Annotated in this window: 88 protein-coding genes and 1 riboswitch; of the genes, 50 read left to right on the top strand and 38 right to left on the bottom strand. The window is 68.9% G+C overall.

What is annotated here, in order from left to right; all coding sequences use genetic code 11:
* The 7 genes from VKZ50_09875 to VKZ50_09845 form a co-directional block, all read left to right on the top strand.
* The coding region (locus tag VKZ50_09875; protein ID HLJ60028.1) for an IS481 family transposase at positions 1-263 on the top strand (263 nt) is incomplete at its 5' end.
* 341 nt (positions 264-604) lie between these two features.
* Positions 605-2,557 (top strand): alpha-1,4-glucan--maltose-1-phosphate maltosyltransferase, encoded by a 1,953-nt coding sequence (locus tag VKZ50_09870; protein HLJ60027.1) that lies wholly within the window; start codon positions 605-607, stop codon positions 2,555-2,557.
* Positions 2,554-5,955 carry a maltose alpha-D-glucosyltransferase gene (gene treS / locus VKZ50_09865; protein ID HLJ60026.1) on the top strand — a complete coding sequence of 1,134 codons (3,402 nt, stop codon included), beginning with the start codon at positions 2,554-2,556 and terminating at the stop codon, positions 5,953-5,955. Before VKZ50_09870 ends, treS begins: the two co-directional genes overlap by 4 nt.
* Positions 5,952-7,814: a malto-oligosyltrehalose trehalohydrolase gene (gene treZ / locus VKZ50_09860; GenBank protein HLJ60025.1), complete on the top strand. Its 1,863-nt coding sequence runs from the start codon at positions 5,952-5,954 to the stop codon at positions 7,812-7,814. The genes treS and treZ overlap by 4 nt, the downstream gene beginning before the upstream one ends.
* Positions 7,815-7,955: 141 nt before the next feature.
* Positions 7,956-8,528, top strand: coding sequence for a peroxiredoxin (locus VKZ50_09855; protein HLJ60024.1), 573 nt, complete (start codon positions 7,956-7,958; stop codon positions 8,526-8,528).
* A 49-nt stretch (positions 8,529-8,577) separates the two neighbouring features.
* Positions 8,578-9,264 carry a pyridoxamine 5'-phosphate oxidase family protein gene (locus VKZ50_09850; GenBank protein ID HLJ60023.1) on the top strand — a complete coding sequence of 229 codons (687 nt, stop codon included), beginning with the start codon at positions 8,578-8,580 and terminating at the stop codon, positions 9,262-9,264.
* Between the two features lie 430 nt (positions 9,265-9,694).
* Positions 9,695-11,269: a DHA2 family efflux MFS transporter permease subunit gene (locus tag VKZ50_09845; protein ID HLJ60022.1), complete on the top strand. Its 1,575-nt coding sequence runs from the start codon at positions 9,695-9,697 to the stop codon at positions 11,267-11,269.
* A 7-nt stretch (positions 11,270-11,276) separates the two neighbouring features.
* Here the strand turns inward: VKZ50_09845 and aspS are convergent, their stop codons facing one another.
* The gene (gene aspS, locus VKZ50_09840) at positions 11,277-12,578 is read right to left on the bottom strand and encodes an aspartate--tRNA(Asn) ligase (protein HLJ60021.1); all 1,302 of its coding nucleotides are present in this window, start codon (positions 12,576-12,578) and stop codon (positions 11,277-11,279) included.
* A 452-nt stretch (positions 12,579-13,030) separates the two neighbouring features.
* Here aspS and VKZ50_09835 point away from each other — a divergent pair, with 452 nt between their 5' ends.
* The gene (locus VKZ50_09835; GenBank protein ID HLJ60020.1) at positions 13,031-13,930 is read left to right on the top strand and encodes a carbon-nitrogen hydrolase family protein; all 900 of its coding nucleotides are present in this window, start codon (positions 13,031-13,033) and stop codon (positions 13,928-13,930) included.
* A gap of 84 nt (positions 13,931-14,014) precedes the next feature.
* Here VKZ50_09835 and VKZ50_09830 read toward each other — a convergent pair whose 3' ends face one another.
* From VKZ50_09830 to VKZ50_09785, 10 genes are all read right to left on the bottom strand, one after another.
* Positions 14,015-15,196: a VIT1/CCC1 transporter family protein gene (locus VKZ50_09830; GenBank protein ID HLJ60019.1), complete on the bottom strand. Its 1,182-nt coding sequence runs from the start codon at positions 15,194-15,196 to the stop codon at positions 14,015-14,017.
* Between the two features lie 125 nt (positions 15,197-15,321).
* On the bottom strand, positions 15,322-17,469 hold the full coding sequence (locus tag VKZ50_09825) for an alpha-amylase/4-alpha-glucanotransferase domain-containing protein (protein ID HLJ60018.1): 2,148 nt from the start codon (positions 17,467-17,469) through the stop codon (positions 15,322-15,324).
* A 92-nt stretch (positions 17,470-17,561) separates the two neighbouring features.
* Positions 17,562-20,207 carry a malto-oligosyltrehalose synthase gene (gene treY, locus VKZ50_09820; GenBank protein ID HLJ60017.1) on the bottom strand — a complete coding sequence of 882 codons (2,646 nt, stop codon included), beginning with the start codon at positions 20,205-20,207 and terminating at the stop codon, positions 17,562-17,564.
* Positions 20,208-20,304: 97 nt separating this feature from the next.
* A complete protein-coding gene (locus VKZ50_09815; GenBank protein ID HLJ60016.1) occupies positions 20,305-20,865 on the bottom strand; it encodes a molybdopterin-dependent oxidoreductase in 561 nt (186 codons plus the stop codon).
* Between the two features lie 16 nt (positions 20,866-20,881).
* Positions 20,882-21,088, bottom strand: coding sequence for a TOBE domain-containing protein (locus VKZ50_09810; protein ID HLJ60015.1), 207 nt, complete (start codon positions 21,086-21,088; stop codon positions 20,882-20,884).
* Positions 21,089-21,326: 238 nt separating this feature from the next.
* Complete coding sequence (locus VKZ50_09805; GenBank protein HLJ60014.1) at positions 21,327-22,841, bottom strand: MDR family MFS transporter; 1,515 nt, start codon at positions 22,839-22,841, stop codon at positions 21,327-21,329.
* Positions 22,838-24,166 carry an FAD-binding oxidoreductase gene (locus VKZ50_09800; GenBank protein ID HLJ60013.1) on the bottom strand — a complete coding sequence of 443 codons (1,329 nt, stop codon included), beginning with the start codon at positions 24,164-24,166 and terminating at the stop codon, positions 22,838-22,840. Before VKZ50_09800 ends, VKZ50_09805 begins: the two co-directional genes overlap by 4 nt.
* A complete protein-coding gene (locus tag VKZ50_09795; GenBank protein ID HLJ60012.1) occupies positions 24,163-25,518 on the bottom strand; it encodes a heterodisulfide reductase-related iron-sulfur binding cluster in 1,356 nt (451 codons plus the stop codon). Before VKZ50_09795 ends, VKZ50_09800 begins: the two co-directional genes overlap by 4 nt.
* Before the next feature lie 247 nt (positions 25,519-25,765).
* Entirely contained in the window at positions 25,766-27,310 is a 1,545-nt protein-coding gene (locus VKZ50_09790) for a glycosyltransferase family 39 protein (GenBank protein ID HLJ60011.1), read from the bottom strand.
* Positions 27,311-27,480: 170 nt separating this feature from the next.
* Positions 27,481-28,953, bottom strand: a complete 1,473-nt coding sequence (locus VKZ50_09785; GenBank protein HLJ60010.1) for an FAD-linked oxidase C-terminal domain-containing protein — start codon at positions 28,951-28,953, stop codon at positions 27,481-27,483.
* 258 nt (positions 28,954-29,211) lie between these two features.
* Between VKZ50_09785 and VKZ50_09780 the strand changes: the two genes are divergently transcribed.
* The 4 genes from VKZ50_09780 to VKZ50_09765 all read left to right on the top strand — a co-directional run bounded on the left by VKZ50_09780 (position 29,212) and on the right by VKZ50_09765 (position 33,573).
* The gene (locus tag VKZ50_09780) at positions 29,212-30,459 is read left to right on the top strand and encodes an FAD-dependent oxidoreductase (protein HLJ60009.1); all 1,248 of its coding nucleotides are present in this window, start codon (positions 29,212-29,214) and stop codon (positions 30,457-30,459) included.
* A gap of 1 nt (position 30,460) precedes the next feature.
* On the top strand, positions 30,461-31,351 hold the full coding sequence (locus VKZ50_09775; protein HLJ60008.1) for an RNA polymerase sigma-70 factor: 891 nt from the start codon (positions 30,461-30,463) through the stop codon (positions 31,349-31,351).
* Positions 31,352-31,473: 122 nt separating this feature from the next.
* Positions 31,474-32,034, top strand: coding sequence for a DUF488 domain-containing protein (locus tag VKZ50_09770; protein HLJ60007.1), 561 nt, complete (start codon positions 31,474-31,476; stop codon positions 32,032-32,034).
* A 15-nt stretch (positions 32,035-32,049) separates the two neighbouring features.
* On the top strand, positions 32,050-33,573 hold the full coding sequence (locus VKZ50_09765) for a carboxypeptidase M32 (protein ID HLJ60006.1): 1,524 nt from the start codon (positions 32,050-32,052) through the stop codon (positions 33,571-33,573).
* A 189-nt stretch (positions 33,574-33,762) separates the two neighbouring features.
* Here the strand turns inward: VKZ50_09765 and VKZ50_09760 are convergent, their stop codons facing one another.
* The 12 genes from VKZ50_09760 to VKZ50_09705 all read right to left on the bottom strand — a co-directional run bounded on the left by VKZ50_09760 (position 33,763) and on the right by VKZ50_09705 (position 47,248).
* Complete coding sequence (locus tag VKZ50_09760; GenBank protein ID HLJ60005.1) at positions 33,763-35,058, bottom strand: amidohydrolase family protein; 1,296 nt, start codon at positions 35,056-35,058, stop codon at positions 33,763-33,765.
* A complete protein-coding gene (locus VKZ50_09755; GenBank protein HLJ60004.1) occupies positions 35,058-35,819 on the bottom strand; it encodes a creatininase family protein in 762 nt (253 codons plus the stop codon). The genes VKZ50_09760 and VKZ50_09755 overlap by 1 nt, the downstream gene beginning before the upstream one ends.
* 177 nt (positions 35,820-35,996) lie before the next feature.
* Complete coding sequence (locus tag VKZ50_09750) at positions 35,997-37,382, bottom strand: amidohydrolase family protein (GenBank protein ID HLJ60003.1); 1,386 nt, start codon at positions 37,380-37,382, stop codon at positions 35,997-35,999.
* Positions 37,383-37,444: 62 nt separating this feature from the next.
* A complete protein-coding gene (locus tag VKZ50_09745; GenBank protein HLJ60002.1) occupies positions 37,445-38,332 on the bottom strand; it encodes an ABC transporter permease in 888 nt (295 codons plus the stop codon).
* A complete protein-coding gene (locus VKZ50_09740) occupies positions 38,325-39,248 on the bottom strand; it encodes an ABC transporter permease (GenBank protein ID HLJ60001.1) in 924 nt (307 codons plus the stop codon). Before VKZ50_09740 ends, VKZ50_09745 begins: the two co-directional genes overlap by 8 nt.
* Positions 39,249-39,302: 54 nt before the next feature.
* Positions 39,303-40,904 carry an ABC transporter substrate-binding protein gene (locus VKZ50_09735; GenBank protein HLJ60000.1) on the bottom strand — a complete coding sequence of 534 codons (1,602 nt, stop codon included), beginning with the start codon at positions 40,902-40,904 and terminating at the stop codon, positions 39,303-39,305.
* 248 nt (positions 40,905-41,152) lie between these two features.
* Positions 41,153-42,637, bottom strand: a complete 1,485-nt coding sequence (gene glgA / locus VKZ50_09730; protein HLJ59999.1) for a glycogen synthase GlgA — start codon at positions 42,635-42,637, stop codon at positions 41,153-41,155.
* Entirely contained in the window at positions 42,634-43,068 is a 435-nt protein-coding gene (locus tag VKZ50_09725) for a cupredoxin domain-containing protein (protein HLJ59998.1), read from the bottom strand. Before VKZ50_09725 ends, glgA begins: the two co-directional genes overlap by 4 nt.
* Before the next feature lie 62 nt (positions 43,069-43,130).
* The gene (locus tag VKZ50_09720; protein ID HLJ59997.1) at positions 43,131-44,471 is read right to left on the bottom strand and encodes an MFS transporter; all 1,341 of its coding nucleotides are present in this window, start codon (positions 44,469-44,471) and stop codon (positions 43,131-43,133) included.
* Between the two features lie 192 nt (positions 44,472-44,663).
* Positions 44,664-46,037 carry a glycerate kinase gene (locus VKZ50_09715; GenBank protein HLJ59996.1) on the bottom strand — a complete coding sequence of 458 codons (1,374 nt, stop codon included), beginning with the start codon at positions 46,035-46,037 and terminating at the stop codon, positions 44,664-44,666.
* A gap of 4 nt (positions 46,038-46,041) precedes the next feature.
* The gene (locus tag VKZ50_09710; GenBank protein HLJ59995.1) at positions 46,042-46,413 is read right to left on the bottom strand and encodes a cyclophilin-like fold protein; all 372 of its coding nucleotides are present in this window, start codon (positions 46,411-46,413) and stop codon (positions 46,042-46,044) included.
* A 58-nt stretch (positions 46,414-46,471) separates the two neighbouring features.
* On the bottom strand, positions 46,472-47,248 hold the full coding sequence (locus tag VKZ50_09705) for an MBL fold metallo-hydrolase (GenBank protein HLJ59994.1): 777 nt from the start codon (positions 47,246-47,248) through the stop codon (positions 46,472-46,474).
* Positions 47,249-47,366: 118 nt separating this feature from the next.
* Between VKZ50_09705 and VKZ50_09700 the strand changes: the two genes are divergently transcribed.
* The 6 genes from VKZ50_09700 to VKZ50_09675 all read left to right on the top strand — a co-directional run bounded on the left by VKZ50_09700 (position 47,367) and on the right by VKZ50_09675 (position 54,593).
* Positions 47,367-48,149 carry a hypothetical protein gene (locus VKZ50_09700; protein ID HLJ59993.1) on the top strand — a complete coding sequence of 261 codons (783 nt, stop codon included), beginning with the start codon at positions 47,367-47,369 and terminating at the stop codon, positions 48,147-48,149.
* Between the two features lie 163 nt (positions 48,150-48,312).
* A complete protein-coding gene (locus VKZ50_09695; protein HLJ59992.1) occupies positions 48,313-49,779 on the top strand; it encodes an alkaline phosphatase family protein in 1,467 nt (488 codons plus the stop codon).
* Between the two features lie 311 nt (positions 49,780-50,090).
* Positions 50,091-50,468, top strand: a complete 378-nt coding sequence (locus VKZ50_09690; protein HLJ59991.1) for a glycosyltransferase family 2 protein — start codon at positions 50,091-50,093, stop codon at positions 50,466-50,468.
* 734 nt (positions 50,469-51,202) lie between these two features.
* Entirely contained in the window at positions 51,203-51,916 is a 714-nt protein-coding gene (locus VKZ50_09685; protein ID HLJ59990.1) for an aspartate/glutamate racemase family protein, read from the top strand.
* 2 nt (positions 51,917-51,918) lie between these two features.
* Positions 51,919-53,091, top strand: coding sequence for an FAD-dependent oxidoreductase (locus tag VKZ50_09680; GenBank protein HLJ59989.1), 1,173 nt, complete (start codon positions 51,919-51,921; stop codon positions 53,089-53,091).
* Positions 53,092-53,234: 143 nt separating this feature from the next.
* Positions 53,235-54,593, top strand: a complete 1,359-nt coding sequence (locus VKZ50_09675) for a S41 family peptidase (protein ID HLJ59988.1) — start codon at positions 53,235-53,237, stop codon at positions 54,591-54,593.
* A 174-nt stretch (positions 54,594-54,767) separates the two neighbouring features.
* Here the strand turns inward: VKZ50_09675 and VKZ50_09670 are convergent, their stop codons facing one another.
* A complete protein-coding gene (locus tag VKZ50_09670) occupies positions 54,768-55,409 on the bottom strand; it encodes an ImmA/IrrE family metallo-endopeptidase (protein ID HLJ59987.1) in 642 nt (213 codons plus the stop codon).
* Between the two features lie 214 nt (positions 55,410-55,623).
* On the opposite strand from VKZ50_09670, the gene VKZ50_09665 reads away from it, so the two are divergent.
* Positions 55,624-56,397: an enoyl-CoA hydratase gene (locus VKZ50_09665; protein ID HLJ59986.1), complete on the top strand. Its 774-nt coding sequence runs from the start codon at positions 55,624-55,626 to the stop codon at positions 56,395-56,397.
* A 15-nt stretch (positions 56,398-56,412) separates the two neighbouring features.
* Here VKZ50_09665 and VKZ50_09660 read toward each other — a convergent pair whose 3' ends face one another.
* The 8 genes from VKZ50_09660 to VKZ50_09625 form a co-directional block, all read right to left on the bottom strand.
* A complete protein-coding gene (locus VKZ50_09660; protein ID HLJ59985.1) occupies positions 56,413-57,975 on the bottom strand; it encodes an acyl--CoA ligase family protein in 1,563 nt (520 codons plus the stop codon).
* Between the two features lie 101 nt (positions 57,976-58,076).
* The gene (locus VKZ50_09655; protein HLJ59984.1) at positions 58,077-58,970 is read right to left on the bottom strand and encodes an ABC transporter permease; all 894 of its coding nucleotides are present in this window, start codon (positions 58,968-58,970) and stop codon (positions 58,077-58,079) included.
* On the bottom strand, positions 58,967-59,914 hold the full coding sequence (locus VKZ50_09650) for an ABC transporter permease (GenBank protein ID HLJ59983.1): 948 nt from the start codon (positions 59,912-59,914) through the stop codon (positions 58,967-58,969). The genes VKZ50_09655 and VKZ50_09650 overlap by 4 nt, the downstream gene beginning before the upstream one ends.
* A 16-nt stretch (positions 59,915-59,930) precedes the next feature.
* Positions 59,931-61,481 carry an ABC transporter substrate-binding protein gene (locus VKZ50_09645; GenBank protein HLJ59982.1) on the bottom strand — a complete coding sequence of 517 codons (1,551 nt, stop codon included), beginning with the start codon at positions 61,479-61,481 and terminating at the stop codon, positions 59,931-59,933.
* Positions 61,478-62,092, bottom strand: coding sequence for an RraA family protein (locus tag VKZ50_09640; protein HLJ59981.1), 615 nt, complete (start codon positions 62,090-62,092; stop codon positions 61,478-61,480). Before VKZ50_09640 ends, VKZ50_09645 begins: the two co-directional genes overlap by 4 nt.
* Before the next feature lie 227 nt (positions 62,093-62,319).
* Entirely contained in the window at positions 62,320-63,387 is a 1,068-nt protein-coding gene (gene pstS, locus VKZ50_09635) for a phosphate ABC transporter substrate-binding protein PstS (GenBank protein HLJ59980.1), read from the bottom strand.
* A 440-nt stretch (positions 63,388-63,827) separates the two neighbouring features.
* The gene (locus VKZ50_09630) at positions 63,828-64,295 is read right to left on the bottom strand and encodes a VOC family protein (protein HLJ59979.1); all 468 of its coding nucleotides are present in this window, start codon (positions 64,293-64,295) and stop codon (positions 63,828-63,830) included.
* A 492-nt stretch (positions 64,296-64,787) separates the two neighbouring features.
* Positions 64,788-65,288 (bottom strand): hypothetical protein, encoded by a 501-nt coding sequence (locus VKZ50_09625; protein HLJ59978.1) that lies wholly within the window; start codon positions 65,286-65,288, stop codon positions 64,788-64,790.
* Positions 65,289-65,927: 639 nt separating this feature from the next.
* Here VKZ50_09625 and VKZ50_09620 point away from each other — a divergent pair.
* The 7 genes from VKZ50_09620 (at position 65,928) to phoU (VKZ50_09590) (ending at position 72,072) form a co-directional block, all read left to right on the top strand.
* Positions 65,928-66,608: a response regulator transcription factor gene (locus tag VKZ50_09620; protein HLJ59977.1), complete on the top strand. Its 681-nt coding sequence runs from the start codon at positions 65,928-65,930 to the stop codon at positions 66,606-66,608.
* 2 nt (positions 66,609-66,610) lie between these two features.
* On the top strand, positions 66,611-68,014 hold the full coding sequence (locus VKZ50_09615; protein ID HLJ59976.1) for an ATP-binding protein: 1,404 nt from the start codon (positions 66,611-66,613) through the stop codon (positions 68,012-68,014).
* 191 nt (positions 68,015-68,205) lie between these two features.
* A complete protein-coding gene (locus VKZ50_09610) occupies positions 68,206-68,373 on the top strand; it encodes a hypothetical protein (GenBank protein ID HLJ59975.1) in 168 nt (55 codons plus the stop codon).
* A gap of 264 nt (positions 68,374-68,637) precedes the next feature.
* A complete protein-coding gene (gene pstC, locus VKZ50_09605) occupies positions 68,638-69,624 on the top strand; it encodes a phosphate ABC transporter permease subunit PstC (protein ID HLJ59974.1) in 987 nt (328 codons plus the stop codon).
* Positions 69,621-70,481 (top strand): phosphate ABC transporter permease PstA, encoded by an 861-nt coding sequence (pstA, locus tag VKZ50_09600; GenBank protein HLJ59973.1) that lies wholly within the window; start codon positions 69,621-69,623, stop codon positions 70,479-70,481. The genes pstC and pstA overlap by 4 nt, the downstream gene beginning before the upstream one ends.
* Positions 70,482-70,486: 5 nt before the next feature.
* Positions 70,487-71,314, top strand: coding sequence for a phosphate ABC transporter ATP-binding protein PstB (gene pstB / locus VKZ50_09595; protein ID HLJ59972.1), 828 nt, complete (start codon positions 70,487-70,489; stop codon positions 71,312-71,314).
* Between the two features lie 98 nt (positions 71,315-71,412).
* Positions 71,413-72,072 carry a phosphate signaling complex protein PhoU gene (gene phoU, locus VKZ50_09590; protein ID HLJ59971.1) on the top strand — a complete coding sequence of 220 codons (660 nt, stop codon included), beginning with the start codon at positions 71,413-71,415 and terminating at the stop codon, positions 72,070-72,072.
* Between the two features lie 184 nt (positions 72,073-72,256).
* Here phoU (VKZ50_09590) and VKZ50_09585 read toward each other — a convergent pair whose 3' ends face one another.
* On the bottom strand, positions 72,257-73,156 hold the full coding sequence (locus VKZ50_09585; protein HLJ59970.1) for an undecaprenyl-diphosphate phosphatase: 900 nt from the start codon (positions 73,154-73,156) through the stop codon (positions 72,257-72,259).
* Between the two features lie 447 nt (positions 73,157-73,603).
* On the opposite strand from VKZ50_09585, the gene VKZ50_09580 reads away from it, so the two are divergent.
* The 9 genes from VKZ50_09580 to VKZ50_09540 all read left to right on the top strand — a co-directional run bounded on the left by VKZ50_09580 (position 73,604) and on the right by VKZ50_09540 (position 84,919).
* Entirely contained in the window at positions 73,604-74,881 is a 1,278-nt protein-coding gene (locus VKZ50_09580) for an efflux RND transporter periplasmic adaptor subunit (GenBank protein HLJ59969.1), read from the top strand.
* Between the two features lie 9 nt (positions 74,882-74,890).
* Positions 74,891-78,052, top strand: a complete 3,162-nt coding sequence (locus tag VKZ50_09575; GenBank protein HLJ59968.1) for an efflux RND transporter permease subunit — start codon at positions 74,891-74,893, stop codon at positions 78,050-78,052.
* A gap of 326 nt (positions 78,053-78,378) precedes the next feature.
* Complete coding sequence (locus VKZ50_09570; protein HLJ59967.1) at positions 78,379-79,203, top strand: PHP-associated domain-containing protein; 825 nt, start codon at positions 78,379-78,381, stop codon at positions 79,201-79,203.
* A 61-nt stretch (positions 79,204-79,264) separates the two neighbouring features.
* Positions 79,265-79,507: a hypothetical protein gene (locus tag VKZ50_09565; GenBank protein ID HLJ59966.1), complete on the top strand. Its 243-nt coding sequence runs from the start codon at positions 79,265-79,267 to the stop codon at positions 79,505-79,507.
* 29 nt (positions 79,508-79,536) lie between these two features.
* Positions 79,537-79,869, top strand: a complete 333-nt coding sequence (locus tag VKZ50_09560) for an amphi-Trp domain-containing protein (GenBank protein ID HLJ59965.1) — start codon at positions 79,537-79,539, stop codon at positions 79,867-79,869.
* A 103-nt stretch (positions 79,870-79,972) separates the two neighbouring features.
* Complete coding sequence (phoU, locus tag VKZ50_09555; protein ID HLJ59964.1) at positions 79,973-81,559, top strand: phosphate signaling complex protein PhoU; 1,587 nt, start codon at positions 79,973-79,975, stop codon at positions 81,557-81,559.
* Positions 81,556-82,485, top strand: coding sequence for an ATP-grasp family protein (locus VKZ50_09550; protein ID HLJ59963.1), 930 nt, complete (start codon positions 81,556-81,558; stop codon positions 82,483-82,485). Before phoU (VKZ50_09555) ends, VKZ50_09550 begins: the two co-directional genes overlap by 4 nt.
* On the top strand, positions 82,445-83,515 hold the full coding sequence (locus tag VKZ50_09545) for an HprK-related kinase B (protein ID HLJ59962.1): 1,071 nt from the start codon (positions 82,445-82,447) through the stop codon (positions 83,513-83,515). The genes VKZ50_09550 and VKZ50_09545 overlap by 41 nt, the downstream gene beginning before the upstream one ends.
* Before the next feature lie 9 nt (positions 83,516-83,524).
* The gene (locus VKZ50_09540; protein ID HLJ59961.1) at positions 83,525-84,919 is read left to right on the top strand and encodes a phosphomannomutase/phosphoglucomutase; all 1,395 of its coding nucleotides are present in this window, start codon (positions 83,525-83,527) and stop codon (positions 84,917-84,919) included.
* Positions 84,920-84,925: 6 nt separating this feature from the next.
* Here VKZ50_09540 and VKZ50_09535 read toward each other — a convergent pair whose 3' ends face one another.
* On the bottom strand, positions 84,926-85,531 hold the full coding sequence (locus VKZ50_09535; GenBank protein ID HLJ59960.1) for a TIGR00730 family Rossman fold protein: 606 nt from the start codon (positions 85,529-85,531) through the stop codon (positions 84,926-84,928).
* 161 nt (positions 85,532-85,692) lie between these two features.
* Here VKZ50_09535 and VKZ50_09530 point away from each other — a divergent pair, with 161 nt between their 5' ends.
* The 5 genes from VKZ50_09530 to VKZ50_09510 all read left to right on the top strand — a co-directional run bounded on the left by VKZ50_09530 (position 85,693) and on the right by VKZ50_09510 (position 92,507).
* A complete protein-coding gene (locus tag VKZ50_09530; GenBank protein ID HLJ59959.1) occupies positions 85,693-87,465 on the top strand; it encodes a CocE/NonD family hydrolase in 1,773 nt (590 codons plus the stop codon).
* A 218-nt stretch (positions 87,466-87,683) separates the two neighbouring features.
* On the top strand, positions 87,684-88,631 hold the full coding sequence (gene speB, locus VKZ50_09525) for an agmatinase (protein ID HLJ59958.1): 948 nt from the start codon (positions 87,684-87,686) through the stop codon (positions 88,629-88,631).
* 239 nt (positions 88,632-88,870) lie between these two features.
* Complete coding sequence (locus VKZ50_09520) at positions 88,871-89,854, top strand: D-glycerate dehydrogenase (protein ID HLJ59957.1); 984 nt, start codon at positions 88,871-88,873, stop codon at positions 89,852-89,854.
* 99 nt (positions 89,855-89,953) lie between these two features.
* The gene (locus tag VKZ50_09515; GenBank protein ID HLJ59956.1) at positions 89,954-91,207 is read left to right on the top strand and encodes a Xaa-Pro peptidase family protein; all 1,254 of its coding nucleotides are present in this window, start codon (positions 89,954-89,956) and stop codon (positions 91,205-91,207) included.
* 40 nt (positions 91,208-91,247) lie between these two features.
* The gene (locus VKZ50_09510; protein HLJ59955.1) at positions 91,248-92,507 is read left to right on the top strand and encodes a Xaa-Pro peptidase family protein; all 1,260 of its coding nucleotides are present in this window, start codon (positions 91,248-91,250) and stop codon (positions 92,505-92,507) included.
* 93 nt (positions 92,508-92,600) lie between these two features.
* Here VKZ50_09510 and VKZ50_09505 read toward each other — a convergent pair whose 3' ends face one another.
* A complete protein-coding gene (locus VKZ50_09505; protein HLJ59954.1) occupies positions 92,601-93,554 on the bottom strand; it encodes an NAD(P)-dependent oxidoreductase in 954 nt (317 codons plus the stop codon).
* Positions 93,555-93,871: 317 nt separating this feature from the next.
* Here VKZ50_09505 and VKZ50_09500 point away from each other — a divergent pair, with 317 nt between their 5' ends.
* The 4 genes from VKZ50_09500 (at position 93,872) to VKZ50_09485 (ending at position 97,415) form a co-directional block, all read left to right on the top strand.
* Positions 93,872-94,654, top strand: a complete 783-nt coding sequence (locus tag VKZ50_09500; GenBank protein HLJ59953.1) for a glucose 1-dehydrogenase — start codon at positions 93,872-93,874, stop codon at positions 94,652-94,654.
* Positions 94,655-94,707: 53 nt separating this feature from the next.
* Complete coding sequence (locus tag VKZ50_09495) at positions 94,708-95,541, top strand: MBL fold metallo-hydrolase (protein HLJ59952.1); 834 nt, start codon at positions 94,708-94,710, stop codon at positions 95,539-95,541.
* 109 nt (positions 95,542-95,650) lie between these two features.
* Positions 95,651-96,655, top strand: a complete 1,005-nt coding sequence (locus VKZ50_09490) for a carbohydrate kinase (protein HLJ59951.1) — start codon at positions 95,651-95,653, stop codon at positions 96,653-96,655.
* Positions 96,642-97,415 (top strand): class I SAM-dependent methyltransferase, encoded by a 774-nt coding sequence (locus VKZ50_09485; protein ID HLJ59950.1) that lies wholly within the window; start codon positions 96,642-96,644, stop codon positions 97,413-97,415. The genes VKZ50_09490 and VKZ50_09485 overlap by 14 nt, the downstream gene beginning before the upstream one ends.
* On the opposite strand, the gene VKZ50_09480 is transcribed toward VKZ50_09485, so the two are convergent.
* Positions 97,396-98,169 (bottom strand): SDR family NAD(P)-dependent oxidoreductase, encoded by a 774-nt coding sequence (locus VKZ50_09480; protein ID HLJ59949.1) that lies wholly within the window; start codon positions 98,167-98,169, stop codon positions 97,396-97,398. The two genes, VKZ50_09485 and VKZ50_09480, sit on opposite strands and share 20 nt — an antisense overlap.
* A gap of 555 nt (positions 98,170-98,724) precedes the next feature.
* A riboswitch (cyclic di-GMP riboswitch) is annotated at positions 98,725-98,799 on the top strand.
* A 350-nt stretch (positions 98,800-99,149) separates the two neighbouring features.
* Here VKZ50_09480 and VKZ50_09475 point away from each other — a divergent pair.
* The 3 genes from VKZ50_09475 (at position 99,150) to VKZ50_09465 (ending at position 104,982) form a co-directional block, all read left to right on the top strand.
* A complete protein-coding gene (locus tag VKZ50_09475) occupies positions 99,150-100,724 on the top strand; it encodes a hypothetical protein (GenBank protein HLJ59948.1) in 1,575 nt (524 codons plus the stop codon).
* Positions 100,725-100,866: 142 nt separating this feature from the next.
* Complete coding sequence (locus VKZ50_09470) at positions 100,867-103,098, top strand: hypothetical protein (protein HLJ59947.1); 2,232 nt, start codon at positions 100,867-100,869, stop codon at positions 103,096-103,098.
* A gap of 243 nt (positions 103,099-103,341) precedes the next feature.
* Positions 103,342-104,982 (top strand): AMP-binding protein, encoded by a 1,641-nt coding sequence (locus VKZ50_09465; GenBank protein HLJ59946.1) that lies wholly within the window; start codon positions 103,342-103,344, stop codon positions 104,980-104,982.
* A 604-nt stretch (positions 104,983-105,586) separates the two neighbouring features.
* Here VKZ50_09465 and VKZ50_09460 read toward each other — a convergent pair.
* Complete coding sequence (locus VKZ50_09460; GenBank protein ID HLJ59945.1) at positions 105,587-106,420, bottom strand: hypothetical protein; 834 nt, start codon at positions 106,418-106,420, stop codon at positions 105,587-105,589.
* Positions 106,421-107,199: 779 nt separating this feature from the next.
* Between VKZ50_09460 and VKZ50_09455 the strand changes: the two genes are divergently transcribed.
* Positions 107,200-107,457 (top strand): hypothetical protein, encoded by a 258-nt coding sequence (locus VKZ50_09455; protein HLJ59944.1) that lies wholly within the window; start codon positions 107,200-107,202, stop codon positions 107,455-107,457.
* A gap of 200 nt (positions 107,458-107,657) precedes the next feature.
* On the opposite strand, the gene VKZ50_09450 is transcribed toward VKZ50_09455, so the two are convergent.
* Entirely contained in the window at positions 107,658-108,308 is a 651-nt protein-coding gene (locus VKZ50_09450; protein ID HLJ59943.1) for a hypothetical protein, read from the bottom strand.
* A 423-nt stretch (positions 108,309-108,731) separates the two neighbouring features.
* Between VKZ50_09450 and VKZ50_09445 the strand changes: the two genes are divergently transcribed.
* Both VKZ50_09445 and VKZ50_09440 read left to right on the top strand, forming a co-directional pair.
* Positions 108,732-108,935, top strand: a complete 204-nt coding sequence (locus VKZ50_09445; GenBank protein HLJ59942.1) for a hypothetical protein — start codon at positions 108,732-108,734, stop codon at positions 108,933-108,935.
* A gap of 23 nt (positions 108,936-108,958) precedes the next feature.
* Positions 108,959-109,663: a hypothetical protein gene (locus VKZ50_09440; GenBank protein HLJ59941.1), complete on the top strand. Its 705-nt coding sequence runs from the start codon at positions 108,959-108,961 to the stop codon at positions 109,661-109,663.
* The last annotated feature ends 711 nt before the right edge of the window (positions 109,664-110,374 follow it).

Below are 110,374 nucleotides of genomic sequence, written 5' to 3'. Positions count from 1 at the left end.
ATGCCGTGCTGCGGCGCCATGGGCTCTCGCGGTTGCACGACGGTGATCGTGCCACCGGCGTTCCCATTCGCTACACGCGGGAGCATCCGGGGGAGCTCCTGCATCTCGATATGAAGCTGTTGGGGCGCATTCCGCCGGGGGACGGCCATCGGGTCCACGGCCGGGGGGCGGCCCCGTCGCGCCATCGGGGTTTGGGGTATGAAGCGCTGCATGTCGCGATCGACGGCCGCAGTCCCATGGCTGTGTGCAAACAACGTCCATGAGCACTACACCTAGCCGGCGAGGCGTGGCTATTCGAGCGTGATGGTGGTGGTGGCGACGACGTGCTCCGCGGCCGGTTTTCCGGTACCCTGTCGTGGGTCCCTCCCGCTCCTGCAGGGCGGCGCACGGGGGTCCCCGGGGCCACACCTCGGCCGACCTTGTGTTGGGTATGAAGTAGAATAGAGTCGTTCCAGTTCCTGCGACGAAGTGACGCTACCGGCAGGCGGGGGACGGGTGTGCCGTCTGGGATCGCCGCGGCACATTGCGGCCACCGAGCTCGGCTCCGCGTTTCACAACGCCCCCGGACCAAGTCCGGGCAGTGAACACAGGGTGGGTGGCGGTAGTGGACAACGCGCCTCGCGTCGTCATCGAGCACGTGGTGCCCGAGGTCGATTGCGGCCGATTTGCGATCAAGCGCGCGGTGGGCGAGCAGGTCGTCGTCGAGGCGGACATCTTCGCGGACGGTCACGACGTGCTCGCCGCGGCCCTGTTGTACCGGCGGGATGAGGCGCGCCAGTGGACCGAGGCGCCGATGACGCTCCTCGGCAACGACCGGTGGCGCGCCGAGTTCACGGTGTCCGAGCCCGGGCGGTACCGGTACACCCTTCAGGGGTGGGTGGATCGGTTCGCGTCGTGGGCACGCGATCTGTCGCGGCGCGTGGAGGCCGGGCAGGACGTCGCCGTGGAGCTCGAGATCGGCGCCGCGCTGGTTCGCGCGGCGGTCCGGCGCGCGGCGAACCCGGACGCCGCCGCCCTCGTAGAACACGCGAACGTGCTAGGACGCGGCGGCGAGGCGGGAGTTCGTCTCGCGCTGTCGGACGAGCTTGCCGGGTTGATGGCGCGGTACCCTGATCGCGAGCGCTCCGCAACGTACGACAAGCCTCTCCTCGTCCAGGTGGACCGGGAGCGGGCGCGGTTCGGCGCGTGGTACGAGATGTTTCCGCGGTCGTGCGCGTCGGCCCCCGGGCGGCACGCGACATTCGCCGACGTGGAGGCCCGACTGCCCTACGTGGCCTCGATGGGGTTCGACGTGCTGTACCTCCCGCCGATCCACCCCATCGCGCGCACGCTCCGGAAGGGGAAGAACAACGCGGAGACGGCGGCGCCGGGCGATCCCGGAAGCCCCTGGGCGATCGGTGCGTCGGAGGGCGGACACAAGGCCGTGCACCCAGACCTTGGGACGCTCGCCGATTTCGATCGGCTCGTCGCGAGCGCCCGGCGGCACGGGCTCGAGGTCGCGCTCGATCTGGCGTTTCAATGCTCCCCCGATCACCCGTACGTCACCGAACACCCCGAGTGGTTCCGCCGGCGACCGGACGGCACCGTTCAGTACGCGGAGAATCCCCCCAAGAAGTATCAGGACATCTATCCGTTCGACTTCGAGACCGCCGGCTGGCGCGCGCTGTGGGAGGAGCTGCGGAGCATCGTCCGCTGCTGGGTCGACCGCGACGTCCGGATCTTCCGCGTGGACAACCCGCACACCAAGCCGTTTGCCTTCTGGGAGTGGCTGATCGCGGAGACGCAACGCGAGCACCCGGACGTGATCTTCCTGGCCGAGGCGTTCACCCGCCCCAGGGTGATGTACCGGCTCGCGAAGCTGGGGTTCACCCAGTCGTACACGTACTTCACGTGGCGCAACACCCGCGCCGAACTGGAGTCCTATCTGACCGAGCTGACGGCCACGCCGGTGCGCGAGTACTTCCGGCCGAACTTCTTCACCAACACGCCCGACATTCTGCACGCCTATCTGCAGGACGGCGGACGCCCGGCGTTCATCGTGCGGTTCGTCCTCGCGGCGACGCTCGCAGCGAGCTACGGCATCTACGGGCCTCCCTTCGAACTGTGCGAGCGCCGCCCCGCGGCGCCGGGCAGCGAGGAGTATCTTGACTCGGAGAAGTACCAACTCGTGCATTGGGACATCGACCGGCCGGACAGCCTGAAGGACCTGATCGCCCGGGTCAACGGCATCCGGCGCGAGCACCCGGCGCTGTGGGGCGATTGGAGTCTCCGGTTCCACGGGATGGACAACCCGAGCCTGATCTGCTACAGCAAAACGGCGCCGGCCCAGGCCGACGTCGTTCTCGTCATCGTCAACCTGGACCCGCACCACGTGCAGCGCGGATGGACGGCGCTCGACCTCCCGGCGCTCGGGCTGCGCCCGGAGGAGCCGTACGTGGTGCGCGACCTGCTGAGCGGCGCCCAATTCACGTGGCAGGGGGGGCGGAACTACGTCGAGCTGGCCCCCGACGCGCTGCCGGCCCATATCTTCCACGTCACGCCGGGAGGGACGCCGTGACGCCCAGACCCCGCGGGCGGCGCGGCGGCGCGCCGAAGGCCTCGGAACCGCTGTGGTACAAGGACGCCATCATCTACGAGGCGCACGTCCGGGCATTCTACGACAGCGACGGCGACGGCATCGGCGATTTCGCCGGGCTCGTGGAGAAGCTGGACTACGTGCAGGACCTCGGCGTCACCACGCTGTGGATCCTGCCGTTCTACCCGTCGCCCCTTCGCGACGACGGGTACGACATCGCAGACTACACCGCGATCCATCCGGCGTACGGCACGCTGCGCGCGTTTCGCACGTTTCTCGCGGAGGCGCACCACCGGGGCCTCCGCGTCATCACCGAGCTCGTGCTCAATCACACGTCGGACCGGCATCCGTGGTTCCAGCGCGCCCGCACGGCGCCGCCCGGCAGCCGCTGGCGGAACTTCTACGTGTGGAACGACACGGCGGAACGATACCGGGATGCCCGCGTCATCTTCAAGGACTTCGAAACGTCCAACTGGACGCTCGACCCCGTCGCGGGCGCCCACTACTGGCACCGATTCTACTCCCACCAGCCGGACCTGAACTACGACTCGCCGGACGTCCGCCGGGAGATGCTTCGCGTAGTCTCGTTCTGGCTGGACCAGGGCGTGGACGGCCTGCGGCTGGACGCGGTGCCGTACCTGTACGAGCGCGACGGCACGACCTGCGAGAACCTCCCCGAGACGCACGGTTTCCTCCAGGAGCTGCGCCGCTACATCGACGCAAGGTACAGCGACCGCATGCTGCTGGCGGAGGCCAACCAGTGGCCGGAGGACGCGATCGCCTACTTCGGCGACGGCAACGAGTGTCACATGGCCTACCATTTCCCGCTGATGCCGCGGCTGTTCATGGCGATCCGGATGGAGGACCGGTTCCCGATCATCGATATCCTCGCGCAGACGCCGTCGATCCCGGAGACGTGCCAGTGGGCGCTGTTCCTCCGGAACCACGACGAGCTCACCCTCGAGATGGTGACCGACGAGGATCGGGACTACATGTACCGCGTGTACGCGCAGGACCCCCACGCGCGGATCAACCTGGGGATCCGCCGCCGGCTTGCGCCGCTGCTCGGCAATCACCGGCGCCGGGTGGAGTTGATGAACGGTCTGCTGTTCTCGATCCCGGGCACGCCGCTCGTCTACTACGGGGACGAGATCGGCATGGGCGACAACATCTATCTCGGCGACCGCAACGCCGTGCGCACGCCGATGCAGTGGAGCGCGGACCGGAACGCAGGGTTCTCGCGGGCCAATCCGCAGCAGCTCTACCTGCCGGTGGTGATCGACTCGGAGTACCACTACGAGACCGTCAATGTGGCGGCGCAGCAGGGCAACCCCCACTCGCTCCTGTGGTGGATGAAGCGGCTGATCGCGCTGCGCAAGCGGTACAAGTGCTTCGGGCAGGGAACGCTGGAAATGCTCGCGCCCGACAACCGCAAGATCCTGGCGTTCCTGCGCCGGTACGGGGACGAGCGCGTGCTGGTCGTGGCGAATCTGTCGCGCTTCGTGCAGCCGGTCGAGCTCAACCTCGCAGAGTTCCGGGGCATGATGCCGATCGAGATGTTCGGCCGGATCGAGTTTCCGCCGATCGGCGACCTGCCGTACTTCCTGACGCTCGGCCCTCACGCGTTCTACTGGTTCTCGCTGGAGCCGCAGCGGGCCGTGGGCGCCGCCGGCGCCACGGCAACCGGCCCGGAGGCGGCCGAGACGCCGCTTGCGGAGGTGGCCGTGGTCGGCGCTCAGGGATGGCCCGGCGTGTTCGAGGGCGCGGCCCGGTCGGCGCTCGAGGACGCGCTCGCCGGCTACCTGCGCGGGCGGCGGTGGTTCGGCGGGAAGGCGCGCCGGGTGCGGTCGGTCCTCGTCCGCGAGGCGATCCGGATCCCCTACGGCGACGCCGACGCCGCCTACCTGACCTTGGTCCAGGTGCAGTACGCGGAGGGCGACCCGGATGTGTACGCGCTGCCGCTCACGTTCGCGTCCGGCGATCGGGCACAGCAGCTGCGGCGGGACGCGTCCAATGCGATCGTCGCGCACCTGCGTCTCGCCGGCGCCGGCGCGGACGGCGTGCTCTACGACGCGTTTCTCGAGACGGCGTTCTGCGCGGGGCTGCTCGGCGCGATCGTGCGTCGATACCGCGCGCGGGGAGCCGCCGGGGAACTCGCGGGGGTGGTCACGCCGGCGCTGCGGCGCGTCGTCGGCCCGCCGCCTGTGCCGGACCCCGCCCCGGTCAAGGCCGAGCAGAGCAATACCTCGGTGATCTTCGGGGACCGCTGCATCCTCAAGCTGTTCCGGCGGCTCGAGCCCGGGGCGCACCCCGATCTCGAGATCGGACGGTTTCTGACCGAGCGCGCCGCGTTTCCGCACACCCCCACCGTGGCCGGCGCGATCGAGTACCGCCCCCCCCACGGCGAACCGGTGACGCTCGCGATCTTGCAACAGTTCGTGCCGAACGAAGGCGACGCATGGACGTACACGCTGGACGCGCTCGACCGGTACTGCGAGCGCGCGCTCGCCGAGCAGGCCGAGGGCGCCGGGGACGACGATCCGGCGGTCGAGGAGCCGGTCCTCGCGCTGGCCGCGCGCCCGCTTCCCGAGGCGGTCTACGAGTGGGTCGGGGAGTATGCGCAGCGGGCGGAGCTGTTAGGGCAGCGGACCGCCGAGATGCACCGCGCGCTGGCGTCCGACCTGACGGACCCGGCGTTCGCGCCGGAGCCGATGACGCCTGCCCATCAGCGGTCTCTGTATCAGGCCGCCCGCGCGCTGACCCGGCAGACGCTGCCGGTGCTGCGCAAACTGTTGCGCTCGCTCCCCGACGACGCGCGCGCGCCGGCGGAGCGGGTCTTGGATGCGGAGGACGAGCTGATCCGTCGCTTCCAGGCGGTGCTGGATGGAAAGATCACCGGCATGCGCATCCGCGTCCACGGTGACTACCACCTCGGGCAGGTGCTGTACACCGGCAAGGATTTCGTGATCATTGACTTCGAGGGTGAACCGGCCCGCACGCTCACGCAGCGACGGATCAAGCGCCCCGCGATGCGCGACGTCGCCGGGATGCTGCGGTCCTTTCACTACGCGGCGCACACCGCGCTGCGCGCGCAGACGGAACGCGGGACGATCTCGCAGCACCCCGCGGCGGCGCCGTTCCTGGACGCGCGCCTCAAGCGATGGCGCTGCTGGGTGTGCGCGGCGTTCCTGCGCGGGTACCTGACGGCGGCCGGGGACGCGCCGTTCCTGCCCCGCACGCGCGAGGAGATGCAGGTGTTGCTGGACGCACACCTGCTCGAGAAGGCCGTGTACGAGTTGGGCTACGAGCTGAACAACAGGCCCGACTGGGTCCGGATCCCCGTCGAGGGTATCCTCGAGATGCTCGCCGGCGAGGCATGAGCATCCCCGGCCGTACCCCCGGGCCGCCGCTCGGCGCGGTCGATCTCGGCGACGATCGGACGCGGTTCCTGGTGTGGGCGCCCGCCGCGCGGGCCGTGGAGGTGCACATCGTCGCTCCGCGCGAGTGCCGGACCGCGATGACGCCCCGGGGCGGCGGATACTACGAGGCCACCATCGAGGGCGCCGGACCGGGCTCCCTGTACTGGTACCGGCTCGACGAGGGCGTGGAGCGGCCCGACCCCGCGTCGCGCCTCCAGCCGGACGGCGTCCACGGACCGTCCCAGGTGGTCGCGACGGCGTTCCCGTGGAGCGACGCCGGCTGGCGTGGCCGGCCACTCACACAGTACGTCGCTTATGAGCTCCACCTGGGCGCGTTCACGCCGGACGGCACGTTCGACGCCGCGATTCCTCGCCTGGACGCGCTGGCCCGGCTCGGTGTGACCGCCGTGGAGGTGATGCCGGTCGCCCAGTTTCCCGGCACCCGGAACTGGGGGTACGACGGCGCGTATCTGTTCGCGGTGCACCCCGCGTACGGCGGCCCGGAGGGGTTCAAGCGGTTTGTCGACGCCTGTCACGCGCGCGGCCTTGTCGTGGTGCTCGACGTCGTGTACAACCACTTTGGCCCTGAGGGCAGCTACGTCGGTGAGTTCGGACCGTACTTCACCGACCGCCACCGCACCCCGTGGGGATCCGCGGTCAACATGGACGGACCGGACAGCGACGACGTCCGCCGGTTCTTCCTCGAGAACGCGCTGCGATGGATCGCCGAGTTCCACGTCGACGCGCTGCGCGTCGACGCGGTGCACGCGATCGTGGACCAGTCCGCACGTCCGTTTCTCCAAGAACTCGCGGAGGCGGTGCACGCGGAAGGAGCGCGGCGCGCCCGGCTCGTGCATGTGATCGCCGAAAGCAACCTGAACGACCCCCGGTTGGTGCGGCCCAGGACGCGGGGCGGATACGGGTTGGACGCCCAGTGGAGCGACGATCTGCACCATGCGCTGCACGGCCTGTTGACCGGAGAGCGCACCGGGTATTACGCGGACTACGAGGGGGTCGGCGATCTTGCACGCGCCCTGGCGGACGGGTTCGTCTACGCTGGCCGGTACTCGGGGTACCGCCGGCGCCGGTACGGCGCCCCGGGCGGCGATCTGGCGGGCGAGCGGTTCGTGGTGTGCGCGCAGAACCACGATCAGGTCGGCAACCGCGCCGGGGGCGAGCGGTTGGCGCGGCTGGTCTCGTTCGACGCGCTGAGGGTCGCGGCGGGCGTCGTGCTCCTCTCGCCGTACCTGCCGCTCCTGTTCATGGGTGAGGAGTACGGAGAGCCGGCGCCGTTTCTCTATTTCACGAGCCACACCGATCCCGGGTTGGCCCAAGCCGTCCGCGCCGGTCGGCGTGCAGAGTTCGAGGCGTGGGGCGGTGCCGAGGAGGTTCCCGATCCGCAGGACGAGGCCACGTTCCTGCGGTCGAAGCTGGCGTGGGAACTGCGTGACCGCGCCTCGCATCGGACCCTGCTCGAGTTCTACACGGAGGTGCTCCGGCTCAGGCGGACGCTGCCGGCGCTCGCCGTGTTGAGCCGCGACACGACGCGGGTGCACGTCTCGGAAGCCGAACGCGTCTTGATCCTGCACCGGTGGAGCGGTAAGAGCCATGCCGTCGCGGCGTTCAACTTCGGCCGGTCGCCGGTGGACGCGACGGTGCCGGTGCCGCCGGGACCCTGGACCATTCGGCTCGACTCCGCCGACGCACGCTGGGGCGGTCCCGGTCGGACCGCGGCGTCGGCCGTCGAGTCGGACGGCGCCGCGGCGCTGCCGATCGGGCCCACGGCGTTCGTGCTGCTCGTTCGCGACGGCGCGGTCTGACGCGTCGGCCGTTGTGCGACACGGGACGTCCGTCGCAGTGGTACGGGCGAGTTCGACAGGAGTGGCCGTTCTCCGAGACCAATAGCACCGTCTATGATGGAGGCACGGGCCGGCCGGTATGAGGCCCGGCAGGGGAGACAGATGCCCAGAACGGACAACATCTATGAGCTTCCGGCGGATCTTCCGGTTCCCGTCGACGACGGCGCGTGTGCGCATCTTCGCGGGATGGTCCTGCCGTCCGTGCCGCTGCCGTCCACGTCGTCACGCGTCGTCGACCTCTCGGCGTGTCCGGGGATAACGGTCGTCTACATCTATCCGCGGACCGGCCGGCCGGATCAGGAGATCCCGAAGGGCTGGGACGAGATCCCGGGCGCGAGGGGATGCACGCCTCAGTCGTGTGTGTTCCGAGACCGCTACCGCGAGATCGCGGAGTTGGGTGCGCAGCTGTTCGGGCTCAGTACGCAGACCACCGAGTATCAACGCGAGGCCGTCGAGCGTCTGCGCCTGCCGATGGAGCTCCTCAGCGACGCGGAGTTGCGATTCGCCCGGGCGCTCCGGCTCCCGACCTTCGAAGTGGAGTCGATGGTGTTGATCAAGCGGCTGACGCTGGTCGCGCGCGACCGACGCATCGTCAAGGTGTTCTATCCGGTGTTTCCCCCGGACCGGAACGCGGAGGACGTCGTGGCCTGGCTCAGGCAACCGTCCGCGCCGTGACGCGGGCGCGTGCCGTACGATGCCGATCGAGAAGGGGGAGTCGCGAGGCATGGACACGCCCGACATGAACACCCCGACCACCGGTCGGACCAAGGTCCGGCGTCATCCCGAGCGCGGCCGCTACGACCGCGCCGCGATCGACGCGATCCTTGACGAGGCGTTGATGTGCCACGTCGGTTTTGTCGTCGAGGGTCAACCCTACGTGATTCCAACGATTCACGCGCGCCTGGGCGACCGCGTCTACCTGCACGGCTCGGCAGCATCGCGCATGCTGGGGACGCTCGGCGGCGGCGTGCCCGCCTGTCTCACCGTGACGCTGTTGGACGGGCTGGTCCTCGCGCGGTCCGGCTTCAATCACTCGATGAACTACCGATCCGTCGTGGTGCTCGGGACGGCCACGGAGGTCACGGACGAGGCGGAGAAGCTCGCCGGGCTGGAGGCGATCGTGGAGCACGTTGTGCCGGGGCGCTGGGCCGACGCGCGGCTTCCCACCGAGACCGAGATGCGGTCGACCCGCGTGCTCCGGATGCCGCTCGACGAGGCGTCGGCCAAGATCCGCACCGGGCCGCCGAAAGACGACGCCGACGATCTTGGACTTGACGTCTGGGCCGGCGTGATTCCGCTCCGGCTCGTGCCCGGGGTGCCGATCCCCGACCCGGCGCTGGCCGCCGGTGTCGCCGAGCCGGCCTACGTGCGATCCTACCGCGTGGAGATGAGGCGCCGACAGGGATCCTGACCGAGGACATGAAGCGGATCGTACGCGAGGAGCGGCTGGAGTTCGTCGCGACGGTCTGCCCGACGGTGCAGGGGGTCCGGTGATGGGAATTCGCCCCTCTACGATGCACTGTTTGGACGTAGTGTTAACATTTGGAGGGCTACCTCCCGTGACAGCACGAGGGTCACAGTCCGGCTCAGGCTCATGCAACGAGCGGCGCAGTTGGGCAATGTCACGCGCGCCCGCCCGGAGGCCGGGATCTTCCGGACCCTGTTCTACCGCTGGCGGCAGCGCCTGTTGACTCGCCGCCACGAGTCAACCACTCCCCGATCGGTGACACCCTGATCTCTGACTTCGTACAATCGAAAGCGCGCTGGGGGAGATGCGGCCCGGCGCAGCGTTGACCCCGTGTGTTTCTGGGAAGGAAGATGGGTAGACAGGACCGTTCGCGATGACGACCGCGGCCGATCGCATCATGCGCGGCCCGACCGCCGCGCCTAATAAGTGGCTGGTGGCCACCGCGGTCACCGTGGGCACCCTCATGGGCACCGTCGATGCCTCGGTGGTCAACGTCGCCCTTCCCAGCATCCAGGCGACGTTCGGAGTCTCGATCACCGAGGTCACCTGGCTGACCACGTCCTACCTGATCGCGCTCGTGCTGCTCCTGCCGCTGACCGGGTGGCTCGTGTCCGTGTTCGGCCGCAAACCGCTGTACCAAGCCTGCCTGCTCGTCTTCATCGGCGCGTCCGTGTTCGCCGGCCTCGCGCCGTCCCTGCCGTTCCTCATCGCCGCACGGGTGCTGCAGGGGCTCGGCGCCGGCATTTTGAACCCGGTGGAGCAGGCGATCCTCAGCGAAACCTTTCCTCCGGAGCAGCGCGGCCTGGCGACGGGCTTGTACGGGCTGGTCGTGGTGCTCGGGCCGACGATCGGACCGCTCGTCGGCGGCTGGATCACGGACAACATGACCTGGCGCTGGATCTTCTTCATCAACGTGCCGGTCGGGCTGCTCGGCTCGCTCCTCGTGGCGTCGTTCGTGCCCGAGCCCTCGCACCTCAAGCAGCGCGGCCGCGTGCGGGTGGACGTGGTCGGCATCGGCCTGCTTGCGGTTGGGCTCTCCAGCCTGCTCATCGTGCTCGAGCAGGGGAACCGGTGGGACTGGTTCTCGTCGCCGCTGGTGTGGGGGTTCGGCCTGGCCGCCGTGTCGGGGCTGCTCCTCTTCGTGCTGTGGGAGCTTCTGGGCACGGACACGCCGGCGGTGGATCTCCGCATCCTCACCAACCGCGCGTTCACGGCGGCATGGGCGAGCGTGGGCGTGCTCGGGCTCGCGCTGATCGGGGCGCTGCTGCTGCAGTCGCTGTTTCTGCAAGAGGTGCTGGGCTACACGGCCACGCAGACGGGGACGATGTTCGTGCCGCGCGGTCTGGTGACGATGATCATGAGCCCGATCGCGGGGCTGCTGCTCAACCGCGTCGGGCCGCGCCTGCTCGCGGCGGCAGGGGGGCTGAGCGTGGCGGCGGCGCTGTTCATGATGTCCCGGTGGACGCTCGACGCCGGATTGGTGCAGATTTTGCCACCGATGATGCTCAACGGCCTCGGTCTCGCGATGCTGTTCATCCCGCTGTTCAACGCCGGGATCGCCTCCGTGGACCGGAGGAAGATCACGGGTGCGGCGGGTCTCCTCTCCCTGCAGCTTCAGCTCGGCGCCGCGTTCGGCTCCGCGATCTTGGCGACGATGATCGAGCGCGGCATCACGCGGTACCACGCGATCCTCGTGGAGCACGCCACCGCCGCGAGCCCGGCGTTTTCCACGACCCTCCAGCAACTGACGCGGCTGCTGTCGGGACCTGGAGGCCGCGACCCCGTGACCGCTCAACAGCAGGCGTACGCCATGCTCGATCAGACGATCACGGCCCAGGCGTCGGTGCTCTCGTTCAATCACGCCTTTCAGATCATCGCCGCGATCGCGCTGATCGTCCTGCTCTGCGTGCCGTTTCTCCGCCGCCCGATCGCGAATCTGCCGCACTGACCGGATCTTAAGGGCTGACCCGCTGCTGGTCGCGCGGGAACAGCGTCACCTCGCGGATGTTGGACGCACCGACCAGGCTGGCCACCCACCGCTCGAGCCCTATGGCGAAGCCGCCGTGCGGCGGCATCCCGTACCTGAACGCCTCGAGGTATCCCGCCAGCGGCTCGGGCGACAGGCCGCGCCCGCTCAAGGCGGACACGTAGTCCTCGTAGCGGTGGAGGCGTTGCCCGCCCGTCACGAGTTCGGTCCCCCGGAACAGGAGATCGAATCCGTTGGCGTACTCGGGGCGGGCAGGGTCCGGATGGGTGTAGAAGGGACGCTTGGCCATCGGGTACCCCGTGACGAAGAGGTAGTCGGAGTGGTGCACCGTCTGCGCCCAGCGTCCGAGCCATCGCTCGTGTTGAGGCGTGAGGTCTGACTCGTGCAGCGCACCGGCCCCTGTCTCCCGCGCGATGAGCGCGAGGGCTTCGGTGAAGTGCAGCGTGGGGATCGCCGCGGGAACGTCCGGCAGGCGGACACCGAGCCGGGTCAACGCATCGGCGGCATCCCCCCGGATGGCGTCCACCATTCCCGCAAGCACCTGGGTGAGCACGCTCATCACCGTGGTGTGGTCGTCGATGAATCCCGTCTCCGCGTCCATCGACACGTACTCGTTGAGATGGCGCGGGGTGTCGTGGGGCTCCGCGCGGAAGACCGGTCCGATCTCGAAGACGCGCTCGAATACGCCGACCATGATCTGTTTGTACAGCTGCGGGCTCTGCGCCAGGTACGCGCGCCGGCCGAAATAGTCGATGGAGAACACGCTGGCGCCACTCTCCGTCGCCGTGCCGACGATCTTCGGCGTCTGGATCTCGACGAAGCCCGCGGATCGCAGGACCGCCCGGAACCCCGCCATCGACGCCGCGGCGATTTCGAACGGCGCGCGCAGGCGCGGATGCCGGAGGGCGACGGGGGCATGATCGAGGATCAAGGGCAGGCCCGCGTTGACGGTCGGGCGGCTCAGGTCGAGGGGAGGCCCGCCGGCCGCCGCCGCGACGACATCGACGGATGGCTCATGGACCTCAACACCTCCGGGCGCCTGCGGGCTCTCCCGCACTACCCCGTCGATCGTGAGCACCGACTCGCGCTGGACGCCGTCGAGTCTGGCGGTGAGCTCCGGATCCTGGACGACCGCCTGGGCCAGGCCTTTGCCGTCCCTCAGGATGAGGAAGGCGATCTGGCCGAGCGGTCGCCAGTGATGAAGCCAGCCGGCCAGGCGTACACGGCGACCGATGTGTTCGTGAAGCTGGGTGGTCCAGATGCGCGTCACGGCGGCACCCCGACAATAAAAAGTCCCCCGCCTGTCCGGACGGGGGGCCGTCGTGGTGCCACCGCACTTCGCCGCTCCGCGAGGTGGGCGAAGCGACCTTCGACTCCGGTAACGGCGGAGCGCCGTCGAGGCCTACTGGGCCGGATGACCGTTCTTCCCCGGAGCTGATGGAGGGTCTTCACGCGTTCCGGAGACCGCTCTCACACCGTCAGCGGCTCTCTCGACTCCGGTGTCTCGCGCGACTCGTCTCCGTCATCGCTTGGACTGCACGTTACCAGGACCGGGTTCGCCCGTCAAGAGGAAGGGCCCGCTGGGCCGCCGCACGCCATGCTCGGCGTTGCCGCCGCGCGTTGACGACGGGTCATCTCACGACATCTCGGCCGGATACTAAAAAGACACGCGCGTTGGGCGCGCGCGCCCAGGCGTGACGTCGTCGTCCCGGGAGGGTGCAGATGCTGCAGGTGGCCCTGCTCCAGATCTCCGCTCACGCAGCGGACCAGGAGGCCAATCGGCGGACAGGGGACGCGTGGTGCCGCAAGGCCAAGGCTTTGGGGGCGGATATTGCGCTGTTCCCCGAGATGTGGAACATCGGCTACACGGCGTACGCGGGATGCCCGAACTTGCTCGCGGCCGTTGGCCGCGAGAAGCCCGTCGAGCGCGCGGCGCGCGTTCGCTGGCAGGCGCAGGCGGTCGGGAGGAGCGATCCTTTCGTCACGCACTTCCAGCGGCTCGCGGCGGAGCTCGACATGGCCATCGCCGTCACGTACCTGGAGCGCTGGCCCGGCGGCGCGCCGCGGAACACCGTGTCGCTTATCGACCGGCGGGGTGAGATCGCGTTCACGTACGCGAAGGTGCACACGTGCGACTTCGACATGGAGGCGGCGTGTACGCCCGGCGAGGACTTCTACGTTGCGCCCCTGCGAACCGCACACGACACGGTCGACGTCGGGGCGATGATCTGTTTCGATAGAGAGTTTCCCGAGAGCGCCCGCATCCTGATGCTCAAGGGTGCCGAGCTCGTGCTCGTCCCCAACGCCTGCGAAATGGAGGCGAACCGTCTGTCGCAGCTGGGCGCCCGCGCGTTCGAAAACATGATGGGCGTGGCGCTCGCGAACTACCCTGCGCCGCAGCAGAACGGCCGCTCCGTTGCGTTCGACGGGATCGCCTTCACCGATGAGGGACGATCGCGAGACATGTGCGTCGCCGCCGCGGGGGAGGAGGAAGGGATCTACTTGGCGCGCTTTGACCTCGACGTCCTGCGGACATACCGCGCCCGGGAAGTGTGGGGCAACGCGTTCCGGCGGCCCCACCGTTACGCGCCGCTCGCGTCGATGGACGTCCGGGTTCCATAGCGGCGCGCCGACACCCGGGGCGAGCCGTACGATCGGGCCGCGCGGTAGCGCGGGTAATGCCCCGAGGGCGCCGCAACGCGTGCGCTAGGTGGACACCCGGAACAGGACGCCGAGCAGGTAGGTGGCACCACCGACGATGATGCCGGCGACGGTCATCTCCAGCCCCGACGCCCACCAACTGCGCAGCGTGAAGAGCGACTTGGCCGCCCCGACGAGAAAATGGGCGACCAGGGACACGACGGCGGCCCAGATTACCCCCGCGGTGCCGCCGAGCCAGAAGAACGGCAGCACCGGAATGAACGCGCCGACCCCGGTGCTGATGCCCGCGGCGATCCCCGCCTGGAACGGATTGCCCCCGGTGTTCACGCCGCCCAGTTCCTCGCTCACGAGCGCCTGTAACATCGCCTCGGCGTTCCCGCTGAGTCGCGTCGCCAATTCGTCCGCCTGGACCTTGTCGAGCCCCTTGAGCTGATAGAAGAGCGATAGTTCTTCCTGTTCCTCCTCAGGGTGTTCGGTCACTTCTTTCCGCTCGCCCTCGATGCTGGCGGCCGCGACTTCCGCCGTCGACCGCTCGGCGAGAAACGCACCGACGGCCATCGAGAGCGCCGAGGCAATCGCACCGGCGAGGCCTGCGGTGAGGACGAAGCTCGAGCCTCCCGTGGCGCCGGACACGCCGGCGACGATCCCGAAGACGGCGCCGAGCCCGTCGTTCGCGCCGTAGACCGCTCCCGAGATCCAACTGGACCCCGCCTGGTGCCAGCGCTCCCGGCCCAGAATACGCCTGAGGCGGCCCTCCGGCGTCTCCGCGCCGACCTGCGCCGGCGCTCCCGATCGCATCTCCTCATCGGCCAGCGCGTGGGAGCGCTCCTCTTTCCGCAGTTGCGTCAACAGCTCGTCCGTCGCACCATCGCCCGTGGGCCGGCCGTACACACCGTCCACCTCTTCGTTCTCCAGGGACTCCCGCCACGCGAGCACCTTCTCCACCGGCGCGAACTTGATCTGCAGACGGGTCCAGAAGGGGAGGTACACGCTTGCGGCGTCGGGTATCGCAGCGCCCAATTCTCGGAGACGGGTCTCGAGGCGGGCGCGGTGACCGCCCTCGGCCTCCGCCATGCGCCGGAGGACCTCGGCGCGCTTCGGATCCCGTTCGCGTGCCGCAAGGGCTTCGTACGCTTGCCGTGCCTGGATCTCGCCTCGCCACGCCGTCAGGAGGCGGGCGACCGCGTCCTCGCGGTCGGGGGCGTTACGTGTTTCCGGGGGGTTCATCGGTACTCCCTTCCACGCGGCCGAGATCGGCGTCGGAGTGGACGTCGCCCGCGCCGCATCACCACGCGCTGATTCGGCGCGCGGCAGTGTCGTTCCTCGACTGCCGGGGCGCACGGCCAATCGGCTCACGCGTGGTCGGCGCCCGCGACCTCCGCCCGCGTCGTCTGCGTCCACGTCCGTCCGGGGAGGAGCGAGAGCGCCCAGCGCAGGTGCAGCGCGACGCCCTGGAAGTTCTTCTCGAAGCCACCCTCCGAGTTGCTGATCGTGAAGAGCGGCAGCGTCCACACCGCGGCGGGCGCGGACGGGCGAAGGGTGATCGAAAGGCCGGAGTGGCCTTCCGAGATCCGCACCAGGTCGCGCGCGGAGAGAGCCGCCGGTAGGTAGAGCGACCGAGGAGTGCCGGCATCGTCGAGTGCGACCTCTTCCGGCGCGCCAAAGATGCCGAGGTCCCACTCTTCGGCCACGACGGCGTCGAGCGGCGCGTCCCCCGTCCACCGCACGCCGATCGTGTGCAGGAGCGCACGTTGTCCCGCCGCGATCTCAAGCGTGCGTTCCACGGCGGCCTCGCCCCCAGGGAGCGACGCAGCGCGCGTCAGCACGAGGCGGACCGCGTCCGGGCCCCGTTCCAGGCGCCAGGCGTACTCGCCCCACGCGAAGCCGCCGAGCTCGTCTTGTTCGTCCCGCCCCACCTGGTCGGTCGTCGCCGCAGGGGACCAGAGGTGCATGCGCAACGTCGGCCGCTGCACCCGGTCGTATATCAGCCATTGGGAGAGGCCGGGCGCGGTGGGGCGGAGTTCCGAGGCGTCACGTGGCGCGTGGGCGCCTTCGGACCGCGAGTCGGTCGGCGCCTGTTCGGCGGCCCGGCGGAGATCCTCATGGTATGCTTCCGGCCGGCGCGTCATGACGTTGCCGAGGTGACGCCGCGCCGGCCGGTCGTCCCACTCGATGACGCTTCCGCCCCGTCCGGGACTGACCGTGCACACCACTAGATCGGTGGCCAGGCGAACGTCGTGACGGCCGTCTCCGTCCAGATCCTCGGCTTCGCCCTCGGTGTAGCGCCCCGGGCGCGCCGCGCGGTCGGCGATGGCCTCGGCCGCGATGAGATGACCGAACGCCGCGCCGCGGATGTGCGGCAGGTAGACGCCGCCGAAGACGCCGTGCCAATATGGGCAGTTACACTCCCCGGCCCACAGTTCGTCGAGCGCGCGGGCGCGTGTGTCTCCCGCGGGCATCGTGTGGATCTTCCGGCCGGCGCGGAGGCCGAGGTGGTGCATGGTGTTGACCTCCCCGTATTTCACGAGGAAGTGTCGCCAGAAGCCTCCGCGGACGAACCCTGTCAGTTCCGCGCGCCCGGCCCCGTCGAGCTCGTTTCTCAGGAGCGCAAAGCGGCCGGCGGAGACCGGGCCGAGCGCCCACCCCGCCATCTCGTCGTACGTGCCGGTGGGAAGATAGATCCGGCCCGCCGCCGGTCGCGTACGCAGGTACTCGGCCGGCGCGACCAGATCGAGCCACGGCGTCGCTTCCAGCGCGTCGAGGAATCGCTCGACCCATCCGCGCTCCCAACACAGCGCATGCGTCGTCGGCCACAACCCGAACTTCTCGCCGTCGTCGCCCATCAACGCCAGATCGAGGGGAGCGTCGCGCCCCTCCGGCCTGACGTCGGTTTCAGCGAGCGTACGGAGATAGGCGATGACGTCCGCGGGGTCCGCCCAGGGGATCAGGTAGCGCAGCCGTCGGAGGCTCGCGAACAGGGCCAGCGGGACGCCTTCCTCCTCGGTGATGTAGTAGCCGAGGAGCTGCGCGTCCTCGAGCCCCACCGCGTGGAAGTGCGTGTCGTCCACGATCGTGTAGCGGGGGCCCGCCTCGCCGATCGGCCGAGCGAGGTGCGGCTCCCAAATTCGTTCGGCGAGCCAAAGGCCTTCGGATGCGCCCCCAAACTCCTCGGCGACCGCGCGCGTGAGTTTCTCGATCTGTCCGCGTTTGTCGGCGTCGGGGATGATCGCGAGGACCGGTTCGTAGTACCCGCCGGTCAGCACTTCGACCTGCCCGCGCGCGACGAGCCCACGTACGCGGCCCAGCACCTCGGGGCGGTGCGCGCGGAGCCAGTCCAGCAGCGGGCCGGTGTAGTGTAGCGCGAGTCGGACCCGAGGGTGGCGCTCGAGGGCGGCGACCATCGGCTCGTACGCCAAATCGGTCGCGCTGGCAAAGACGTGGTCGAAGTTGCCGACCGGTTGGTGATTGTGGATGACGAGCGCGAGGGCGAGGCGGTGCATGTCACTCCTGTGATTGTCGGTGAGCTCCGCGATCCCTTCTCGGGGCGCCGGGCGCCCCGTCTCGCCGCCGCATTCGCACGTGCCGCGACGCGTTAGGCACGCCCTTCGGCGTAGAGCACCCGCCACATCACCGGCGGCACCGCCGGCATGGCCTCGGCGCCGAGATCGTGCGCTTCGCCGGTCAGGACGTCGACCCAACGCCGTGCCGCCAGGGTGTCCGGAAGCGGCACGTGGGTGTTCGCCCACCCGCCGAGGCGCTCGAGCGTGGCGGGAAACCGCGGGACGAGCGCGAGCAGCGCGTCGTCGCCCGACTCCCGCGCAAACGCGATCAGGTGGTTGGCTCGATCGCCGGCGGCCTCGAGCGCCCGATAGCTTCCGGCGAACAGATCGGCGTGCCCGCGCCGAAACCGCAACAGACGGGCCGTGGCGTAGAGCTTCGCTCGTTCATCCGCCGCTTCGACCCAGCCGCGGAGCTGGGATGGATCCGGTCGGGCCAGGCGCGGCTCGAGCGACTCCAGCAGCCGCGCGCGCAGCGCGAAGTCCACCGGCCGCCGGTTGTCGGGGTCGACGAGGGACCCGTCGAGGAGATCCGCGCCCTGGTAGAAGTCCGGCACGCCCGGCGTCGTCAGCTTCAGCACGAGCTGGCTCAGGGCGTTCGCGAAGCCGATCCGCGTCAGCGCCGTCGCCAGCGGCTCGATCGCGCGGGCGACGCGGGGATCCTCCGTCATGCCCCGGACGAACTGCTCCAGGTCCGCCTCGTAGGCGGCGTCCGGGCTCACCCAGCTGGTCCGCCGTTTGGCTTCGCGCGAGGCCTTGAGCATGTACGCACAGAGCCGGTCCGTGAGCGTGGCGCGGTCGGCGCCCGTCCACACGGCGACGAGCGTCTGGTAGAACAGGAACTCGTCGGCGCGGGACGGGCCGCGCGCGCGCCGGTAGCGGCGAGCCACGCGCGACAGCGCCCCGACGGTGCGCCGCCACGTCTCCGGTGTCTCGGCCAGCGCGATCATCCGCATGCGCGTGTCTTCGCCGCGCTTGTGATCGTGCGTGGCCGTGGCCAGTAGCGTCCGCGGATAGCGCAGCGCGCGGTAGCGCGCCCGCGCGTGGAACGCTTGCAGGGGCAGTCCGAAGCGGTCGGGGTCTCCTCCGACTTCGTTGAGCGCCACGAACGGCAGGTAGCGGTAGAACGCCGTGTCCTCCACGCCCTTCGCGGCGACCGGAGCGGTATACTGCTGGAACCGTCCGAGCCACTCGGTCCACAGCGGTCCGCGCTCCGGGAGCGATGGGTCGGTCAGCACGTTTGCGACAAACGCGTACACCGTGGGTTCCGTCCCCGGGTTCCGCAGCCTCGCAGTCTGCGCCGCCTCCCGGATCACCGCCGTCCCCTCGTCGCGGTCGTGCGGCAGGTAGGTGCGGTATCGCGGAAACACGGCCACGATCTGCGCCAACGCGTCGCGCAGCGCCTCCAGCGTGAAGTCCCGCGTGTGATAGTCTGCCTCGGAGATCCGGTCGAGGACGTACGCGAGGCGGTACAACTCCCCCGCCAGCGAGGTCTCCATGACCAGCCGCTTGGCCTCGCGCACCACCGATCCGTAGGGCTGCGTCACCCCGGTGAACTGGCGGTACGCCCGCTCGAGTCCGATGCGTCCGCCGGGATACGTCAGGAGCTGCAAGACGTCGTTCAGGAAGTCGTAGCCGACCGTGCCGTCGACCGACCATTCCTCCGGGAGCGTCTCGCCGTGGCCGAGGATCTTCTCGACCCAGACGCCTCGCGGGCCAAGCGCGCGCAACGCTTCGAGGTAGCCGTGGGGATCGACGAGGCCGTCGATGTGATCGATGCGCACGCCGTCGATCCCCCTGTGGGTCAGAAGTTGCGCCAGCAGCCGGTGGGCTTCGGCGAACACGTCCGGTTGCTCCATCCGCAGGCCGATCAGTTCGTTCACGTCGAAGAACCGGCGGTAGTTGATCTCGTGCGGCGCCGTCTGCCAGTACGAGAGCCGCCAGTGCTGCCGCTCCAAGATGGCGTGCAGCTCGGCGCCTCGCACCTCCCGTAGCGCGGCCACGTCGGGCGGCGTCAGAAGCGCGTCGAGCCGGGTCCGCAGCGCGTCGAAGGTGGCGCGGTCTCCGGTCGCGAGCCGCCGGAACTCGTCCGCGACCGCCTCGAGCGCGTCGACCGACCCCCGGCGCGCACCCCGAGACAGGGCCGCGGCCAACACGTCGGCGTACGTCGCGGGCGCCAGCGCGAATCGGTTGCCGAAGTAGTCCGCCCGGAGCGCGCCGTGGTCCCACACCAGCCCGATCTCGCCGCGGTCCAGCGCGTCGCCGTACGGACTCCCGAGAAACGGCAGCAGGATCTTGCCGCGCAGTTCCGGCTTGAGCGGCTCCCAGTCGATGTCGAAGTGGAACGCGTAGGGCGAGTCGGGCCCATGTGCGAGGACGTCCTGCCAGCGGGCGTTCTCGGGCCCGGTGTACGCGTGGTTCGGCACGAAGTCCACGATGATCCCGAGCCCGGCCCCCCGGGCGGCGTCGACCAGCGCCCAGAACGCGTCCGCGCCGCCGAGTTCTTCTCGGATGCGGTTGTGGTCGACGACGTCGTAGCCGTGTGTGCTGCCGGGTCGTGCCTCGGTGATCGGCGAGAGATAGAGGTGGCTGACGCCGAGCTTGCGGAGATACGCCAGCGCGGCGCGGGCGTCGTCGAACCCGAGCTGCGGCCCGAGTTGCAGGCGGTAGGTGGCGATCATGCGCGGCGGACGTCCCGTCGGGGCGGGTACGAGTTCATAGTACCCTTATTCCCGACGGCGGTGCCGGTGTCTTGCTCGCGCTAACGCGTCTCGATAGCTACGTCCCCGCGTTGCGAACCTCGATACGGACGATGTTGTCGACGTACCGGCCGCCTCGCTTGTCGCCGGGGACGACTAAGCGCGCCATGCCTTCGTCGGAGGGCAACGCCGCGCCGTCGCGCCGATAGGCGACGAGGATCGCCTGATTGCCGTAGTCCTGCAGCATTTCCGCCACCGCGATGACTGCCTGGTACCCGTCGCTGCCGGTGACGACGACGTACTTGCGGAGGAGGTCGTTCTTCCGGCGCGGGTCCGTCACCACGCCGGCCGCGCTGACGAGCACCCACAACGGCACCCCGGCGAATTCGGCCTGCGTCGACGCGGTCCCGGCGAGAAACTCCACGCGGAGCGTCGAGACAGGATAGCGCTGCAGGTCCGCCAGCGTCACCCGCGCCGGATGACGGACGACGCCGGTGAGATCGAACGCCCGCGCGTAGCCCCCCGGCTGCGCGCGCACGTGGAGGACCCCGCCCGGCGCGCCTACCGCGAGGGTCAGCAGGACACAGACGACGGCGAGGGCGGTCCCGGCGACGATCGGCGCGCGTGCCACGGCGGTCACGGCGTATCCACCGCGCTTAGGGCCGGGCGACCATGACTTCGGTCGCCTTGACCACGGCGATCACGTCGTCTCCCACTTGGAGCTTCAGACGCTGGATGGATTCTCGGGTGACCGCGGCGACAAGCTCCTGATTGCCGATGCTCATCTGGACCTCGGCCATGATGTTGCCGAGCGAGATCGCCGTGATCTTGGCGCGAAGCTGGTTACGCGCGCTGAGTTGCATGATGCCCCTCCCTAGAATCTGGGATGCGATCGAGCCAAGCACCCGTCTCCCTCGCGACCGCCGGACGGATGTAAAGCGTGTACGTCAGATGACATGAGTAGTTTCCATTGATCGCTCGCGGTTCCTTCCGGGGTGTGCGTCGGCCGGATGGGGGAGGGTGGCGGGAACGGTCTTCGCGTTGAGAGCTCACGTCGCCACGCGCGGGGTGGCGCGGCGAGTTGGCCTCAGGGCGGGAGCGTCAGTCGGCCGGCGCGCCGCCCGCGGCCGCGGCGGCGTGCGCGTGCACGCTTCCGCCCGGCATGAACATCACCACCGCGGCGAAGCCGAGGGCGATCATGACCAGCCCGAGCACGAACGTGCCGTGCACGGCCTGCGCCAGCGCCACGCGCAGCGCTTCGTGTGCGGTCGGCGTCAGCCGCTGCTGGAGCGTCGGGTCCAACACGAGTTCGGGATCCACGATCCGCGGTAGCCCGAGGCCGGTCTGCGCCGCCAGGCCGCGGAGGCGCGCGTCCAGGATCCCGATGAGCACCGCGCCCTGGGCGCTTACGCCGATCGCACTGCCCATGTTCCGTCCGAAGACGTTGATCGAGGTCACGAGTCCCCGGAGGGGTTTGTCTACGGCGGTCTGCATCGCGATGATGAACATCGTCGCGCTCAGCCCCATCCCGGCCCCGAGGACGACCATGTCCACGAACACGGTCATGGTGGACGCCTGCGCGTTGAGGAGCGTGAGGAGCCCGAACCCCGCCGTGAGCAGCGCCATCCCGCCGACGGTGACCGGCCGGAATCCCAAGTGGAGCGCGAGCCGCCCGCCCACGATGCTGCCGACGGTCCAGACCACCATGAACGGCGTCAGCGCGGCGCCGGCGATCGTAGCGCTCGTGCCCATCACGCCCTGGACGTACAGTGGAATGTACGCGACCGCGCCGAACATGCTGACCCCGATGAGAAAGCCGCCGACCGAACACACGGTCACGATCCGGTTGTCGAAGAGGCTGAAGGGCAGAAACGGCTGCGTGCTCCGCATCTCGACGCGGAGGAAGAGGAGCAACAGGGCGGCGCTCAGCGCCGCGAGCGCGAGCGCCTGGCCCGACGCCCACGGGAAGTCCCGTCCACCCCAGAACAACAGCAACAGCAGGGCGACCGCGCTGCCGGACAGCAGGCCGACGCCGGCGTAGTCCACCGATCCGGTCCGCGACACCGGCGCCTCGTGGAACGCGAGCACGATGATCGTCGTGGCCACCAGTCCCGCGGGCACGTTCAGGAAGAAGATCCAGCGCCATGATGCGTGGTCGGTCAGGAACCCGCCGAGCAATGGACCGACGATCGCGGCGAACCCCCACACGCCGCTGAACACGCCCTGGATCTTGAGGCGCTGCTCGATCGGGAAGAGATCGGCGATGATCGTGAGCGCGATTGGCAGCAGCGCGCCGCCGCCGACGCCCTGGAGCAAACGGAACAGCACGAGCTCGCCCATCGAGCGCGACAGCCCGCACAGCACCGAGGTCCCAATGAACGTGAGGATTCCGATCAGGTAGATCCGCTTGCGGCCGTACAGATCGGCGAGCCGTCCGAAGATCGGGGTCGTGACCACGAACGAGATCTGGTACGCGGAGAACACCCACGAGTAGAGGGCGAAGCCGCCGAGCGACCCCGCGATCGTCGGCATCGCCGTCCCCACGGCGGTCTGATCGATCGCCGCGAGAAACATTCCGAGCATCGCGGCCACGACGACGACCGCGCGGCGCGTCAACTCAGACCCCAACCCAGGCGGCCCGGCACCATGATGCCGCGCGGATCGTACGCCGCTCGGAGGCGACGCATCAGGGCGATCCCGCCGGGCTCGGCTCCCCAGACCGGTAGCCGCGGCTTGAGCGCCGGCGGCGCCGTCTCCACGACCGCGTATCCGCCGGCCGCGCCGGCCGCGCGTCCGAGCGCCTCGACGAGCGCGGTGCCGGCATCGGCGGCCGCCGCCGCGTAGAGAAGCCCGACGCCGGCATGCGCGACGATTTCCGCAGCGCGGCCGTCGTCCCCGAGCGGTTCGAGCGCCCGGGCGAGGTCGCTCCATCGCGCAATCGGCCCGCCGGCCCGGCACACGACGCCCCCGGGGTGCGTATCCGGCGACGGGAACTCCGCGACCGCGTCCCACAGGCCGCGGTGGGCGTCGCCTTCGAGGATCTCCACCCGGCCCGCCGCCCCGCCGAGCGATCGCATCTCGCTCACGTGGCGCGCGCGGCTCTCCTCCATCCCCTCGACGAGCAGCAGCACGCCCCACGCGCCGGCGGACGGCGCAGGTGCCCCGGTGGCGCCGGCGAGCCGGCGGAACGCCGGGGGGTTCACCGCTTCCAGCGCCGACGGCAGCAGATAGGACCGCATCACGGCGGTCGTCAGCGCGTGCGCCGCCTCCAGGTCGGGGACGGCCACGAGCACCGTGAGCCCGTCTCCCGGCATCGGCGAGATCTTGAACGTGGCCTCGGTCACGATCCCCGCCGCTCCGAGGCTGCCGATGAACAGCTTGCCGAGATCGTATCCGGCGACGTTCTTGACGACCTTGCCGCCCGCTTTGATGACCTCGCCGGTCGGGAGCGCCACGCGGATGCCGATCAGCATGTCCCGGATCGAGCCCCACAGCAGTCGCCGGGGGCCGTTCCGATTCGCGGCGATCAGGCCGCCGAGGGTGGCCCGCCCGGCCCCCGGCGGGTCGATCGGCAGCCACTGGTTGTGTTTGGCGAGTTCGGCCTGGAGGTCTCGAAACCGGGTGCCGGCGCGAACGGCGACGACGTAGTCGGCGGGCGTGTAGTCGGTGATGCCGGTGAGCCTGGCGGTGTCGACCACCAGGTCCGCGCGGGACGGGACTTGGCCGAGATGCTGGTGGGCGCCCGCGCCCCACGGGAGCACGGCGGCGCCGGTGTCCCCCGCAGCCGCGAGCAGGGCACCGGTCTCTTCCGGCGTCCCGGGTCTCGCCACGGCAGTCGGGACCACGCCGTCGACGGCGTACGCGGCGACGGCCTGGGGTGCGACGAGAAGATGTTCGGCGCCGACGATCTCCCGCGCGCGATCGGCCAGAGACGCGCTCATGCCCGGGGCGCGTCGGCCGCGGGGGTCTGCTCGGCGGCCGCGTACGCGCGGTCGAGGAGGTCGATCAGGTGGTGCACCTCGGTCGCCAGCCCGTGCGTGCGCGCGCCGGCCGCGAGCTGGAGCATGCAGCCCGGGTTCGGGGCGACGAGCATGTCAGCTCCGGTGCGGGCGACCGCGTCCATCTTCTCGTCGAGGATCCGGCGTGAATAGGCTGGCTGGACGACGTTGTAGATGCCCGCGCTGCCACAGCAGCGATCCGACCCCTCGAGTTCCACCAGCTCAAGGCCGGGGATCCGCCGCAGCAGGTCGCGGGGCTGGCGTCGGACGCCCTGGCCGTGCAGGAGATGGCACGGGTCCTGGTAGGTCACCCGCGCACGCACCTCGCCCATCCGTCCCACGAGCCCGAGGTCGACCAGGAACTCGCTCGCATCGCGGCATAGCCGGCTGTACGTCTCGGCGCGCTCCGCGTAGGCGGGATCGTCGTCCCGGAAGAGGACGTGGTACTCTTTGCTCGCGGCGCCACATCCCGCGGCGTTGATGATCACCGCGTCCACCCCCGCGGCGAGGAATGTCTCGATGTTTCGCCGGGCCATCTGCTTCACCGTCTCGCGCTCGCCGTTGTGGATGTTGAGCGCGCCGCAGCATCCCTGGCCGCGGGGCACGACGACGTCGCATCCGTTGCGCTGCAGGACGCGGATCGTGGCCTCGTTCACGTCGGCGAACAGCAGGCTCATGACGCAGCCGCTGAGCAGCCCGACGCGCGCCCGGCGCTCGCCGATCGCCGGGTAGACCTCGGACGAAGGGGCGAAGAACCGCGAGGGGACCGGCGGGAGCAGCGACTCCATCTCGGCCAGCCGCTGGGGCATCAGGTGCAGTGCCCGCGCGAGCCTGCCAAGGCCGCTGCGCTGGTAGAGTCGGAGCAGGACGGCGCCGGTGCGGAGGCGGCCGGGGTAGGGCATCAGGTGGCGCAGGGCCGCGAGCGTGATCCGGCGGGCGAACGGGGTGCCCGTGGGCCCGATCTCCGCGCGCGCGGCCTCGATGATCGTTCCGAACTTGACGCCCGCCGGGCACGCGGTCTCGCACGCGCGGCATCCGAGGCAGACGTACATGTGTTCCTCGAAACGGGCATCGATCGGAATGCGTCCCTGGGCGGCGGCCTCGATCAGGTGGATCCGCCCGCGGGGCGACTCCGGTTCGACGCCGAGCATCCGGTACGTCGGACAGGCCTGGAGACAGAACCCGCACTGGATGCACTTGTCGAGCTCCGGGATCTGCAGGCGCGGGATCGGCTTGGCCGCGGCGACATCTCGCGCGTCGGTCGATCCAATCGCGGTCTGGACCTGCGTGGCCATCGATGTGGCTCCTTTTCCCAGCCTGGCGCGTCGTTCCGTGCAACCCTGTCTCGTCCATTCTCGCATAAAGTCGCTAGGCCTCGCTACGTATGGCGGATAGGGTACAGCCTTCTCTCGTCGCGTCTCACCGTCCAGCGACCGTTTTTTGCGAACGACCTTGATGGAGCGTTCCGAGGAGATTCTCAGCGGTCTGGGACGACGAGGCCTCGGATTCTTGAAGCACCCTCGGAGGCTGTCCTGCCAACGCTCACTCGTAGTGCTTGAATGTTGGCCACAGATCCACGAGCGGTCCGCGCAAGCCCAGGCATAACATGATCGGCGCGTTCCGTTCGTAGGGCGTCGCGTACGTCGATCCGAACGTTGCGACGATCGTCGCCTCACGGCAAAGCGACCTCAAGCGCGTAATGTTGCCGTTGAGAAAGAGAATGACGCTTCCATCGTATCCGTGCGTCCCCCAGAGGAAATACTCATTGTGTCCGCTGAGGGCTGGTGGGAGCCCGTCGCTGCCTCCGTAAAAATCAAGTGCCGCTGCCTCGCCGTAGTTCGAGGTGATGATCGCGGCGCGGCCGCGTTGCTCGGGGCTGAGGGTGTGATAGACGCTCGCGATCTGCTTCTCATACGTGCGCCACCCGAGCTGGTCGGAGAACGTTTGCGGGAGCATCTCTTGCATGTCGAGTTGCTCTCGCCCCTGCGCGATCATCGTCTTGACGGCAAGCTTATTCTCTTGCCCCTGCGGGGTCATGTGCAGCAGCGTCATGTAGCGCACGGTCGCCGGTGGATCAAGGATCGGCATCGCAAGCGGCGCCGCGAGGACGCTCAGCGCGGCGCCAAGTCCGACGTAGGCTGCGCGCAGCGCGCGATGGCGAACGACGCGCTCAATCACGACGCTCCCGAGCGCAAACATCGGTGGATACGCCGCCGCAAGGTAGTAGTCTTTCCCGTGCAGCGCGATCATCTCGGCGAAGACAAGCAGAAACGCAAGTCCAAACACCCGAAACGTGGCGAGCCGGCGATCGACAAACCCCGAAGCGGCCCCCGCGATCCAGATCGGTGCGAAGAGCGGGTTCATCACTTCGATCTGATCCAGGACGAAGGGCACGGGCGCGACCGCCACATTCTTGCCGGGCGCAGCTACGAGGAGTGCTGCGAACGGCCACCCATGCATGTGCTGCCAGACCAGGCTCGGTGCCGCGATCGCGAGCGCAATTGCAGTTGCGATCCCCGTCTGCGGCAATCGCAGTACGCGACGCTCCGGGAGGAGCAAGAGCGCGACGATCAGCGCGACGAGGTAGAGCGGGATCGAATACTTGACTTCGAGCGAGATTCCGACGACGAGGCCGAGCCAGAGGAGCGCCGCGCGGTCGCCCTTGACGATCGCGCGAGCAGCGAGGTAGGCGACGAGCGTCCACGCGAGTGGCTCGAAGACGGTCGTATTGAACGTCGCGTACAGTCCGAGGAACATCGGCGCGAAGCCGGTAGGGATCCCGGCCGCGACCTGAGCGAAGCGACCGCCACCTGCCAGCCGAGCAAACGCGCACGCGACGAGGACGGTCGCTCCCGCCGCGAGCGCCGGGACGAGGCGGAGGAGGACAAGGTTCTCGCCGGCGGCCTGCGTCAGGGCGGAGATCAACGGGACGACCGGCGGCTGGTCGACGTACCCGAACGCCGGATGGCGCCCGCAGATGATGAAATACAGCTCGTCGCGGAAGAAGTCGTACCGGTTCGCGAATGCCGCGTGCGCGAGAAACGCCAGCGCGGCAAGGGCGAAGTCAATATGGAGGAGCTTCCTCACAGGCCGTTTGGCATTTAGGTTGGCGGCTCTGCTGTCCAGCCAGCCCTTCCATTTGATCTTCTATCTGTTCCTGAGCCCCTTCCGTTGAGGAAGTCCCTCCGGCTCTTCAGGAACGGGGTGGGACCGACGGCCCTCCGGCCGAACCGAGCGCGTCGCGAGTTCGGAACGCCCTAAATCCACAGCCCAGACGCGGCGAGGCGCGGCGGCCGCCGTGTGAGCAGTTCCCCGCACGAGACCGGCGTCGGCAGCACCTTGAACGGATTCATCCGGTCGTCCGGGTCGAACGTCGTTTTCAGCCGGCGTTGGGCCGCGAGATCCGCGTCCGAGAAGATCCACGGCATGTAGTTGTTCTTCTCGAACCCGATTCCGTGCTCCCCGCTGATGGTCCCGCCGACGGCGACGCACGCCGCCAGCATCTCCTCGCTGGCCTGCAGCACCCGCTCGATCTCACCCGGCGTTGCGGCGTCGTACGGCACGAGGGGGTGGAGATTGCCGTCGCCGGCGTGGAAGACGTTGGCGACCCGGATCCCGTACCGGCCCGCGATCTCCACGATCTGATGCATGATCGTCGGGAGCTGGCTGCGCGGTACCACAGCGTCGTGCAGGAAGTAGTTCGGCGCGAGCCGGCCCATCGCCCCGAACGCCCCCTTGCGCGCGGCCCAGTAGAGGTACCGCTCTTCCTCGGTGGCGGCGATGCGCACCTCCCGCGCGCCGTTCCGCGCGCACAACTCCTCCACGACCCGGGCCGAACGCTCCAGGCACTCTCGGACGCCCTCGACCTCGACCAGCAGCACCGCGCCCGCATCGAGCGGCAGCCCCGCGTGCACCGCCGGCTCCACGGCCTCGACGGTGAGCCGGTCGAGCATCTCGAGCGACGTCGGTCCGATCCCGGAGGCGATGATGTCGGCGACGGCCTCGCTGGCCGCCTCGATCGTCGCGAAGATCCCCAGCATCGTGCGCACCGCTTCGCGGCTCCGCATCAGGCGGACCGTGACCTTGGTCACGATCCCGATCGTCCCCTCGGACCCGACGATCAGGCCTGCGAGATCGAGCCCCGGCGCGTCGGGACCGCGGTCCGCGATTTCGGCGATCGTGCCGTCGGGCAGGACGATCTCGAGCCCCAGCACATGGTTCGTCGTGACCCCGAACGCAAGCGTATGCACGCCGCCGCTGTTGTTCGCTACGTTGCCGCCGATGCTGCACGCCGACTGGCTGCTCGGGTCCGGCGCGTAGAAGTACCCGTCGCGCTGGACCTCGCGCGTGACGTCCAGGTTGATCACGCCCGGTTCGACGACCGCACACCGGTTGTCGAGGTCCACCGACAGGATCCGCTTCATCTTGCTCATCGACACGACGATGCCGCCGATCGGAGTGATCGCGCCCCCCGACAGGCCGGTCCCGCTGCCCCGCGCGACCACGGGGACGTTGAACCGGCCCGCGATCCGCACGACCGCGGCGACCTCCGCGGCTGTCGTCGGGAGCACCACAAGATCGGGGATCGACGTCAGCGCCGACCCGTCGTACTCGTAGGCAATCAGATCGACCGGCTGGTTGAAGACACGGGCGGGCTCGAGCGCGTCGCGCAGGGCGCCCGCGAGCGCGTCCCGGTCCTCGATGCGGCGGCGGACATCGGCAAGTTCCACAGCGCCTTTCAGTATAGCACCTGATGGCGAACGCGAAGCGCGTGGCGGTGGCCGCGGTGGCGTACGCTCCTCTGTGGACCGTTCGAAGCCAGGGAAACACGCCTTGAGGCTCAAGTGCAGTGACCCGCCCGCCGTGCTTGCGCTAGTACCGCGCCCCCCGCACACGCGTTCCCGCACGCGAAGCTCCGGCGGCGGCCCTGTCACATTCTCCCCGTCTCGGTGGTCCCATCTTGTGAAGCCAATCCAATGAGGTGCGCCATGAACGAACATGCGAACGTCGTCGTGCTCGGAGCGGGATACGCGGGGTTAGTCGCCGCGATGCGGCTGGCCAGGCAGACCGATACCCGTATCGTCATCACGCTTGTCAACGCGTCGGACGTCTTCCACGAGCGCGTGCGCAATCACCAACTCGCCGCCGGGCAAGCTCTGCGGCGGTTGCCGGTGGCGTCGTTCCTGCGAGGGACGCGGATCCGGTTTCTCCAGGGCAGGGTGACGGCGGTGGAACCGGCGCGCCGCCGGGTCGCCGTGCAAACGGCCGACCACGTCGCGTCGGTCGAGTATGATTACCTGGTGTATGCGCTTGGGAGTTATATCGGGACCGAGGGCGTACCGGGCGCGCGGGAGCACGCCTCCACTCTCGACGACGCCTCCGCGCGCGCCCTGGCCGACCGCGTGCCCGGTGTTGCGGCGAACCGGGGGAGGCTGCTGGTCGTCGGCGGCGGCAACACCGGGGTCGAAGTGGCGACGGAACTTGCGGAAGCGTACCGGGGGTTGCAGATCACGCTCGTGACGCGCCGCTCCTTCGCGCGGCAGTTGTCTCCGGCGGCCCGCGCCCACGTTCGGAGCGCGTTCGACAGGCTCGGCGTGCAGTTCGTGCCGAACACCGCGGTCACGGAGGTGCATGCGCGCGGCGCGCTCACGGAGCACCACGAGACGATTCCGTTCGACCTGTGCGTGTGGGTCGGCGGGTTCGCCGTTTCCGACCTCGCGCGGCGCGCGGGGCTGCGCGTCAACGAGCGCGGCCAGATCCTTGTCGATCGGGCGATGCGGTCGCTCTCGCATCCCGAGATCTACGCCGTCGGCGACGCCGCGCATCCGGCGGACGATCCGGGGGCGCCCGTCCGCATGTCGCTGTACACGGCGACGGCGATGGGGGCGCACGGTGCGGATTGTCTGGCCGCGGAGCTCGCGGGCAAGCCGGGCGCCGCGTTCGGACTGTCCTATGGAGCGTTGGGGCTCAGCCTGGGACGGCACGACGGGGTGGTGCAGTTTCTGGACGCGCACCGCGACACGCCCTCGCGCCTGATCGTGACCGGCGCTCTCGCCAATCAGGTGCGTGAGTTCTTCGTTCGCCTCTCCGTGTGGGTGATCAAGGGGCAACGGCTCGGACCGTGGACGTTCTACTGGCCGGGCAAGAAGAAGATGCGGGGCGTGGCCGTACCGGCCCCGCGCCCGTCCGTCCCCGCCGCGGTCGCGACGGCGTCAACCGCGCGAACCGACCACTGAGATGAGCGAACGGCGCATGGACCACCTCACGATCTTCCAGCAGCAGCGTGCGCGGCTGTTCTCGTTAGCGTACCGGATGCTGGGCAGCGTGACGGACGCCGAGGACGTCTTGCAGGACGCCTATCTCCGATTTCAGCCCGCACCCCTCGATGAGATCCAGTCACCGCCGGGGTATCTCGCCACCATCGTGACGCGGTTGTGCCTGAACCGCCTGACGTCGGCGCGTGCGCGGCGGGAGACGTACGTCGGGCCGTGGCTGCCGGAGCCGGTCCGCGACGACGGACACCCCGAACTCGGGGATCCGGAGGCCCGCGTCGTCGAGTACGACTCTCTCTCGCTCGCGTTTCTGGTGCTTCTGGAGCGGCTCACGCCGGCCGAGCGCGCGGTCCTGCTCCTGCGCGAGGTGTTCGACTACGAGTACGATGAAATCGCCGGCATGCTGGACAAGTCGGAAGCCGCGTGCCGCAAACTGTTCAGCCGGGCGAAGAGCAATATCGCGCTGGACCGACCGCGCTTTCAGGCCAGCCGCGAGGAGCACCGGCGGCTCCTCGACGAATTCACCCGCGCCGCCGGGAGCGGCGACCTAGACGGGTTGCGAAATCTGCTCGCGGACGATGTGACGCTCCGGGCCGATGCGGGCGGCAAGGTGCGCGGCGCGGCCGTGCAACCTCTGCGCGGCGCCGAGCGGGTGGCGCGGTTCGTCATCGGCGTAACCGCGCGGTTCATGCCCGAAGGCGCGCGGCTGATGGTGGACGACATCAACCACCGGCCGACGCTGGTGATCCGCAACGCGGACGGGACGCCGGCCGTCGTGGTCAGCATCGAGGTGGACCAGGCGAAGATCTCCGCTGTCTGGGCGGTCGCCAACCCGGACAAGCTGCGCGCGGTCTGAGCGCTCCCGTCCGCCGAGGCCGGGTGCCTCGGCGGACGGGAGGACATCGCGCGTGCCGCCGGAGAATCCCCCTGCGTTCGCCGGTGCCTTGGGCGCCGGTTGGTGGATTGCGGGATCAGCCGATGCGCCTGTATACGATTGGGCATTCGACCCGCACGCTGGCGGAGCTCGTCGAGGCGCTGCGCGGCTTCGGCGTGCAGACGCTCGTTGATGTCCGCACGGTCCCTCGGTCGCGCCACGTGCCGCAGTTCAACCGCGAGACGCTGAGGCGCACCTTGCCGAGGCGCGGCATCCGGTACCGGCACGCGCCGGCGCTCGGCGGGTTGCGCCGCCCGCGCGCCGATTCCATCAACACCGCGTGGCGGAACGCGAGCTTTCGGGGCTTCGCCGACTACATGGGGACGCCCGAGTTCGCGGAGGCGATCCGTGCGCTCCGACGCCTGGCGCGGGCGGAGGGACCCGTGGCGCTCATGTGCGCCGAGGCCGTGCCGTGGCGCTGTCACCGCGCCCTGATCGCGGACGCGCTCGCGGCCAGGCGGGACGGCGTGATGCACATCATGGCCCCCGGTTCCGCGCGTCCGCATGCGCTGACGCCATGGGCGGTGGTGGACGGCACGACGGTGACATACCCGGGACCTCCGCCGGAACGGCCGGCAAGGCCCCGCGCCGCGCGAGGACGTTGAGGGAGGGCGTTGTCCATGTGCGCTTCGACAGCCCGCGGGTCGTTGGACGAGCTCAAGGTCCATCTGGGGACGATCGCCGACGTCGAAACAGCCGCCGCGGTCCTGGACTGGGATCAGCACACCTACATGCCCCCGGGCGGTGCGGAGACGCGCGCGTCGCAGCTCGGGACCCTCTCCCAAATCGCGCACGAGCAGTTCACCTCCACGCGCACGCAGACGCTCCTCGACGCGGCCGAACCTCTGTTGGACTCGCTCGATCCGGACTCCGACGACGCGGCGCTGCTCCGCGTCACGCGGCGGGACCTCACGAAGGCGAGCAAGCTGCCCTCCGAGTTCGTCGCCGAGCTGCAACGCGCAGCCTCCCTCGGCACACACGTCTGGCAGGAGGCGCGGGAGCGCAACGACTTCGCGGCGTTCCGGCCCCACCTCGAGCTGATGTTCGAACTGATGCGGCGCGAGGCCGACTACCTCGGGTACCGGGAGCACCCGTACGACGCGTTGATGGACAACTACGAACCGGAGATGACCTCGCGCGAGGTGAAGGCGCTATTCGACCGGCTGCTCGAGGTCACGGTGCCGCTCGTGCGAGCGATTGCCGCGCGACCCGGCCCCGCCACGGCCCCGCTGGCCCGCGAGTATGAGGAGGCGCCGCAACGCGCGTTCGGTCTCTCGATGGCGGAGGCGTTCGGGTACGATACGACGCGAGGCCGGCTCGACACGTCCGCGCACCCTTTTTCCACCGGGTTCGGCCGTGACGACGTGCGGATCACCACGCGGTTTCAACGGCCCGGCCTCGGGGCGATCTTCGCGATCTTTCACGAGGCCGGCCACGCGATGTACAACCAGGGCGTCCCGGCGTCGCTTCAACGCACGCCGCTGGCCGATGGGGCGAGCTATGGGATCCACGAGTCGCAGTCGCGGCTGTGGGAGAATCTCGTCGGCCGCAGCCGGGCGTTCTGGGAGCACGCGTTCCCGTCGCTGCACCGGGCGTTTCCCGCGCAGCTTGCGGGCGTGGACGTCGACGCGTTCTACGGCTCGATCAACCGCGTGGAGCCGAGCCTCATCCGGATCCACGCGGACGAGATCACGTACCACCTCCACATCATCTTGCGGTTCGAGTTGGAGCAGGCGGCGCTCACCGGGGCGCTGCGAGTGGCGGAACTTCCCGACGCCTGGAACGCCAAGATGGCCTCGTACCTGGGGATGACTCCGCCGACGGACACCGACGGGATGTTGCAGGACACGCACTGGGCCGCCGGGTTAATTGGGTACTTCCCCTCGTACACGCTCGGCAGCGTCGCGGCGGTCCAGTTGTTCGAGGCCGCGCGGCGCGCGCACCCCGATCTCACGGACCAGCTCCGCCGCGGGGAGTTCCAGGGGCTTCTCGGGTGGCTGCGGGAGCACGTCCACGCTTACGGGAGGAAGTTCTTCCCGCGGGACCTGCTCGTGCGCGCAACGGGCAGCCTGCTGACCCCCGAACCGTATCTGGCGTATTTGAAGGCGAAGTTCGGCGAGATCTACGGGCTCTCCACGGCGTAGGCTCGACGCCTCCCGTCGTCGAAGCGCCGCCGGCATCGAGCCCCCGGCCTAGGTCGTCCCGTTTAACAACGCGATCACTGCCTCTCGGCCGGCGGGGCGCCACCAGACGGGCGTCGCGTCGGTGCGTTTGTTTTCTTCACTGCTACCAGCCATACCCCGCGCGTCCGAACCATATTCCCGCGCGCCCTCCTACACGCGCGCCGGCAGGCCGGGCGCCGGCGAGGCCGTGGGTGCCGGTTCTCGCACGATCCGCCCCTCCTGCATCACCAGCGTCGGGTGACGCAGGGCCGTGATGTCGGACGCCGGATCGCCGGGCACCGCGATCAGATCCGCCGCGAACCCCTCCCGCACGACGCCGGTGACGTCGGCGAGGCCCATCGCGCCGGCCGCGACCGACGCCGCCGCGGCGATCGCCTCGGGCGTGCCGGCGCCGATCTCACGCAGCAGCGCCACTTCGGTGGCGATGGCGGTGAACGGCGTGAAGCGCCACCCCGCGTCCGTGCCGGCGACAAGGCGCACGCCCGCGCGGCGCATCCGGCGGAAGTGCTCGAGGTTGTTCTCGAACGTCCGCCGCCGCCGGTCGAGGTCCGCTTGCTCCGCGGCGGTGCGACGCTCGTGCGCCTGCAGCGCCGCGACGACGTAGTGGCCCACGGCGAGCGTCGTCGTCACGGGCGTGCCGGCGCGCGCGACTTCGTCCGCGACCTGCGGATCGAACTCCTGGAGTCCAGCGGCGTCGGCAAGGAAGTTGCAGTGTTCGATCTGATCGGCGCCCACGGCCAGGACCGAGCGCGTCGCGGCCGCGCACAGCGAGTGAATGCCCACGCGACGCCCGAACCGGTGCGCCTCGTGGACGGCCACGCGCAGTTCGTCCTCCGAGAACGACGGAAGCCATGACATCGTGCCGACGGTCCCGCCGCCCGTGGCCATGATCTTGATGTAGTCCACGCCGTCCTTGAGCAGCGCGCGCACCATGCGCTGGAGATCGTCGGGACCGTCCGCTTCGCCGCCGAAGTACCAGCAGTGTCCCCCGGTGATGGTGATGGGGCGGCCGCAGAGGTGCAGTCGCGGCAGCGACGCATAGCCCAGGTGCTGGGCGCGCCGCAGGTGCAGGGTCGTGTCGCGCCGGCCCCCGCAGTCACGCAGCGTCGTGATCCCTGAGGCGAGCGCGGTCTGCGCGTTGGCGAAGGCGATCGCAACGAGCACGCCGTCGGGCTCGCGCATGCTCGACTCGAACGGCGTCCCGTCGCCCGGGAGCACCAGGTGCACGTGCGCGTCGATCAACCCCGGCAGCAGCGTGTGGTCGGGGAGGTCGATGACCGGCGTGCCGGCGGGCACATCCCCCGGCACGCGGCCCTGATGCACCCCGTGGATCGCGCCGTCGCGCACGACCACCACGGGGTCCGAGGTCGCCGGAGCACCGGTGCCGTCGATGAGGCGGGGCGCGCGGACGATCCGCCACGTCGAGACGGGCGCAGATGCAGCCATCAGCCCGCGAGCTCGCCGGCTTCGATCATCTTCGCGATCCGCTCGATCCGGTCGGCGAAGATCTTCTCGCCGAGCGCGGCGGTGGAGTTCCGCGCGTCGCCGAGGATTCCCGTCGGGCTGGTCTCGTTCATGGGCGGCGGGACCTTCGAGCGCCACCGGATCGACGCGTCCCCGGTGAACCCCTCGCACGCCTTGTCCATCTGCACGAGATCCGGGCGGTGCGCGAGCATCATGGACGTCTCGCCCTGGCCGGCGTGGACACCCAGCCGGGCCATCTCGAGGCCCTCGCGCGCGGCGAACTGCTTGGTGTTCTCCAGCCACTCGTCGAAGTCCGTGATCGCCGAGATCCTGATCCCCGCGTGCTCTTTCCGAAGCTTCGGGAGGGCCTCCCGCAGCGCGCGGTAGTTGCCGCCGTGGCTGCACAGCAGAATGATCTCCGTGAACCCGTGGTGGGCGAGCGAGCGGCAGATCTCGAGGATCGTCGCCTCGAGGACGGACTCCGCGATGCTGACGGTGCCCGCCATCGGGAGGTGGCCGGTCGAGTACCCGAGGCTCACCACGGGGGCCACCAAGGCGTCCCCGAGGCGGCGCGCGAGACGCGTGCCGGTCGCGTAGCCGAGGTACGTGTCCACGCCAATCGGCATGTGGGGCCCGTGCTGTTCCATGGCCCCGAGCATCACGATCACGCGGCGCTTGCCGCCGGCGATCGCATCGCGCACCTCTGGCCACGTCATCTCCTCGATCAAGACCGTGTTGCGCATCCTCTCACCTCCACGAGTTGGCCCACGAGCGTCTCGCCGTCGCCGACGACATGAGGCGCACGGCGCACGCGGTGGGGTCGCAATCCGGGGTATCTTCGCCCCGGGGGCCAGGGGTTCATGCCGCGTCCCCCGCGCTCGACGATGGCTCGGACCGAGTCGTCGGCCGCGTCGGCCCCGCTAGAGCCCGCGCACGCGGCCGCCCGACACGAGTCGCCCCGTACCCGGGACGGCGGTGATGCGGCCGCGGTCGAAGACGACCTCGCCGCGCCGGAGCGTCATCACGGGCCAGCCCGTGACCTCGCGCCCCGCGAACACGGAGTAATCGCACCGGGAGTGCTGCGGAGCCCCGATCGTGCGTGTCAGCTCGGGATCGAAGAGGACGAGATCGGCGTCGCTGCCGACCGCGAGGCAGCCCTTCTGCGGATACAGCCCGAACAGTTTCGCGGCGTTCGTGGATGTGAGTGCGACGAACCGCTCGAGCGAGATTCTCCCCGCGCGGACGCCCTCCGAGTACAGGAGCGGGAGTTGCGTCTCCAGGTTCTCCACCCCAGGCCGGAGGTCCGCGACCGACAGCGCGGGATCGAGCTTCGCCGCCAGGCTCCACGGCGCGTGGTCGCTGCACACGGTGTGCACCGACCCCTGCGCGAGCCCGGCCCACAGTGCCGCGACGTCCCCCGCTTCGCGCAGCGGCGGCTGCCCGACGTACTTCGCGCCGTCGGGCTCGTCGAACCGCTCCCGGGTCAGATGTAGGTAGAGCGGCCGCGTTTCCACGTAGAACGGGAGCCCCGCCGCCTGTCCGCGGCGGCACGCGTCGAGCGAGCCGGCGGACGAGAGGTGCACCACGTACACCGGCGCGCCCGTAGCGGCGGCGAAGGCGACCGCGCGCTCCGTGGCCACGACCTCGGACACGACGGGCCGGCTGTCGGCGTAGTGGCGGAGACTACCTCGCCCGTGCGCGACAAGCGCGCGGGTCGCGCGATCGATGATCGCGTAGTCTTCGCAGTGGATCATCGTCATGAGCCCGGCCTCGCCCGCCCGGGCCGTCGCCTCGAGGAACGCCGGGGCGTACCGGTCAAACGTGGGGGTGCTCATGAAGAACTTGATGGTCGTGTGTCCGCGCTCGCGCAGCATCGGGATCTGGTCGAGGTCGGCCTGCGTCGGTTCGCGGAAGACGGGATGCAGAATGACGTCGGCGATCGCCTGTTCACGCACGAGGCGCGCCTCGCGAGCCAGCCCGTCGAGAGGGCGTTCGCCGTCGCCCAGGAACGCCATGTTGCCGAGGGTCGTGATGCCGCCGGCCAGTGCGGCCGCGGACCCCGTCGTCATGTCGTCCACCCAGGCCGGCCCCGATTGGGACGCGCGCCCCGGAGGGTTGGTGAGATGAACGTGCACGTCGACGCCGCCGGGGAGCACGAGATAGGGCGTCGCGTCGATCTCCCGCGTCCCGGCCATCTCCCCGCCGATCTGGGCGATGCGGCCGTGCCGGACGCCGATGTCGGTACGCGAGGGACCGGCGGCGGTGACGCAGAGCCCTGCTCGAACCACGAGATCGTGCGACGCCATCGGCGGACCCTCTTCCTCGGCGGTGTTCTTCAGACGTCGCGGCGGCCGGACGCGCCCGGCCCCTACACCCGGAGGCGCGGATCCAGCACGTCCCGGAGTCCGTCGCCGAGCAGGTTGACGCCGAGCACCGTGATCATGATGCCGACGCCCGGAAACGTGGAGATCCACCACGCATCCCGGAGGTAATCTCGTCCCTCGGTGAGCATGCGGCCCCACTCCGGCGTCGGCGGCTGGCTGCCGAGGCCGACGAACGAGAGGCCGGCGGCCGCCAGGATCGACGTGCCCATGCCGAGGGTGGCCGCGACGATGATCGGCGCCACGACGTTGGGCAGCAGGTGCCGGACAAGGATCACCCGGATCGGGACGCCGAACGCGCGCGCGGCCTCGACGTAGAGCTGCTGTCTCGCGACGAGCACGGTGCTGCGCACCAGCCTCGCGTACAGGGGGATGCCCGAGATCCCGACCGCGATCATGAGATTCTGCAGGCTCGCGCCGAGCACGCTGACGATGCCGAGCGCGAGCAAGATGCCTGGGAACGCCAACAGGACGTCGACGATCCGCATCATGAACGCGTCCACGGCCCCGCCGTAGAAGCCGGCGACGAGCCCGACCGTCGTGCCCACGATCGCGGAGATCCCCACGGCGATCCCCCCGACGGTGAGCGAAATGCTGGCGCCGTGGACGACCCGGCTGAACACGTCTCGCCCGTACTGGTCGGTCCCGAACAAGTGCGCCCGGTTCGGCCCCTGCAGCGCCGCGGTGATGTCGATCTTGATCGGGCTCTCCGGCGCCACGGTATCGCGCAGCAACGCGACCGCGACGAGGACCAGCACGATGCCGAGCCCGACGAGCAGGCCCTTGTGCCGCCGGACGCGGGGGGCGAGCATCTGCCACCGCGTCCGTGCGCGTGCGCGGCGGGCGACGCGGCCCGCCGCCAGCGTTTCAGCCATACCGGATTCTCGGGTCGACGACCGCGTACGCGACGTCCACCAGCAGGTTGACGAAGACGTAGCCGACGGCGACGACCAGCACGCCGCCCTGCACGAGCGGGAAGTCCTTGTTCTGAATCGCGTCCACGAGCAGCCGGCCGAGGCCCGGGCGGCCGAACACCGTCTCGATGAACACCGTCCCCGCGAGTAGGGTGCCGAACTGGAGTCCGAAGATGGTGATCACCGGGATCAGCGCGTTGAGCAGGGCGTGGCGCAGCACGACCGTGGGGCCGCCGAGGCCCTTGGCGCGCGCGGTGTTCACGTACTCCATCCGCAGCACCTCGAGCATGTTGGAGCGGGTCAGCCGCGCGACGATCGCGGCCGCCCCGAGACCGAGCGCGACCGTGGGCATGATGAGATGGGCGAGATCTCCCCCGCCGGCCGCGGGCAGCACCTCCAGGTGCAGCGAGAAGATGAAGATCAGGATGAGCGCGAGCCAGAACGACGGCATCGAGATGCCGAGCGTTGCGAGCATCATCGTGCCGACGTCTACCCACGTGTTCTGGCGGAGCGCCGCGACGATCCCGAGCGTGACGCCCAGCACGGACGAGAGCGCGAGCGCCGCCACCGCGAGCTGCACCGTCTGCGGCAGGACCTCGGAGATCTCCTGCGAGACGGGGCGGTTGTCGCGGATCGACGTGCCGAGATCACCGTGCAGGCCGTTCCACACGAAGCGCCCGTACTGCACCGCGAACGGGTCGTTGAGGTGCAGTTGGGCCCGCATCCGCGCGATCTGTTCTGGGCTCGTCTGAAACTCGCTCAGCATCATCTTGACCGGGTCGCCGGGGATGAGATAGAGCATCGAGAACACGAGGATCGTGACGCCGAACAGCACCGGGATCGTCGCGAGCAGTCGGGCCGAGATGTAGCGGGTCACGGGGAGGGAGGGGAACGTGACCGGGGCCGGCGTGCGCCGGCCCCGGTCGGTCGCCTACTTTCCGATGCGCACGTCGGTCAACACAGGATACCCGGAGAAGTTGTACTTCGAGCCCGTGACGTTGCTGCGCAGGACCCACACCGAGAACTCGTCGACCAGCGGGACGGACACCGCCTGGTCCACGAGGATCTTCTCGATCTGCGTGTAGATCGCCACGCGCTTCGCGGGGTCGTACGTCTCCTTGCCTTGCTGAAGCAGCTTGTCCACGTCCGGGTTGGAGTAGCATGCCCAGTTGAAGTTGCCGCCGATGTTCTCGGTGGCGAACAGCGCCCAGAGCCCGTCCGGATCGCTGCTGCGGAGGAACAGGATCGGGCCGTTGGTCGCGCAGTGGTAGTTGTCCTCGTACCACGGCGGCCGGGCCTGGCTCTTGATCCTGGCGTCCACCCCGAGGGCCAGGAGCTGGCCCTGCAGCAGTTCGACCTCGGGCAGGTTGCCGTTGCCGTAGTTGATCGAGTTGATCGTGATCGTCAGCGGTTTGCCGTCCTTCACCCGGATGTTGTTGGGCCCCATCTTCCAGCCGTCCTCGTCCAGGATCTGGGCCGCCTTCTTCGGGTCGTACGGGTACGCGTTGCACAGCGCCGGCGTCTTGAGCGACTGCTGGGTCAGCGGGGCGCACGCGGTCGTGCCCAGGCCCTTGAACACCGCTTCCACGATCGCCGGGCGGTTCACGCCGTAGTTGAGCGCCTGCCGCACCTTGAGGTCGTTCGTCGGCGCCAACTTCACGTTCAGCACCCAGATGCGCGGCGCTCCGGGGTAGGGGTTGCGCTCCACGCGGAGCGTCTTCTCCGTCAAGATGTGCGTGAGGGTGGCCGACGGCAGCGAGAGCCCGCTGATCATCTGCGTCTCGCCGGACTCGACGGTGGTCACGCGCGTACCGGCCTCCGGGATGAACTTCCAGATGATCTTGTCCAGGTAGGCCGGGCCTTGATGGTCGCTCCACGGCGGGCGCCGGTTGTAGTCCGCGTTTCGCGTGAGCGTGATGTGATCCTTTGGCACGTACTCGGAGACGATGAACTGGCCGCTTCCGACCGGCTTGAGGTTGACGTCGTTGCCCTGCGCCTGCGTGGCCTTGGGCGACACCAGTGCCAGGTTACCGCCCGCTAAGTACGATAAGAACGGCGCGTATGCCGCCTTAAAGTCGACGCGAACGGTGTGATCGTCGATGACGGTGCTGCCCACGTACCCCGATAGCGCGACGAGGGCGCCGCCGGCTTTGTAGTTGGGGTTCACCACGCGATCGAAGTTCCACTTGACCGCGTCGGCGTTGACCGGCGTCCCGTCCGTGAACTTCGCGTCGGTGCGGAGCGTGAACGTGAACGACTTCCCGTCCGGCGAGATCTTGTACGCGGTGGCCAACCACGGCAGGATCTTCCCGTCCAGCCCTTGGTACAGTAGGCTCTCCGTCACGTCGGGAATGATCTGGAACGTCACCGCGGACGGCGAGGCCTCCGGGTCGAGCGTCGGCGGCTCCTGATCGAGCCCGACCGTGAGCGTGCCACCGCCGGACGGCGCCGCGGTCACCATGCCCGTCCAGGCGAGCGCAAGCGCCAATACCACGATCCCCGCGCCCGCCCAGGCGCGTCGTGCGACTCGCATCGAGCATCCCTCCCCCTTGTTGGAACGGTCCTCGTGAAGCCGCCACACATCCGGCAAGGACGGCCGGGACCCCCGCGGCCCCAGCCGACTGGCACCCACCGGTCGAGCAGGACTCTTGGTTTCGCTCATGCGGTCGGCGGCTCCTGCGGAGGCCGGCGCCACGCTTGTACCCGCCGTGCAACACCGTGCAATACATGGAATACGGCACAGATGCCGTTTCAGGTTCCCCGTCCGGTGCGCGTTCCAACCTAATGCACGGTCGCGCTGCGGCGCAGTGCGGCCATGCGATACGCCTCGAGGTAGCGGCCGGCGGTCCGCGCCCACGAGAAGTCCTGGCGCATTCCCCGGCCCTGCAGCCTGCGCCAGACTTCCACGTCCCGGAACGCGAACACGGCCCGCTTGACGGCCTCCAGAAACGCGTCCGGGGTGTACGCCTCGAACACGAACCCGTTCGCGACGCCGGATGCGACCGCGTCAGGTGTTGCGTCGACGATCGTGTCCGCGAGCCCGCCGGTCCGTCGCGCGACCGGCACGGTGCCGTAGCGCAGACTGTAGAGCTGGTTCAGCCCGGACGGTTCGTACCTGGACGGCATCAGGTAGACGTCAGACGCGGCTTCGATCAGGTGCGCCAGCGCCTCATCGATCCCGAGCGTCACGGCCGCCCGGCTCGGATAGCGCGCGTGGAGATCCTCCAACAGCGCGTGATATCTGCGTTCGCCGCTGCCGAGCAGCACGAGTTGAGTCCCCAGCCCGAGGATCGCGTCCGCTGCGGCGCCGACGAGGCCCAGCCCCTTCTGATCGACCAACCGGGCGACCATGCCGAGAAGCGGCACCATGGGGTCGACCTCAAGCCCCCGCGCGCGTTGCAGATGGGCCTTGCAGACCGCCTTGCCCGACAGATCATCCGGCGTGTAACGGGCGGGCAGCAGCTGGTCCACCACCGGATCCCACACCGTGTAGTCCACGCCGTTGAGGATGCCGAGCAGGTCGCCGCGCCGCTCACGCAGCACGCCATCGAGACCGCACCCGAACGCCTCGGTCTGAATCTCTCTTGCGTACTGTTCGCTCACTGTGCTGAGCAGGTCGGCGAACAGGAGGCCGCCCTTGAGCAGGTTGAGGTTGCCGAAGAATTCCACGCCCTGCGGCGTAAACAGGTCCGGGCCGAGGCCGGTCAGGGGGAGGACGTCGGCGGCAAACACGCCCTGGTACGCAAGATTGTGGACGGTGAGCAGCGTCGCGGTGGCGACGAGCACGGCATCCCTCGGCTCGACGCGCAGCCAGACCGGCAGCAGCGCGGTCTGCCAGTCGTGGCAGTGCAGGACATCGGGACTCCAGGCGAGGCGGCGAAGGAGCGCCAGCGCGCCTCGGCCGTACACGGTGAACCGCCGCAGGTTGTCCGGATAGTCGGTGCCGCCCTCCCCGTAGAGCCCCGGTCGGTCGAACGACGGGTCGTGCGCGACGAGATACACCGGGACCCGGCTGCCCGGAAGGCACCCTTCAAACAGCCGGACCTCGTCGCGCGAGGGACCGAGCGGGATCTCGGCCGCGCCGATCGAGCGAAACCCGAGCGCGGCACGATCGATCGCGCGGTACGCGGGAAGCACGACGCGCACGTCACACCCCGCGTCCGCGAGGGCCCGGACGAGGCCGCCGGCGGCGTCGGCCAGGCCGCCGGTTTTGACGAGTGGGGCGGCCTCCGGCGTGCACACGCACACCCGGAGCGGCCCGCTCATTGCCGAATGTCGAGGGTTCCGGCGGACAGCACGTCTCCGGACGGCGAGACGGCCTGCAAACGGTAGCGGCCGGTCTCCGTCAACGTCACGTCGAGCGAGGCGGACGCGCCGGGCGCAAGATCCTCGGTGTGCGCGAGCGTGTCCGGCCCTTGGACGACGAACCGGCGCGGCGCGGTCCCGTCATTTTGGACCTCGAACCGCACGGTGCCGGGCTCGAGCAGCACCACGGACGGGTCGAGTGCACCGTCGACGAGGCTCATGCGAATCAGGCGCGGCTGAGGCGGCGAGCCGGGTGGGCGCCACGCCCCGTGCATCCGGCCGCTGATGGCGAGACCTGCCAGGACGGACGCGAGCAACACCGCGATGCCGCCGACGACGATCGTGCGAGCGCGCCGCCGCCGCATCCCACGCAGACCGGCGCGGTTATCCACCAGGATCCGGACGTCCACGGGCGACGGTGTTCGCCGCGGCGGCGAGGCGGTCCTCCCGCGTCTCAGGTCGCCGGGCGGACTCGGGGCGCCGCGGCCACGTCGTGCTCCATCGAGATGTCCTCTCTGGAGCGGTCCGGCAGCAGCGCGGTCGCGATGATCGTGAGGATCGCCGTGACGATGATGTAGTTGCTGATCGCCGCGGCCGTTCCATAGGTGTGCAGCAGGTACACGGCGATCAACGGGGCGGGACCGCCAGCGATCAGCGACGCCAACTGATAGCCGAGCGACGATCCACTGTAGCGCAGTCGCGTCGGGAAGCTCTCCGCGATCAGGGCGGCCTGCGGGCCGTACTGCATGTCGTGCGGGATCAGGGAAAGGATGATCGCCACGAACACGAGGACCGGCACGCGGGTGTCGAGCAGCCCGAAGTAGGGGTAGGCCCACACCAGCATGGCGACCGCCCCCAACAGGTACATCCGTTTGCGCCCGATGACGTCCGACAGATATCCGAAGAACGGCACGCTGACGAGGGAGAGCAGCGCCGCCATGGTGACCGCGGTCACCAACATGCCCCGGTCGAGCTTCAGGGTGCCGGTGCCGTACGTGAAGACGAACGTCGTGAACAGGTAGAACGGCGACTGTTCGGCCAGGCGCAGCAGCGCGCTCAAGACGATCTCTCTGGGGTTCCGGCGTATCACCTCCCTCACGGGGCGTGATTCGACACGCCGTTCCTCCAGGAGCCGCGCAAAGAGGGGCGTCTCCAAGATCCGCAGCCGGATGAAGAGGCCGATCGCGACGAGCACGATGCTCAGGAGAAACGGAATGCGCCAGAGCCAGGTCAAAAACGCGGGGCTCGAGCTGAACAGCGCGACGATCCCGTTCGCGAGCAACAGGCCGGCTGGGACTCCGAATTGGGGCCAACTCGCGATGAACCCGCGCTTCCCCTTGTGGCCCCACTCCATCGACAGCAACACCGACCCGCCCCACTCCCCGCCGACCCCGAGCCCCTGGCACATCCGGAGGATCGTGAGCAACACGGCGCCCCACACGCCGATGCTGGCGTACCCGGGGACGAGGCCGATGCAGAACGTGGCGATCCCCATGAGCAGGAGCGTGACGATCAACGTGGTCTTTCGGCCGATCCGATCTCCGTAGTGGCCGAAGATCGCCCCGCCGATGGGCCGCCCGATGAACCCGACGAAATAGGTGCCGAACGCTGCCAGGGTTCCGACGTACGGATCCGACTGCGGGAAGAATACCTTCGGGAAGACGAGCGCGGCGGCGGTGCCGTAGAGGAAGAAGTCGTACCATTCGATCGTCGTCCCGATGGTGCTGGCGACGATCGCCCGCACCAGCTGGGTACGTCCGAGATGAGTGTCGGCGGAGCTTGCGCTGCGGGCCATCCGAACCCCCCCTGCGACCGAGAATTAGGTTGCAGCGAGCGAGCGAACGAACGACGAGCCTGGTGCGCTACTCCGCGGGATGGATTCTTCGGACGTCAGACCGCTCCTGCTGACGGGGGTCCAGGGCGGGCGCGCGCGGCCGCAGCTCGACATCGCCGGGGGACCCGACAGTGTGCGTCGATTCTGGGGACGTCAACTGGAGAGGATCAGCATGAGGTCGGTAACGTTGGTGTTTGTCGGGCCGGTCCGGATCAAATCCCCCAGCGCGTCGAAGAACGTATACGCGTCGTTGTTCGCCAGGTGCGCCGCCGCGTCGAGACCGAGCGCCCGGGCTCTCGAGAGCGTCGTGCCATCCGCGACGGCGCCGGCTGCGTCCGTCGGGCCGTCTGTGCCATCGGTGGCAAAGCTGACCAGGAGCGTGCCCGGGATGCCGTCGAGGGTTCGCGCTGCGGCCAGCGCCAGTTCCTGGTTGCGGCCGCCGCGGCCGGTTCCCCTGACCGTGACGGTCGTTTCGCCGCCGGCGACGAGGCACGCCGGCCGGCGAACGGGGTCGTCGGTCGCGGCGATCTGGCGCGCGATCCCGGCGAGCGCCACGCCGACCTCGCGGGCTTCCCCCTCGATGTAGGTGGAGAGGAGCCGTGCGTGGAAGCCGAGCCGCCTTGCCTTCGCGACCGCCGCCCGCGCCGCGGTTGCGTTGTCCGCGACGACCGCCACGTGCGTCCGGCGAAACGCGGGATCGCCCGGTTTCGGGGTCTCCGGGAGTTCGCCCGCGGCGCCCCGGCGGAGGACGTCCCGAACCGCACGCGGAACGCGGTCGGTCAGGCCGTAGGCATCGAGGACGCCCAGCGCGTCCGCATACGTCGTGGAGTCGGGGACGGTGGGACCGGACGCGATCGCGTCGAGCGGCGTGCCAACGATGTCCGAGACTACAAGCGCAACAACGCGCGCCGGCGACGCGGCGACGGCCAGGCGGCCTCCGGCAACCCGAGAGAGATGCTTGCGCACCGTGTTGATCTCGCCGATCGCCGCGCCCGATCGCAGGAGCAGGTCCGTGGTCCGGATCATGTCGTCGAGCGTCACGCCGTCGTGCGGCGCCGGGAGGAGTGCGGATCCACCCCCCGAGATCAGGCAGATCACGAGGTCGCGGGGACCGAGGCCGGTCACGGTGTCCAGGAGTTCCCGCGCGGCGGCTTCGCCGGCGGCGTCGGGGACGGGGTGACCGGCTTCCCGGAGCGCGATCTTCCGGAGTGGTGCGGTGTACCCCCGCTTCACGATCACAGCGCCGGTCGTGATCCGGTCGCCGAGCACGTCCTCCACGGCCTGCGCCATCGGCGCGCCGGCTTTGCCCGCGCCCACGACCACCACACGCGCGTCGCGGGCGAGTGTGTAGGGGCGTCCCGCGACCACCAGCCGTCGGCCGACGAGCCGGAGCGCCCTCCGCGTCGCGACCTGCGGGTCCACGGCCCCGAGCGCCGACGCGAGGATGGCGATGGCCGCGCGGCGCAGCCGCGCGGTACCCGCGACCCGGACGATCGCGTCGTCGAACCGCACGGGAAGGCCGGTCACGCGCCTACTCCACGCGCTCGATCCTCACCGTCGTTCCCGCGCGTACCGTCTTGAAGACCCGGGGGTCGCCGTCCACGCGGCCGAACACGTTCACCGGGCTCGCGGGCCGGATCTCGTCGCCATGGCTCGCGGGCGTCGGCCCGAAGAAGATACAGAACGCGCTGCCCGGAGGCCAGTACCCGAGATCGCCCATCTCCACGACCTCGCGGGGTGCCTCGGGCTTGCAAGTGACCGGGATCGAGAAGTAGATCTCGTCGCCCCAGGTGTTGCCGCGGACCTCTATCGGCAGCGCGTTCCAGATCGCGTCCGCGGTTTTCCCGTCGCCGAGCGTGGCCGTCGCGGTGACGTTTCCGGCCGTGACTTTGATCGCACGCATCGCTGCGCCCCTCCCTGCTGCCGGTGCCGGCTGTCTCGCGCGGCCCGTGGACGCTTCGCTACCGGATCTCGATCGGGTCGGTGTAGCCGTTGGGAGACACCGCCCGCACGGCGCCCGCCTGGCATCCCGCGGCGGCGAGCGCGGCCCGCACGGTGTCGCGGGCGAGCGCCGCGAGGTTGTTGGCCTCGCTGAGATGCACCAGGCAGATCTCACGCCGGCGCCCCGCCGTCCGGGCAAGGGCTCGCGCGGCGTCATCGTTGCTGAGGTGGCCGCGCCCGCTCAGGATGCGGTTCTTCAGAAACCACGGATAGGGGCTGACGTGGAGCAGGCCGAGATCGTAGTTGCTCTCCAAGATCACGAGATCCGCGTCCGCGAGATGCGGGTCGATCTCCGCACCCGCGGCGCCGAGGTCGGTGGCGATTGCGATCCGGCGGCCGGCGGTCTCCACCGTGAACCCGGCCGGCTCGGCGGCGTCGTGCGGCACCGGAAACGCCGTCAACGTGAACGGCCCGATCGAGAACGGATGTCCCATCCGGAACAGCGTGACGCCGGCGCCGGCGAGCGCCGCGGATGTCGCGGCGGCGGTTCCGGCGTTGACGAACACCGGGACGTCGGCGGCGCGCGCGAGCGGGCCCGCGCCGCGGGCATGGTCGTCGTGCTCGTGGGTCAGCACGATCGCCTCGAGCGCGTGCACCGGTACCGCCACGCGCGTCATCGCGCGCTCGAGCGCCTCGACCGAGAGCCCGGCGTCTACGAGCAGGCGGTAATCCCCGGTCTCGAGGAGGATGGCGTTCCCCGCGCTGCCGCTGGCGAGGATGGTCGCGCGCGGTCCCACGCAGACGCCGTTGGGGGGGACGGAATTCAGTAACCGCATCTCGCGATAGGTTCGCGGCGCGCGGCCGGCGTCCCTGGAATCGGGAGGGCGGCATGCGGGGCGGACCGAACCGGAGCCTGTGGCCACGCTCGCCGCACAGACCCTCGACCGCGCCCGCGCGCTCGCCCGCGTGCCCGTGACGGCGCGGCCGCCGTTCGCACCGGAGCGTTGCGCCGCGAAGTGCGGTGTGCTCGCCATCCGCCGGCCCGCGCTGCCCGGCGGGATCGCGCGGATCGACCGGGCGGATCCGCCCCCGGCGGGGACCCGCCCGCGCTGGATCCTGAGCGTGGACGGTCGCGTCCCTCCGCATACGCCCCAATGGAACGGCGCCGTGGCGACCGCCCTAGCCCGGACGCTCGTCCCCCCGACGCTCTCGGGTGCGGCGGCGGAAACGCTCGCCGAGGCGGTGGCCGCCGAGCTCCTCTTGCCGATGCGGCCGTTTCGTGCCGCGGCGGCCCGAACCGATCTCACGATGGACGGGCTGCGCGAGCTCGCCATGCGGTTCTCCGCACCCATCCGCCTGACCATCCACCAGTGGTTGCGCTCCGGCACATGGCGCGGGTACGCGCTGCTGTGGCGCGTCGAGCACGGCACGCCCGTGCTGCGGTGGCGCGCCGCATCTCCGGCCGACCGGTTTCCGAAGAGCGCCTCGATCGGCGTGCGCGCCGACGCCCTGTTCGCGGAGGAATCGCGGCTCTACGAGACGCTGCGCACCGGACGGCCGTCCCACGGCGTCGAGGAGATTCGGACAGGCGCGGCGCGCACGTGGTGGTTCACGCGGTTCGGTGTCGTGCGTGAAGGTGCGGGGGAGCCCGCCGGGCGCGCGGCCCTCGCCCTCGTCGTCCTTGACCGCGGGCGGTGACGGCGGCGCGTCCCGCCGAACCTTAACGCTCGCTTTCGCCGCCGTTAACGCCCCTTGGCTATAGTGCCCCCGGAATCGCTTGCCGTCTGAGGTGAGGGGAGTGACGATGACACGAATCGTGCGCACCGCCGTGGCGGCGGCGATCGCCGCCGCCCTGACCGTCATGCTGGGCTGGGGTGCGATGGCGCCCGTGGATGCCCAGTCCGACGCGACGCCCACAACCACGCCGATCAAGCATCTCGTTGTGATCTTCCAGGAGAACGTGTCCTTCGATCACTACTTCGCGACCTACCCGTACGCCACGAACGCTCCCGGCGGGCCCGCGTTCCACGCCTCGCGGGCGACGCCGTCGGTGAACGGACTCACGCCCGCGCTGCTGACGGGTAATCCGAACAGCGCGCAGCCGGTCCGGCTCGACCGTTCCCAGGCGATGACCTGCGACATGGACCACGGGTACGCCGCGGAACAGCGCGCCGCGAACGGCGGGCTGATGAACCGATTTGTCGAGGAGACCGGCGCGTCGTACGGGTCCTGCGACCGCCGGCTGGTCATGGACTACTATGACGGCAACACGGTCACGGCGCTCTGGAACTACGCCCAGCACTTTGCGATGAACGACAACTCCTTCGGTACCACCTTCGGCCCCTCGACGCCCGGAGCGCTCAACCTCGTGGCCGGTCAGACCCATGGGGCGGTTCCGCCCAACATCTCCGGCCGCATCCTCAACGGCACCGTGTACAACGACCTCGATCCGACCTACGACGATTGCTCGAAAGGGGCGACGGCCGCGATGATCGGGCGCAACGTCGGGGATCTGCTGAACGCGAAGCACGTCACTTGGGGCTGGTTCGAGGGCGGATTCCGGCCGACGAGCGCACCCGGCGCCGCGAAGGCCGAGTGCGGGAGCGCCCACGTGAACGTCGGCAAGGCGAACGTAGCAGATTATATCCCGCACCACCAGCCGTTCGAGTACTATCAATCGACCATGAACCCGCACCATCTGGCTCCGACCTCGGTCGCGATGATCGGGCAGACAGACCAGGCGAACCACCAGTACGACCTGATCGACTTCTGGGCGGCGGCCCAAGCCGGCCGCCTCCCGGCGGTGAGCTTCGTGAAGGCCCCGGCGTACCAGGACGGCCATGCCGGGTACTCGGACCCGATCGACGAGCAACACTTCCTCGTCGACACGATCAACCGATTGATGCGGTTGCCCGCCTGGTCGGGCATGGCTGTGATCATCAACTACGACGACTCCGACGGTTGGTACGATCACGTGCTGGCGCCGGTCATGATGCAGTCGGCCGAATCGACAATCGACGCGCTCCTCGGGCCCGGGATGTGCGGCAAGCCGGCGGCAGGCACCTATCAGGGCCGGTGCGGCTACGGTCCGCGCCTGCCGCTGCTCGTGATCTCGCCGTGGGCCAGGGTGAACTTCGTGGACCACACATTGACGGACCAGTCCTCGATCCTCCGCTTCATCGAGGACAACTGGGATCTCGGCCGGATCGGGGACCAATCCTTCGACGCGATCGCGGGATCGATGCTCAACATGTTCGCGTTCGCGCAGCTGCAGCGGCCGGGAACGCTGTTCCTGGACCCCGAGACAGGAGCGCCGGTATCACCATAGCGCCGACCGTTCGCCGAGCGCGCCACGCGGCGCGGGACGTGTGCATTCCGTCCCGCGCCGCATCGTGTCGGATGCGCGCGGTGAACACAGCGGATCCGGGAAGCGTCGGCGTTGATCGGCCGTGTCGGGGTCGTGGGATGTGAGTTTCTCATGAGGATAACCGACCTGATCCCTCGGTAGAGAACAAATTGTCCGGTGAAAGGGGGGTGAACGTACCTGGACCTGAGTCATCCTACGGTGTAGGTGCGTGCGCCCGGGAGAGTGGGGCTCGCCTGAGCTGGCGAATCACCTTAGGGTGGGACTCGGATGCGATGAAGACGGCCCTGGTGAGCGTTGTGATTCCCGCTTTCCATCGGGTGCCGACGATTGGAGCGGCGTGGCGAAGTGTCCAGGCGCAGACCCACCGGGACTGGGAAGCCATCGCCGTGGACGATGGTTCGACTGATGGCACGGCAGAAGTGGTCATGCGACTCGCGCACGAAGATGATCGCATCAAACGCATCAGGCACGACCGAAACTGCGGAGCCCAGGCTGCCAGAAACGCTGGAATCCGAAGCGCGTGCGGAGAGTGGATTGCTTTCCTCGACTCAGACGATCAATGGCTGCCGCAGAGTCTGGATATTCCGCCTGGATGCAGCGCAACGGACCAAACTGAGCGTTGTGCACTCCGGTTGCTACAAGGTGTATGAGGACGGCCACAGGGCGCTGTATGGTGTGCCTTCGTTCGAAGGCTGGCTCCACCGGGAGCCATTGAGGCGCCAAGGGCCAATGTTTCAGGGGCTGCTGGTCGTAAGAGACGCGTTGGACAGAATCGGCGGGTTGGACGAACGGTCGTCGCGTTGCAAGAGTAGGATACCGCGATCCGTGTGGCGCGCCACTATAGGTTTGGCTTTGTCGCCACGCCAACATTCATCTACGATTGTCGCAGCACCGATACGTTTCCAAGAATGAACTCCGAGACACGAAGGGGTATGAGCAAGTGGTCCGCAAGCATTTCTTGTCGATTCTCAGAAACCTTGGTCCCCGGGCCGTCTCTCAACACGACGAGTTTATCGCGGGCAGGTACTATCGGGCCGGTAACAAATCTGCCGCGCTTCGGACCTGGTTGGTGTCTTCGGTTTGGTCGCCTCCCCATGCACGACGAATTGCGAGGCAATTCCGAGAGTTGCCGAGGCTCTGGTGAGAGAACGATCGGGAGGAGATCATGGCCACGACGCAGCAACTTCAGCGACTCCACCACGATCTCGGTGCATTGTTGAACAAAGACCTGCACTAGGCAACGAGACGCGAAAACGCATACGGGATACGGCTCCGCGCGGATCGGGTCGTAGGGATACGTCAACCGGGGTCGAATAGAGCGGTCGTGAGCTGGGTCGCGGAGGACCGCGTACGCGCGACCGCCGGATCCGCAAGGAGCGCTCCGATGAACGTCCGAGGCGGCCGCAACCTCTATGGGTTCCCGATCGGCATTCTGATGCTCGACACCGTCTTCCCCAGGATCCCGGGCGACATCGGCAACGCGGCGACGTTTCCGTTCCCCGTGCTCTACCAGCGTGTCCGGCACGCCTCTCCGGCGCGAGTGGTGCGCGAGGGCGACCCGGCGCTGCTCGAGGCGTTCATCGAGGGCGCGCGGGCGCTTGAGGCCGCCGGGGTGCTGGCGATCACCACCGGCTGCGGCTTTCTCGCGATGTTCCAGCGGCAGCTCGCCGAGGCCGTCTCGGTGCCGGTGTTCGCGTCGGCGCTGCTGTTGGTTCCGATCGTCGCGCGAATGTTGGGAAGCGGCCGCGCGGTCGGGATCATGACAGTGGACGCCGGAGCGCTGGGGCCGCGCCACTTCGCAGGCGCCGGGATCACCGAGGAGATCCCGGTCGTCGTCGCGGGCATGGAGCGGGGGCACGCGTTTACGTCGGTGCTCCTCGGCGACGAACTGGAGCTCGACGTGGACGCCGCCCGCCGTGAGCACGTCGCGGTCGCCCGCGAGCTTGTGGAGCGCCATCCCGAGGTGGGTGCGATCGTGCTGGAATGCACGAACATGCCGCCCTACGCGGGCGCGATCGCCGCGGCGACCGGCCGGCCCGTGTTCGACATCACCACCCTCGTCCGGATGGTCCACGGAGCGCTCGCCCCGCAGGGGTAGCGATGGATGCGGTGGACACAGCCGACGTCCTCATCATCGGCGGGGGCATCATCGGGCTCTCGATCGCGTACCATCTCGCGCGTGCGGGCGGAAGCGGCGGGCGCGCGTGCCGGATCGTCGTGTTCGAGCGCGCATCCCAGGTCGGGACCGGCTCGACGGCCAAGGCGACCGGCGGCATCCGGCACCAGTTCTCCACCGAGGTCAACGTCCGCCTGACCCAGCTCAGCCTCCCGGCGTTCTCCCGGTTCGAAGAAGAGATGGGCGAGCCGGTGGATCTCGTGCAGCACGGCTACCTGTTCTTGACCGCGCAGGAGCGCGTTGCGGAGACGATGCGCAGGGGCGTCGCCCTCCAACAGCGACTGGGCGTGCCGTCGCGCTGGCTCTCGCCCGACGACGTGCGCGCCGTGTTCCCCGCGGTGCGCACGGACGATCTCGTCGGCGGGACGTTCTGTCCGCTCGACGGCTCGGCGAACCCCTACGGGGCGGTGCAGGGCTACCTGCGCCGGTGCCGCGACCTGGGCGTGCGCGTGCGGCCCGACGAGGAAGTCACCGCGATCGACGTGCGCGCCGGGAGAGTCGCCGGCGTTCGCACGGCCCGGGGCGCCTGCGCCGGGCCGGTGGTGGTGAACGCTGCCGGCCCGCGGGCGCGCGACGTCGCGGCGATGGTGGGCGTCGACCTGCCGGTGGCGCCCTACCGCCGTCAGGTGTTCGTGATGACTCCTCTGCCCGAACTCGGGAGCGGGCGGCCGCTGACCGTGGATCTCGACACGGGCTGGTACCTGCATCAGGATCGCGCCGGCGCGCTCTACACCGGCGGAACCGACAAGGACTCGCGCCCGGGGTTCGACGAGGTCGTGGACTGGGACGGTTTCGACACCGTCGCGCAGGCGGCACTCGCGCGTGTGCCCGCGATGGTCGGCGCGCGTGTGGTGCGCGGCTACGCTGGCATCCGCAGCCTCACCCCCGATCATCATGCGATCCTCGGTCTCGTGCCGGCGCCGGAGGGATTCTACCTGGCGAACGGATTCAGCGGGCACGGGTTCATGCATGCGCCCGCCGTCGGCCGACTGCTCGCCGAGATCATCCTGGACGGCGGCGCACGCTCGCTCGATGTAACCCCGCTGTCCTTGGCCCGATTCGCCCAGGGAACACGCCACGAGTCTGTCTCGTTTTAGCGGGTGAGGGCCGGAGTGGATTCACGGTCCACGGTCCGCAGGAACTTTTCTCCGGGTTTGGCGCTATGGTATGATGGGCAAAATTCCGAGAGGGCGGCGGTGCCGAGGCCTCCGGATGGTGTTTCTGGGAGCGTGAGAACGAGATGGATTCATCCCGTACCGTGGTGAGATCGTGGCTCGCGGTCCTGCTGGCCGTCGCACTGCTCCTGGTGCCGTTTGCCCAGCTGCCGCACGCGTCGGCCGCGAGCGGATCGCTCGTGGTCTCCGCGCTCCGTGTGCTTGAACAGGAGTACGTCGACCCGGTACAACCGGTGCAGATGCTCAACGTCGCCGTCGCGACGCTGCGGAAGGCGACCAACAAGGGAACCGACGTGCTGCCCGACATCGCCCCGGGGACGCCCGAGGCGGCGGCGGACGCCCAGTTCGTAGCGGAGTTTTCGCGCGCGTCGCAGTCGGCCCCGACGGGCGCGACGCCGCTCGCGTACGCCGCCACCCAGGGCATGCTGCTCTCGCTGAAGGACAGCCACACCTACTACCTTGATCCGGATCAGCTTCGCGAGAGCCGCCGCCAGCTCTTTGGCAACCCTAGTTTCACCGGCATCGGCGTGACGATCACGTCGCAGAAGGACGCGTCCGGGATCGCATGGGTGTTCGTTGAGAACGTGTTCCCCGGCTCCCCGGCGTCCCAGGCAGGGGTGAAGCGGTTTGACCGTATCGTCTCGGTGGACGGCCAGTCGCTGAAGGACAAGACGGCGACCGACGCGAGCCAGCTGATCCGCGGGCCGGCGGGGTCGACCGCGAACCTCGTGGTCCAGCGGGGGACCCAGACGGTGCAGCTCCAGGTGACGCGAGCCGCGATTCGGGTGCCTCCGGTGGAGACGAGCTTCATCTCGCCGGGCGTAGCGTATCTCAAGATCTTCGAGTTCTCCCAGGGCGCAGGGCAGCAGCTTCGGAGCGGCATCCAGGCCCTGCAGGCGCAGGGGGCGATTCACTCCGCGATCCTGGATCTGCGCGGCAACCCCGGCGGCTTGATCATCGAGGCCGCCAACGTCGGCGGCGTGTTCATGCCGGCCAACACCATCCTCGCGCGGATCCGCGAGCGCGGACAGCCGCCGAGCCTGCTGCAGACGTCGGGGCGGCCGTTGCTGCCCGACACCCCGCTCGCGGTGCTCGTGGACGCCAACAGCGCGTCGGCGTCGGAAATCCTCACCGGCGCGTTTAAGGACTATCAGCGAGCGACGATCGTCGGGGAGAAAACCGCGGGCGCACTCGGTGGATCGGTGACCGTGGCGCTGCCCGAGGGTGGCATGTCGGTCACGGTGGAGCGCATCCTGACGCCGAAGAACCAGCAGGTTGAGGCGGTCGGCATCGCGCCCGACGTGAACGTGACGCTCACGGTGACCGACATGGAGCGCGGCCAGGATCCGCAGCTGCAGGCGGCGCTTCACGCGGTGGGGACCGCGCTCGGCCCCGTGATGAGGTGGTTGGCGAGGGCGGCATAGCCCGCGACCCCGGACGCACGCATCGAGCGCGCCGCCGTCCGACCGGACGGCGGCGCGCCGCATTTCGGCAGAGGACGCCGGTATGACGCACGTCCACGGGCGGGAGGCCGCAGTTGCACGGGCGGTTGGGCGCGATGATACGGGAAGGGGTGCACTCGTGGAACGGGAACCGGGCTACCCGATCAGATCGAGCTCCTCGAGGCGGATGCGCATGGCGGTCGGCGTGACCCCAAACATCCGCGCCAACGTGACGACCACTTCCCCGATCTCGGTCTCGCGGTGACGGAGTCCGAGCGTGCGATAGATCCGGGGCGCGAGCTCGGCGAACCGCCCGCGGACCTTCTCCTCGGGCATCAGGATTTCTGCGGCGAATCCCTTCGCTTCGCGCTCCTCCTCGCGACGGCGGGGTTCGGCGATCGCCGGGGCCGCGCCCGGGGCGCTGCTCGCCACGAGCGCGCTGTGCTCGAGCACGGCGTGCCCGAGTTCTTCGGCGATCACCCAGCGGCGCTCGGCCGCGGCCTGTCCCAGCCGGTCCCGATTGACGATGATGACCGTGTGGTCGCCGTCGCGCGCGATGGTGCCCCGTTCCCCTGCGGGAAGGGGCCGATCCCGCACCGGATAGCCGCACGCTTGGGCGACGCGTTCGATATCGACCGGGATTTCCCGGATGCCCGCGATGATCGCGCGGGCACGCGCCCGTGCGCGGCCGATCTCGGAGCCCGTGCCGGGAACGGCGGCGCCGGTGCGGAGGAACGCTTCGAGGTTCACGAGGTCCCGCTGCGCTTCAAGCGACAGGGCGGCGCGGTCGACGTCCATCTGCACGCTACGGCAGCCCTGGCACAGCCAGGCAACCGGAGGCTCACATGTGGAGTCGAAGAAGGGCTCCAGCCCGGCCCCGCACTGCGGGCAATACCGCGTCGTCATCACGATAGGATAGATTGTAGCACATCCGGCAAGTCCCCCGGCGCGCCATGGGGCGAAGGAATCCCACCCTGCGATTGGAAACTCTGTCATGGACGGGGGTGCCTGTATGGATACGGCGGTCGTGATGTGCGAGGTGCAGGACGGCGTCGCGCTGCTCACACTGAACCATCCGCAGCGGCGCAATGCGCTGTCCCGCGCGATGCTCGAGGCGCTGCGTGCCCACCTCGACCGCGTCGCGCGTGACGCGGCCGTACGCGCCGTGATCATACGCGCGAACGGGCCGGCGTTCAGCGCGGGTCACGACCTGCGGGAACTGGTCGGGAGCACGGAGGAGGATGCGCGCGCGCTGTTCGCGCTGTGCACGGAGGTCATGGAGGCGATCCGGGCGCTTCCCAAGCCGGTGATCGCGCAGGTGCACGCGGTGGCCACCGCCGCGGGCTGCCAGCTCGCCGCAACGTGCGACCTCGTGGTGGCGTCCGAGGACGCAACGTTCGCCACGCCCGGCGTCAAGATCGGTTTGTTCTGCACGACCCCGGGGGTGGCGGTCTCGCGGGCGGTCGGATCCAAGAAAGCGATGGAGATGCTCCTTACCGGCGCGCCGATCACCTCTGCCGAGGCGGAGCGCGCCGGGTTGGTGAACAAGGTCGTGCCGCCGGACCGGCTCGCCGAGGAGACGATGGCGCTCGCCCGGCAGATCGTCGCGGCGAGCGCATACACGCTCGGAATCGGCAAACGCGGCTTCTACGCGCAGGTGGCGCTCGACCGGCCCAAGGCCTACGAGGTGGCTGAGCGGGTCATGGTCGAGAACACGCTCGCCCCGGATGCGCAGGAAGGGATGCGGGCGTTCTTGGAAAAGCGCCCGCCGCACTGGCGGTCCTGACGCCGTCCGGCCGCGCTAGTTCACCCGCTTCTCGCGCCCCTTCCACTCGCGCTCGCGGAGCACGAACTTCTGGATCTTGCCGGTCGAGGTTTTCGGCAGATCGCCGAACTCGACGGCCTTCGGGCACTTGAAGCCCGCGATGCGCGCGCGGCAGTGGGCCACGATCTCCTCTGGGGTCGCGGCGTGGCCCGGCTTCAGCGTCACGAACGCCTTCGGCACCTCGCCCCACATGTCGTCCGGAATCCCGACCACGGCGCACTCCAGGACGGAGGGATGGCTCACGACCGCCTGCTCGACCTCGATGGTGCTGATGTTCTCTCCCCCCGAGATGATGATGTCCTTCTTGCGGTCCCGGAGCTCGATCTGCCCGTCCGGATGCATCACCCCGATGTCGCCGGTGTGGAACCAGCCCCCGCGAAACGCCTGCGCGGTCGCGTCCGGTTGGCCGAAGTAGCCCTTCGCGACCACATTGCCCCGGTACACCACCTCGCCCAGCGTCTGTCCGTCCGCCGGTACGTCGCGCATCGCCTCGTCGACGATGCGCTGCCATCCGGCGGTGACGTGGGCCATACCCTGGCGCGCCTTGAGCCGTGCGCGCTCGTCCTCACCGCACGCCGCGAGGCCCGGTGGGTCCACGTTGATCGTGAACGGACCGTAGGACTCGGTCAGGCCGTAGGCGTGTTCCAGCTCGAAGTTGAGCTCGGTCACGCGCGCGATGATCGTCGGCGACGGCGGCGCGCCGGCGGTCATGATGCGCACCGGTCGCGCGAGCCGGTGGGCGGCCGCGTGGTTGGCAAGCATCGTGAGCACGGTGGGGGCGGCGCAGAAATGCGTGACGCCCTCCTCCTCAAACAGCCGCCAGATCTCCCCGGGGTCGATGCGCGGGATGCACACGCTCCGCGCGCCGACCGCGGAGAGCCCCCACGTAAACGTCCAGCCGTTGCAGTGGAACATCGGCAGCGTCCACAGGTAGCTGGACGTGCGGTCGATCTTGTGCTCGATCATCATCGCGAGCGCGTTCAAGTATGCGCCGCGATGCGTGTACATCACGCCCTTTGGCCGCCCGGTCGTCCCGGAGGTGTAGTCGATCGCGAGCACCTCCTCCTCGTCCTCGATCCACGGCTCAACGGGGCCGTCGTCGCCTTCCGCGAGGAGCGCCTCGAACGCGGGACCCAGCTCGATGCGGCGAACCTGCCCCGGCGCGTCGACCGTCAGGGGCGCCAGTTCGGGGGAATAGCAGAGGAGCGTGGATCCCGAATGTTCGACGATGTAGCGGACGTCGTCGGCGGTGAGCCGCGTGTTGATCGCGACGAGGATCGCCCCAGCCTGGGGAACCCCGAAATGGGCGAGCAGCATCGGCTCCGAGTTGAACGCCAGGAACGCCACCCGGTCGTCCTTTCGGAGACCGGCCCGGCGGAGCGCGGACGCCAGCCGGCGCGCGCGGCCCCGCCACTCGCGGTACGTGAAGCGCCGCGCGCCGTCGACGACGGCGACGCGGTCAGCGTGGACGTCGCCCGCCCGTTCGAGGAACGTGACCGGGGAGAGTTCCTCGCGGTAGACCCGAGTGCCGGTGAGCATCTAGAGTTCCTCCTTGCCGCGACGGCCGCCGGGACCGGCGCGGTCCGGGCGGCCGTGGCGCGGTGTTCGTCCGCCGCCGGGCGCGATCCTGCCGTCCCGACTCAGGCCGCGCCCGCCGGACCGCGAGCCGGCTCGACCTCCGGCGCGGAGCGCGCCCGACGCCGGCCGCGCGCGCTCCCAGATCGGGCGGCGCGCGGATCGAGGGCGTCGCGCAGCCCGTCCCCGAGCATGTTGAACGCCCCGATCGCGACCGCGATCGCCAGCGACGGCCACACGAGCAACATCGGTTCCTGCTGCATGTAGTCGCGGCTCTCGCTGACCATGCGTCCCCACGTCGGCGCCGGCGGGAGGACGCCGAGCCCGAGAAAGCTCAGGCCGGACTCGACGAGGATGGCGAACCCGGCCGACAGCGAGCACTGCACGATGAGGGGCCCCGCGACGTTCGGGAGAATGTGGCGCCCCATCTGATGCCACACCGAGCCGCCGAGCGCCCGCGCCGCCTCGACGTACTCCCGTTGGGCCACGCCGAGCGCGCCTCCGTAGGACAGCCTCGCGAACGTCGGGATGTACAGGATCGCGACGATGACGGCGAGCTTCGCCAAGCTCTGCCCGAGAAACGTCACCGCGGCGATCGCCAGGAGGATCGGAGGGAACGCGAGGATCAGGTCCATGGCGCGCATGGCCGCCCACTCCACGGCGCCCCGGTACGTTGCGCTCGCGATGCCGAGGAGCGTCCCGACGCTCGAGGCGATTAACACCGACGTCGCGGCGACGAGCAGCGACACCCGCGCCCCGAACAGGAGGCGCGACAGCGTATCCCGGCCGAACGAGTCGGTGCCGAGCGGGTGCGCGGCGGACGGGCCGGCAAGGAGCGCCGAACCCATCTCGAGCGGGTCCGCCGGCGCCAACCACGGCGCGGCCGCGGCGGCCACGACGAGGAGGGCCAGCGTGGTCCCGGCCAGGGCGATGCGGAGGTTCAGTGCTCGGGCGCTCATGTCAGTCGGATCCGCGGATCGATCAGCATGTAGGTGAGGTCGACCGCGAGGTTGATCAGGACGAACGCGCCCGCGACGACGATCACGACCGCTTGGACGAGAGGATAGTCGCGCTGAAACGCACCGGAGAGGAGCAAGCTGGACACGCCGGGCCAGTTGAAGATGTACTCGATCAGGACGATGCGCCCGATCAACTCGCCCGCCTGCAGGCCGAGTACCGTCACGACCGGAATCAGCGAGTTCCGAAGCACGTGGCGAACGACGACCGCCGGTTCCGCCAGTCCCTTCGCCCGCGCGGTGCGGACGAAGTCCTGAGACAGGGTCTCGAGCATGCCGGCCCGCGTCATGCGCAGGACGACCGGCGCAAACGTCAGCGCCAGCGTGGCCGCCGGGAGCACGAGGTGGCGGAGGTGGCCGATCGGGTCGTCGGAGAACGGGACGTAGCCGGTGGCGGGGAACCAGTGGAACACGAGCCCGAACACGAGGACAAACACCGTTCCGACCACGAACGACGGAAACGTCAGGCCGAGCACCGACACGCCCGTGATCGCGAAGTCGAGCGCCCGTCCCGCGCGGCGGGCCGCCACCGTGCCGAGCGGGATGCCGAGGACGACGGCGGCGGCGAGAGCGACCGCGCCCAACTCCAGCGACCGCGGCAGGCGGACGGCAAGATCGGCGCCGATCGGGCGTCCGGAGAGGATCGACGTCCCAAAGTCCCCGCGCGCAAGGCGGCCGAGCCACGTCAGGTACTGGTCGAGCAGGGGGCGGTCCAACCCCAGGACGTGCCGCATGGCCGCGATCTTGTCGGGGGACGCGCTGTTTTCGCCGAGCATGACGACGACGACGTCGCCCGGCACCGCGCGCAACAGCAGGAAGACCGCGGTGGCGATCGCCGCCGTCATGAGCACGGCGGCGATCAAACGGCGCGCGACGTAGGCGCCCATGCGACCGTCCGAGGGCCTACTTCGCCAGCCACGTCTCCGAGAGCGAGTAGCCCGAGTACGTGCCGAGCGGTCCGGGATAGTGGTCGTAGCCGCGGACGTACGCTCGCGCCGCCTCGCCCTGGTCGCCCCAGGCGATGTACACCCACGGCGCCAGCATGAGCGCACGCTCCTCGATCTTCGCGTAGAGCTGCTTTCGGATGGCCTGGTTCCCGAGGGCCCGCGCCTGGTCGAGCCACTGGTCGAGCTGCGCGTCCTTGAACCCCACCTGCTTCGGGTAGAACGTGCTGTCCGACTCGTAGAAGAGGGAGAGGAAGTCTGGATCGTTGACCGAGGCCGAGAGTCCCCGCACCTCGATCGCGAAGTCGCCCTGGTTGTGGCGGTTCAGCACGACCGCCCACTCGGGCAGATCCAACTGCGCCTGGATGCCGACCTTGGCGAGCTGGGCCTGGAGGACCTGCGCGGTGCGCGTGTGCAGGCTGTACGTGATCGGGGCGAGGATCGTGATCTTGAGGCCATCCCCGTACCCTGCCTCCTTCAGCAGCTGGCGCGCTTTGTCGGGCTGGTACGTGTACATGCCGTCGGCCTTCGCGTCGTGCGACCACCAGTTGTTCGGGATGACATCGCCGGTGATCGGCGTGCCGCGGCCGTCGAAGATCGTCTTGACCACGGCGTTCCGGTCGATCGCATACGAGATCGCCTGGCGCACCCGCACGTCGTCGTAGGGCTTCCGCTGCGGGTTGAAGATGATGCACATGAAGATGCCGACATCGGCGTACAGCTTGAGCTGTGTGTCGCGCGCGATCGCGTTCATCTGCTCCTGAGGGACGAAGTCCATCATCATGATGTCCCCGGCGCGGAGCGCCGTGAGGCGGGTCTGGGCGTCGGCGAGCGGCACGAAGTTAATGCCGTCGAGGTACGGTTTGCCCGACTCCCAGTAGGCGTCGTTGCGGACGAGGCGGATGCGCTGTCCCGGATCCCACGAAACGAACTTGAACGGGCCCGTCCCCATCATCACCGAGCGCAGGTTGGCGCCGCCCTGGACGAACTTCGCGTCGACGATGGCTCCGTACGGCTCGGCGAGGTAGGCCAGCAACGGCGCAAACGGCTCGCTCAGGACGATCTTCACCGTCATGGGGTCCACGACCTCGACGCTCTTGATCGCCTTCAGGCTGCTCCGCAGCGCCGAGCCCGTCTTTGGGTCGAGGATGCGGTCCATCGAGAACTTCACGTCCGCCGCGGTGAGCGGATCCCCGTTGTGGAACTTCACTCCCGGCCGCAGGTGGAAGACGTACTGCGTCTGCCCCACGAGGCCCCAGTGCTCGGCGAGCGCCGGCTCGATCACGCCGCCGTGCCCGTACCGGACGAGCCCCTGGTACACCGCCGCCTTGACGTTCCCGGCGCTGGAGCCGGAGTTCACGTGCGGGTCGAGATCCGGGGGTTCGGTCGACAGCCCGTAGATCAACGTGCCCCCGCGCTTCGGCTGGTCGGCGGCGCCGGCGGCCCACGATACGGCGCCGAGCCCGCCAAGGGCGCACGCGAGCAGCACCGCCACGAGTGTGCGCATCATGTCCTCCTCCGTCTCGCATCGATCTCGTCGAACGTCTTGCCGGACTTGAGCAGCGCGAGCGTCTCCTGTTCGCGCTGCGACGCGGCCTCGCCGCGCTCGATGATCGCCTGCACCGTTGACGGCGGGATCACCAGCACGCCGTCGTCGTCTGCGAGCACGTAGTCTCCGTTCGCCACACGGACCCCGCCGCAGACGATGGGCGCGCCGACGCTGCCGCCGAGGTCGAGCCGTCGGGTCGTGAGCGCCGACAGGCCGCGCGAGTAGACGGGCAGGCCGAACGCGACGAGTTCGGCGTAATCGGTGGCCGGGCCGTCCACCACGACGCCGACGATGCCCTGGTTCTTCGCGGCGAGCGCCATGCCGCCGCCGAATGAGGCGTGGCGGAAGTCGCCGCCGCGCGCGATCACGAGGACGTCGCCGGGGGTGGCCCCGCGGATTGCCTGCCGGTAGATGCTGTTATCGCGCGGCGGCGCGTCGACGGTCAGCGCCCGTCCGGCGAACTTGACGGGTTGGAACACCGGTCGGATCGCGATGTCCAGGAACCCTTCGTCGACGAAGTGCCCGAGCGTCGACGGGGCGAGCCGGGAGAGCCGTTCGATGATCGAGTCCATCACCGCTCCTCTATGGGGTGAAATGGCCAGCGTGCACGGCGTAGGAATTCGTCGGTGGGAGAAGGCTTTCCCGTCGCGGTCCCGCGGGCGGGGGCGCCGGTCGTACCGCGCCCGGCCGCCCCGGGGAACAACGCCGACGAGGCCGCCTGGGGAAGGACGGCCTCGTCGCGTGCGGACGCCGGCCGGGGATGCGGCCCGACCGGCGGTGTGGGGTCCTTGCGACTCTTCTACTTCGGCGTCAGGGCCTTGAGCTTCTGGTCGTCCAGCTGGACCACTTGGGCCGGCAGCGGCGCGTAGTACAGCGGTTGCGCGTACTGCTGCCCGTCGTGAACCATCCAGGTCAGGAGATCGACCAGAGGCTGCGAGACCTTTTGGCTGTCAACCAGGACCCAGCTAAAACCCGCGATCGGATAGCTCGTCGGTCCAGGCGCGTTGACGAACATCGCCCGGAGGTCGGCCGGCATGTGCGCGGCCGCTTGTCCGGCGCCGACTGCGGCACCCTGCACGCTCGGCATGGTCCAGTGGGCCGCCGCGTTCTCCATCGTCGCCTGCGGGATCTTGTTCTCGATCGAGTACGCCATTTCAAAGTACCCGATGCCGCCCGGGGTCTGCTTCACCTGTCCCGAAACGCCCTCACTGCCCTTGGCGCCGACGCCCGTCGGCCAGTCGACGGAGGCACCGTTACCCACCTTGCTCTTCCAGGCGGGGTTGATGGCGGACAGATACGCGGTGAAGATGAAGGACGTGCCGCTCCCGTCGGAGCGGTGGACAACGGCGATCGGCAGATTCGGCACTTTGAAGTTGGGGTTGAGGCCGGTGATGGCGGGATCCGACCAGGAGGTGATCTGCCCCATGTAGATGCGCGCCAACACGTCGCCGGTGAGGCGGAGGCCCGTGGGCACCCCGGGCAGATTGTACCCGACGGATACCGCACCGAGCGTAATCGGGATGTGCACGATTGTCGGATGCGCTTTGAGCTGATCGTCGGTGAGGGGTGCGTCCGACGCGCCGAAGTTCACCGTCCCCGCGAACAGTTGCTGCTGCCCGCCGCCGCTGCCGATGGACTGGTAGTTCACCTGCACATTCGAGTGCATTCCGTGCCACACCGAAAACATCTTCGAGAAGAGCGGGTAGTCAAACGACGAACCCGCGCCTGTGATCGTGACCGCGGATTGCGCCGCGGTTGGCGAGGGGGCCGCGAGGCTTCCTCCGAGAATGCCGAGCGCGACCACAGCAAGCGCGGCCGCGAGCAAGCGCCGAGAGCCGAGTCGAGATTGCGCTTTAGTCGTCCTCACGTGGTTGAATCGCCTCCTTCCGTGATTTGCCGCGCCGACGGAGCGCCGGAGATCGCGGCTGTAGACGTGCTTCCTGCCACGTCGTTCCGGCCCCATGGTAGCGGGGCTGTGTTAAGGCGTCGTGCATGTCCGGTTAGCGGATTGTTAAGTCTTGTCCGATCGGCGCGACACGACACCAAGTCGGCGTTCGGTATCCATGCGCACGCGTCGCTCGCGCGTCCCTACGCTTCGCTTGACGCGCCGATCATCGCGAAGACCGGAATTTCCCGGGTTGACGAATCGCGAACGTCACCATAGGAACCGGAACCGATGCCCTCGTTCATTAGTGACGTTCAAACAGAAGTGGCATGATAAGAGGGATCCTCACGGGAGCGATGAGGTGCTGTGAGAGGCCAAAGAACTGGCGAACTAACTAGCAGACTAACTAAATTGGCAGTCTGTCAGTCTCTGATTTGCATCTTTGGATTCCATATGATTTCCCACAAGTGTCCATCCACGTCCTGGAAGTAGCCCGAGTAGATTCCCCACGGCCGATCATGTGGGTTGTCAGTCACCACGGCACCCGCCGCTTCCGCACGCCGAAGCAGGTCGTCGACAGCCTCCCGGCTTGGCACCGCATACCCGAGGCTGAACTCAGACGTACTTGAGGCCGTATGGGGCACATTCGCGTCCTTTGCCAGTTCGGTGCGTGGATAGAGTGCCAACATCAGACCGCCTTGCAGTTGGAAGACCACGGTAGCCCCCGCGGGCTCGGATTCGGTTCCTTTGAACTCGGTACCGACGATGCCCTTGGTGGGCAGACCAAGGCCATCACGATAGAAGGCCAGGGATTGTTCGAGGTTACCGACGGCCAACGTAATGATATTCACACGAGGTCGCATATGCTCTTCTCCTTCTTGCGTCGTCACGAAATCCCTGGCCGCCGCCCGCCGTAGTGCCCCGCTCGTGTGGGATCTTCCAGTTGTCCCGGAAATACTATTTACCACCGCCTGCTGACTTTACCCAAAGTGTATGGACCAAGGTGATTGGGACCGTACAATCTTTCGAACCCATGTTTGGGGAACCGAGTGGTATCCGAAGAAGGTCCGCACCCTCCGAATAGGCCTGGAACCTTCCCGAACGCGAATCGTTCACGTCGCCCGCTACACCCTCCCGCTACACCCTAATGAAATCCGACGGTTCCGTGTGAAGCCGGGATTAAGGGATTTAGGCTTCGCTTAACGCTTCGATCACCGCGGGTTAACGATCGCGCGGTAGCGTGAACATGGATCATGTCGGACGTGAAGTTCGCGGGACAGAAGCGTGCGCCCATGCGGGCCGCGGTCGAGCAGACCGGTCGGCCCGCATGCCAGCACGCGCCGAACGGTGTCTTGGAACTTGCCGTGAACAACACCGGCGATTTACCGCACCGTGTGCACTTGCGTACGCTTAGAGGTCTCGATCGCGGCGTCTCCGCGGCGTGCGTGCGCGGCGGGTACGCGTTCGTGCGGCAACACCGACAGCTGCTCCGTGAGGTGTCCCGTTGTCGGAGCGGACGCATGCCACCACCGGAGTTCTCCCACGTCGACGCGCGCCCAGCGGTAGGCGCGCATCAACGCGCGCGCCTCGAGGTACGGCCCGATCAGCGACGACTCCAAGCGGCGTTCGCCGGCGAGCAGCGCGGCGGCCGCAGGGACGTCGCTATGTACGGCCACCCGCCGGTACCCCAACTTCCGCGAGCGCCACAGCGCGTACACGATGCCGCGCAGCGCCCGTCCGCACGCCGCGCCGGCGTCGGCTGCGCCGAGCGCGACGTGTTCGAGCACGCGCGCGTGCGTATCGACGAAGATCACGGACACGGTGTCCGCATCGCCCGTGACGGCGACGTATACATGGAGCGCGCCGCGGGGTCGACGCGTCACGCCCACAACCGTTCGAGCACGGCGGTGACGACCAACACCCCGCCGAGCACGCCGAGTTTGAGCCCAACCAGCTCGTGGTCGTCCGCGAGTCGCGCCACGGCGGCGCGCCGGACGCGCGCGGGTACGGCGGTCCACACCCGCGATGCGCGATCGATCCAACGGCGCGCGTGCGGGACGGTCGTGGCAATGGCGCGGGGCGGCGCGGGCGGGTGCGGGATGCGTACGACGATCGGGTCGAGGACGTGCGGCGCGTGAACGGGACCGAGCGGGCCCCCCGGAGCCGCGGAGAGTGCGGGTCTCCCGCGCGGCCCCGGGGTACAGGGGTTGGGGATGGCGGCGATCCAAGCGTGCGTGGCCTTGCACAGTGCGCCACCCTTGGGAACGGGGAGCGCGGGCCTTGTACCGGCGGGCCGTTGTCGATCCTTGGGTGGCCCGTCCGGCCATCGCGTCCTCGTCCTGTTGAGGCGGAGCGTGGTGTCCACGCATCCTCCGTAGGGCCGCCAGTTGCGACCCCGGCGGACCGCCATCCACCAGTGACGATAGCGCGCGCCGATTAAGCCGGCATTAATTCCGCCCGCGGGGGGTGCAAAGGAACGGAAAAATCTCTCGGCGCGACACACACATCGACGGGAGGTACGTATGAAGCAACGGATCCTACTCGTGGACGACGAGCACGCGATCGTCGAATCGCTCCGGTATGCATTGGAGCGGGAAGGGTACGAAGTGCTCGAGGCCGGCGACGGGGGACAGGCGCTCGACCTCGCCCGAGCGAAATCGCCCGACCTGGTACTGCTCGATGTCATGCTGCCCGGGATGAGCGGATTCGAAGTCTGCCGCATCCTCCGGCAGGAGTCGCGCGTGCCGATCCTCATGATCACGGCGCGCGCCGACGAACCCGACCGGATCGTCGGGCTCGATCTCGGCGCGGACGACTACATCACGAAGCCGTTCAGTGTGCGGGAGGTCCTCGCGCGGATCCGCTCCGCCCTCAGACGCACCCAGGCCGCGGCGCCCGCGCGTGACGAGGTGCTGAACGTCGGTGAGATCACCCTCGACGTCGCGCGCCACGTGGTCCAGGTCGCGGAACAGACAGTCGCGCTGCCGCCGCGACAGTTCGACCTGCTGCGCGCATTTCTCTCGAACCCCGGGCGCGTGCTGACCCGAGCGCTTCTGCTGCAGCAGGTGTGGGGGTACGAGTACGACGGCGACGACCGCACCGTGGACGTTCACGTGCGGTGGCTGCGGCACAAACTGCAAGAAGCCGGTGGGGCCACGTCGATCGAGACGATCCGCGGGGTCGGCTACAAGCTGGAGGGATAGACGTGCGGCTCTGGAGAGGCATGACGCTTGCGCTCGTGCTGGAGGCGGGCGTGACCCTCGCCGCCGCCGCGGCGGCCGTGGTGCTGGCCGGATGGCCGCCGCACACACCGCCGGTGGTGGAACCGTTGGTTGGGGTCGCCGCGGTGGCGCTGGCCGCGGCATGGCTGCTCGGCGGCCGCGTGGCCGCCTCGCTGCGCCGGCCGCTCCGCGAGATCACCGAAGCCGCGCGGGCCGGCGCCGACGGACGCCTGCGGCCGGTGCACGGCGAGTCGTTCGCCGAGGTGCGCGAGACGATCGCGGAATTCAACGCGATGGTGGCGCAGGCCGATCGCACGATTACCGATCTCGATCGCGGCAAGAGCACGCTGGAGGCCGTGCTGGCCCACATGAGCGACGGTCTGCTGATCCTCGATCCCGAGAGCGTGCTCGTGCTCGTCAATCCTTCCGCCGAGCGCATCTTCGGCATCGCGGCGTCCACGGCGATCGGGCACCGCCTCATCGAGGTAGTGCATCACTACGAGCTCGACGCGCTGGTTCGACAGGCGATCCGTGAACGCGTGCCGCTGACGAGAGAGTTGGAGATCCATCAGCCCGACCATCGCGTGCTCCGCGTGCAGGCCAACCCGGTGAAGGGAGGGCGCAGCGAATTCCTGGGCATCGTGGTGGCGGCGCAGGATGTCACGGACCTGCGTCGGACGGATCTGATCCGGCAGGAGTTCATCGCCAACGTTTCTCACGAGTTGCGCACGCCGCTCGCGTCGCTTCGCGCGCTCGCCGAGACGCTCCGCGACGGCGCGGCCCGCGACCCGGAGGCCGGGCCGCGGTTCCTCGGCCGCATCGTGTCCGAAATCGATCGTCTGGCGCTCCTGGTGAACGATCTGTTGGATCTGTCGGCGATCGAGAGCGGCAGCGCCAAGATGGAGATGACGCCGGTGTCGATGAGTGAGGTCGCCCGCGATGTCACGACGAAGTTCCGGCCGGTCGCGGAGCGTCGCGACATCGCGCTGCGGCTCGAGGAGTTCGACGGACTCCCCGAGGCGTGGGGCGATGAGGCGCGCCTTGTGCAGGCGCTCGTCAACCTGGTGGACAACGCGCTCAAGTACACGCCGGCGGGCGGCAGCGTGCGTCTTTCCGGTCACGTGGCGGGTGATCTCGTGGGGCTGGCCGTGACGGACACCGGCCTCGGGATCGCTCCAGAGCACCTGCCGCGAATCTTCGAACGCTTCTATCGCGTGGACCGCTCCCGGTCCAGGGCGCTTGGCGGTACGGGGCTCGGCCTGAGCATCGTCAAGCACATCGCCACCTCCCACGGCGGCCGTGTCGAGGTGCAGAGCGTCGAGGGTCGGGGGAGCCAGTTCACTCTCCTGATCCCGAAGGCGCCCGACCAAGTGCTGGCGCCCGCATGAGCGGCGTCGGAGGCGGTATTCTTCTCCGTTTCTTAACACGACGGTGCACTGTGGATACCGAGTGGGTTAACAATGGCGCTCTAGACTCGCGCCACGAGGTTTCCGCTTCGCCCCATGGATCCGCCCGGCGGCAGCGCGCCGGCGCGACCCCGTTCGGGGTGTCGGCGATGGGTTGTGTTGGAGGTGCTGCGATGCACGTCAAGAACGATCTGCCCGACCTCGTCAACCACGATGGGGAAGACTTCTTCTCGTGGCCGGTTCACGCGTCGCCCGATCTTAAGGCGGCGCTGGTGATTCTCTGTTGTCTCGGTCTCGTGGCCGGCGCTGCGGTCGTGTTTATACGGTTCGTAGGGCTCTGACCGATCCGCGTCCGTGACTGGCCGGGAGAGTGTTAACTGGGTCTTAATGGAGCCTTAACATTTGACTCACTGCCGGTTAACGGTTGATCCGTAGTGTAACACTAGGGGTCGTCGATGCGGCAACGACGGCCGCGAACGTCCGGGCGCGCGCTTCGGCGTCAGGTCGCCCGGCAGAAGACGTCGGGAGCGCCGGCGCGGCCGTCTTCGGAGGTCACTACTTCGGGAACGCGGGGCGGTCTGCGTCGCGCTCGAAAGGACGTTACGATGCTTCGTGATCAGTCGCTGGCGGTAGGTTCCCCGGGCGGCCCGTCGCTGGGAGCCACCGTACGGCGGGGTGGTTCCAGGCGTGCCGACGATGCGTTTCGTATGGTGCTCGCCGGCTTCGCGCTCCTCGTCATCGTCATCGTGTTTGGTATCGGGCTCTCCCTCGCGATGGCTGCCGCTCCCGCAATCGCGACGTTTGGGCCGGCGTTTCTCTGGACGTCCAAGTGGGACCCCATACACAACATCTTCGGGGCGCTGCCGTTCGTCTACGGAACACTGGTGTCGTCGGCGCTCGCGTTGCTGATCGGGGTGCCGATCAGCCTCGGCGTGGCGATCTACCTCGCCGAGTTGTCGCTGAGCAGCTCCTCTGTCGTACTTTCGTTCATCGTGGAGCTGCTCGCGGCGATCCCGAGCGTGATCCTCGGGTTGTGGGGGGTCTTCGTCCTGATCCCGTGGGTCCGGGGGAGCGTGGAACCGGTTCTGGGCGCCGCGCTGGGGTGGTTCCCGCTGTTCGGCGGTCCAGCATACGGCATCGGCATGCTCGCTGCGGGGATCATCTTGGCGATCATGGTGATTCCCATCATCTCCTCGGTGTCGCGGGATGTGCTGCAGGCGGTGCCCCAAGATCAACGTGAGGCGATGTACGCGCTCGGCGCGACGCGCTGGGAGGTGATCCGGCGCGCCGTGCTGCCGTACGGGCGCACCGGGATCATCGGCGCGATCATCCTCGGGCTGGGTCGCGCGTTCGGCGAGACGATGGCCGTGACGATGGTGATCGGGAACCGGCCCCAGATCGCGGCCTCGCTGTTTCAGCCTGCGTACACGATCGCGTCGGCCCTGGCCAACGAGTTCTCGGAAGCGTCCTCAAACCTGTACATCTCCGCGTTGATCGAGATGGCGCTCGTGCTGTTCGTCGTGTCGCTGATCGTGAACGCGGCGGCGCGGTGGCTCGTGTCGCGCGTCACATCTTCGGGGTTGCGCGTATGATCACGGCGCCCACCGCGGACGTCCGCCGCCGCCGCATCGCCGATCGCGTCATGACGTACCTGTGTCTCGGCGCGCTGCTCGTCGCGATCGCCCCGCTCGCCAGCGTGATCGGCTACGTCACGCTGCAGGGCGCGTCCGCGGTGAACTGGGCGTTCTTCACGCACCTCCCGGCGCCGGTTGGCGAACTGGGCGGGGGAATGGCGAACGCGCTCGGCGGGACGCTCGTGCTGGTCGCGCTCGCGTCGTGCGTGGGAATCCCCGTCGGGATCCTCGGCGGCCTGTTCCTCTCGGAGGTGGGCGGCGGCCGCGTCGGCTGGTGGGTCCGGTTCACGGCGGACGTGCTGAACGGCGTCCCGAGCATCGTGGTCGGTGTCTTCATCTACGCGCTTGTGGTCGTTCCCGCGAAGCACTTCTCCGCCTTGGCCGGCGGACTCGCCCTCGGGGTCATGATGATTCCGCTCGTGATGCGGACCACCGAGGAGATGGTGAAGCTCGTGCCGGCGTCGCTGCGCGAGGCGTCGTTTGCACTCGGGATCCCGTGGTGGGTCACTACACTCAGGGTCACGCTGCGGACGGCGACCGCGGGCGTGCTGACGGGCGTGACGCTCGCCATCGCGCGCGTCCTGGGGGAAACGGCGCCGCTGTTGTTCACGGCGTTCAATAACCCGGCCTGGTCGCTGCGGCTGGACCAGCCGATCTCGTCGCTCACGGTCCAACTCTATAATTACGCGATTGCGCCATACGACGACTGGCACCGTCAGGCGTGGGCTGCGGCGCTCGTGCTGATGACGCTGACGCTTGTGCTGAACGTGGTGGCCCGGACCGCCGGGCGCCGTCGGTACGCGAAAGGGAGGTAGAACGAATGGATGTTCCCAGCGCTCTCGTGAGCGGCGCCCTCTCGGGGGTGGCGAACGCCCGCGCTGCTCAGGCTTCGGGAGAACGCGTCACCGTCCGGGACCTGCACGCCTACTTCGGGGCGTCACATGCGGTGAAGGGGCTCTCGATGGGCATTCAGACCAATCGCATCACCGCCATCATCGGCCCGTCCGGCTGCGGAAAGTCGACGTTTCTGCGTTGTCTCAACCGGATGCACGAGGTCGTGCCGGGAGCGCGCATGGAGGGCAGTGTCCTGCTTGACGGGGAGGACATCTATGGCTCCAGCGTCGACCCGGTGGCGGTCCGGCGGCGGATCGGCATGGTCTTCCAGCGGCCGAATCCGTTTCCGACGATGTCGATCTTCGACAACGTGGTGGCGGGCCTGCGTCTCACAGGCGTGCGCGACCGCCGACGGTTGAACGAGATCGCCGAGCGGAGCCTTCACCATGCGGCACTGTGGGACGAGGTCAAGGATTCGCTCGGCAAGCCCGGGACCAGTTTGTCCGGGGGCCAGCAGCAGCGGTTGTGCATCGCCAGGGCGTTGGCGGTCGAGCCGGAGGTGCTGTTGATGGACGAGCCGGCGTCCGCCCTCGACCCCGTCTCGACGCTCAAGATCGAGGAGTTGGCGCGTACGCTGCGGGAGACGCTGACCGTCGTGATCGTCACGCACAACATGCAGCAGGCCGCCCGCGTGTCCGACGTGACGGCCTTCATGCTTGTGGGCGAATTGATCGAGGCCGGACCGACGTCCGAAATGTTCACTCGGCCGAGCGATCGCCGCACCGAGGACTACATCACCGGCAGATTCGGCTAACGCGGCACGTCCGGTCGGCCGGGCTCGACCGCGGCCCCGTTCTGGGCGCGGCCGGTCCCGGCAGGATCCAGGGGCGGCATCCGCCGAAAATCGGTGGAATGACGACCCGAGAAGCGTTCGATCAGGACCTGCGGCGGCTTCGGGACGACCTTCTCCGCCTGGGAACCCTCGTCCAGGACGCGGTGCGCCGCTCCATCGACGCGCTGCGCTCCCGCAATGTGGAGCTCGCCGGGGCGATCGTGGCGGCAGACAACACCATCGATGCGCTGCACCTCGAGCTCGAGGAACGGTGCATGCGGCTCATGGCGACGCAGCAGCCGATGGCCAAGGATCTGCGGACGATCGCCGCGATCTGGGTGATGACGATCGACCTCGAACGCGTCGGCGATCACGCCGAAGATATCGCGCGGATCGTGCAGCGGATCGCTGCGGAGCCGCTCGTGAAGCCGCTGATCGACATTCCGCGGATGGCGGACATGGTTCGCGCGATGCTCCGGGACGGCCTCGAGGCCTTCGTTCGCCACGACGTCGCGCTCGCCGAGCGCATGGCGGCGGCGGACGACGACGTGGACCACCTCTACAGCCAGGTATTCCGGGAGTTGCTCACGTTCATGCTCGAGGACCCGAAGACGATTCAGCGCGCCACCCATCTGCTGATGGCGGCCCAAGCGTTGGAGCGCATGGGCGACCACGCCACCAACATCGCCGAGCGCGTGATCTACATGGTCACGGGCACGCTGAGGGAGTTGAACGCCTAGGGCGCGGCGATCCAGCGTATCGTCCCGCACATAGGCGACCGGGCGCCGCACCCGTCGTGTCCGCGCGGCCTGCGTCGCGGGGCTGACCCGGGGCGCGAGGCCCGTCGCCGATGAAGCTCGCCGCGAGCCCCAGCCGGCAGATCGTCTCCCCGGAAACGCACCGCGACATTGCGCGACGCGTCGCTCACCGGAGGAGGCCCATTCCGGCTCCGACCAGGATCGCGATCCCGAGGACGACCCGGTACCACGCGAATACCCAGCTGGTGTGGCGCTCGAGGTAGCGAAGCAGCCCCCAGATCGCGACGTACGACGCAACGCTCCCGGAAATCACCCCGATCGCCAGCAACTCCCACCCGTGAGCGGTGAGCCCGGCCTTGTGCAGCGTCCACAGCTCGGTCAGGCCCGCGAGCACGATCGCGGGGACGCCCAAGAGAAACGAGAACCGCGCCGCCGTTGCGCGCTCCATGCCGAGCCCTAGGCCCGCCGTGAGCGTCGAGCCCGAGCGGGAGACGCCGGGCACCAGCGCAAACGCCTGGGCGATTCCGACGGAGAGGCAGTCCCGGAGCGTGAGCTGCTCCCACCGCCGCTTACCGCCGGTGCCCCGCTGGCCGTAGATCTCTGCCAGCGCAAGCAGCACTCCCATCAGCACGCAGGCCCACCCGATCACGGCGATGGCCCGGATCGGCGAGTTGCAGGCGTTCAGCGTCTTGCGAAGCGCCAGCCCCGCGATCCCGATCGGAATCGTGCCGATCACGATGCCGATCGCCATGCGGAGGGAGTGATCCCGCTGATCGCCGCGGCGCAGGGCACCGAGCGCTCCTCTGGTGATCGTGACGATATCGCGCCCAAAGAACGTGACCACCGCCAGCAGGCTGGCGAGCTGCATCGCGGCCGAGAACGCGGACCCGGGATCGGGCCATCCGAGAACGGCGGGGACGATGCGGAGGTGAGCGGTACTGCTGATCGGCAGTAACTCGGTGATCCCCTGGACGATGCCGAGGACGATCATCTTCCAGGCCCCGAGTTGCACGAAACTCAGGTTGACTGACGCGCCGTCGCACGGGCTGGGAACGGCTGGGGTCATCGGGGTCTCCCGGAATGCGCGGGCAGGACGGCGTGATGCATGCAGATCCCTCCGGGGGGCGAGGGGCGCGCCCCTGTTGAGTGAAGTTCCGCCACAGCAGAGTCTAGCACACGAAACTCGGTCAGTTGCCGGCGTTTCCGATCTCTTGGTCTCCTTATATGAAGAGCATCAGCGCAGGGACAGCGGAAGCAGCTTGGAGTCACGGATCGTGCGCGTGCGAGGAGCGCAGCAGTGGGCACGTCGTGCCGACGCGAGCCGCCACAGGACGCGCAGGACGTTGCCCCAATGGAGGCGACGATCCGGCTACGACGATCCCAAAGTTGTTACCTTTCCGTGCCTTGACAGCCGTGGCTCGATCTAGGTATGCTGAGTGAGCATTCAGTCATACCTCCTGACCGAGAATGAACGTCCGCTCACCGAATAGAACGACCACGGAAGGGGAAGTCTATGCGAGTCCGCGTGATCGCGATCTTGGCAGCAGTACTCCTCGCGCTCGTCGTGACGGTTGTCGCGCGCGGAATAGGGCGATCCGCCGGTGACCACGGCGTGGCGCACACCGCACCGATCGCGACGGATCAAGACCCCGCGACGGTCTCCGTCACACCGGTCCGCGAGGGCGATTTCGAGACGCGAATTACGGCATCCGGCAGCATCACCAGCATCCGCGAGGCGTGGCTCGGGAGCGTGGCGTCCGGCCGCGTCTCCGCGGTCCTCGTCCAAGAAGGCGACCACGTCGGGGCCGGACAGGCGCTGATCCAGCTGGATCGCGGCGAACTGGCCGCCGACGTCCAGCAGGCCGATGCGACCGTGGCGTCGGCGCGGGCGAAGCTATTGTCACTCGAACACGGGTCGCGCCCGCAAGAGATCCAGCAGGCGGCGGCGAGCGTGGCGCAGGCACAGGCGAACCTCGACAATGCGCAGGCCAACTACCAGCGGAGCCGCGCGCTCTTCACGCAGGGAGCCGTTTCGAAGGCGGACCTCGACGCTGCGACGATGCAGCTTGGGGTCGCACGCGCGACCTACGACTCCGCGCGCCAGCAGCAAAGTCTGACGGTCACGGGACCCCGGCCGGAGGACATCGCGGCGGCGCGCGCCGATCTCGCACAGGCCGACGCGGCGGCGGCCTCGGCCGAGGTCCGGCTCCAGAACGCGACGATCGCGGCGCCGTTCGCGGGCACGATCACGCAGCGGAACGTGGAGCCCGGCCAGATGCTCTCGTCCACCTCGCAGCCGCTGCTTCTGGCCCAGATCGACGACGTGTACGCGCTGCTGTCGGTGCCCGAGCAGTTTCGCGCGGTCGTCGCCCCCGGGCAGGCCGCCCGACTGGTGGTGGATAGTCTCCCCGGGCGCCTCGTCGAGGGGCGCGTCGAAGAGGTTCAGCCGTCGGTCTCCGCAGACAGCCGCACGTTCGGGGTGAAGGTGCGCATTCCGAACACCGACGGCGCGCTTCGCCCCGGCATGTTCGCGCACGGCGACGTCATCGTCGCGTCGCGCCCGCACGTCTTGCAGATTCCTGAGCAGGCGGTGGTGATCACCGCGTCCGGCCCGATCGTGTTTACCGTTCAGGACGGCCACGCGGTCCGTCGGGCCGTGCAGACCGGCGCGCACCAGCGGGGAATGATCGAGGTCCGCACCGGCCTGGCGGCCGACGATATCGTCGCGGTGCAGGGGCAGGAGGGGCTGACCGACCACCAGGCGGTCGCCCCGCGCCTCGTGCGGCCGTAGGAAGTCCCGATGCAGTGGCTCGCCGCCATTTCCGTACGCCGGCCCGTCCTGGCATCCGTGCTCGTGCTTGCCATGGTGTTCATGGGGCTGTTCGCATTCTTCCGATTGAACGTCGAGCGGTGGCCGAACGTGGACATCCCCTTCGTCGTGGTGACGATCACGGAGCCGGGGGCCTCGCCTGAAGAGATCGAGACCGACGTCACCAACAAGGTCGAGAAGGCGGTCAACGTCGTCAGCGGCATCGACCACATTCAGTCGACGTCCGCCCAAGGCATCTCGATCGTCGTGGTCCAGTTCTTTCTCGAGAAGAATATCGACGTCGCGGCGCAGGAGGTTCGGGATCAGGTCAATCAGATCCCCGACCTGCCCACCGGCATCGACCCGCCGATCATCTCCAAGATCAACCCGGGTGCGCTGCCCGTGATTACGCTCGCCCTGTCGGCCAACCACTCCGTGCGGGACATCTCGGAGTACGCGGACAAGGTGATCAAACCGCGCCTCGAGGGGATCGCGGGCGTGGGGCAGGTCACGCTGATCGGTGACCAGCCGCGCCAGATCAACGTCTGGGTCGATCCGAACCGGCTGACGGCGTACGGGGTGCCGGTCACGGCGGTGCTGCAGGCGATCCAGAATCAGAACGTGCAGCTCCCCGCGGGCAACATCGAGCGCGGCGACCAGCGCTTGACCCTGCGTACGCTCGGCCGTGTGACGTCGATCGACGAACTGAGCCGTGTCGGCCTTGCGATGCGCGGGGGCCAGCCGATCACCTTGGCAGACGTCGCGCGGGTCGAGGACGGCGCGGCAGAGGCCCAGACCACGGCGAACGTGAACGGGACGCCGGCGGTCCTGCTTCAGGTGATCAAGCAGACGGGCAGCAACACCCTCGACGTCGTGCGGGACGTCAAGGCGAAGCTCAACGGGACGATCGTCCCCACGCTGGCCCCAGGATACCAGATCCGGATCGTGCGCGATCAGTCTGTGTTCGTGAAGGCGTCGACCGATGCGGTGGAGGAACACCTCGTGATCGGGGCGGCGCTTGCGGCGCTGGTCGTGCTGCTGTTCCTGCGGAACTGGCGCTCGACGATCATCGCCGCGCTGGCGATCCCGACCTCCATCGTCAGCGCGTTCGCGCTCGTCGCGGGCATCGGCCTGACGCTCAACACGATCACACTGCTGGCGCTCGCGTTGGTCGTCGGTATCGTCATCGACGACGCGATCGTCGTGCTCGAGAACATCTACCGGTTCATGACCGAGAAGGGGATGCCGCCCGTCCAGGCGGCGATCGAGGGAACCCGGGAGATCGGCGGGGCGGTCACGGCGACCACGCTGAGCCTGATCGCGGTCTTCCTGCCGCTCGCGTTCATGAGCGGCATCACCGGCGAGTTCATGCGCAGCTTCGGGTGGACGATGGCCTTCGCCATCGCCGTGTCTTTGCTCGTCAGTTTCACGCTCACCCCGGCGCTGAGCGCGCACTGGCTCGGGCGGGCGTGGGCGGCGCGGTCGTCGCCCTCGGACGGGGACGCGGCGCACGCGCGCGGCCGGGTGTACGCGGCGCTCGACCGCGGGTACCGGTGGCTGCTCGAGCACGCCCTCGCCCACCGTTGGGTGGTCGTCGTGCTGACCCTGGCCGCGCTGGTGAGCATCGTGCCGCTCGGCGCCGCGGTGAGCAAGAACTTCCTGCCGGATGACGACGAGTCGCAGTACCAAGTCGTCGTGCGGGCGCCGGAGGGGTGGACTCTCAGCGCCACCAGCACGTTTGCGACCCAGCTCGCGGCGGACATCCGGCGCCTGCCCGGGATCGCCTACACGGTCGTCACCGCCGGCGACGACGCGCAGCAGACCCCGAATCACTTCACGATCTCCGTGGTCATGGCGCCGCTCGGCGAGCGGTCCGTGAGCCAGGCCGCGTCGATGGACGCGGTACGGCGTCAGCTGCTGCCCCGCTTCGCGTACCTCGGGCTGCAGACGCAGGTGCAGACGTTCTCGGACTTTGGCGGCAGCTTTCCACCGATCGACTACGTCGTCAGCGGGCCGGACCTCGCGGCGCTGCAGCGCGTCGGCGACCGCGGGCTCGCGATCCTCCGGTCGATCCCGGGGGTCGTGGACGCCCAGTCGTCCCTGATCAGCGGCAGCCCGGACCTTGGGTTCAAGGTCAACCGCACGAAGGCCGCCGATCTCGGCGTGAACGCCGTGGACGCGGCGAACGCGCTCAGCATGCTGATCCAGGGCGTCGAGGCGAAGGGCGCCAAATACACCGAGGCCGGCAACCAGTACAAAGTGTACATTCGGGCCGCCGCCGATCAGCGAACCCGTGCGGATCTCCTGGGCCAACTCCCGGTCGCCTCGGCCACGCAGGGCCTCGTGTACCTGAACCAGATCGTGGACGAGGAGCCGGGCACGACGCCCGGACAGATCGACCACTACAACCAGGAGCGCCAGGTGACGTTCACCGCGAACTTGCTGCCGGGCACGAACCAGACCGCGGTGCTCGCAGAGCTCGACAAGCAGATCCACGCGCTGAACCTCGGACCGGGGTACACCACGGCGCTGACCGGGCAGTCGGTGGAGCAGCGGCGGCAATCCACCTCGTTCATGCAGGCGTTCATGCTCTCGTTCGTCTTCATGTACCTTGTGCTGGCCGCGTTGTTCGAGTCGTGGATCTACCCGATCACGATTCTGTTGTCGCTGCCGATGACGGTGCCGTTCGCGTTGCTCTCGTTGCTCCTGCTCGGCGGCCAGCTCAACATCCTCTCCCAGCTCGGGATCCTCGTGCTGTTCGGGGTCGTGAAGAAGAACGCGATCCTCCAGATCGATCGGGCGAACCAGCTGCGCGGGGCGGGGATGGCGCGCGATCGCGCGATCGTGGCCGCGAGCCGGGAGCGGCTCCGGCCGATCTTGATGACGACGATCGCGTTCGTCGCTGGCATGATCCCGCTCGCGACGTCCCACGGGGTCGGAGCGGCGACCAACCGGGCGATGAGTCAGGTGATCATCGGCGGTCAGGTGCTGTCGCTCCTGCTCACGCTGGTCGCGATCCCGGTGCTCCACTCGCTGTTCGAGCAACTGAGCGACATGCACGTGGTCGCGACGGCCACCGGGCGCGTGGGTGCGGTGCTGGCGGGCCTCCTCGGCGCCCGCCGACCCCAGGAGCGCCCGCAGCAGGGCGACTGACCCCGCCACGGAATCGGTCCCGCCGGGCGGCGGCTCCTAGTCGAGCCGCCGCCCGGCCCGCACACTCCTCAGGGAGTCCTCCGACGCCCCATCCTGCCGGCTCGGGCTGCGGTGCTCTCTACCGCCCATTTCGTTAACCTTCCGTTAACGTTTTCTTTGCCTCCAGTTTTGAATGGCATCTTGCGGGGTTAAACAAGGGGGGCTAGAGTTGGGGCCAGGAGGGGGAGGTCTTGTGACAGTGGCGATCGGGCATAAGGCGGACGGACGGAGCGCGACTTCCTGAACGTGACGCCGCATAATCGCAGCACGCGTGGAGGGACTAAACGGTGAAGCGCATCGACCTGCATACACATGCCAAACTTTCCAAGTCATTTCCGTTCACCACCAGGGCGGTATGGCAGTTCGTGGCACAAGCAGGGCGGCTCGGGCTCGACGGTGTGGCGCTTGTGGAGCACTTCCACGCGACCGACTACTGGAACATTCATGGCGCGCTGCGGCGGGAGTTCCCCTACCGGGACGCGGACGGCGTCTACGAGGGGCCTCAGGGGATGCGGTTGCTGGCCGGGGTGGAGCTGAGCATCCGGGAAGGGTGTGATCTGATCGTGCTCGGCCGGGTGGAACAGATTCGGGCTCTCGACGCGGGTCTGTCCGAGCCTGCCACCACGGGATACCGGCCCTCGTTCGACGAGGCGGTCGCGGTCGTGCACCGGGTGGGCGCGTTCGTCATCGGCGCACACATGTTTCGTCCGGGCAAGGAGTTGTGGAGGCTCGGACGGCGGTTGGCGGTGCTCGATGCGCTGGAGTTCAACGGCAAGGACTTTTCGGCGGACGATCGCGTCCGCGCCGCGGCCCGCGAGTACGGGGTGCCGGTGGTCGCCGGGAGCGATGCGCACTTCTGGGCGCAGGTCGGCATCAAGGCGACCCTTCTCCCGATCGATGAGATCACACAGGCGTCCGTGACGTCCGCGATCCGCGAGCACCGCGCCGCAGCGGAGAGCCAGAGCTACGGACCGCTCGCGGTGCAGATCAGCGCGGCCTATAAGCGGATCGCGAAGGCGCGGCGGGCCCGCGCGGAACTCGCGGGGACGTACATGCGCCCCACGGCGTCCAGCGTCGTGAGTCTCTCCGAGGCGGCCAGCCGGGTGCGGTGAGCAATCGCGTTGACGACGTCGGCGCGGCGAGCGTACGAAGAGTAGCGGGGAGCGTGACGGGATGGCAGAACCGCTCAAGGTAACGACGGCGCTACCGTGCACGGAAGCCGCGGAACTGATCAATCAGCTGTCGCTTGGGCTGATGCACGGGACGCTGATCATTCGATCCAGCGAGCACCGGCACGCGTACCACCTCGGCCAGGTGATTCGTCTGGAGATTCGTGCGGAGGAAAACGGACGCGAGGGGTCGATGCAGATCGGCCTGCACTGGCGCGTGCCGCTCAGCGTGACCACATCGCCGTGACCGGCGCGGCGGCGGCCAAGGAGGCTCAGATGGCGAAGCACAGTGAGCGGAATGACAAGTTCGAGTTCTCGGCGACCCTCGAGGCGTCGCAGGTGGCGGACTACCTCGTGAGAATCGCAGACGGTCTGCGGCGCGGCGTGGTGGGGCTCGCCGCCGGCGAGCGCGTCGTTCGGCTCGAGCCGACCGCGATGCTCGCGTTTGAGATCGAGGCCGAAGGGAAGCCGGAGAAGGCGGCCGGCAGCATCGCCCTGGAGCTGTCGTGGAAGCCCGAATATGCGTCCGCCGCGGAGGCGTTGGAGATCACCGTCGATCCGCGGGAGGAAGGCGGCCGCGAGCCCGCAGGTACCGCGGCGCACCAATAGCGCCTCTCACCCCCCACACCCGTTCATCTCGAATGACCACCGCCGGGGTCGCGGAATGCGCCGCGCGGCCCCGGCGGGATAGGACACAGCCAAGAAGGCCATGGTGGCCCAGGACACACTGCTCACCGGTCTGCAGGGTGAGGTCACAAAGCTTGGGCGGCTCGTTGTTGACCAACTCGAGCGCGCCCTTCGCTGTTATGACACCCGCGATCTGACGCTGGCCGAGGAGATCATCGAGCGCGACGACGCCGTCGACAACCTCAACCTCGAGCTGGAGGAGCGCTGTTTCGCCCTCGCCGCGACCGGGGGCCTGACCCCGGACGGGCTCCGCACCGTCCGCGCGACGGTCAAGATCGCGCTCAACCTGGAGCGGATCGGTGACGCCGGCACGCACATCGCGAAACGCGTGCGGTTGCTGGTGCGCGAGGGCATTCCCCACGTCGAGTTTAGGTTCGACGAACTCGGGACGTGCGCGGTGGTCGCCGTCACCGAAGTCGTGGAAGCGGTGGCCCGGCGCGACCTGGATCTGGCGCGCCGGGCGTGCATGCGGGAGTCCGAGCTGGACACGCACTACGTCCGCTTTCTCGGAGAGGCGCGCCAGCGCATGCAGTCCGAGCCGATCGCGGTGCCGTATCTGCTGCACTGCCTGACCGTAATGAAATACCTTGAGAAGGTGGCCGACTACGTGCTCAACGTCGGTGAGCAGGCGATCTTCCTGCTCACCGGGCGCCGGCTCAAGTTTTCCCAGTACCAGCAGCTCGGCCTCCTTCTGCCCGAAGCCATCCAGGCCGACGGGGAGTTCCGGCCGTACTGGGACGGCATCAGCGGCGCGGTGGTCGCGCGGATCTCCGGCCCCGAAGGGAACGTGCTGTACAAAGAGGGGTCCCGCCGGAAGATCCAGGAAGAGGAGGAAAAGCTCAAGGTCTGGGAGCGGATCCCCGGTGACCTGACCCCGCGCGTCCTCGGCTCGGTGACCGTGAAAGACCGCCAGGCGCTGTTGCGGGAGTTCGTGGACAGCTCGCTGCTCTCGGAGTTGTATCTGTCGGACGCGCCACGGGACGCGAAGCTGGCCGCGACCCAGCAGGTGCTTGACGCCGTGAGGCAGGTTTGGCAAAGTACGCTGACTGCCACGCCCCCGACGGTGGACTACGTCGCGCAGATCCTTCGCCGCCTGCCCGAGGCCTTCGCGCTCCATCCGGAGTTACGGCCCCAGGTGGAGCATGGCGTGCCGCTCCCCGGCGGCCCGGTGCGGCTTGCGGATCTGCTGGCCCGCGCGGAGGAGTTGGAGCCGAGGCTGGGGCCGGCGTTCTCGGTGTGGCTGCACGGGGATTTCAACGCCAACAACGTACTCTACAGCGAGCGCACAGGCCAGATCAAGTTCATCGACGTGCACCGGTCGCGGCTCGGGGATTACCTCCAGGACGTGAGCGTGTTCCTGCTGTCCATGGACCGGCGGCCCGACCTGACCCCGGCCGTCCGCGAGGATGTCGCCGCAGTGAACGCGATGGTCGAGGGATGCGCCCGACGGTTCGCGGTCGAGCATGGGGATGCGGCGTTTGAGCGGCGCCTGCTCCTCAGCCTCGCGCGGTCGTGCATCACTTCGGTCCGGGTCATCACCGATCCGGCCCACGCCGAGACGCTGCTCCACCGGGGAGTGGCGGCGCTGCAGCGGGCGGTGGAGGGGTCGTGACGCTGCGCGTCGGGGTCGCCGGGATCCCGGGCGCGTGGTCGACCGAGCACCTCCGGCTGGCGCTGGAACGGTGCGGCTGCGACGCGTTCGCGTTCGCCGCATCCGATTGCGTGGTCGAGCTGCCGGACGGCGCGGTCCGGCACGACGGCGTCGATCTGGGCGGGGTCGACGCGGTTGTGGTGAAGAAGCTCGGCGTCACCACCGATCCCATGGCGCCGAGCCGCGTGCACCTGCTGAGTCAGCTCGAGGCGCGCGGGGTGCGCGTGTTCAGCCCGGCCGCGGCGATCGAGAGCGTGCAAGACCGGTATCGGATGACCGAGCGCTTGAGCCAGGGCGGAATCCCGATTCCGCGGACGGTCGTGACCGAGAGCGTGCACGCCGCGGCCGCCACGGTGCGGCGGTGGGGGCGTGCGGTCGTCAAGCCGCTCTTCACGTCGAAGGGCAACGGCATGCTCATGCTCGGCGCGCAGGGGCCGATCCGGCTCATGCTCCGGCGGTGGCAGCGGGAGTGGAAAATGCCGTTCTACGTCCAGGAGTACGTGCCGCACGCCGGCCGGGACATCGGCGTGATCGTCCTGGCCGGGGAGGTGCTGGGCGCGTACTATCGGGTGGCTGAGCGCGACGTCTGGCTCACGACCACCGCGGCGGGCGGGCACTACGAGCCGTGTGTCGTGACCGCCGAGATGGCGCAGCTCGCCGTTCGTGCCGCGGACCTGTTCGGTCTGACGTTTACCGGCGTGGACCTGGTGGAAGGGCCCACCGGGTACCTCATGTACGAGGTGAGCGCGTTCGGCGGGTTTGGAGGATTGTGGCGTACGCAGGGTATTGACGCCGCCCAGCGCTACGCTGAGCACGTCGTTCGGGTGCTGACGGGACGGTCTCCTGATGAGCGAGCTGGCATCGATCCTTCACGCGTATCCGCCTGACGCGGACCTCGGGCTCGACATCGCCGGTGTGGCCCTGCGCGTGCGCACCAACGCGCCGGCGGTGCACGAGCGGCTGCGCAGGTACTTCGGCGCGTACCTCGCCGCGGCGGCGGAGGCCGGGGCCCCCGAGATCGTCCTCCTCTCGGGATCTCCGGTGTACGACCCGGCCCGGATGGTCGACGTGCCCCGACGTGCACGCAGCGACCGGATCAAAGAAGCGTTCTACGATGCCCCGGACGCGCGGGTGGTGCTCAAACGGCGAACGGGCGTGGTGATCTACGTCACGGACTCCGTCCACTATGTCGTCGGCGACCTCGACGCGAACTTCAACCAGGCCGTCAACGCCGTCATGATGGTGTTTGCGAAGGCGATGCTCCGGCGCGGGTACGTGATGCTGCACGCCTCGGCGATCCTCGGGGACACCGGCGGGATCGCGTTCGCCTCGTCGTCCGGGTCGGGGAAGTCCACTCTCGCCCTCATGCTCGTCGAGAAGCGCCAGCACCTCGTGAGCAACGACCGGCTGTTCATCCGGTCCACGCCGGGGGGGGCCGAGATGGTGGGGGTGCCCAAGCAGCCGCGCGTGAATCCTGGAACCCTGCTCCGCATTCCCCGGCTCACCCGTCTGCTGCCCGCGGCGGAGCGGGTGCGCTACCAGCCGCTCCCGCCGGAGCAGCTGTGGACCCTCGAGCACAAGCACGACGTGGACGTGGAGGCCATCTACGGGCCGGGGACCGTGCAGCTGCGCGGCTGGCTGCGCGCCGTCTTCCTGCTCCGGTGGAGCCCAAGCAGCCGCGGCTGGAGCGTGCACACCCTCTCGCCCGATGAGCGCGTGGGCGCGCTCGTGCCGACGATGAAGGGTGTCGGCGTGTACGATGCGACGCCGCCGGACGCCGCGGTCCAACAGGCGATTCTGCGCGCGGTGTGCGAGCGGGTCTCCGTGTACGAAGTGTCCGGCCACGCGGACCTGGACCGGCTCGCGGCGTTGGTGCTCGCGGGCCCCACGCTCTCCCCGGCCACCGGCGGGTCCTAACCCGTTTCCGTGAACCCGCGCATCTTTCGCGAGTGCGACGTTCGCGGTGTCGTCGGCCGTGACTTCGACGCCGCAGACGCGGTGCGGATCGGTCGCGCATTCGGGACGTACGTCCGGCGGCAGGGCGGCGACGTCCGGGTGGTCGTCGGGCACGACGGCCGCACGACCTCGCCGGCCCTCTACGCGGCGATGGTGCACGGGTTGACCGCGGCCGGCTGTGATGTGACCGCCATCGGGCTGTGCCTGACGCCGATGATGTACTTCGCGATGCCCTATGTCGGCGCCGACGCCGGCGTGATGGTCACCGCCAGCCACAACCCCCCGCTGTTCAACGGGTTCAAGCTCGCCCACGGCGCCGGCACGCTGCACGGGGAGCAGGTCCTGGAAGTCCGCGACGTCGCGGAGCGCGGCACGTTCGCGAGCGGCGCCGGCCGCGTCCGCCTGGAGGACGTGCGCGACGCCTATGTCGCAGGGCTGCGGGAGAAGATCGTGCTCGGGCCGCGCCGGCTGCGCGTGGCCGTGGACTGCGGCAACGGCACCGCCGGCTTGTTCGCCCCGGACATTTTGCTCGGGTGGGGATGCGACGTCGTCACCCTTCACTGCGGACTCGATCCGCGGTTCCCGCACCACGATCCCGATCCGGCCGACCCCCGCAACCTCGCGGCGCTTTCGGCGGAGGTCCGCCGCGTGGACGCCGATCTGGGGATCGGCTTCGACGGCGACGGCGACCGGCTCGGCGCCGTGGACGATCGCGGGGAGATCGTGTGGGGAGACCTCCTGATGGCGCTGTTCTGGCGCGAAGTGCTCGCGGCGCACCCGGGCGTCGTCGCGCTGGTCGAGGTCAAGTGCTCCCAGGCGTTGATCGACGAGATCCGCCGCCTCGGCGGACGTCCCGAGTTCACGCGGACCGGCCATTCGCTCGTCAAGGCGCGGATGCGCGAAGTCGGCGCCCTGTTCGCCGGCGAGATGTCGGGGCACATGTTCTTCGCCGACGAACACGACGGGTACGACGACGCGCTGTACGCGGCGGGCCGGTTGCTGCGAATGCTCTCGCGTACGGAGCGGGCGCTGTCGTCGCTGACCGCGGAGATCCCCGGGTATCACACCACCCCGGAGATTCGGGTCGCCTGTCCCGACGAGCGGAAGTTCGAGATCGTGGCCGCACTCACGCGCGGGCTGCGCGGACGCTACGAGGTGATCGAGGTCGACGGCGCGCGCGTGCTGTTTCCGGACGGGTGGGGGCTCGTCCGGGCGAGTAACACCCAACCGGCGCTGGTCATCCGCGCCGAGGCCGCCACCTCGCAGGGGCTCGAGCGGGCGAAGGCCGTGCTCGAGGGGGCGTTGCGCGATTACCCTGAGGTGGCCCCGGTGGCGTGGCAGTCCGCCGCGGTCGCCGCGAACTGAGGTCGCTCACCCCGCTGCGGGGCCGGGGGTGCCCCGGTCGGACGCCGCCGGGGTCCATTTCGGCGGCGGCGCGACATACTCGCGGAAGCGCTCGACCAGGCGCTCCGGCTCGGTCTCCACGATCAACGCGTCCCGGTGGCGTTCGCTCAGAAAGCCTTCCCGCACCATGCGCTCGATCAGTGCGGTGAGCGGCCGGTAGAAGCCATCCACGTCCAGGAGCCCCGTCGGCTTCCGGTGCAGGCCGAGTTGTCCCCACGTCCACATCTCGAAGAACTCATCGAGCGTGCCCGAGCCGCCCGGCAACGCGACGAAGCCGTCGGCGAGGCCGGCCATCGTCGCCTTACGCTCGTGCATCGAGGTCACGATTCGCAGGTCCCTGACGCCGGGGTGCGCGATCTCCTGATCCACGAGCGCCCGCGGGATGACGCCGATCACGTCTCCGCCGGCCTCGAGGGCCGCGTCCGCGAGCTCGCCCATCAGGCCGACGCACGCGCCGCCGTAGACGAGACCGATCCGGCGCGCCGCGAGGAGCCGACCGAGCGCTCGCGCCGCAACGCGGTATCGCTCGTTGTGTCCGGGGCTGGACGCGCAGAACACGCAGAGGCGTTGCATACGTGCGCTCCTATTCGCGGCCGCGGCGCGAATCTCCGTCCCCGCGCCGACCACGGCGGCGCCGCCTGACCGCGCGTCGCTGCGACGCGGAGCAGGGGAGCGCCCGGTCCTTACACAACTGTCCACGCTGAGGGGACGAACGCCGGCGCGAGGGGATGGGCGTGCGCACGGGGTCACCGCACGGACTGCAACCGTGGCGAGTCGACGAAGTCGGCGGCATGGTCGTCGAGTGGGATCGCGGCATCCGGATGGACGACGGCCTCGTGCTGCGGGCCGACGTGTTCCGTCCGGCCGCGCTCGGCCGCTACCCCGTGATCTTGTCCCACGGCCCCTACGCCAAGGGCCTGCCGTTTCCGGTGGGCTACCCGTTTCAGTGGCAACGCCTCAGCGCGGAGCACTCCGAGGTCCTTCGTGGATCCACCGGGCGGTATCAGAACTGGGAAGTCGCCGACCCCGAAAAGTGGGTACCCGACGGGTACGTCTGCGTTCGCGTCGACTCGCGCGGCGCCGGACGGTCGCCGGGATTCCTGGATCCGTTCTCGCTCCGGGAAACGCACGACTTCTTTCTCTGCATCGAGTGGGCGGGGGAAGCGCCCTGGAGTAGCGGCAAAGTCGGGTTGCTCGGCGTCTCCTACTTTGCCATCAACCAGTGGCACGTCGCGTCCCTGCGCCCCCCGCACCTGGCGGCGATGTGCCCGTGGGAAGGGGCCGCCGACTGGTATCGTGACATGGCCCGCCACGGTGGCATCGCGAGCGTGTTCTGGCCCAACTGGATGCGGAAGCAGGTGATCACCGTGCAACACGGCGTGGGCGACCGCGGACCGCGAGATCCGAACACCGGGCAACCGGTCGCCGGTCCGGAGACGTTGGGCGACGACGACCTGGCCGCGAATCGCGCGGACCTGCGCCGCGCGTTTCTCTCCCATCCGCTCGACGACCGGTACTATCAGGACCGGTCTCCGGTGTGGTCGCGCGTCACGGTCCCGTTCCTCTCAGCGGCGAACTGGGGCGGACAGGGCCTGCATCCTCGTGGGAACTTCGAAGGGTTCATGCGGGCCGCGTCCACGGACAAGTGGCTGGAAGTTCACGGCCTCGAGCACTGGACCCACTTCTACACGGACTACGGCCTGGCGCTGCAAAAGCGATTCTTCGATCACTACCTCAAGGGCGTGGACAACGGCTGGGAGCGTCAGCCCCGGGTGCTCCTGCAGGTCCGGCACGTTGACCGCTTCGTTCCCCGCACGGAGGCGGACTGGCCGATTCCGCGCACCCAATGGACGCGGTTCTATCTCGACGCGGCGGCGATGGCGCTGTCCACGCGCGCCCGGTCCGAGGCCGCCGCGATCGCGTACGGAGCGTTGGGGGAGGGCGTCACCTTCGCCACCGCGCCCCTCGACCAGGAGACCGAAATCACCGGGCCCGCGGCCCTCACGGTGTTCGCATCCTCCACGACGACCGATGCGGATCTGTTCGTGGTGTTGCGCGTGTTCGCGCCCGACGGTCGCGAAGTCGACTTCCAGGGCGCGCTTGATCCTCACACGCCGATCGGGAACGGGTGGCTGCGCGGATCCCACCGTCGGCTCGATCCTCGCCTCTCCACCGAGTGGCGGCCGTATCACCGCCACGATCGCGCCGAGCCACTGGTGCCCGGCGAGACCTACGAGCTCAACGTGGAGATCTGGCCGACGAGCCTCGTGGTGCCCCCGGGGCACCGGATCGCGTTGACGATTCTTGGCAAGGATTTCGAGCGACCCGGGCCGAGCCTCGATATGCCGACGTTCGCGAATCCCCTTCGCGGCTCCGGTCCGTTCCTCCACAACGACGCCGAAGACCGTCCGGCCGAAACGTTCGGCGGACGCATCACGCTCCACACCGGCGGCGCCTACGCTTCCTATCTCCTCCTCCCGCTCATTCCGGCCGATGCGGGCCCGTAGGCGCGCGTGTCACCATCGGGCGCGGGCCCAGTTGACGCGGGTCGGGCGCGAGAGGGTTTTCCCGGGGCACGGCAAACCGTAGCCTCACTCGCGCCGAGGGATTCCGGCGCGCGGGAACGAGCGTCCGGGGCGATCCGACGGCGCGTCTCGCGGTCACACCAGCGGTCGAGGTGCTTCGGCGAAGCCGCCCGCGATCTCGATGTGAGGAGCCCAAGACAGTGACCAGCCACTTCGAGCCCCCAAACGCGTTTCGCTCTCCGCGATTCTCGCAACTCGCGACCTTCATGCGGTTGCCGCACATCCGGGACCCGCACGGGTTGAACGTCGGCATTCTGGGGATTCCGTTCGACGGCGGGACGAGCTATCGTTCGGGTGCGCGGTTCGGCCCGCGGGAGATTCGCGTCCACTCCGCGCTGATCCGCCCGTACCATCCGGTGTTGCGGGTGTCGCCGTTTGAGCGGCTGCGGGTCGCGGACTGCGGCGATGTGGACGTGAATCCGATGGACATCCTCGATACGTACGGGCGCATTGAGGCGGCGGTGGGCGAGATGCTGGGCGCCGGGGCCGTGCCGGCGTGCGTCGGTGGAGATCACTCGATCTCGCTGGCGATCATGCGGGCCGTCGCCCGGGTGCACGGACCCGTGGCGTTCGTGCACTTCGACAGCCACCAGGACATGTGGGACGAATATTTCGGCAATCGCTACTTCCACGGCACCCCGTTCCGGCGGGCCCAGGAGGAGGGCCTGTACGACACCAAGGCGACCGTGCAGATCGGGATCCGGGGGCCGGTGTACGGGCCGGAGGACTTTGCGTTCGGACAGACGCATGGGGTGACGGTGTTCCGGGCGGAGGAAATCCACCGCCGTGGGGTCGAGCCCGCCCTCGAGGCGGTGCGCCGGCTTAAGGGGCGGAAGGTGTACGTGTCGTTCGATATCGACTCGGTGGACCCGGCGTTCGCTCCCGGAACCGGCACGCCCGAGGTGGGCGGCTTCTCGAGTGCGCAGGCGCTCGAGCTCCTGCGCGGCCTGAGCGGCCTCGACATTGCCGCCTTCGACGTCGTCGAAGTGGCGCCCGCGTACGACCATGCGGGCATCACCGCGATGCTGGCCGCGAACGTGCTGTTCGAGTTGCTCTCCGTGATCGCGCAGCGGGCGGCGACGCCGTGACCTGAGGACGCGGAGTCCCGCGCGCTCCGGTCGTCGCGCGGGGGCGGAGGAGCGGGATGGCCGCGAACGGCGCCGACCTGCAGGCCGCGGCGGCGTCCGGGAACGCCACAACGATGAGGTGGGTCGTGGGGACGTTCGACGTCCACGTTCACGTAGGGCCGCGTCCATCCGGGTCGGGTCGTCGGCCCGGGGAGGGTGCCCATGCCGGACAATGAGCGCGCGCTTGCAGGCGGCGGCCGATGACGCGTCCACGCGTCTACCTAACGCAGCCGATCCCGGAAGCGGCGCTGCGGCGACTTCGGGAGGTGGCCGACGTCGCCCTGAACGAGGACCCGCTGCACCAACCTACGCCCGACGAGCTCTCCGCGGGTGTCCGCGACAGCGACGTGCTGTTCTGCTTGCTCCACGACAAGATCGACGCCCGCGTGCTGGCCAACGGCCCGGGGCTCAGGCTCGTCGCGTCGATGGCGATTACTCCCGCGAACGTCGATGTGGCCGCGGCCACCGCGCGACGGATCCCGGTGACGGCGATTCCGCCGCTGGTCACGGAGGCCACCGCCGACGTGGCGATGGCCCTCGTGCTGGCGGTGGCGCGTCGCGTCGTCGAGGCGGACCGGCTGGTACGGTCCGGGATCTTTCCCGGGGGGCAGTCCCAGGTTCTCGTCGGCGGGGCGGTGCACGGGAAGACGCTCGGGATCGTCGGTCTCGGCGAGATCGGGCGCGCCGTGGCGCGCCGCGCCCGAGGCTTCGGCATGCGGATCCTGTACATGAAGCGGACGCGGTTGTCCCCCGCCGAGGAGCGAGAACTCGGCGTCGAGTGGACATCGCTTCCGGACCTGCTGCGCGACGCCGATTTTGTATCGGTACACGCGACGCAGACGCCGCAGACACACCACCTGATCGGCGCCCGTGAACTCCGGTCGATGAAGCCCACGGCGTACCTGGTGAATACGTCCCGGGGCCCGTTGGTCGATGAGGCGGCGCTCGTCACGGCGCTTCGGGAAGGGTGGATCGCCGGGGCCGGCCTGGACGTCTACGAGCACGAGCCGCGCGTCTCGTCCGGCCTGCTGGAGCTGACGAATGTGGTGCTCCTGCCGCACGTCGGCAGCGCCGAGCGGGACACCCGGGAGGTCATCGCCGGGGTCGTCGTCGACAACATCTCTGCGTTCCTGCGCGGCGAGCGCCCGCCGAACGTGGTCAACCCGGAAGTGTACGACGCATGACGCCGCGCGCCGATAGACGAACGCATGCGTGGGGCGCGGTGGTCCGGGCGCGGGTGCCGCGCAGGCGCACGGCGATCGTCGGAGCGGCGGGGACGTGCCATGGCCGCTGAGGAGGGCACCCGCCGGGCGCGGGAGGAGACGTGGTCGCGCGGCGCGGGCATCGCCGATTATGAGACCCGCGTCGACATTGCCCGGCTGCACTCGGGACGCACGGGGCACGCGCGTCGCGCGCTGGCCGACGCCCAGCTCGACGCCGTGCTCGTCTGGAAAGAGGAGAACGTCCGATACCTGACGAGTCTGCGCCCCCAGGTCATCGCGGGCAAGAACGGCGTGTTGAACGGCGCGCTGTTCACGCGCGACGGGCGCGCGATCCTGTTCGTCTCGGGGGGCGACCGAGACCGCGCGGAGGCGACGATGCCGTGGATCGGAGAGTTTCACACGATCCCGATCGTCGAGGAACCGGGGCTGGTGCGCCACGTAGCGACCGAGATCATCGCCCCCGTGCTCAATCGGCACGGCCTGCGGACCGGCACGATCGGGATCGATCTCGCCGGCAAGTTGCTCATGGACGGCCTCGCGGAGACGTGCCCCCGCGTCCGTTGGGTCGACGGCGACGCGGCGATGCAGGCGGCGCGCCGCGTGAAGACGACTGAGGAACTGGCCATCATCGAGGAAGCGACCGCCATCGCCGAGGCGGTGACGGCGACGGCGGTCGCCCACGTGGGCGCCGGGGTGCGGGAGTGCGAGGTCGCCGGGGAGGCCCTGCGGACGCTGTATCGCCTCGGGGGCGAGTATCCCCATGTGACGACCCCGTTTGTCGCGAGCGGCGAACGCATGGCGCCGCCCACCCGGCTGGCAACGGACAAGCTGATCCGGGACGGCGATCTGGTGTTCATCGACATCGGCGCGATGTGGAACGGGTACTTCGGCGACATCGGCCGGACGGTCGTCTGCGGCGCGCCGGGGGCCGAGCAGCGCCGAGTCTACCGCGCGGTGTGGGACGCCCTCCACGCTGGGATCGACGTGATGCGCCCCGGGGCGACGACCTTGGACGTGGCCGCGGCGATCCGCGAGCGCGCCGCCGCGCACGGTCTCGCGGATCGCCTGCTCAGCCTGTTCATCGGGCACGGAATCGGGTGCGGCTCGAACGAGCCGCCCTACGTGGGAGAAGCGATCCCCGGGGCGGCGTCGGTCGTGCTCGAACCGGGGATGGTGTTTGCGCTCGAGCCCCTGATCTGGGTGCCGGGCGTGCCCGGGGGCGGCGGCGTCCGCCTGGAGGACATGGTGGCGGTGACCGACACCGGGGCGAGGCGAATCTCCCGCAGCCCGTACTGCGAAGCGCTGCTGCAATGAGACCGGCGCATCAGGCGCACGAGAGGGAGGGGACGCAGGGATGAGTCATCACCCGTTTCTTGCAGGGCAGCACGAGCATCAGCCGCGGCGGGTGTACAGCACGTCGGGAACGGATTGGCAGGGCCGGGTGAACTTCGACCGGCTGCGGCGGGAGCGGTTGGCGCGGGCGCGGGCGATGATGGAGAAGCACGATCTGGGGGCGCTGATCCTGTTCGTCGGCGAGAACGTCCGGTACGTCACCGGCGTCTACCAGGGCAACTGGAAGAACAACATCTTCATCCGCTACGCGGTGTTGCCGCGCGGCAAGGATCCGGTCCTCTTTGAGACCGTCGGCAGCGACATGATCTGTGCACAGATCGACGCGCCGTGGCTGTCTGAGGTGCGGCCGGCGATCACCTGGAAGTGGTCGGAGGGCGCGGAGGCGGAGATGGCGACGCGGATGGCCACGTCGATCACGGACGTGCTGCGCGAGGCCGGCGTGCAGAAGGAAAAGATCGGCATCGACATCATGGACATGGTCGCGTATCAGGCGCTGACGAAGCAAGGATTGAACATCGTGAACGGCTGGCCGGCGATGTCCCAGGCGCGCGTCATCAAGACCGTGGACGAGCTGGAGTGCCACAAGATCGCCGCCGCCCATGGCGACGCGGCGATGTGGATGGCCAAACACGAGTGGGCCAAACCGGGCGTGCGCGAGGCCGAGGTGTGCGCCAAGGTCAACGAATACCTGTATCGCAGCGGGTTTGACTTCGTCTACGATATCATCGTCGCGTCGGGCGGCAACACGAGTCCGTACCGCCGGTGGCACACCGACAAGATCATCCGGCAGGGCGATCTCATGATCATGGACATCAACGCGGTGGGGCCGGGCGGGTACTTCATTGACTTTGTGCGGTGCTGGAAAGTGGCGGCCCAGCCGACGCAAAAGGAACAGGACTTGTACAAAGAGTGCTACGATTCGCTGTACGCGGCGATTCACGCCGTCCGGGCGGGGGCGACGAGCGCGGACGTGGCGAAGCACTTCCCAGAGTACGACGACGACAAGTACGGCAGCGTGTCGCTGCAGCAGTTCGCGCACAGCATCGGGCTGAGCTTGTACGAGGGGATGTGGATTTCCCGGGCGTATTCGCTCAAGTACCCAGCGGAGCTCAAGCCGAACATGTACTTCGCCATCGAGACCTTCGCCGGGCACTCCGGCCTCGAACAGACGGTGCGTCTCGAGGAGAACCTGGTGGTTACCGACAAGGGGTACGAGCTGTTCACGCTCTGCGAGCACGATGAGGACATGCAGCGCACGTAGTCTCGCGGACGGTGCCGCGATCGGGCGCGCTCCGGGCACCGCTCCGGAGCGCGCCGGCGTGCCCCCCGGATCGCGCGCCCGTGCCGGCGGCCTCTACGCGGGCGCGTGCTCCCCGGCCCAGCGCTCCAGCAGCTCGATCAGCGCGGTATGGTCCGCATCGCCCATGCCGTCCCGCACGGCGATCCGCCACGCTTGGCGCACGAGCGATCCCAACAACATCGGCACGCCTAGGTCGTCGGCGAGATCCAGGCAGATGTCGAGGTCCTTGAGATACTGCGCCACCGTGAAGCCGGCCGAGAACTCGCGGGGCAGGATGTAGCGGGGGAACTTCACCTCGGTGGTGTAACTGCGGCCCGTCGAGTGATTCACGGCCGCGACGAGCCGGTCCGGCGACAGCCCCGCCTTGACGCCGAGGGCGACGGCCTCGGCCGTGCTCCACACCGTCGTCGCGGACAAGAGGTTGTTGATCGTCTTCGCGGTGTCGCCGTCGCCCGCCGCGTCGCCCACGTGGACGATGTCGCGGCCGAAGTGTTCCAAGATTGGCCGGCACCGATCGAGGAGCGCGGCCGGGCCGCCGGCCATGACGCAGAGCGTGCCGTCGACGGCGCCGCGCACGCCGCCTGACACCGGCGCGTCGAGGACCTCGACGCCCTGCCGACCGAGGTCCGCCGCGACGCGGCGGGTCACGCGGGGCGATGACGAGGTCATCTCGATCAGGTCCTGTCCGGATCGCATGGCGGCGCCCAGCCCGTCGTTTCCGTACACCACCGCTTCGACCGCGCGGCCGTCCGGCAGCATCGTGAGGACGATGTCCGCGCGCCCGGCGACGTCCGCGGGGCTGCTGCCGCGTTCGGCGCCCGCGCGCGCCGCGGCCGTCATCGCGTCCGCGCGCACGTCGTACGCCGCGACGCGGTACTGCGCGTCGAGCAGCCGGCGCGCCATCGGCGCGCCCATCTTGCCCAATCCGATGAAGCCGATTCGCGGACGGTTCATACGCACACCCCGGGTATCGGAAGCCGACCGTCGTGCTCGCTGTGGGAGCCGCAGCGGTCTTCTCGGCCAACGGCGGGCTCCCCTACCGCCCGGCCGTTGCGTGGGCGCGCGCCCGCGGACGCTCCCGTCGGGTGGCCTCGGATCCGCGCGCGTTCGCGTCCGTCCGGCGGATGCGTGATCCGCGTGTGGAGCCGCGGCGTTCGCGCCGTTGTGCCGGGGCAGCGGCCCCGGTAAGATAGAGGATGCGAGAAGACGTTCCCGGCAGATTCATGCGCACGACCGGATGCCTCTCGCAACATCGAATGGAGCCGGACGTCGTGCGAGGCCGACGGTTTCAGGCGTGCCGGTGCGCGGGTGTGGGGGGATCGCCGATGGGGGCACTCGATGGACGACGGGCGCTCGTGACCGGGGCCGGCATCGCCATCGGGCAAGGGATTGCGCTCGAGCTCGCGCGCCAGGGCGCCGCGGTGGCCGTGCACTACGCGCATTCCGCGCGGGAAGCTGGTGAGACGGTCGATGCGATCGCGCGGTCGGGCGGCACGGCCGTCGCCGTTCACGGCGATCTTGGGCAGGTGGGCGATTGCTTCGCCGTCGTCGACGAGGCCGCCCGCGCGTTCGGCGGGCTGGACATCTTGGTCAACAACGGCGGGGTCACCCGCACCGACGAGTTCCTCCGGACCACCGAGGCCTTGTACAACGAAGTCTTCAACGTCAACATGCGCGGGTACTTTTTCTGCGCCCAGCGCGCCGTGCAGCACATGCCAGAGCACGGCGGCGTCATCGTGAACATCTCTTCGGTCCACGGGTTCGCGGGGTCTGCACGGCACACCGCGTACGCGGCGACGAAGGGGGCGATCAACGCGTTCACCCGGCAGCTCGCCATCGAGCTGGCGCCGCGGCGCGTGCGGGTCAACGCGGTGGGACCGGGGCTCATCGAGGTGCCCCGGTACGCTGCGATGCCCGGGTACACGACCGAGTTCGGCAACACGCTCGTGCCGTGGGGCCGGGTCGGCCGCCCGCACGACGTGGCCACGTTCGTCGCGTTTCTCGTGTCTGACGCGGCCGACTTCGTGACGGGGCAGGTTGTGTACGTGGACGGCGGGACGACGGCCCGCATGGGGTTGTGGTGGGAACATGGAGGAACGCCGCGGTAACGGCGTCCGCCCGCGGGCACGCCGTGCTCCGGAGACACGGGAGGAGTGGATGCATGTCGGAGGCGCCGGGGCAGGCGCGGAGCATCGCTCGGGAGATCCGCGACACGGTCGTCCCGCAGGGCGCGGTTGCGCTCTGGTGGCTCGGTCAGTCGAGCGTCATCGCCAAGGCCGCAGGCAAGGTGGTGGGGTTCGACCTGTTTCTGACCGGGGACGGCCTTACGGGGCGGTCGCGTCGCGCATACGACGCGCCGGTGAGGCCCGACGAACTGGATATGATGGACGTGGTGCTCTGCTCGCATGAGCACCTCGACCATCTCGACCCGGCGACGCTCCGCGGCATCGCGCAGGCGTCACCCGAGACCCAGTTCGTCGTGCCGCAGGTCTGCGTGGGACTCGCGCGCGGGGCCGGCGTGGATGAAGGGCGCGTCCATCCGTCGTGGGCGGGTCGTCCGATGGACATCCGCGGCGTTCGCATCGTCCCCATCAGAGCGGCGCACGAGGCGTTCGACCTCGCGGAGCAGGGTCACCGCTGGCAGGGATTCATCGTGACCCTCGGGGGCGTGCCCTTGTGTCATACTGGCGACACCGTGATGTACGACGGCCTGGCCGAGGAATTGCGCCGTCACCGGGTCGCGCTGTTGCTCGCGCCGATCAACGGCCGGGACTATCAGCGGACACGCGCCGGCATCATCGGCAACCTGGGCTACCGGGAGGCGGCGGAGCTCGCCGTGGAAGCGCGGGTCAACTTGGTCATTCCGCTGCACTACGACTTGCTGCCCCCGAACGTGGAGCGCCCGGGATGCTTCGTCGACTACCTCTATGAACGTTTCCCGACGCAGCCGAGCAAGGTCATGGCGAGAGGGGAGCGCTTCTTCTTCCTTCCCTGAGCCGGACGTCGCACCGCACCCGACCTCCGGATGGACGTGCGAACTCGGAACAGGAAACGAACACGCGACCAGGGAACCACATACCTCCATCGTGTCGAACCCTCGCAAGGTGCCCGGACTGTCGGACGGCGTCGAGACGGCGCGCATGGGCGCGTCGTTCGCGACGATCGGCGAGATGCTCGTCGACTTCACGCCGCTCGTTGACTGCGGCACGACCGTCGGGTATCGTATGCACCCCGGCGGGTCTCCCCGCAACGTCGCGGTCGGCCTCGCCCGGTGCGGCGCGCGGGCCGAGTTCGTCGGCGCCGCGTCCACCGATGTCTTCGGACGGTTCCTCATTGCGCACCTTGAGCGGGAGGGCGTCGGCACGCGCTTCCTCGTCCGGTCCCCGGCCCCGAGCACGCTCGCGTTTGTCGCGGCCGAGCGGGACGGCCCGTCCTTCTCGTTCTACCGCACGGGCGTCGCGGACACGCTGCTCACCGTGGCCGACCTGCCGCCGGCGCTCGACGAACTGGACGTGCTGCATTTCGGCTCGATCAGTTTGCTCGCCCCGCCGACGTCCGAGACGGTGCTGGCGCTCGCCGATCGTCTCCACGGCCGCCGCCTGTTGTCCTTCGATCCCAACATCCGCCCGAGCCTGATCGACGATCCCGACGCCTACCGGCGGGTGCTCGCACGAGCCGTCCGCGCGGCCGACGTCGTCAAGCTCAGCGAGGCGGACCTCGCCTGGTGGATGCCGGGGATCGCGAGTGAGGAGGGGGCGGAGCGGCTGCGCGCCGTCGGTCCCGCGCTCGTTGTCGTCACGCTCGGCGGCCGCGGCTGCTACGCGCGGGCGCCGCAATGCGAGCTGCGCGTCCCCGCCCCGCGGGTGGAGATCGTGGACACGGTGGGAGCCGGCGACGCGTTTTCGTCTGGGCTGCTACTGCGCCTGTGGGAACGTGGGCTCGCGTCACGGGGCGCGCTCGAGCAGGTGGACGCGGCGGCAGTTGAAGACGTGTTGCGGTTTGCGGCCGCGGCGGCGGCGCTGACTTGCACCAAGGCGGGGGCCGACCCGCCGCGGCGGAGCGAGATCGAACAGGTGCTTCGGCCGGGCGTAGGGCATGCGGCCCATTGACGTCGCGACCGCGGAAACGCTGGCGTTCGTGCGGCAGGTCTTTCCCTTACTACCTTTTCGCGCGCTCGAGGTGGGCTGCGGTCCGGGGGACCTGGCCACGCGTCTCTTGGCGGACGGCGTTGACCTGACCGCGCTCGACGCGTCGGCGGAGGCGGTGCGGCTGGCCCGGGCCGCCGGCGTGCCGGCGGTGCACGCGGACTTCTTCGCGTATCGCGACGAGCCGTACGACGTGCTCCTGTTCACGCGGTCCCTGCATCACATGGGGTCGCTGCCGGACGCGATGGCGACCGCACTGAGGTTGCTCCGGCCGGGCGGATGGCTGATCGTCGACGAATTTGCGCGCGAGCGGGCGGACCGGCGGACCGCGGCGTGGTTCTACGACACGCGCGCGCTGCTATCCGCCGCCGGGGTGTTGTCCGCGTCCGGCGGCGACCACGGGACGGCGCAGGACCCACCAGACGTCGATGCCTCCGCGCGCGACCCGCTCGAGCGGTGGCGCGCCGAGCATGGGGGCGATCCCGGTCACCCGCGCCACGACGCCCGGGCGATGCGGGCCGAAATCGCGCGCCGGTTCGAGATCGTCGAGGCCCAGGACGTGCCCTATCTGTATCGGGCGCTCATCCGGGTGATCGAGCAGACCGCGCGCGGATACGACGTCGCGTGCCGCCTCTTGGAGATGGAGCAGCGAAGCATCGCCGCCGGGTGGCTCGTCCCCACGGGCGTCAGGTGGGCCGCCAGGCTTACGACGCGCTCGGGCTGATCTGCGCTCCGTCCACGGCGATGTTGGCGCCGTTGATCCAGCGCGCGCGTTCCGAGAGGACGAACGTCACGACGTCGGCGACCTCCTCCGCGGTGCCGAGTCGCTGCCATGGAAAGTCCCGCGTGACGAAGGCCTCGTACCGAGCGCTCTGCTGCAGCCGGAACCGGTCCCAGCCGCCGCCGGGGAACAGGATGGATCCGGGGCTCACCGTGTTGATGCGGATGCGCCTCGGCGCGAGGTCGCGCGCCAGGGCGCCGGCCATGAAGATCTCGGCGGCTTTGGCGGCGCCGTACTGCGCCCGCGGCCCGGGCTTCCAGCCGGAGATCGACGAGATGATGACGATGCTGCATGCATTCGGCGCCCGCATGTGCGGCACCGCCGCCCGAATCGCCCGCACGGCATGCCCCACGTTGAGGTCGAACGTGCGCGTCCAGTCCTCGGGGGTGGACTCCAGCGACGCTTGCCCGACCGTGCCGCCGACGTTGGCGACGAGATGGTGAATCTCGCCGAACTCTGCGGCGGTGGCGTCGATCACGCGCTCGAGCGCGCCCGGCACCGTCACGTCCGCGATGCCGCCGAGCACACGCGCGCCCGCCGCGCGGAACTCGGCGACCGTCTCGTCCACCTCGCGCGGGTCCCTGGCGCAGAAGCCGATGTGACAGCCCTCGGAGGCCAAGGCGCGGCAAGTCGCCTTGCCGATCCCCCGAGTGCCTCCGGTGACGAGCGCGACGTGGCCGGCCAATCCGAGATCCAACGTGATCCCCCTTCCGAGTGACGGTCTGTGACATGCCGGCGGGCTCGTGATCCCGCTCCGCCGGTTGCCGTGGGCTTGCGCGCCGCGTCTTGGGCGAGGCGGAAGTCATCGTGTCCTGCTCGTTGCCGAGCGGGCCGCGATGAGTGATGTCGGCGCGTCTGTTCGGTTCGCCGACGCGGACGGAGGGTTCCTTCCGCACGACCACGGCGCTCGACGGCCTCCCCTCGCGGGGTCACCGCTCGGCGCACGCCGAGCCGGCAGCGATGCGCTCTCCGGCCGTGCCGGGGCGTGCGACGGTGAGTCGCGCGGCGTTCCAAGACAAGCCGGATGCAAGTTTGAGGCGATGACCCACGCCTCGCGTCGACTGACCGCCGGCACCGGCGCGCGCGGGACACGTCTTGCGAAGGCTCGCCGGAATCCCGGGGAAAGTTACGCGAGCATAGGCGAATGCTCAAAAGAGGGTTCCGTTACGTCGTGCGAGCGAACACACAACGGTGATTGACAGTCGTCACCGCATCCGACCATAATCGTGACACAACTGAATAGCCAGCACTGCCTCCGAACGGGCAAACCCGAAGCAATTCGGGGACGCAAAGCCACGGGACCCTCTGGGTCAGCCGGGTTGCCGAAGAGGACTCTACGGTGCGGTTCGTTGCGGCACAGAGTCCTTTCAGGGGCGCTGTGCCGTTGTATTTCTACGGTGCGTTGCTTCCTGTTTGGACGCCTGATGTCGCTGTTCCCCTCACTGGGTTTCGGTCGGCGGTGCCGAGGCTACGAGTCAGCTCGTAGTCCATTTGGCCGTGCGTGGGATCGCAATCACGCGGCGTGGGAGGCGCCCCAGCGTGCGATCCGATGTTTCGCATGCGCAAGTGGCGCTGCGTCCTGGCTCGGGTTGTGGCCTGCCGATCGGCCGATGGTTGGCATGCAGTTCGCCATGTAGCGAGCGGAACGCCAGACCATTCAGAGAGGGGCGACAACAGATGCGAGGTACGAGCGGCAAGCGCAATTCCTTGCTGTACATCATGGTTGTTGCAATGCTCGCAATGACGGTCCCCGTATGGTACATCGGACTCTCCCCGATCGCCGCGCACGCCGCATCCGGCGTCGGCGGCACAGGTGGCGCCGGCGGTGGCTCCGGGAACAATAACGGGCTGCCCGGCAACACAGGAACCGCGGGCGGGAGCGGTGGCGGGGCCGGCGGCGCGGGCGGCGCTGCAGGTGCGACCAGCGGTAACGGTGGCGCCGGTGGCGGTGGCGGTGCAGGCGGTAACCTGAACACGGACACTTCCGGTAACGGCGGCAACGGCGGCGCGGGCGGCAGCGGCAGCAACAACAACGCTGACGGCGGCGATGGTGGCACCGGCGGCGCCAACGCCGGCGGCGGAGCTGGCGGAACTGGCGGGGCTGGTGGAGCGACCAACGGGAACGGCGGCGCGGGCGGTGCGGGCGGCGCAGGCGGTAACAGTGACATCACCAATTCCGGCAACGGCGGCGCGGGTGGCGCCGGCGGTAGTGCGACGAACAACGGCGGCGGGACCAGCAGCAACGGGAACGGCGGCACCGGCGGTACAGGTTCGGCGGGTCCGGGTGGCTTCGACGGTGGGACCGGCGGCGCAGGCGGCAACACGAACGGCAACGGTGGTGCGGGTGGTGCGGGCGGCGCAGGCGGCAGCAACACCGACTTCAACGGCTCGGGCAACGGCGGCGTGGGTGGCGACGGCGGCGCGGGCGGTCTCAGCAACGGTGTCGGCGGCGCGGGTGGCGACGGCGGCGCTACGGCAACGGGCGGTACCGGCGGCGCTGGCGGTAACGGTAACGGCGGTGGCGGGATCGGCGGTGCTGGCGGCGCGGGTGGCAGCAACCTTGACCTGACTGGCTCGGGCAACGGTGGCGCGGGTGGTGCTGGCGGCGCTGGCGGTAACGGTAACGGCGGCGGCGGCGCGGGCGCAGCAAACGGTGCTGGCGTCGGCGGCGCGGGTGGCAACAACAACGGTGTCGGCGGTAACGGCGGCACTGGTGGCGACGGCGGCAACAACGTCAACAATGCGGGCTCCGGTAACGGCGGCGCGGCTGGCGCGGGCGGCGCGGGTGGTAACAACAACGGTGTGGGCGGAGACGGCGTGGGCGCTTTGAACGGCGGCGCCGGCGGCAACGGCAACGGCGTCGGTGGCAACGGCGGCAACGGCGGTCTCGGCGGGGACAGCAACAACAACGCCTCGGGCAACGGCGGTGCCGGTGGTGCCGGTGGCGCGGGCGGTAACGGGAACGGCGCCGGTAACAACGGCGGCGGCAACGGCGGCGACAATAACGGCAACGGCGGTGCGGGTGGCAACGGCGGCGGCGGTGGGACCGGTAACTCGAACGGCTCCGGCAACGGCGGCGCGGGCGGCGCGGGCGGCGGCGGCGGCAACACCAACGGCGGTGGCGGGACGAACGGCAACGGCAGCGGCGGCGCGGGCGGCAACGGTGGCGCGGGCGGCAACAACAACGGCAACGGCTCCGGTAACGGTGGTGCGGGCGGCGCGGGCGGTCACGGCGGGAACGGCAACAACTAAACCGGCGGATGGATCGGTGAATCGATAGACGCACGATGAGTGGGGCGCTGAGGGTTCGACCTCGGCGCCCCACCCGTCACACGAGATTGGCGGTTGAGCACGAGGGACGCGTTGTGCTCGGCGCGCCGAAGGGAGCTGAAGTATGAGGGACCAGATTCGCCGGCGTAAGGTTTTCATGCTCGCTGTCACCGCGGCGCTCGCGTTGACGGTGCCGATATGGTACGGCATGGGTGCAACGCCCGCGCTGGCTGCGTTGCTGGGTAACGCCGGGAGCGGTGGCGATGGTGGCGACGGAGGAAGCAACAACACAGGTGTTGGGGTAGGCGCTGGCGGTGCTGGAGGCGGGGCCGGTAACGGCGGCAGCTTCCAGGGCGGCAACGGCGGCGACGGCGGTGACGGCGGTGGCGGTGGGAGCTTCAACAGCGCGAACGGTTCCGGCGGTCCCGGGGGCACAGGCGGCAACGCGGGGAACGGCGGCGGCGTGGGCGTCGGCGGCAACGGTGGCAATGCCGGCAACGGCGGGAACGGCGGGAACGGCGCGGTCGGGAACAGCGGCGGGAACGGCGGCGCGGGCGGCAGCGGTGGTGCGGGCGGTCTAGGCACCGCAGGCGGCGGTGCCGGCGGCGCAGGCGGTGCCGGCGGTGCCGGCGGCGCAGGCGGCAACGGCGGCACGTTGGGTAACGGCGGCACGGGCGGCGTGGGCGGTGGCGGTGGTGCCGGGACAAACGCCAGTGGAGCCTCGAACGGCCTGAACGGGCAAAACGGTCTGAACGGCGCAAACGCGCCAAACAATGATCCGCAAGCGGCGCGCGGCGGCGACGGCTCCGGAGGAGCGGCAGGCAACGGCGGTCACGGCGGCAGCCTGAACAACAACTCCTCCGGCAACGGCGGCGCTGGCGGTGGTGGCGGTGCCGGCGGCAGCTTCAACAGCGGAGGCGGCGGCACAGGCTCCGGCGGCGTCGGCGGGAACGGCGGCGACGGAGGCAACAGCAACGACACCGGTTCCGGGAACGGCGGGAATGGCGGCACCGGCGGTAACGGCGCCGACAACAACACGGGTGCCGGTTCGGGGTTTGGCGGCAACGGCGGCCAGGGCGGGAACGGCGGCAACAACAACACCGGTTCGTCCGGTAACGGTGGTACCGGTGGAAACGGCGGCGCCGGCGATGCCTCGAACAGCGGCGCCGGCGCGGGTGACGGCGGCAACGGCGGTCAAGGTGGCAACGGTGGCAACGGCAACGGCACCAGTTCCGGGAACGGCGGCAGCGCCGGAGACGGCGGGGTCGGCGGCGCTGCTAACAGCGGCGCGAACGCGGGTGATGGCGGCAACGGCGGTCAAGGCGGAAACGGCGGCAACAATAGCTCCGGCGGGTCCAGCGGCGGTGGTAACGGCGCAGCCGGCGGCGAAGGCGGGGATCTGAACAGCGGCGCGGGCGCCGGTCAGGGTGGGAACGGTGGCGCGGGTGGCGATGGCGGCAACAACAACTCCGGGGCCTCAGGAATCGGCGGGGACGCCGGGATCGGCGGCGCCGGCGGTGACATCAACAGCGGCGCGGGCGCGGGTAGCGCTGGCAACGGCGGCCAGGGCGGTAACGGCGGGAACGACAACGCCGGAGGTTCTGGCAACGGCGGTATCGGCGCGGCCGGCGGCGACGGCGGGAGCCTTAACGGCGGTACGAATGCCGGCAACGGCGGTAACGGCGGTCAGGGCGGCAACGGTGGCGACGGCAACGTGAGCGGGTCCGGTACCGGCGGCGACGGTGGTGCCGGCGGCACGGGCGGCAGTTTGAACAGCGGTCTCGATTCGGGCGACGGTGGCGCGGGCGGCCAGGGCGGCAACGGCGGAAACGCCAACAATACCGCAAGCGGTCTTGGCGGCAACGGCGGCGCCGGTGGTGGCGGCGGCAGCAGCAACACAGGCGTCAACGCCGGTAACGGTGGTGCGGGCGGCCAGGGCGGTAACGGTGGCGGTGTCGCGCTCGGCGGCGGCATCGGGGCCAACAGCGGCGGCGGCGGTGACGGTGGCAACGGCGGTAACGGCGGCGGCGGCGGGAACAGCAACGGAGACAACTCCGGCAACGGCGGCGGCGGCGGCCAGGGCGGGAACGGCGGGAGCGGGAACAGCGGCGCTGGCAGCGGCGGCGGTGGAAACGCCGGGAACGGCGGCCAAGGCGGGAACGGCAACAGCGGAGGCTCCGGCAACGGCGGTCACGGCGGTCAAGGCGGCAACGGCGGCAACGCCAACAGTGGTGCCGGGAACGGCGCAGGCGGCTCGGGCGGCAACGGCGGCACGGGCGGGAACAGCAACGGCGGCGGGTCCGGTAACGGCGGCGGTGGCGGTCAGGGCGGGAACGGAGGCAACGGCAACCACTAGCCGTTCTGTCTCGGCGATCTGAACACGCACGTCGCGGGAGGCGGAGGTCTCACGGCAGCGGCCGGTGAGAGGCTTCGCCTCCCGCTCAATTGAGAGGAGCCCGGCGCGGTCCTGGCCGCGTCTCGAGTCGGTCGCGACGGCGTCCTCGCGCCTGCGGATCGGAGGAGTGGCAAGGCCGGTCGCCGAACGTCGGTCGACGGACGGTGGTCGAGGCCGTAGTCCTCCGGGACGGGGGTGTGCCTGATGCGAGCGCCTTCGTACGTGCACGGCGCGAGTGCGACGCCGCTGTTGGCCGAGACGATCGGCGCGAACCTGCGGCGTACTGCGGAACGCGTCCCGGATCGCGAGGCGCTCGTCGTTCGTCACCAAGGGTACCGGGCTACGTACCGGCAATTCTGGGAGGAGACCGGCCGGGCCGCGCGCGGCCTCCTGGCGCGGCGCGTGGGCAAAGGCGACCGCGTTGGAATCTGGGCGCCGAACCGGTTCGAGTGGGCCGTACTCCAGTACGCGACGGCGCGGATCGGCGCGATCCTTGTGACGATCAACCCCGGCTACAAGACGACCGAGCTCGAGTACGCCCTCAGGCAGTCCGGCGTCGGTTTTCTCGCGCTCTCCCGCGGCTTCCGCCAGACGAACTATGTCGCCATGCTCGACGAGGTGCGCGGGCGCTGCCCGCGGCTCCGGGAGAGTCTCGTCCTCGAAGACGGATGGAAGGCGCTGCTGAACGATGCGAACCAGATCCCCGGTGCCGAGCTCGAGCGCTTGGAGGCGACGCTGCAGTTCGACGACCCGATCAACATTCAATACACGTCCGGCACGACCGGGTTTCCCAAGGGGGCGACCCTCTCGCACCACAACATCCTCAACAACGGCTTCTTCATCGGCGAGGCCCTGCGGTACACCGAACGGGACCGCGTCTGCATTCCGGTGCCGTTCTACCACTGTTTCGGCATGGTGCTCGGGAACCTGGCGTGCACGACTCACGGGGCGTGCATGGTCGTTCCGGCGGAGGCGTTTGATCCGCTCGCGGTCCTCGAGACCGTGCAGGCGGAGCGCTGCACATCGCTGTACGGCGTTCCCACGATGTTCATCGCGGAGTTGGAGCACCCGCAGTTCGCGGAGTTCGACACTTCCAGCCTCCGCACCGGCATCATGGCCGGGTCGCCGTGCCCGGTCGAGGTCATGAAGAAGGTGCAGTCGCAGATGGGCATGACCGAGGTCACGATCTGCTACGGGATGACGGAGACCTCGCCCGTGTCCACCCAGAGCGGCCTCGACGACCCGCTCGCCAAGCGCGTGTCCACGGTCGGGCGCGTACATCCACACGTCGAGGTCAAGATCGTCGATCCGGCGACCGGCATGGTTGTGCCGCGCGGCACCCCCGGAGAACTATGCGCGCGGGGGTATCTCGTGATGCTCGGATACTGGGACGACGAGAAGGCCACGCACGCCGCCATCGATGCGGCGCGCTGGATGCACACCGGTGATCTCGCGACGATGGACGACGAGGGATACGTGAACATCGTCGGGCGCATCAAGGACATGATCATCCGGGGTGGCGAGAACATCTACCCTCGCGAGATCGAGGAGTTTCTCTACACGCACCCTGCGGTGGCCGACGTTCAGGTGATCGGCGTCCCCAGCGTTCGCTACGGCGAGGACGTCATGGCGTGGGTCAAGCTGCGCCCCGGTGTCGAGGCGAGCGAAGAAGAGCTCATCGCGTTTTGCCTGGGGAAGATCGCGACCTTCAAGATTCCGCACTACTGGAAGTTCGTCGAGGGCTTCCCGATGACGGTCACCGGCAAGATCCAGAAGTTTCGCATGCGTGAGCTCGCGATCGCCGAATTGGGACTGGAGCAGGCGGCCGGCGTCCGCACCGCATAGGCGCCGTCAACCCCGCTAACCTGTCTCACACGGCGGACCGAGTCATCATCACGTTCGGCAAGACTGCCGGTATCGCGAGGCGATGACAAACAAGCAGTTGAGTAGTGGCGGCGGGAGTGGGGAGACTCCGGCGTCAGCGAAGTAGCCTCAGAGCCCACCCGGGCGATATACTGACGGCTCCGCGCCGCCACACTAGTGTATTTTCCCTCTTCTGGCCGTTCGTAGTCAATCCCGGTTAATGTGCTCTTACTTGAGCACGGTGAAACTCGAGGGGAATGTCTCACGGCGGTAGTTCGCAGAACGGCGATGGGGGAGAAGGAGAGAAGGCAAGAAGGCGATTACCCGTTGTCACTTAGCGACGGCATGCGCGATGAGGCGAGAATGACAGGTTTGGGTTCTTCTTGTGGATGCCTGGTGAACTGCTCGTCGCTCCAGCGTTGCTTGGTGTGGGGTCCGAGATGCTGAACGTCCTCCACGGCTGCGCGCTCTGGAAGCACGGGGCACCTTTTGCCGCTGCGTACATCGACATGACCCGCTTGCCTCAACCGACTACCCCTCGTCAAGGGACGATATCCTCGCGCGGCGCACTAACGGTACGAGTGGGCTATCGCGTCATCACGAAGCTGTGTATCTTGTCCCCGGCTACGAACACTCCCACAATCTGCCCGGCGTCGTTGATCCCGAGGGGATCCGCGCTGATCACACCCGCACCCGGGTTGTCAAAGTTGGTGAAGGCGCCGGTTGCGGTGCGAAGGAACCCGTGGTCCTTGGCGCCAGCGCGACTGAAAAATCCCACAACCTGTCCGGCATCATTGATGGCGTTGGCGCAAGCGACGGACGCCCCGTGGGGATCGACAGTGGTGAAGGTGCCGTCCACCGTGCGGAGGAAGCTGTGCCCGTCGTAGTTTGCGTTCGCGAAGGTTCCCACGATCTGCCCGGCACCGTTGATACCATTGGCGTAGGTTTCGTTCGCCTCCGGGACATTGATGGTGGTGAAGACGCCCGTTGCGGTACGGAGGAATCCGTGGCCGTAATGCTCCTTGTCCTGGAATACGCCCACGATCTGCCCGGACCGGTTGATGGCGCTGGCGGAGGTCGCCGTTGCTCCAGGGACATCGATCGCCGTGACGACGCCGTCACGGGTGCGCAGAAAGCCATGTCTCTCGTTGTTTGGGTCGTCGAAGGTCCCGACGATCTGCCCAGCATCATTGATCCCGTGAGGGTACGTGCTGATCCCCCCTGGGACATCGATCGTGGTGAACGTGCCGTCGGGGGTGCGTAGGAAGCCGTGGCTCCTCTTTTCCGCGTCCCTGAAGAACGCCCCCACGGTCTCCCCGGCGTTGTTGATGCTCCAGACCCAGGTGTCGGTTGCCCCCGGGGCATCGATGGTGGTGAATGCAATAGGATCTGCTGCGGGGCTAGGAACCGTGATACCCATCAGCACGCTAGCGAGCAACGTCGGGACAAGCATCCTGGATAGTCGCATTCCGTCTCCTCTCGCTAGAACGGGGCCTTAATCGTCGCGCGCGGGACTCGATGGTTGTGAAGGCAGTACTTGCGGTGCGGAGCCCGCCGTTGGTACGCAGCCGTGCGTGGCAGTCTGCTCATGGAACGGCATCCCCCTCGCTCGGGCGACGAGCGGCATCCCGGCGAGCCTCTAGCAACGCCGCTTGGCCCCCGCCGCCGAACGTTCACCTCATCGGCGATGTGCGCTCGATGTATCGCCACGGTTGGGGACTGATTCTGAGCGTCGTGCCGATCCCCTGTTAGTTGCTGGGAGGGGGAATACAGGCCGGTGGGTTCGTTTCGCAAAAACTCGTTCCGAAACGTCGGTACGCGCGGAACCTTCGGGGCGGCGCAAACCCGTTACTCGGTACCAGCGTTTGTAACGGTTCCGCTAGCATTCAACGCACTCTCTCCCCCCCTCGCCTCGTGACGCAGCCGGTAGTTGGTGTCTGTCCGGAAACGCCGTTGCCACGTCCCGAAGACAATGTGCGCCACCTCGCTGCCTCAGGTGAACGCGGTTCCGTCCGCGCCTCGTCGCTGCCCCACGAATTTCCGCCGGCAGATCAACAATGATGTCCCCTAACACTAGCCCCCGGGTATTTGCGAGATACGGGGCACCTTCGTTGCGAGCGTTACGTACAGTTCCTTCCACATGATCTGGCCGGACCGGTGCCCATTGAGGTTGTCACAGGATCCACATGGAGGGACATGATGCCACACTTCGATCGCGAACCGAAACCATTGATGCCCGGGCACGAGTACGATTGCGGGCGGGTATATCCGCAGTGGCCACAACCGCCGTATCTCGTGTTCGTTGAGCGGTCGACGGACGAGGGTCATCGGGTGGTCCGGCACGGGACGGATGGCAGTCGCGTCGTCCTCCAGGCCCGGTTTGCGACACTTGCGGAGGCAAACGCGTTCGGCAACGGGCATGTGCACGCCATGGCCAACATCGTGACTGCTCGATGAGTGGCGAATGAGGCGGGATCTCGCCAGGGGTTGGGCAAGCCTGCTTAGCGTCGAATCCGATGACGACCGGTCAAGACGGGGAATGGGCGAACGCCGAGGTGGAGGAGTATCGCCGCAGCAAGAGCCTGATCCAGAGCATGATGTCGGGCTGCATCCAAGATGGCCTGACCGAATCGGCGTGTTGGAAACCGAGCCCCTGGCTAGGGACCGTTCGGGCCGGGATTATGCAGTGTGTAGGAGACGAGTTGTTCCATTCGGCCCGCCAACCTACCCCAGTAGTTCTCCGATGCCCACGACTCTTTCACGAACGATTTGACTGTCGGGGCGTACCAAAACGAGAAGTTCCCGCAGGGTCGCGCCGCAATCGCGGCGCACTGCTTACCGTCGACATGATAGGCGTCAAAGGTGCCCGCAGGCACCGCGACAGACTCCCACGACTTTACCAGCCACGTCGTATGCCACTTGATTGTACTGGTCTCGTCGTTCGCTTGCTCTGTCTGATCCGCACCCCATGATCGTCCCGATGCCAGTGGCCAATCTATCTGGATGAAGTACCCTTTATCGGTGGACAGGTTCGGATGGACAAGGAGCGTACCGGTTGGGGTGTTACCAAGGCGCGCTCGCACGGTGTAGCCGCTGTTGCCCGCGCCCAGCACCGTATAGACAATTTGCGCCCCGCTCGGAGTTTGATAGGTCCACGTATCACCAATCATCCACGTCGGGGCTTGAAGCGTTGGTGCATCCGCGGCTTGCGCGTTCACACATAGAATCAACAGCGCGCCCACGAGCAGCCATCTTGCGCTCAGCACGAAGTTAATGCCCGCCGCGAAACTGATGGCCGCCTTACGCATGTCAGGCCCTCCCTTTTCCACAGCCAGATGATGCCCGCCGGCGACGGTTCGTAGACGCGAGGAAAGATCGCTCGGGTGGCGCGTGGAGGATATTCGCCCCGTGCCGGTACTGGGTAGAGGAACCCGGCGATCGTCGCGACCAATCGTTTCCGGTCGGGACCGCGGGTCAGCAGGACTGCCGTTTGTGGTTTTTCAGGGCAGACGGGTTCACCCTCCAGTAGTAGTACCCGGTTGTGGCCTTCCGGCGGACCAGACGGGCGCAGCCAGTGTGTTCCGCCGACCGAAGGGCGTCTCAAGTCACGGGAGTGGCGCATGATCCCGACGATGTCCTGGCCTTGGTTCTTCGGGGCGTGAATGCAGCAACGGCAACAAGAACGGCGCTCGTCTGGGCGCGGCGGGATCCCGGGAAAGGAGCATTGCGCGATGCCATTCGGGATAGCGCAGAACGAGATCGATGCGGCCGTACTGGGATGGTTCGTGCTTGTTACGTTTGTCTGCGGACTCGTCGTCGCTGTTTGGCTCATCGTGGAGTTGGCGAGGCGGATCCCGGGTGGGGTCGAGGGAAGACCCGGCGGACCCGACAGATTCCCCGACTGGCGCACCGACAGGCAGAAGACCGGCTGCTGATCCTCGGAGCGCTGCTCAACGCCATGCACGACACAGAGGTCTACCGGGACCTGGGCTATGAGAGCTTCACCGAGTATGTGGCGCAACCCGAGCTCGGAATGCGCAAGTCCTGGGCCTATGCCGTCACCCTGGCGGCGGAACTCGTGCAGGCGACGAGTCTCGACCGGCGAGACATCTCTGGCGAGGAGGTCACCAAGCTGGCGATGGTGAGCCGCCAGGCCCTGAGAGCCCTCGAGGTGGGCGATCGACATGCGGCGGTCGCTCTGGTCGAGGAGGCGAAGGTCTTGAGCCGCAGCGACCTTCGTGCCCCGCATGAGGATGGCGAGCGCGACGGCGAGTTGGAAGAAGAGGCCAGGGCGATTCAGAAGCTGCTTGTTGAGACCGTGCTGGGAAGAAAGATCGAGGCGATCAAGTACGACGGCTATACGTTCATGCTCTTGACCCATGGCGCGGTCTGGGGCCTGCAGCAGCAGGTGCGAGTGTGCGCACCCGCCGGCCTGCGACTGTCCGTGAAGCTGGGCAGTGTCTCGCACGGTTGGACGGAGCGCACATGCGCAACGCGCATCTACACTAGCGCAAGACCCCTCACAAGAAGACTCTTCGCCGCTGCATTCTCTGCGGTCGCGAAGGCGGGTTGGAGCGACACCATGTCAAGCCCCGCGGTCGTCGTGGGGCCAGCCACGCTTGGAACCTCGTGGTCCTGTGCCGGCGGTGCCATCGGTGGGTGACCGATCATCCGGAGAGTGCACACGAGATAGGGCTGATGCGCCACTCGTGGGAGCGAGAATGACCACGGCCAAATGAGCGGGCGCTAAGAATCCCCAATCATGGTCTCAGTGTCCGCTAGGTTCAAGGTTTGCACGCCGTCGTGAAATGTCTGAGCTAGCCCAGAACCCCCATAAGGAGACGCGGCCCCGAGCCACGCCAGCACGCGCGGAGGTTGCACTGGCGCCAATAGTCGGCACCCGTCGGAATAGATCGCTCGTCTACAACTGCATATGTACATATGATGGAGTCACTATCCTCGCTTCGCGCTGTACAAGACCGTGGTTACAGGGTTTGCGTTGCCCCCGAAGCCACACCTGCCGGCCGCAAAAAATCGGGTTGGCCACGAGTGCAAAGTGAGTGCAGGCCCCGATGCACTCGCTTCGAAGGATCAGCTGACTTGTTGGTGGACCAGCCCGCAACTCGTGCCGCATCAGGCATTGCCGAGCAGGTCGTCCCACATCGAGGGAATGAGGTGCGTGGCAAGAGGGCAGGTTCAAGGCCGGCACCGCCCACCAAACGCGTATACATAAGGGCTTCCATACGATGTAACCTACAATCGCAAAGCCCGGGGATCAGGCGCATACCGAGGCCGCCGCCTCAGTCTCCAACAAATAGTTGGGTGTTGCGGGGCTCGCGACGACGAGAGAAGTGTTGGGCCGGGAGTACGGGCT

The sequence above is a fragment of the bacterium genome, assembly GCA_035295165.1.
GTDB lineage: Bacteria > Sysuimicrobiota > Sysuimicrobiia > Sysuimicrobiales > Segetimicrobiaceae > JAJPIA01.
The sequence above is the reverse complement of the archived record's forward strand: the minus strand, read 5'-3'. Positions and strand labels throughout refer to the sequence as shown.

Coding starts and splice junctions, on each gene's coding strand:
- treZ (HLJ60025.1), top strand. CDS start 5,952: ATGAGCATCCCCGGCCGTACCCCCGGGCCGCCGCTCGGCGCGGTCGAT.
- VKZ50_09855 (HLJ60024.1), top strand. CDS start 7,956: ATGCCCAGAACGGACAACATCTATGAGCTTCCGGCGGATCTTCCGGTT.
- VKZ50_09850 (HLJ60023.1), top strand. CDS start 8,578: ATGGACACGCCCGACATGAACACCCCGACCACCGGTCGGACCAAGGTC.
- VKZ50_09845 (HLJ60022.1), top strand. CDS start 9,695: ATGACGACCGCGGCCGATCGCATCATGCGCGGCCCGACCGCCGCGCCT.
- VKZ50_09835 (HLJ60020.1), top strand. CDS start 13,031: ATGCTGCAGGTGGCCCTGCTCCAGATCTCCGCTCACGCAGCGGACCAG.
- VKZ50_09830 (HLJ60019.1), bottom strand. CDS start 15,196: ATGAACCCCCCGGAAACACGTAACGCCCCCGACCGCGAGGACGCGGTC.
- VKZ50_09825 (HLJ60018.1), bottom strand. CDS start 17,469: ATGCACCGCCTCGCCCTCGCGCTCGTCATCCACAATCACCAACCGGTC.
- treY (HLJ60017.1), bottom strand. CDS start 20,207: ATGATCGCCACCTACCGCCTGCAACTCGGGCCGCAGCTCGGGTTCGAC.
- VKZ50_09810 (HLJ60015.1), bottom strand. CDS start 21,088: ATGCAACTCAGCGCGCGTAACCAGCTTCGCGCCAAGATCACGGCGATC.
- VKZ50_09800 (HLJ60013.1), bottom strand. CDS start 24,166: ATGAGCGCGTCTCTGGCCGATCGCGCGCGGGAGATCGTCGGCGCCGAA.
- VKZ50_09795 (HLJ60012.1), bottom strand. CDS start 25,518: ATGGCCACGCAGGTCCAGACCGCGATTGGATCGACCGACGCGCGAGAT.
- VKZ50_09780 (HLJ60009.1), top strand. CDS start 29,212: ATGAACGAACATGCGAACGTCGTCGTGCTCGGAGCGGGATACGCGGGG.
- VKZ50_09775 (HLJ60008.1), top strand. CDS start 30,461: ATGAGCGAACGGCGCATGGACCACCTCACGATCTTCCAGCAGCAGCGT.
- VKZ50_09770 (HLJ60007.1), top strand. CDS start 31,474: ATGCGCCTGTATACGATTGGGCATTCGACCCGCACGCTGGCGGAGCTC.
- VKZ50_09765 (HLJ60006.1), top strand. CDS start 32,050: ATGTGCGCTTCGACAGCCCGCGGGTCGTTGGACGAGCTCAAGGTCCAT.
- VKZ50_09760 (HLJ60005.1), bottom strand. CDS start 35,058: ATGGCTGCATCTGCGCCCGTCTCGACGTGGCGGATCGTCCGCGCGCCC.
- VKZ50_09755 (HLJ60004.1), bottom strand. CDS start 35,819: ATGCGCAACACGGTCTTGATCGAGGAGATGACGTGGCCAGAGGTGCGC.
- VKZ50_09750 (HLJ60003.1), bottom strand. CDS start 37,382: ATGGCGTCGCACGATCTCGTGGTTCGAGCAGGGCTCTGCGTCACCGCC.
- VKZ50_09745 (HLJ60002.1), bottom strand. CDS start 38,332: ATGGCTGAAACGCTGGCGGCGGGCCGCGTCGCCCGCCGCGCACGCGCA.
- VKZ50_09735 (HLJ60000.1), bottom strand. CDS start 40,904: ATGCGAGTCGCACGACGCGCCTGGGCGGGCGCGGGGATCGTGGTATTG.
- glgA (HLJ59999.1), bottom strand. CDS start 42,637: ATGAGCGGGCCGCTCCGGGTGTGCGTGTGCACGCCGGAGGCCGCCCCA.
- VKZ50_09720 (HLJ59997.1), bottom strand. CDS start 44,471: ATGGCCCGCAGCGCAAGCTCCGCCGACACTCATCTCGGACGTACCCAG.
- VKZ50_09710 (HLJ59995.1), bottom strand. CDS start 46,413: ATGCGTGCGATCAAAGTCACGGCCGGAAACGTCACCGCGACGGCCACG.
- VKZ50_09695 (HLJ59992.1), top strand. CDS start 48,313: ATGCTGGGCTGGGGTGCGATGGCGCCCGTGGATGCCCAGTCCGACGCG.
- VKZ50_09690 (HLJ59991.1), top strand. CDS start 50,091: ATGAAGACGGCCCTGGTGAGCGTTGTGATTCCCGCTTTCCATCGGGTG.
- VKZ50_09685 (HLJ59990.1), top strand. CDS start 51,203: ATGAACGTCCGAGGCGGCCGCAACCTCTATGGGTTCCCGATCGGCATT.
- VKZ50_09680 (HLJ59989.1), top strand. CDS start 51,919: ATGGATGCGGTGGACACAGCCGACGTCCTCATCATCGGCGGGGGCATC.
- VKZ50_09675 (HLJ59988.1), top strand. CDS start 53,235: ATGGATTCATCCCGTACCGTGGTGAGATCGTGGCTCGCGGTCCTGCTG.
- VKZ50_09670 (HLJ59987.1), bottom strand. CDS start 55,409: ATGGACGTCGACCGCGCCGCCCTGTCGCTTGAAGCGCAGCGGGACCTC.
- VKZ50_09665 (HLJ59986.1), top strand. CDS start 55,624: ATGGATACGGCGGTCGTGATGTGCGAGGTGCAGGACGGCGTCGCGCTG.
- VKZ50_09660 (HLJ59985.1), bottom strand. CDS start 57,975: ATGCTCACCGGCACTCGGGTCTACCGCGAGGAACTCTCCCCGGTCACG.
- VKZ50_09655 (HLJ59984.1), bottom strand. CDS start 58,970: ATGAGCGCCCGAGCACTGAACCTCCGCATCGCCCTGGCCGGGACCACG.
- VKZ50_09650 (HLJ59983.1), bottom strand. CDS start 59,914: ATGGGCGCCTACGTCGCGCGCCGTTTGATCGCCGCCGTGCTCATGACG.
- VKZ50_09645 (HLJ59982.1), bottom strand. CDS start 61,481: ATGATGCGCACACTCGTGGCGGTGCTGCTCGCGTGCGCCCTTGGCGGG.
- VKZ50_09640 (HLJ59981.1), bottom strand. CDS start 62,092: ATGGACTCGATCATCGAACGGCTCTCCCGGCTCGCCCCGTCGACGCTC.
- VKZ50_09620 (HLJ59977.1), top strand. CDS start 65,928: ATGAAGCAACGGATCCTACTCGTGGACGACGAGCACGCGATCGTCGAA.
- VKZ50_09610 (HLJ59975.1), top strand. CDS start 68,206: ATGCACGTCAAGAACGATCTGCCCGACCTCGTCAACCACGATGGGGAA.
- pstC (HLJ59974.1), top strand. CDS start 68,638: ATGCTTCGTGATCAGTCGCTGGCGGTAGGTTCCCCGGGCGGCCCGTCG.
- pstA (HLJ59973.1), top strand. CDS start 69,621: ATGATCACGGCGCCCACCGCGGACGTCCGCCGCCGCCGCATCGCCGAT.
- pstB (HLJ59972.1), top strand. CDS start 70,487: ATGGATGTTCCCAGCGCTCTCGTGAGCGGCGCCCTCTCGGGGGTGGCG.
- phoU (HLJ59971.1), top strand. CDS start 71,413: ATGACGACCCGAGAAGCGTTCGATCAGGACCTGCGGCGGCTTCGGGAC.
- VKZ50_09585 (HLJ59970.1), bottom strand. CDS start 73,156: ATGACCCCAGCCGTTCCCAGCCCGTGCGACGGCGCGTCAGTCAACCTG.
- VKZ50_09580 (HLJ59969.1), top strand. CDS start 73,604: ATGCGAGTCCGCGTGATCGCGATCTTGGCAGCAGTACTCCTCGCGCTC.
- VKZ50_09575 (HLJ59968.1), top strand. CDS start 74,891: ATGCAGTGGCTCGCCGCCATTTCCGTACGCCGGCCCGTCCTGGCATCC.
- VKZ50_09565 (HLJ59966.1), top strand. CDS start 79,265: ATGGCAGAACCGCTCAAGGTAACGACGGCGCTACCGTGCACGGAAGCC.
- VKZ50_09560 (HLJ59965.1), top strand. CDS start 79,537: ATGGCGAAGCACAGTGAGCGGAATGACAAGTTCGAGTTCTCGGCGACC.
- VKZ50_09545 (HLJ59962.1), top strand. CDS start 82,445: ATGAGCGAGCTGGCATCGATCCTTCACGCGTATCCGCCTGACGCGGAC.
- VKZ50_09535 (HLJ59960.1), bottom strand. CDS start 85,531: ATGCAACGCCTCTGCGTGTTCTGCGCGTCCAGCCCCGGACACAACGAG.
- VKZ50_09520 (HLJ59957.1), top strand. CDS start 88,871: ATGACGCGTCCACGCGTCTACCTAACGCAGCCGATCCCGGAAGCGGCG.
- VKZ50_09515 (HLJ59956.1), top strand. CDS start 89,954: ATGGCCGCTGAGGAGGGCACCCGCCGGGCGCGGGAGGAGACGTGGTCG.
- VKZ50_09510 (HLJ59955.1), top strand. CDS start 91,248: ATGAGTCATCACCCGTTTCTTGCAGGGCAGCACGAGCATCAGCCGCGG.
- VKZ50_09500 (HLJ59953.1), top strand. CDS start 93,872: ATGGGGGCACTCGATGGACGACGGGCGCTCGTGACCGGGGCCGGCATC.
- VKZ50_09495 (HLJ59952.1), top strand. CDS start 94,708: ATGTCGGAGGCGCCGGGGCAGGCGCGGAGCATCGCTCGGGAGATCCGC.
- VKZ50_09485 (HLJ59950.1), top strand. CDS start 96,642: ATGCGGCCCATTGACGTCGCGACCGCGGAAACGCTGGCGTTCGTGCGG.
- VKZ50_09475 (HLJ59948.1), top strand. CDS start 99,150: ATGCGAGGTACGAGCGGCAAGCGCAATTCCTTGCTGTACATCATGGTT.
- VKZ50_09470 (HLJ59947.1), top strand. CDS start 100,867: ATGAGGGACCAGATTCGCCGGCGTAAGGTTTTCATGCTCGCTGTCACC.
- VKZ50_09465 (HLJ59946.1), top strand. CDS start 103,342: ATGCGAGCGCCTTCGTACGTGCACGGCGCGAGTGCGACGCCGCTGTTG.
- VKZ50_09460 (HLJ59945.1), bottom strand. CDS start 106,420: ATGGGTATCACGGTTCCTAGCCCCGCAGCAGATCCTATTGCATTCACC.
- VKZ50_09455 (HLJ59944.1), top strand. CDS start 107,200: ATGCCACACTTCGATCGCGAACCGAAACCATTGATGCCCGGGCACGAG.
- VKZ50_09450 (HLJ59943.1), bottom strand. CDS start 108,308: ATGCGTAAGGCGGCCATCAGTTTCGCGGCGGGCATTAACTTCGTGCTG.
- VKZ50_09445 (HLJ59942.1), top strand. CDS start 108,732: ATGCCATTCGGGATAGCGCAGAACGAGATCGATGCGGCCGTACTGGGA.
- VKZ50_09440 (HLJ59941.1), top strand. CDS start 108,959: ATGCACGACACAGAGGTCTACCGGGACCTGGGCTATGAGAGCTTCACC.